The organism is Salmonella enterica subsp. diarizonae (assembly GCF_008692785.1).
GTDB classification, from domain to species: domain Bacteria; phylum Pseudomonadota; class Gammaproteobacteria; order Enterobacterales; family Enterobacteriaceae; genus Salmonella; species Salmonella diarizonae.
This window is the reverse complement of sequence record NZ_VXJV01000004.1, coordinates 287,922-403,264: the sequence shown is the minus strand read 5'-3', so window position 1 is coordinate 403,264 and position 115,343 is coordinate 287,922. Positions and strand designations below refer to the sequence as shown.

General features: G+C 49.8%; 102 protein-coding genes, 3 tRNA genes and 10 pseudogenes (1 of these 115 only partly in view). 31 read left to right on the top strand and 84 right to left on the bottom strand.

Annotated features, from left to right (window positions below):
- The 3 genes in view from dndC to dndE are tightly spaced (at most 1 nt apart) and all read left to right on the top strand, a layout consistent with a single transcriptional unit that may run on beyond the window.
- Positions 1-153 carry the end of a DNA phosphorothioation system sulfurtransferase DndC gene (gene dndC / locus F4V72_RS11010; protein WP_079777329.1) on the top strand. The gene continues 1,470 nt to the left of window position 1, outside the view, so the window shows 153 of its 1,623 coding nt (coding positions 1,471-1,623); the start codon falls outside the window, past its left edge; its stop codon occupies positions 151-153.
- 1 nt (position 154) lies between these two features.
- Entirely contained in the window at positions 155-2,155 is a 2,001-nt protein-coding gene (gene dndD, locus F4V72_RS11005) for a DNA sulfur modification protein DndD (RefSeq protein WP_136058521.1), read from the top strand.
- Entirely contained in the window at positions 2,155-2,508 is a 354-nt protein-coding gene (gene dndE / locus F4V72_RS11000) for a DNA sulfur modification protein DndE (protein WP_136058520.1), read from the top strand. Before dndD ends, dndE begins: the two co-directional genes overlap by 1 nt.
- Positions 2,509-2,635: 127 nt before the next feature.
- On the opposite strand, the gene F4V72_RS10995 is transcribed toward dndE, so the two are convergent.
- From F4V72_RS10995 to F4V72_RS10955, 9 genes and pseudogenes are all read right to left on the bottom strand, one after another.
- Positions 2,636-3,787, bottom strand: coding sequence for a DGQHR domain-containing protein (locus F4V72_RS10995; RefSeq protein WP_136058519.1), 1,152 nt, complete (start codon positions 3,785-3,787; stop codon positions 2,636-2,638).
- Positions 3,784-4,596, bottom strand: coding sequence for a hypothetical protein (locus tag F4V72_RS10990; RefSeq protein WP_136058518.1), 813 nt, complete (start codon positions 4,594-4,596; stop codon positions 3,784-3,786). Before F4V72_RS10990 ends, F4V72_RS10995 begins: the two co-directional genes overlap by 4 nt.
- A complete protein-coding gene (gene dptH / locus F4V72_RS10985) occupies positions 4,593-9,656 on the bottom strand; it encodes a DNA phosphorothioation-dependent restriction protein DptH (RefSeq protein WP_136058517.1) in 5,064 nt (1,687 codons plus the stop codon). Before dptH ends, F4V72_RS10990 begins: the two co-directional genes overlap by 4 nt.
- Positions 9,637-10,965, bottom strand: a complete 1,329-nt coding sequence (gene dptG, locus F4V72_RS10980; RefSeq protein ID WP_136058516.1) for a DNA phosphorothioation-dependent restriction protein DptG — start codon at positions 10,963-10,965, stop codon at positions 9,637-9,639. The genes dptH and dptG overlap by 20 nt, the downstream gene beginning before the upstream one ends.
- Positions 10,966-10,969: 4 nt before the next feature.
- A pseudogene (gene dptF / locus F4V72_RS10975) lies at positions 10,970-12,624 on the bottom strand (DNA phosphorothioation-dependent restriction protein DptF).
- A gap of 168 nt (positions 12,625-12,792) precedes the next feature.
- Positions 12,793-14,272 (bottom strand): annotated as a pseudogene (locus F4V72_RS10970) (conjugal transfer protein TraG N-terminal domain-containing protein).
- Positions 14,269-14,526: a hypothetical protein gene (locus F4V72_RS10965; RefSeq protein ID WP_070803964.1), complete on the bottom strand. Its 258-nt coding sequence runs from the start codon at positions 14,524-14,526 to the stop codon at positions 14,269-14,271. Before F4V72_RS10965 ends, F4V72_RS10970 begins: the two are co-directional and overlap by 4 nt.
- Complete coding sequence (locus tag F4V72_RS10960) at positions 14,523-15,707, bottom strand: integrating conjugative element protein (protein ID WP_136058515.1); 1,185 nt, start codon at positions 15,705-15,707, stop codon at positions 14,523-14,525. Before F4V72_RS10960 ends, F4V72_RS10965 begins: the two co-directional genes overlap by 4 nt.
- A 2-nt stretch (positions 15,708-15,709) precedes the next feature.
- Entirely contained in the window at positions 15,710-16,642 is a 933-nt protein-coding gene (locus tag F4V72_RS10955) for a TIGR03756 family integrating conjugative element protein (protein ID WP_079796224.1), read from the bottom strand.
- Positions 16,643-16,832: 190 nt separating this feature from the next.
- Here F4V72_RS10955 and F4V72_RS10950 point away from each other — a divergent pair, with 190 nt between their 5' ends.
- Positions 16,833-18,125 carry a hypothetical protein gene (locus F4V72_RS10950; RefSeq protein WP_070803962.1) on the top strand — a complete coding sequence of 431 codons (1,293 nt, stop codon included), beginning with the start codon at positions 16,833-16,835 and terminating at the stop codon, positions 18,123-18,125.
- A gap of 118 nt (positions 18,126-18,243) precedes the next feature.
- Here F4V72_RS10950 and F4V72_RS10945 read toward each other — a convergent pair whose 3' ends face one another.
- From F4V72_RS10945 to F4V72_RS10840, 22 genes and pseudogenes are all read right to left on the bottom strand, one after another.
- Complete coding sequence (locus F4V72_RS10945) at positions 18,244-18,723, bottom strand: Hcp family type VI secretion system effector (protein ID WP_000070035.1); 480 nt, start codon at positions 18,721-18,723, stop codon at positions 18,244-18,246.
- A gap of 2 nt (positions 18,724-18,725) precedes the next feature.
- Positions 18,726-19,079: a hypothetical protein gene (locus F4V72_RS10940; RefSeq protein ID WP_136058514.1), complete on the bottom strand. Its 354-nt coding sequence runs from the start codon at positions 19,077-19,079 to the stop codon at positions 18,726-18,728.
- Position 19,080: 1 nt separating this feature from the next.
- Positions 19,081-19,755, bottom strand: coding sequence for a hypothetical protein (locus F4V72_RS10935; protein WP_079796223.1), 675 nt, complete (start codon positions 19,753-19,755; stop codon positions 19,081-19,083).
- 382 nt (positions 19,756-20,137) lie between these two features.
- Positions 20,138-20,533, bottom strand: a pseudogene (locus F4V72_RS24245) (conjugative transfer ATPase); the annotation flags it as partial.
- A 54-nt stretch (positions 20,534-20,587) separates the two neighbouring features.
- Entirely contained in the window at positions 20,588-20,740 is a 153-nt protein-coding gene (locus F4V72_RS24240; protein WP_172953617.1) for a DUF3487 family protein, read from the bottom strand.
- Positions 20,741-20,743: 3 nt separating this feature from the next.
- Positions 20,744-21,070, bottom strand: coding sequence for a TIGR03745 family integrating conjugative element membrane protein (locus F4V72_RS10925; protein WP_079796222.1), 327 nt, complete (start codon positions 21,068-21,070; stop codon positions 20,744-20,746).
- 18 nt (positions 21,071-21,088) lie between these two features.
- On the bottom strand, positions 21,089-21,298 hold the full coding sequence (locus F4V72_RS10920; protein WP_079796221.1) for a DUF3262 family protein: 210 nt from the start codon (positions 21,296-21,298) through the stop codon (positions 21,089-21,091).
- The gene (locus tag F4V72_RS10915) at positions 21,295-21,603 is read right to left on the bottom strand and encodes an RAQPRD family integrative conjugative element protein (protein ID WP_079796220.1); all 309 of its coding nucleotides are present in this window, start codon (positions 21,601-21,603) and stop codon (positions 21,295-21,297) included. The genes F4V72_RS10920 and F4V72_RS10915 overlap by 4 nt, the downstream gene beginning before the upstream one ends.
- Positions 21,604-21,811: 208 nt before the next feature.
- Positions 21,812-22,573 carry a hypothetical protein gene (locus F4V72_RS10910; protein ID WP_136058513.1) on the bottom strand — a complete coding sequence of 254 codons (762 nt, stop codon included), beginning with the start codon at positions 22,571-22,573 and terminating at the stop codon, positions 21,812-21,814.
- A 91-nt stretch (positions 22,574-22,664) separates the two neighbouring features.
- The gene (locus F4V72_RS10905; protein ID WP_136058512.1) at positions 22,665-23,348 is read right to left on the bottom strand and encodes a DUF4400 domain-containing protein; all 684 of its coding nucleotides are present in this window, start codon (positions 23,346-23,348) and stop codon (positions 22,665-22,667) included.
- Entirely contained in the window at positions 23,348-23,614 is a 267-nt protein-coding gene (locus F4V72_RS10900; protein WP_063390061.1) for a hypothetical protein, read from the bottom strand. Before F4V72_RS10900 ends, F4V72_RS10905 begins: the two co-directional genes overlap by 1 nt.
- Positions 23,577-25,599, bottom strand: a pseudogene (gene traD, locus F4V72_RS10895) (type IV conjugative transfer system coupling protein TraD). The gene F4V72_RS10900 and the pseudogene traD overlap by 38 nt, the downstream one beginning before the upstream one ends.
- The gene (locus tag F4V72_RS10890) at positions 25,596-26,003 is read right to left on the bottom strand and encodes an integrating conjugative element protein (protein WP_053529560.1); all 408 of its coding nucleotides are present in this window, start codon (positions 26,001-26,003) and stop codon (positions 25,596-25,598) included. Before F4V72_RS10890 ends, traD begins: the two are co-directional and overlap by 4 nt.
- On the bottom strand, positions 26,000-26,521 hold the full coding sequence (locus F4V72_RS10885) for a lytic transglycosylase domain-containing protein (RefSeq protein WP_136058511.1): 522 nt from the start codon (positions 26,519-26,521) through the stop codon (positions 26,000-26,002). The genes F4V72_RS10890 and F4V72_RS10885 overlap by 4 nt, the downstream gene beginning before the upstream one ends.
- Positions 26,497-27,146, bottom strand: a pseudogene (locus F4V72_RS10880) (TIGR03759 family integrating conjugative element protein). Before F4V72_RS10880 ends, F4V72_RS10885 begins: the two are co-directional and overlap by 25 nt.
- Before the next feature lie 5 nt (positions 27,147-27,151).
- Positions 27,152-27,760 carry a hypothetical protein gene (locus tag F4V72_RS10875; protein WP_136058510.1) on the bottom strand — a complete coding sequence of 203 codons (609 nt, stop codon included), beginning with the start codon at positions 27,758-27,760 and terminating at the stop codon, positions 27,152-27,154.
- A complete protein-coding gene (locus tag F4V72_RS10870; RefSeq protein ID WP_053529557.1) occupies positions 27,753-28,217 on the bottom strand; it encodes a response regulator in 465 nt (154 codons plus the stop codon). Before F4V72_RS10870 ends, F4V72_RS10875 begins: the two co-directional genes overlap by 8 nt.
- A gap of 120 nt (positions 28,218-28,337) precedes the next feature.
- Complete coding sequence (locus F4V72_RS10865) at positions 28,338-28,754, bottom strand: STY4534 family ICE replication protein (protein ID WP_053529556.1); 417 nt, start codon at positions 28,752-28,754, stop codon at positions 28,338-28,340.
- A 689-nt stretch (positions 28,755-29,443) separates the two neighbouring features.
- Positions 29,444-29,959 (bottom strand): DUF3158 family protein, encoded by a 516-nt coding sequence (locus tag F4V72_RS10855; RefSeq protein WP_053529555.1) that lies wholly within the window; start codon positions 29,957-29,959, stop codon positions 29,444-29,446.
- A complete protein-coding gene (locus F4V72_RS10850) occupies positions 29,952-30,650 on the bottom strand; it encodes a PFL_4669 family integrating conjugative element protein (protein ID WP_070803957.1) in 699 nt (232 codons plus the stop codon). Before F4V72_RS10850 ends, F4V72_RS10855 begins: the two co-directional genes overlap by 8 nt.
- 232 nt (positions 30,651-30,882) lie before the next feature.
- A complete protein-coding gene (locus F4V72_RS10845) occupies positions 30,883-32,181 on the bottom strand; it encodes a Fic family protein (RefSeq protein ID WP_079796215.1) in 1,299 nt (432 codons plus the stop codon).
- A 367-nt stretch (positions 32,182-32,548) separates the two neighbouring features.
- Entirely contained in the window at positions 32,549-34,885 is a 2,337-nt protein-coding gene (locus F4V72_RS10840) for an autotransporter outer membrane beta-barrel domain-containing protein (protein ID WP_232081669.1), read from the bottom strand.
- 699 nt (positions 34,886-35,584) lie between these two features.
- Here F4V72_RS10840 and F4V72_RS10830 point away from each other — a divergent pair.
- Both F4V72_RS10830 and F4V72_RS10825 read left to right on the top strand, forming a co-directional pair.
- Positions 35,585-36,700 (top strand): DUF6883 domain-containing protein, encoded by a 1,116-nt coding sequence (locus tag F4V72_RS10830; protein WP_070789351.1) that lies wholly within the window; start codon positions 35,585-35,587, stop codon positions 36,698-36,700.
- A gap of 9 nt (positions 36,701-36,709) precedes the next feature.
- Positions 36,710-37,393, top strand: a complete 684-nt coding sequence (locus F4V72_RS10825; RefSeq protein WP_053529551.1) for a YrhA family protein — start codon at positions 36,710-36,712, stop codon at positions 37,391-37,393.
- A gap of 468 nt (positions 37,394-37,861) precedes the next feature.
- Here F4V72_RS10825 and F4V72_RS10820 read toward each other — a convergent pair whose 3' ends face one another.
- From F4V72_RS10820 to F4V72_RS10795, 7 genes and pseudogenes are all read right to left on the bottom strand, one after another.
- Positions 37,862-38,998 carry an STY4528 family pathogenicity island replication protein gene (locus F4V72_RS10820; RefSeq protein ID WP_136058509.1) on the bottom strand — a complete coding sequence of 379 codons (1,137 nt, stop codon included), beginning with the start codon at positions 38,996-38,998 and terminating at the stop codon, positions 37,862-37,864.
- 18 nt (positions 38,999-39,016) lie between these two features.
- The gene (locus tag F4V72_RS10815) at positions 39,017-39,556 is read right to left on the bottom strand and encodes a DUF2857 domain-containing protein (RefSeq protein ID WP_150342449.1); all 540 of its coding nucleotides are present in this window, start codon (positions 39,554-39,556) and stop codon (positions 39,017-39,019) included.
- Positions 39,540-41,021: a ParB family protein gene (locus tag F4V72_RS10810; RefSeq protein ID WP_394355425.1), complete on the bottom strand. Its 1,482-nt coding sequence runs from the start codon at positions 41,019-41,021 to the stop codon at positions 39,540-39,542. Before F4V72_RS10810 ends, F4V72_RS10815 begins: the two co-directional genes overlap by 17 nt.
- A pseudogene (locus tag F4V72_RS24790) lies at positions 41,016-41,855 on the bottom strand (DnaB-like helicase N-terminal domain-containing protein); the annotation flags it as partial. The pseudogene F4V72_RS24790 and the gene F4V72_RS10810, both read right to left, overlap by 6 nt.
- Positions 41,848-42,222 carry a hypothetical protein gene (locus tag F4V72_RS10805; protein ID WP_136058507.1) on the bottom strand — a complete coding sequence of 125 codons (375 nt, stop codon included), beginning with the start codon at positions 42,220-42,222 and terminating at the stop codon, positions 41,848-41,850. The pseudogene F4V72_RS24790 and the gene F4V72_RS10805, both read right to left, overlap by 8 nt.
- Positions 42,219-43,103: a ParA family protein gene (locus tag F4V72_RS10800; protein WP_114049114.1), complete on the bottom strand. Its 885-nt coding sequence runs from the start codon at positions 43,101-43,103 to the stop codon at positions 42,219-42,221. The genes F4V72_RS10805 and F4V72_RS10800 overlap by 4 nt, the downstream gene beginning before the upstream one ends.
- Before the next feature lie 127 nt (positions 43,104-43,230).
- Positions 43,231-43,737, bottom strand: a pseudogene (locus F4V72_RS10795) (transposase); the annotation flags it as partial.
- A 556-nt stretch (positions 43,738-44,293) separates the two neighbouring features.
- On the opposite strand from F4V72_RS10795, the gene F4V72_RS10790 reads away from it, so the two are divergent.
- From F4V72_RS10790 to F4V72_RS24415, 3 genes and pseudogenes are all read left to right on the top strand, one after another.
- A complete protein-coding gene (locus F4V72_RS10790) occupies positions 44,294-44,881 on the top strand; it encodes a hypothetical protein (protein ID WP_023247574.1) in 588 nt (195 codons plus the stop codon).
- Positions 44,882-44,951: 70 nt separating this feature from the next.
- Complete coding sequence (locus F4V72_RS10785; RefSeq protein ID WP_053529543.1) at positions 44,952-47,249, top strand: hypothetical protein; 2,298 nt, start codon at positions 44,952-44,954, stop codon at positions 47,247-47,249.
- A gap of 12 nt (positions 47,250-47,261) precedes the next feature.
- Positions 47,262-47,903, top strand: a pseudogene (locus F4V72_RS24415) (N-acetylmuramidase family protein).
- A 243-nt stretch (positions 47,904-48,146) separates the two neighbouring features.
- On the opposite strand, the gene F4V72_RS10770 reads toward F4V72_RS24415, so the two are convergent.
- The 3 genes from F4V72_RS10770 to F4V72_RS10760 all read right to left on the bottom strand — a co-directional run bounded on the left by F4V72_RS10770 (position 48,147) and on the right by F4V72_RS10760 (position 51,260).
- Positions 48,147-48,863 (bottom strand): YebC/PmpR family DNA-binding transcriptional regulator, encoded by a 717-nt coding sequence (locus tag F4V72_RS10770; RefSeq protein WP_023247572.1) that lies wholly within the window; start codon positions 48,861-48,863, stop codon positions 48,147-48,149.
- Positions 48,864-49,366: 503 nt separating this feature from the next.
- On the bottom strand, positions 49,367-50,998 hold the full coding sequence (locus F4V72_RS10765) for a class I SAM-dependent methyltransferase (protein ID WP_136058505.1): 1,632 nt from the start codon (positions 50,996-50,998) through the stop codon (positions 49,367-49,369).
- A gap of 4 nt (positions 50,999-51,002) precedes the next feature.
- Positions 51,003-51,260 carry a YjhX family toxin gene (locus F4V72_RS10760; protein ID WP_001054380.1) on the bottom strand — a complete coding sequence of 86 codons (258 nt, stop codon included), beginning with the start codon at positions 51,258-51,260 and terminating at the stop codon, positions 51,003-51,005.
- A gap of 487 nt (positions 51,261-51,747) precedes the next feature.
- Here F4V72_RS10760 and F4V72_RS10755 point away from each other — a divergent pair, with 487 nt between their 5' ends.
- On the top strand, positions 51,748-52,356 hold the full coding sequence (locus tag F4V72_RS10755) for a DUF1062 domain-containing protein (RefSeq protein WP_053507648.1): 609 nt from the start codon (positions 51,748-51,750) through the stop codon (positions 52,354-52,356).
- 369 nt (positions 52,357-52,725) lie between these two features.
- Here the strand turns inward: F4V72_RS10755 and F4V72_RS24130 are convergent, their stop codons facing one another.
- The 11 genes from F4V72_RS24130 to F4V72_RS10705 all read right to left on the bottom strand — a co-directional run bounded on the left by F4V72_RS24130 (position 52,726) and on the right by F4V72_RS10705 (position 65,147).
- Entirely contained in the window at positions 52,726-52,869 is a 144-nt protein-coding gene (locus F4V72_RS24130) for a hypothetical protein (RefSeq protein WP_001767846.1), read from the bottom strand.
- Between the two features lie 35 nt (positions 52,870-52,904).
- A complete protein-coding gene (locus tag F4V72_RS10750) occupies positions 52,905-55,598 on the bottom strand; it encodes an autotransporter domain-containing protein (protein WP_150342448.1) in 2,694 nt (897 codons plus the stop codon).
- A 9-nt stretch (positions 55,599-55,607) separates the two neighbouring features.
- The gene (locus tag F4V72_RS10745; RefSeq protein ID WP_023247567.1) at positions 55,608-58,007 is read right to left on the bottom strand and encodes a polysaccharide lyase 8 family protein; all 2,400 of its coding nucleotides are present in this window, start codon (positions 58,005-58,007) and stop codon (positions 55,608-55,610) included.
- Positions 58,008-58,025: 18 nt separating this feature from the next.
- Positions 58,026-59,030, bottom strand: coding sequence for a hypothetical protein (locus tag F4V72_RS10740; RefSeq protein ID WP_012291304.1), 1,005 nt, complete (start codon positions 59,028-59,030; stop codon positions 58,026-58,028).
- 44 nt (positions 59,031-59,074) lie between these two features.
- A complete protein-coding gene (locus tag F4V72_RS10735; RefSeq protein WP_077944388.1) occupies positions 59,075-60,532 on the bottom strand; it encodes a DUF2264 domain-containing protein in 1,458 nt (485 codons plus the stop codon).
- Positions 60,533-60,565: 33 nt separating this feature from the next.
- Positions 60,566-61,600: a glycoside hydrolase family 88/105 protein gene (locus tag F4V72_RS10730; RefSeq protein WP_050134945.1), complete on the bottom strand. Its 1,035-nt coding sequence runs from the start codon at positions 61,598-61,600 to the stop codon at positions 60,566-60,568.
- A gap of 79 nt (positions 61,601-61,679) precedes the next feature.
- Positions 61,680-62,117, bottom strand: a complete 438-nt coding sequence (gene agaF, locus F4V72_RS10725; protein ID WP_012291315.1) for a PTS galactosamine/N-acetylgalactosamine transporter subunit IIA — start codon at positions 62,115-62,117, stop codon at positions 61,680-61,682.
- A 9-nt stretch (positions 62,118-62,126) separates the two neighbouring features.
- Positions 62,127-62,993, bottom strand: coding sequence for a PTS system mannose/fructose/sorbose family transporter subunit IID (locus F4V72_RS10720; protein WP_023247564.1), 867 nt, complete (start codon positions 62,991-62,993; stop codon positions 62,127-62,129).
- Positions 62,983-63,756, bottom strand: a complete 774-nt coding sequence (gene agaW / locus F4V72_RS10715; RefSeq protein WP_024149626.1) for a PTS N-acetylgalactosamine transporter subunit IIC — start codon at positions 63,754-63,756, stop codon at positions 62,983-62,985. The genes F4V72_RS10720 and agaW overlap by 11 nt, the downstream gene beginning before the upstream one ends.
- 16 nt (positions 63,757-63,772) lie before the next feature.
- A complete protein-coding gene (locus F4V72_RS10710; protein ID WP_136058504.1) occupies positions 63,773-64,246 on the bottom strand; it encodes a PTS system mannose/fructose/N-acetylgalactosamine-transporter subunit IIB in 474 nt (157 codons plus the stop codon).
- A 112-nt stretch (positions 64,247-64,358) separates the two neighbouring features.
- The gene (locus F4V72_RS10705) at positions 64,359-65,147 is read right to left on the bottom strand and encodes a DeoR family transcriptional regulator (RefSeq protein ID WP_023247561.1); all 789 of its coding nucleotides are present in this window, start codon (positions 65,145-65,147) and stop codon (positions 64,359-64,361) included.
- A gap of 1,028 nt (positions 65,148-66,175) precedes the next feature.
- Here F4V72_RS10705 and F4V72_RS10700 point away from each other — a divergent pair.
- The gene (locus F4V72_RS10700; RefSeq protein WP_136058503.1) at positions 66,176-67,087 is read left to right on the top strand and encodes an STM4504/CBY_0614 family protein; all 912 of its coding nucleotides are present in this window, start codon (positions 66,176-66,178) and stop codon (positions 67,085-67,087) included.
- Between the two features lie 204 nt (positions 67,088-67,291).
- Positions 67,292-67,753 carry a DUF302 domain-containing protein gene (locus F4V72_RS10695; protein WP_023247559.1) on the top strand — a complete coding sequence of 154 codons (462 nt, stop codon included), beginning with the start codon at positions 67,292-67,294 and terminating at the stop codon, positions 67,751-67,753.
- 16 nt (positions 67,754-67,769) lie between these two features.
- Here F4V72_RS10695 and F4V72_RS10690 read toward each other — a convergent pair whose 3' ends face one another.
- A complete protein-coding gene (locus tag F4V72_RS10690) occupies positions 67,770-68,435 on the bottom strand; it encodes a dienelactone hydrolase family protein (protein WP_136058502.1) in 666 nt (221 codons plus the stop codon).
- Positions 68,436-68,787: 352 nt separating this feature from the next.
- Between F4V72_RS10690 and uxuR the strand changes: the two genes are divergently transcribed.
- Positions 68,788-69,561 (top strand): Uxu operon transcriptional regulator, encoded by a 774-nt coding sequence (uxuR, locus tag F4V72_RS10685; RefSeq protein ID WP_053529534.1) that lies wholly within the window; start codon positions 68,788-68,790, stop codon positions 69,559-69,561.
- On the opposite strand, the gene trpS is transcribed toward uxuR, so the two are convergent.
- Complete coding sequence (gene trpS, locus F4V72_RS10680; RefSeq protein WP_023247555.1) at positions 69,562-70,575, bottom strand: tryptophan--tRNA ligase; 1,014 nt, start codon at positions 70,573-70,575, stop codon at positions 69,562-69,564.
- Positions 70,576-71,292: 717 nt separating this feature from the next.
- Between trpS and F4V72_RS10675 the strand changes: the two genes are divergently transcribed.
- Together F4V72_RS10675 and F4V72_RS10670 are read left to right on the top strand one after the other, a co-directional pair.
- The gene (locus F4V72_RS10675) at positions 71,293-71,823 is read left to right on the top strand and encodes an Hcp family type VI secretion system effector (RefSeq protein ID WP_072158623.1); all 531 of its coding nucleotides are present in this window, start codon (positions 71,293-71,295) and stop codon (positions 71,821-71,823) included.
- Between the two features lie 240 nt (positions 71,824-72,063).
- A complete protein-coding gene (locus tag F4V72_RS10670) occupies positions 72,064-72,798 on the top strand; it encodes an aspartate/glutamate racemase family protein (protein ID WP_023247552.1) in 735 nt (244 codons plus the stop codon).
- 4 nt (positions 72,799-72,802) lie between these two features.
- Here the strand turns inward: F4V72_RS10670 and hypT are convergent, their stop codons facing one another.
- From hypT to mdtM, 7 genes are all read right to left on the bottom strand, one after another.
- A complete protein-coding gene (gene hypT, locus F4V72_RS10665) occupies positions 72,803-73,711 on the bottom strand; it encodes a hypochlorite stress DNA-binding transcriptional regulator HypT (RefSeq protein WP_053529533.1) in 909 nt (302 codons plus the stop codon).
- A gap of 118 nt (positions 73,712-73,829) precedes the next feature.
- Positions 73,830-75,002, bottom strand: a complete 1,173-nt coding sequence (gene iadA, locus F4V72_RS10660) for a beta-aspartyl-peptidase (RefSeq protein ID WP_053507641.1) — start codon at positions 75,000-75,002, stop codon at positions 73,830-73,832.
- Positions 75,003-75,016: 14 nt separating this feature from the next.
- The gene (locus F4V72_RS10655; RefSeq protein ID WP_000211979.1) at positions 75,017-75,478 is read right to left on the bottom strand and encodes a YjiG family protein; all 462 of its coding nucleotides are present in this window, start codon (positions 75,476-75,478) and stop codon (positions 75,017-75,019) included.
- Entirely contained in the window at positions 75,475-76,146 is a 672-nt protein-coding gene (locus tag F4V72_RS10650) for a nucleoside recognition domain-containing protein (protein WP_023247549.1), read from the bottom strand. The genes F4V72_RS10655 and F4V72_RS10650 overlap by 4 nt, the downstream gene beginning before the upstream one ends.
- A gap of 708 nt (positions 76,147-76,854) precedes the next feature.
- The gene (locus F4V72_RS10640; protein WP_053529532.1) at positions 76,855-78,039 is read right to left on the bottom strand and encodes an MFS transporter; all 1,185 of its coding nucleotides are present in this window, start codon (positions 78,037-78,039) and stop codon (positions 76,855-76,857) included.
- A gap of 219 nt (positions 78,040-78,258) precedes the next feature.
- Complete coding sequence (locus F4V72_RS10635) at positions 78,259-79,530, bottom strand: DUF445 domain-containing protein (protein WP_023247547.1); 1,272 nt, start codon at positions 79,528-79,530, stop codon at positions 78,259-78,261.
- An 86-nt stretch (positions 79,531-79,616) separates the two neighbouring features.
- Positions 79,617-80,858: a multidrug efflux MFS transporter MdtM gene (gene mdtM, locus F4V72_RS10630; RefSeq protein ID WP_023247546.1), complete on the bottom strand. Its 1,242-nt coding sequence runs from the start codon at positions 80,856-80,858 to the stop codon at positions 79,617-79,619.
- Between the two features lie 479 nt (positions 80,859-81,337).
- On the opposite strand from mdtM, the gene F4V72_RS10625 reads away from it, so the two are divergent.
- Together F4V72_RS10625 and F4V72_RS10620 are read left to right on the top strand one after the other, a co-directional pair.
- A complete protein-coding gene (locus F4V72_RS10625) occupies positions 81,338-82,303 on the top strand; it encodes an Rpn family recombination-promoting nuclease/putative transposase (RefSeq protein ID WP_023247545.1) in 966 nt (321 codons plus the stop codon).
- 180 nt (positions 82,304-82,483) lie between these two features.
- Positions 82,484-83,854, top strand: a complete 1,371-nt coding sequence (locus tag F4V72_RS10620) for an NAD-dependent succinate-semialdehyde dehydrogenase (protein ID WP_121767953.1) — start codon at positions 82,484-82,486, stop codon at positions 83,852-83,854.
- Between the two features lie 94 nt (positions 83,855-83,948).
- On the opposite strand, the pseudogene F4V72_RS10615 reads toward F4V72_RS10620, so the two are convergent.
- Positions 83,949-84,091 (bottom strand): annotated as a pseudogene (locus F4V72_RS10615) (hypothetical protein).
- Between F4V72_RS10615 and yjiS the strand changes: the two are divergent.
- Positions 84,058-84,222 (top strand): DUF1127 domain-containing protein YjiS, encoded by a 165-nt coding sequence (gene yjiS, locus F4V72_RS10610; RefSeq protein ID WP_023247543.1) that lies wholly within the window; start codon positions 84,058-84,060, stop codon positions 84,220-84,222. The pseudogene F4V72_RS10615 and the gene yjiS overlap by 34 nt on opposite strands.
- Before the next feature lie 74 nt (positions 84,223-84,296).
- Here the strand turns inward: yjiS and F4V72_RS10605 are convergent.
- The 7 genes and pseudogenes from F4V72_RS10605 to btsT form a co-directional block, all read right to left on the bottom strand.
- A pseudogene (locus F4V72_RS10605) lies at positions 84,297-84,996 on the bottom strand (hypothetical protein).
- A gap of 73 nt (positions 84,997-85,069) precedes the next feature.
- Entirely contained in the window at positions 85,070-85,402 is a 333-nt protein-coding gene (gene symE, locus F4V72_RS10600) for an endoribonuclease SymE (RefSeq protein ID WP_023247541.1), read from the bottom strand.
- Between the two features lie 326 nt (positions 85,403-85,728).
- Positions 85,729-86,370: a LysE family translocator gene (locus F4V72_RS10595; RefSeq protein WP_053507634.1), complete on the bottom strand. Its 642-nt coding sequence runs from the start codon at positions 86,368-86,370 to the stop codon at positions 85,729-85,731.
- 47 nt (positions 86,371-86,417) lie between these two features.
- Complete coding sequence (locus tag F4V72_RS10590; RefSeq protein WP_053507633.1) at positions 86,418-87,233, bottom strand: AraC family transcriptional regulator; 816 nt, start codon at positions 87,231-87,233, stop codon at positions 86,418-86,420.
- Positions 87,234-87,270: 37 nt separating this feature from the next.
- Entirely contained in the window at positions 87,271-88,227 is a 957-nt protein-coding gene (gene yjiA, locus F4V72_RS10585; RefSeq protein ID WP_053507632.1) for a GTPase, read from the bottom strand.
- A gap of 10 nt (positions 88,228-88,237) precedes the next feature.
- A complete protein-coding gene (locus F4V72_RS10580) occupies positions 88,238-88,441 on the bottom strand; it encodes a YbdD/YjiX family protein (protein WP_000460616.1) in 204 nt (67 codons plus the stop codon).
- Between the two features lie 107 nt (positions 88,442-88,548).
- Positions 88,549-90,699: a pyruvate/proton symporter BtsT gene (gene btsT / locus F4V72_RS10575; RefSeq protein WP_023247533.1), complete on the bottom strand. Its 2,151-nt coding sequence runs from the start codon at positions 90,697-90,699 to the stop codon at positions 88,549-88,551.
- Between the two features lie 366 nt (positions 90,700-91,065).
- On the opposite strand from btsT, the gene tsr reads away from it, so the two are divergent.
- On the top strand, positions 91,066-92,727 hold the full coding sequence (gene tsr / locus F4V72_RS10570) for a methyl-accepting chemotaxis protein (protein WP_023247532.1): 1,662 nt from the start codon (positions 91,066-91,068) through the stop codon (positions 92,725-92,727).
- Between the two features lie 85 nt (positions 92,728-92,812).
- On the opposite strand, the gene opgB is transcribed toward tsr, so the two are convergent.
- The 6 genes from opgB to F4V72_RS10540 all read right to left on the bottom strand — a co-directional run bounded on the left by opgB (position 92,813) and on the right by F4V72_RS10540 (position 98,547).
- On the bottom strand, positions 92,813-95,104 hold the full coding sequence (opgB, locus tag F4V72_RS10565) for a phosphatidylglycerol--membrane-oligosaccharide glycerophosphotransferase (RefSeq protein ID WP_070789376.1): 2,292 nt from the start codon (positions 95,102-95,104) through the stop codon (positions 92,813-92,815).
- Positions 95,105-95,385: 281 nt separating this feature from the next.
- Complete coding sequence (locus F4V72_RS10560) at positions 95,386-95,877, bottom strand: DUF2501 domain-containing protein (RefSeq protein WP_023247530.1); 492 nt, start codon at positions 95,875-95,877, stop codon at positions 95,386-95,388.
- Between the two features lie 57 nt (positions 95,878-95,934).
- On the bottom strand, positions 95,935-96,672 hold the full coding sequence (gene dnaC / locus F4V72_RS10555; protein WP_000799924.1) for a DNA replication protein DnaC: 738 nt from the start codon (positions 96,670-96,672) through the stop codon (positions 95,935-95,937).
- 2 nt (positions 96,673-96,674) lie between these two features.
- Positions 96,675-97,214, bottom strand: a complete 540-nt coding sequence (gene dnaT / locus F4V72_RS10550) for a primosomal protein DnaT (protein ID WP_053507629.1) — start codon at positions 97,212-97,214, stop codon at positions 96,675-96,677.
- Between the two features lie 92 nt (positions 97,215-97,306).
- On the bottom strand, positions 97,307-97,780 hold the full coding sequence (locus F4V72_RS10545; protein ID WP_000511329.1) for a threonine/serine exporter: 474 nt from the start codon (positions 97,778-97,780) through the stop codon (positions 97,307-97,309).
- Positions 97,771-98,547 carry a threonine/serine ThrE exporter family protein gene (locus tag F4V72_RS10540; RefSeq protein ID WP_150342451.1) on the bottom strand — a complete coding sequence of 259 codons (777 nt, stop codon included), beginning with the start codon at positions 98,545-98,547 and terminating at the stop codon, positions 97,771-97,773. Before F4V72_RS10540 ends, F4V72_RS10545 begins: the two co-directional genes overlap by 10 nt.
- A gap of 709 nt (positions 98,548-99,256) precedes the next feature.
- Here F4V72_RS10540 and F4V72_RS10535 point away from each other — a divergent pair.
- A complete protein-coding gene (locus tag F4V72_RS10535; protein ID WP_023247527.1) occupies positions 99,257-99,982 on the top strand; it encodes a helix-turn-helix domain-containing protein in 726 nt (241 codons plus the stop codon).
- Positions 99,943-100,617, top strand: coding sequence for a DNA-binding transcriptional activator BglJ (bglJ, locus tag F4V72_RS10530; RefSeq protein ID WP_024149624.1), 675 nt, complete (start codon positions 99,943-99,945; stop codon positions 100,615-100,617). The genes F4V72_RS10535 and bglJ overlap by 40 nt, the downstream gene beginning before the upstream one ends.
- 51 nt (positions 100,618-100,668) lie before the next feature.
- Here the strand turns inward: bglJ and F4V72_RS10525 are convergent, their stop codons facing one another.
- The 3 genes from F4V72_RS10525 to F4V72_RS10515 all read right to left on the bottom strand — a co-directional run bounded on the left by F4V72_RS10525 (position 100,669) and on the right by F4V72_RS10515 (position 103,242).
- Entirely contained in the window at positions 100,669-101,127 is a 459-nt protein-coding gene (locus F4V72_RS10525) for a YbaK/EbsC family protein (protein ID WP_136058500.1), read from the bottom strand.
- A gap of 150 nt (positions 101,128-101,277) precedes the next feature.
- Complete coding sequence (gene fhuF / locus F4V72_RS10520; protein WP_053507627.1) at positions 101,278-102,066, bottom strand: siderophore-iron reductase FhuF; 789 nt, start codon at positions 102,064-102,066, stop codon at positions 101,278-101,280.
- A gap of 120 nt (positions 102,067-102,186) precedes the next feature.
- Positions 102,187-103,242, bottom strand: coding sequence for a GGDEF domain-containing protein (locus F4V72_RS10515; RefSeq protein ID WP_053507626.1), 1,056 nt, complete (start codon positions 103,240-103,242; stop codon positions 102,187-102,189).
- A gap of 250 nt (positions 103,243-103,492) precedes the next feature.
- On the opposite strand from F4V72_RS10515, the gene F4V72_RS10510 reads away from it, so the two are divergent.
- Complete coding sequence (locus F4V72_RS10510; protein WP_023247522.1) at positions 103,493-103,729, top strand: DUF1435 domain-containing protein; 237 nt, start codon at positions 103,493-103,495, stop codon at positions 103,727-103,729.
- A gap of 22 nt (positions 103,730-103,751) precedes the next feature.
- Here F4V72_RS10510 and F4V72_RS10505 read toward each other — a convergent pair.
- The 4 genes from F4V72_RS10505 to rsmC all read right to left on the bottom strand — a co-directional run bounded on the left by F4V72_RS10505 (position 103,752) and on the right by rsmC (position 105,289).
- Positions 103,752-103,838, bottom strand: a tRNA-Leu gene (locus tag F4V72_RS10505).
- A gap of 31 nt (positions 103,839-103,869) precedes the next feature.
- Positions 103,870-103,956: transfer RNA gene (locus F4V72_RS10500), tRNA-Leu, on the bottom strand.
- 27 nt (positions 103,957-103,983) lie between these two features.
- Positions 103,984-104,070, bottom strand: a tRNA-Leu gene (locus F4V72_RS10495).
- Positions 104,071-104,260: 190 nt separating this feature from the next.
- Complete coding sequence (gene rsmC, locus F4V72_RS10490; protein WP_001272280.1) at positions 104,261-105,289, bottom strand: 16S rRNA (guanine(1207)-N(2))-methyltransferase RsmC; 1,029 nt, start codon at positions 105,287-105,289, stop codon at positions 104,261-104,263.
- Between the two features lie 102 nt (positions 105,290-105,391).
- Here rsmC and F4V72_RS10485 point away from each other — a divergent pair, with 102 nt between their 5' ends.
- From F4V72_RS10485 to F4V72_RS10450, 8 genes are all read left to right on the top strand, one after another.
- Positions 105,392-105,829 (top strand): DNA polymerase III subunit psi, encoded by a 438-nt coding sequence (locus F4V72_RS10485; protein WP_023245593.1) that lies wholly within the window; start codon positions 105,392-105,394, stop codon positions 105,827-105,829.
- The gene (gene rimI / locus F4V72_RS10480; protein ID WP_023245594.1) at positions 105,774-106,220 is read left to right on the top strand and encodes a ribosomal protein S18-alanine N-acetyltransferase; all 447 of its coding nucleotides are present in this window, start codon (positions 105,774-105,776) and stop codon (positions 106,218-106,220) included. The genes F4V72_RS10485 and rimI overlap by 56 nt, the downstream gene beginning before the upstream one ends.
- A 21-nt stretch (positions 106,221-106,241) precedes the next feature.
- Positions 106,242-106,919, top strand: coding sequence for a pyrimidine 5'-nucleotidase (gene yjjG, locus F4V72_RS10475; RefSeq protein WP_053509861.1), 678 nt, complete (start codon positions 106,242-106,244; stop codon positions 106,917-106,919).
- Positions 106,920-107,010: 91 nt separating this feature from the next.
- Positions 107,011-108,600, top strand: a complete 1,590-nt coding sequence (gene prfC / locus F4V72_RS10470) for a peptide chain release factor 3 (protein ID WP_000175965.1) — start codon at positions 107,011-107,013, stop codon at positions 108,598-108,600.
- A 403-nt stretch (positions 108,601-109,003) separates the two neighbouring features.
- The gene (gene osmY, locus F4V72_RS10465; protein WP_023245596.1) at positions 109,004-109,621 is read left to right on the top strand and encodes a molecular chaperone OsmY; all 618 of its coding nucleotides are present in this window, start codon (positions 109,004-109,006) and stop codon (positions 109,619-109,621) included.
- A 128-nt stretch (positions 109,622-109,749) separates the two neighbouring features.
- A complete protein-coding gene (locus F4V72_RS10460; protein ID WP_000490276.1) occupies positions 109,750-109,911 on the top strand; it encodes a DUF1328 domain-containing protein in 162 nt (53 codons plus the stop codon).
- Between the two features lie 122 nt (positions 109,912-110,033).
- Complete coding sequence (locus F4V72_RS10455) at positions 110,034-111,107, top strand: patatin-like phospholipase family protein (RefSeq protein ID WP_023245597.1); 1,074 nt, start codon at positions 110,034-110,036, stop codon at positions 111,105-111,107.
- Positions 111,104-111,877 (top strand): metal-dependent hydrolase, encoded by a 774-nt coding sequence (locus F4V72_RS10450; protein WP_070801406.1) that lies wholly within the window; start codon positions 111,104-111,106, stop codon positions 111,875-111,877. The genes F4V72_RS10455 and F4V72_RS10450 overlap by 4 nt, the downstream gene beginning before the upstream one ends.
- Positions 111,878-111,909: 32 nt before the next feature.
- On the opposite strand, the gene F4V72_RS10445 is transcribed toward F4V72_RS10450, so the two are convergent.
- Complete coding sequence (locus tag F4V72_RS10445; RefSeq protein WP_023245599.1) at positions 111,910-112,773, bottom strand: YjjW family glycine radical enzyme activase; 864 nt, start codon at positions 112,771-112,773, stop codon at positions 111,910-111,912.
- Complete coding sequence (locus F4V72_RS10440; RefSeq protein ID WP_053529519.1) at positions 112,745-114,295, bottom strand: YjjI family glycine radical enzyme; 1,551 nt, start codon at positions 114,293-114,295, stop codon at positions 112,745-112,747. The genes F4V72_RS10445 and F4V72_RS10440 overlap by 29 nt, the downstream gene beginning before the upstream one ends.
- A 259-nt stretch (positions 114,296-114,554) precedes the next feature.
- Here F4V72_RS10440 and deoC point away from each other — a divergent pair, with 259 nt between their 5' ends.
- The gene (gene deoC / locus F4V72_RS10435) at positions 114,555-115,334 is read left to right on the top strand and encodes a deoxyribose-phosphate aldolase (protein ID WP_205317957.1); all 780 of its coding nucleotides are present in this window, start codon (positions 114,555-114,557) and stop codon (positions 115,332-115,334) included.
- Positions 115,335-115,343 lie beyond the last annotated feature (9 nt).

The window sequence follows — 115,343 nt, the reverse complement described above, 5'->3', positions numbered from 1 at the left end:
GAAATTGAGCAACAACAGGTCACACTGCAAAAACGTAATGAACGGGATATTCATCAGGAAGAGATTACAAAGCTGGAAGCTGAACTTCAGGTTTTACAGCGCAGAATTGTTGATGCCAGTGAATCCTCAGTACTAATTGGGGAGGAGAAATAACGTGCTCATTAAACAGCTGGTATTACATAATTTTCGGGTATTTAACGGTACACATACCATTGATCTGGCTCCCAGAAAGCGCCCACACGATTTGAATCCACGACCTATTGTGCTGTTTGGTGGTTTAAACGGTGCAGGGAAAACGTCGATCCTATCGGCGATCCGCATAGCGTTGTATGGACGACTGGCATTTGGTCTAGCGACCCAACAGCAAGAGTATATCGAACAACTCAGCGCATTGATTCATAACGGTGCGTACTATATTGAACAGCCTGAAGAAGCATCGGTAGAACTGACGTTTACCTATAATAAAGGCGGTCATGAGGCTGAATTTACCGTTACGCGAACCTGGAAAAAGGGGAAGAAGGACCGCCTTTCTCTGCAACAGGATGGGCAGCCACTCAGTGAGCTGGATTACGATCAGTGCCAGGGATTTCTAAATGAGTTAATTCCGCATGGTATTGCTGATCTGTTCTTTTTCGATGGTGAGAAAATTGCAGAACTTGCTGAGGACGAATCCGGTAATATTTTGCGTACTGCCGTACGCCGCTTATTGGGGCTGGATCTGATCTCTAAACTGCGTAACGATTTAATGATTTTCGTTAAGCGTCAGCAATCCAGTCAGCTAGCAAGTTCTCAGCAACAACAGATTGCAGAGCTTGAAAAACAAAGTAAAGAATTAGCCTGCCAGACAGAAGAGTTGCTGGAAAGTGCCGATTTTGCTAAATCGCGGATTGAGTTTTTGTCTAAAGATATAACCCGTTATGAAGGTTTGCTAAATGCTCAGGGGGGCGCTTTTGCCCAGACTAAAGCGCAGGAAAAACAGAAAGTTGATGCACTGCTAAAGGATAAGGAACGTCTTGAAAAAGCACTTCGCCAAGAATGCGATGGGGCGCTACCCTATGCATTAGCTCCTAATATATTATCTCAGTTGCTGGAAAAGATTGCTGACGAAACTCAGATTAAGCAGGCTCAGAGTTTTGAAAAAGAGTTGGAACAATTTTTGTCGCTGCTAAAAAACGATATTGCGTTGCGCTCCAGCACCACCAGTAAAATTGCCACTGAAGCGATTACCGATAATTTGAAAGAGTATATGGCGAATAAGCCTAAGGGTGATTTGCTTTTTGATATATCTGAACGTGAAGCCGGTATGCTCCAGCAGTCAATTGAACAAGACAGCAGAAAAGCATGGCAGCGTTTCGATCTTTACCGTATTCAGCTAGCGGAGATTGAACAACAGTTGGAGCAGGCGGCTGCCAATATTGCTCGCGCTCCTGGAGATGACCAATTAATGGATCTCTTTGAGAAACTGCGCGATCTTGATAAACAGCGTGAAAAGCAGCGGCAAAAATATCTTTCATTTCTGGAAGATGCTAAAAGAGTTAAACAACAGCAACTGGATTGCGTCCGTCAGGTACAAAAAATGCATGATGCTGCCCGCAACCAGCATGGCCTTAATAGCGCCTTTAAAAATGCGCAAGAAACAATTAATTTACTTGATCGGTATAGTGATGTATTAACACAGGCACGAGTGAAAACGCTATCAGCGAATTTTGAAGTCGCTTATCGCAAACTAGCCCGTAAAGAAGATTTGCAACTTAGCGCGCATATTAACCCAGAAACGTTTGACGTTGAGCTGATTGATGAACAGAGCTCCGTTATAAACCGTAAACTGCTTTCTGCGGGTGAAAAGCAGATTTATGCGATTGCAATTCTTGAAGCGTTAGCAAAAACCTCTGGTCGTGACTTACCAGTTATTATCGATACGCCATTAGGACGTCTGGATTCTCAGCATCGAGATAAGTTGATTAACCATTATTTCCCGTTTGCCAGCCATCAGGTTGTGTTGTTGTCCACTGATACTGAAGTGGATGAACGTTATTTTGTCGATCAGTTACGTGATGATATCTCTCATGCTTATGAGATCGTGTTTAATGCGCATACTAAATCATCTACGCTGAAACCTGGCTATTTCTGGGAATTAACTAAGGAGACTATCTGATGCTCCCAAATCGAATGGCACTTAGCCGCCAGACTGAAGATCAGCTCAAAAAGTTAAGAGGATATACAGGGATCACTCCCAATATTGCGGCCCGACTGGCTTTTTTCCGTTCAGTGGAGAGTGAGTTTCGTTATGTGCCAGGGCAGGATAGTAAGAAGTTGGATGGTTTTCTTGTGCTGGATAAAATTACTTGGCTTGGGGAAACACTACAGGCAACAGAGTTAGTATTGAGAATGCTTTATCCACAATTAGAGCAGAAGGCTGTGATTAAGGCATGGGCAGCACATGTTGAGGATGGAATTGCTGCATTGAGAAATCATAAGAGTTTGAAAGATTTCACATTGAATTTATAGAATATGGGAAATGAATGCCAAAATGATCATTTTGGCATTCAACTTTATTGGCAATATTTAATATCTCTGTAGAAGCAGTATCCATCAGAATATCTACAAAAGATAGATGCTCATAATTGAGAATTAATTATAATCCAGTCAAAGTTAGCATCCTTTTATACGCCTCATTCATCCCTTTTGTTGATGATGGGTAAAGAGTGGAGTCAGAGAAATCTTCTTCCTGTTTGATTTTATTAAGATAATTTGTGAAATTATCATTTATGACTTGTCTAGACACACCATGCTTTAGTAAAACGGTTTTTAAGAATTTAAATATGCATGCAATACCAACTGTTTTTTTGAGAAAGTTATCATCATCTAGATCTTTCCAGAAAATATTATCGGTGGCTTCCAGAGCTAAAGATAGCACTTCTTGTATTGCTCTATCATTCCCCTGAATATATAATTTCCTTAATGGATACTCCGCATCATCTTTAAGGATACCTCTTCCATATATAGTGTTTTCTCCTGCATATCGCTTTGAGTTCATCAAATAGCGATCATCTTTAGGGTTTTTGCTTATCAGAGAAAGTATAGCTTCCACAATAGAGGCTGTAGAAACGCGCCAAGAAGTTGTGTTATTTTTTTTATATGCTTCATCTGCTGTTCTATATTTTATCCTGTTTAATAAAGGTTGTTCGCTATTGAAAAGCCGAACAAGATAAACAGCGAGTGTTTCTGGTGGCCAATTAATAGGTTCTTCATTATCGAGTTCATAACCAAATAATTGATATGCTAAACTTTTGTCAACTTTCCCTTGATTATAATTTATTGTTGAAAATAAAAAAGCTTGATAAGGCATGGCTAGGTCAATATAAATAGCACAAAGGAGATCCATTTTAGTTTCAGCATATTCAAAGGCATACAAGCGATGCTGTCCATCAATAATAGAAAGGACCTCTGAGTTCTTAGGGATCTTTATTGTATAAAGATTCTCTGTAGTTGTGGGCTCGACTAAACATCTTTCGCTTTCTTCAGCATATCTACCCGATTTCAGAAAATTAGCACCAAGAATTATCGAGTTAGGAAAAGCAGCTGACTCTCCATCAATGAATTTTGATATTTCGTGTAATCTTTTATTATTCAGTAATCGCTGAACACCTTGGATTTTTCCATTTACATTCTCAGCCTCGAGTGAAAAACTTATTTCTTTAAGAGTATCGGATGGTATGACACAAGCATAATAATCAGCAAATGGCTGGGACACTTTCATTGCTGAAAATTCATGGTATTCGCTCATTCTAGGCCATCTCCATTTAGTTTAGTAACGGAATGGTTTGAAGGATTTGTCGCCTCTTCGAGTCCCGTACCTGGTAATTTATCACTATTCAGAATCATGCCACCAATCAGGTTGTTTACATCTGTTTTTACGGTGTATTCCTTTTTTCTGATATTCGTAAATATCCATAAGGCAATAGATAATAATCCCCCCCAGAATACCTGAGGAGAATCTCCTGTTGGGTTCTTCAATGCAAAGAATGACAGGATAAATGCTACAACCCACAGGAAGAAGCCTGCATATTCCTTTACTCGGCTATCACTACTTTCATCAGTTTCCAAATTGTTAAAGCTAATCTTCTCTTCACATTCTGTATTGTCTTTTTTTTGTATGAAAAACTCAGCAGCAATTCCACCCAATAGCCCTAAGTTAAACATAAATAGTGAAAAATTCTGGAAAAGAGTGATATCAAGAGATGAGATATACAGACAAACTACATTAACAGATTCAACTATTTTATCTGAATGTATAATGCCTCCCGATGTTGTTGTGACAATAGCATTTGTTGGCACTATTGTTTCACAGACAGGCGAAAGGTCTAAAGAGTATAGCCATGGTGCCCATATACCCGCACTAGATATGAGCATGATTACTAAAAAAGAGAATATAAATTTTGGATTTTGAAATACTTCATATATTACCGATAGGAAAAAATTCCATAATAAAAACCAATATTTAAAATACCCTTTCTCATCAATTTTTAGTCTATTTATTGATAAGTAATACTTTAAGCATGGAAGTATTTTTCTTAACTTCGATTCGTTATTCATGAAATTAACTCCCAAAATGCCTTATCCCGCATTTTTTTTACTATTTTATCCCCATCTATATATAGGCTGAAATGCTTATCAAGCTGCCTAATCTGCCCCATCAAAGACTCCTGTTCGCCTTTCTCATCAATGTTAAATACTGCTTTGATATCAGCATTTTTTATCTCAGAAACTCTATGAATCACCCAAGTCAGAATATAAGAAGCATAATTATTCTCGCCTGTTTTGAAGTGGGTAATTTCTTGTGTTGATAGTATAGCACCAACACCATACTCGCGACCTTCCTTAAGAATTTTACGTAGGCTGGCAAAATCCTGGCGCATAAAGTTATCGGCTTCATCGACGAGAATCATTTTGGTTAGCTGGCGATAATCTCCTCGCACCGTCGGTTTTCCACGCTTTTGCATCTGTGCGTAAAAGAGATCCAGTGTCAGTGCAACCACTAGGTTTTGAATCTCTGATGGATAACCAGCGAGTTCAATAACAGTGACGCCATCAACCAGATCATACAAACTGGTCATTTTCTCTGGATTCGTTTCAAATATCTGGAAACCTGCCAGATTATAAAGCGCAGCATATAATGAATCTTCATCGACTTTCTCTTGTGCTAGGTATTGCTGCCACACATCTTCAATAGTCGGCGCTACGCGATTCCATGTTGAGCGATCATGGGGCACTATTCCTGCTAAGTCATAGCACTCCATTATTAGCGTAACCAGCTTCATGCGTTGTTTTACGCCAAGGTTATACGCTTTGCCCATCGTTTCAGCGAATGCCATGGCCGTATGCCTCGGTAGCATGGGCATATCACCAAATAACGATAACGGATTGTAAGGTAACAACGATAGCTGGTATCTCTTAGCTCCCGTAGCTTCCAGAAACGCATCATCCACATAGTCGGATTTATAGTCGAAGATCAGCAGGCCAATCGGTTTACCATCAACGTTGCAGGACTGATTGCGCATTAGTTGCGTAACCAGCGATTTAGTAAACTGGGTTTTCCCAGTACCCATCGTTCCAATAATGCCGGTATTGGTATTCATGAACTTCGCGGTGTTGGTTGGCGCCCAGTACAACGGACTTTGGCGCAGAACATCATGGCCAAACAAGACCTGTAATGGCATGTTGTTGACATTATCAGTCGGTAGAGTTGATGCTTCAGGCTGTGGAGACTCCGGTATTGAATTAGTCTGCGAATCAGCCTGTGTTGTCACCTGTGTTGGTTGTGACGGACTCATATCACAGGCTGGCTTAAGCCGATATTTTTCAGGTGCCAAATGGATTTCAGCTAGAGGAGGTTGATCTCCCTGCGCTGCAATTAACGATGGTAGCAATGAGAAGGGGATTTCGATCTGTAGAATATTCTCTGTAGTCTTTTTATAAGAGACTACAAAGCAGGTCTTACTGTCTACATGCGCTACCACAAAGCCATCAACATAGTCAGTAAGTTCGCCCAGCTTATAGTCGCCAGTGAGCCACCATTCGCGTCGTTCCAGGAGAGGGGATAGCTTGTCGTTATCCAACACACCGTATAGACGCAACTTCTCTACCTGCATTAATACCTGGCGGATAAAAAGTGCCCGGTATAGTTGTGATGCCAGAGTTTGCGGCCCAAGAATATCTTGCTGTAAATAGCGTTTTAGCTCGCGGGCTTGCTGCCCCGCATGGTTGTAATCGGGGCGAGCCCCTGTTTTTACTTCAAGTGGTAACAGATACAGGTTGTTATCTTTGAAGCCGACAAAGAGCACATCGTCAGAGATCGCTCCTTTCTGATAACCCTGTAAATGGCGGGATAAATCGCTTTCTTTCATTCTCAGCCCGACATTGCCAGACACGCGGATCATCTCAGCTACGGACAGTGGAACCCAGCAAATATCTGACTGCTGCAGCATCGACTGTACGAATTTGTATGCACCGATAATGCCGTGTTTCTCTTTGCGCTCCTTCTCATTTGAGCGCAACATTTTCAACAACCACTCGCCGTTAAAGGCATTAAATTCAGCAAGCAGTTGCTGGCTATCAACGGTGGATTGCCCGGCTTGATTTCCTGTCTGAAGCAGACGCAAGAACAACTCAACCTGTTTTGTGACGGTTACGGCGTCATAACCTGCACAACTGGTATACTGGTCAGAGTAATGAATCAGCACGACATCTTTTTGACTGGTAAAGAAATCGAGGGTGACCTTAGGGTCGATAATTGTAGTCCAGAGAGAACTATCATAAGAGCGGTTGAGTAACTGCTTAAAGTTACCGCTGACTGCCAGACTAATCCCCTGACCGTGATATTGGCTGTTGCTCTGTCGTGCCGGTTGCCACAGACAACCCAACAAGCGGGCAAGGCGTAGGGCGCAATAAGGTTCAGTATCGACATTACGTAACCCAAAAGCAGTAAAGTAGGCATCGCCCTGAGTTTCTGCACCTTCGCCCGCAATAAGCCCATGGCATAGCACCCCGCTGGCGGCATCTTCAATGCGAATCTGGCGGCAGTCAACCGGTGCTGTATTGGTGAAAAATGCCAGATGGGCGTAAGCCAGCTTATCGCTTTCCGGCGGCAGGACAAATTTGCTGAATGTTAAGCGACTACGCAGTAGATCGATTAACATATCGGCTTCAGCACGCCATGCGCCACTGTTCAGGCTAAGATCATTTTTAAGTTGTTCATAGCTGCCACTTTCGGCAAAGCGATCAAAGGCATTGGGTAGCAGGCGTTCGTCGTAGCAGTTTACATGTATCGAAATTGCGCCATCTTTTTCCTGCTTAAAATACTCAACCAGCCCCAGGAATAGCTCTCTGGTATCTCCCAGATTAATGGCATTAATCACCAGCGCATTATTTCCTGCACTCTGGAACAATCGGGAATAGGCATCTGTAAATTCGTTGAGCTTGTCTTTAACCAGACGCTTAACATATTCATGGCTCATCTGACGCTGGGGAACAATGTCTATCCAGAAGCGGTTTTCCGCCATCGGTTGTAACTGTGCGTATTCATGTTCGCTGTGATACACAAATGGCATTAAGCCAGAAACAACCAGACGATCGAGAGTAATCTGCGGTAATGAAGCGAAAGAGGCTGATGTAGAGTCTCCTGGCTCCGCAATAATAGTTTCCGCCAACTGCAAATGGTAAGCCAGCACCAGGGGATGCAAAGGCGAGAGGCGTTCATAATTGTCGCCACGGCAAATCCCCAGATGTAGCAGACGCTTCTCTTGTGCAGTCAATGCTCTGCTCAGACCGATTTGCTGTAACGCCTGTTCAAAAGTAGCGATCATGTGACTGACTAACGCACGATATTCCGCTGACCATGACACCAGACTTGGCAGGGTATTTCGGTGTTGATAGTAAACAAACAGTTGGTGGTATGCATTATGGAGGTCGGGATAGCTAGCCTGAAGTTCGTCCAGTGCAAACTCGCTATTGTTACTACCTGTGCTGAGCAGATTATGCTCGATCAGGGAGGATTCCTGCATAAGCAACTGCTGGCGTACACCGACCACATTATGTTCGATATTGTCCAGAATGACGCGACCTTTCATCCGGTTCCAGGTTGCATTCCCTTCTTCTTTGAAGAGTTTATTGAAGCGGCTCTGATCAAAAAGCAGGGGCAGTGTTAATCCTTCCTCTGCGCCAGGCCCTTCAATGTTAAACAACAAACGGGAATCACCTGAAATCAGCGCAAATTTGATCAGCTCACTTTGATTCGCCAACGTTTCAAAATTAACGAGTGCATAATGCCGACAATCAATATCATCACTTTCTTCATCAAGTAAACAAGTCTGGTCGCCGGTCTCGGCAATACGTAACTCGTTATCTTCCAGTTGTAGAGTCAGTTGGCCTTTACCTGGTTCAATACGATAACAATGCTGGATTTCATTAAGCCAGAATTGCCCTTGTTCAACTAACAATAGGCGAAACTTGTACTCTTCCGCCGAATTATTGCGATTGATTATTTCGAGGCTAAAGAAGCAGGGCCGACCATCGAAAGGCACTGACGCCAGAATTTTAGAGTGCCGGCTGATACGCCAGAATCGTTCTTTCTGTAACTGGCGATGATGAGCAATTTTTATCTGATTGTCCTGAAGGTCGTTACCCTGAAAGATAAATTCCAGCTCAACCTGGGACTGTCCAGGCTGAACTTGTACCAGGACGCTGATATCTCGTTTACCCGCTTTACTGGCACTTTTGGCTCTTTGCCAGACTACACCGCTTTCAACGACAATGTTTTCCAGCACCAGTTTCTGTTCGCTGTTCTGCGTCTTTTCATCCAGATAGACAGAAAAATCGAGTTCACGCCAGTCGTCTTTGTCAACGAAATGCTCCTGAATGAATTTTGTACTAAATTCAGTCAGGACATTCTCCAGTTGCCCGCTATAACGCTCAATACTGTCCTCTATCTGGCGATATAACTTTTGGTTTTCGTTTAACCGGGCGCGTAACTGTTTATCACTAAAATTCAGCAGATTATTATCGTTGAATAACTTCAGCTCGGAGAAATCCAGCTTACCGTCATCCAGCAGACGGTATAACGATGAAAAACCAAATACGGTTGCTCCTTCATCCAGTATTGTTGTCAATTGATCGCCCAGCAAACAGCGGGACACTTGAGAACGGGCACTGTCCGTTGTGATCAACTTTTCGAGTTGATGACGGAAGGTCTCGGGATGCCAGATAGCATCAGGCGCAGCCACATCTTTGGTACTATTGAGCAAGGTATCCAGCATGCTGTTATGGATAATCAACAATGCCGTCTGGGCAAAAACTCCGTTGCGGCCGGAAACCTGATCGCGCAGATGGGAAATATAGTTTTCTGTAAACGCAGGAGCTGTCGTGCCGTGCAGTACTGGAATAAGCTGGATGCCATTACATTGGACGCAGGTAAGGTGCTGTCCCGGTGCAATTTCTAATTTATTTCCATTCGCTAAGGAGACGAAAGCCTGCCAGAGCTTTAAGGCGTTATCGGGATCGGGAGATTTAAACTGGTAGCGCTCACCCGGCTGGATGGTGCTGCTAACCCATTCAATGAAGGTTTCTGCCAGATAGGTTTCATACTGTTTCACGGACATATACGGCGTCTCCACTGTCACTCATTCGCTCCACGTTCCCCATGCGTTCATAAAACGCAACCAGCATTTGTGTGGACTGGTTATCCAGATAAAATCCGCGTTGCTCAAAACCACGTAGCAGTTCATGCAACCGGAGTTTTTTGTTTTTACCCACGGTAAGGTTGGTCAGTAACAGCAGCCGATCCTGATTTAGCACCAGCACTTTCCCCGCCCGGCCACGAACCTGAATGAAGTCAGTACAAATCTGGCTTTCCAGCTCGTTAATGTATTTACGATTTACTGATGCTCGTTCAGATTTTTTACCCTGAAATTGTTCAACGGCAACGGATAATAATTGTTTGAAGGTCTCTTCCAGGTTTGTAGCTCGATCGCGTTCAGGAAGATCTCGCTCCTCCTTACTGATAAACTTCTGTATGTAATCATTAAGCTCATTCAGTACTTGATTCGATGTATCTGAATAATTTAAACAATCTTGATATACCTGCCAGAGAGGGCGTTTTCTCTCTCCTTTACCCCACTGCAAAACCTCCAGTGCGGAAAGTATCGGGAAAAGTTTTTCGCTTTGGCTGGCAAACCACTTATAACCAAAGCGCTTAATCTGGTCACGCTCTGAGCTAGCTTTCTCAGTATCAAGGATAAAAAACAGTGATCTACTTTGCGGCTCACCATCCCGCCAGTAGTCCAGGTTGAGCGCCAACTGAGCACACCAGCTAAAGGCGTACAAACGCAGGGTATTGGTCAACTCCTGCAAAAGATATTGTGGATGATCTGCCAGAAATGCTAAATCAGACTGAAAACATGTCACCAGATAGGGTAAATAAGGTTGCTCTTTTGCAAATGGGCCTTCTCCCAGCCGTGTTAATCTAGTATTGAGCTTATTCAGCATTTCTTGTTCGATAAAATTCAACTTATCTTGTATCGGATGGTTAAGGCTAAAACCCCTCATTAAATTGGCAAACAGTGTTCCAAGACGTTTGTCTGCTGCGGAACCGGCGCTTATTTTTTCAGCATCAAACTGGGCGTGAAAAAGCAAGAAAAGCGGAGAGACACGAAAGATATCCTGACTGGAAAAATACATCCGCTCCAGTACCGGCCAGAAACCTTGCTCATCAATTAATATTTGTAGGTGGGCTTTGCAATCTTCGCGAAATTGTTCGAGATTGTAAGTGTCGATTTTGTATTTCACGGCATAGCTTAGTACCAGACCGGTGACAATTTGCCAGTCAATATTATTGTTCTTATTGCGTATCGGTAGGTAGCTATCCAGTTGGTTGTTGCCAACTTTTAATTTTGTTGCAATGGGATACATGATGTTATCCCTCCATGCCGCTGATAGTGATCATGTCGTCGTCCGCTCTTGCACTGTAAACCCGCTGCACGCCATCATAAAATTTGATTTCGCTGCTGGATTTGGCCTGTTCTGCGATCAGTTCAACGATTTCATCCAGTAATACAATCGCGCTTTTGTCATATTTATTAGGACGATAACCATTATTGAGTTTGCTCAATAACTCAAATAAATTAAGACCGATACGAATAGGCTCCAGCGAATTCTGGCCCACTTTTAAATGAACGTCGAAACAGGTCGGATGAGCTGTGTTTTTCTTGAGAATAGCATCCCAGTCTGGTTTTAGCGCGACTGGTGCCGTGATTTTAACCCCACCAAATTCGCCTAAAAAGAACTCTTCTTTTTGGGTACTCAGTTCAGGTGCTTTACGGTTTGCGTACCGCTGGATACCAGCGATAAGTTCAAAAGAATAAAACCGGTTCAGCGCTCTTTTTTGTTCCGGATTCGCAGTGTAGTTCTTATGTAGATGCCAGATATCTGAATAGCGTTCAAATAAAGATTCTTTAAAGAATACCGAGAAGTTTTGGTGATAGTTATTCCCCACTGATTCATGTTGTAGTAACCAGAAGAGCCTAATTAAAGAAGCAGCATCACCCGGCTTAACACACAGGCGGTCAAATGTAATATGTAATTGTTCAAGCTTTTCCAGAAAATCATCAAGTTCGGGATCAACCAATCCAAGCTCATAGCGTAAAATAAATTGATCGAGTTCATAAGTATGCAATCTGGCTGGATCGAAATCAGAAATCTTTTTAATCAGGTCATTTTCTGCACCATTAAAAAGATTGTCAAACAAGTATCCTGGTCCAGTCAGCAGGTGATGTAAAAAGTCAAGCAGTGTTCTTGTTGTAACAAACTGATCTTTAATTAACCGGGCTTTAAAAAGCTGGGTGATTAAAACATGCTGAACGCCGGGCATGCAAAGTAGTTTGAAGTTGGCAACGGTCTTTAAATCATGTCCTGTTGATTCATCCCGTTGAAAAATTGTGTAAAATAGATTCTTATCATCATCACCCGTTAAATGATTTAATAATTTCTTTATAAAGGGTGAGTATTGCTGTTCTTCATCAAACCTGAACTTAGGGTAATGTTCAAAATCAAAAAATGAACAATGCCCAATGCAAAACAAAAAGGTCCGCTACTTTCCTGCTGTTCCGCCAGGAATGTATCAATCACTAAACGAAGCGCTTGATGGCATTCAGCACCTTCTCTGGCAAAGTTAGCGAGCATCCCGGTATTGATACCTACAAGCAAAGGAGATGATTCTTGATGATGATTGCTAAATAAATGATTCAGTGCATCAATAGCTGTCTGCTGAGGAGCGAAGCTATGAGTTGCATCCAGATGAAAGGTAAACCGCTGCTGATAACGGGGGGCTGACTTACAGCGAGTTAATATTTCCGACTTACCATCGCCACTACTGCCGCATAGAAAAATGATCTCACCGGGCTTCGCTATATCCAGATAACGCTGTAATTCTTCTTCAATTTCTTGTTTAACAAAGAGTTGTTCTTTTAGCTCATCGAACACATCCTTTTGCCGATGAGTCTCGGTGGTTACGGAAAACGAAGATGACTTCGCAAGTACACCCAACGCTTTACGTAATGTGATCGCGCTCATAACTTCATGTTCTCTAAAGAAAGAATATCTTCATTCTATACAAGCTAAACCATGATCTCCATATGCCTTTTTCCCCAGTGAGTATCAGGAGCTTTGACGCAAGATCGCTAATTCATACAGTTATGGCAGCCCAATTGATGTCAGTACTTTGCGGCTAGAATAACGTTATCACCTCCCAAGCATCCCCCCAGCCTTACCCCCACTATCCTGCGTCACCTTAACCCCACCCGCCAGCGCGCCATTTACCGCCACGCCGACCCTCACTCCAGCCCACGTCATCGCCCCCAGCCAGAATGTTGGCAGTACCAGAAACATCGACCCCATCACCAGATTAATTCACGTCATCCTGCGTATTCTGGATCCCGGCCAGATTCCAGCTACTGTGGGTATCGCTGTTGTAGAGTACATCCAGCAACCAGCTATCGAGCCACCGCGCCAGTTCCCACCAGAAGGTGAGGAAGAACAGTGCGAACTGCACAAATGTCAGCGTCATTACCACCTTAACGTCCCATGTTGAACAGAGCGTTATCAGCGGAATACAGATCACCAGCGCCATTTGCAGCAGCGCCTGTACCATCGGTAGTGCCTGGCGCACACTGTCGAACGCCGGGAACGCCGCTATGCTGCCGAGGATATTTCCGGCGCTGGATGCCAGCCTGGTGGCGGCATTGGCGACGGTGCCATCGACATTCCCACCATAACCGGGGTAAACGCGCCCGTTCTGCGATACCTGCATATTTCGTTCACTAACCAGCGAGCGCAACACGGCCTCTTCATATACTGCCTGTGACTGTCCGATCTTTTTAAACGCTGTCCAGATATCCGGGGCCGGGAATTGCAGTAGCCGGGACTTCAGCCCAACGGTGTCGTCGGCCCACCACTGTTTACAGGTGGGATAGCCGCTCGCGCCCGTATCGGCCAGCCCGGCGTCGCGTGGTGCGCTGTACGGCCAGGTACTGTGTGGTGAAAGTGCATGGTCGGTATCGTAGTAACCCGTCGTGTTGAGAAAGTACGATGATCCCAGCCAGGCAGTATCATTACTGGTGTCATCGTCCAGCTCTCCGGCGCGAAATTTCAGACGGGCGCGGGAAGGGGCATAACACTCCTCGACAAAATCCCGCAGTTCCTGTGCCAGCGCTGGATCCTTGATTCGGGTGTGCTGCACCTCAAAACGGATCTGACGCAGATCCGGCTGGCAGGGAAGGGTGGCAACCGTTGCGCTGGTGATGCCTTTGCTGATCACATGAATAAAATACCACCAGACCGGGACTGCGGCGGTTTTACCGCCCAGCGAGTTTATAATCGGCTGATAGCCAGTATCGGCGGGTTGCGGCACCGACATGCCGCACTGCTTCGATCGCGTGGTGTCATATTTGATGGTATCGAGGTCGATGTTCAGCAGTGGCACGCAGGTGAACATAATGACCAGCAACGAGGTGTACATCAGGTGCTCGGCCCATATCAGGGACAGCGCGGCTTTGTTGCCCTCATCCGCTCCCTGACTTCTGGCCTGTAGCCACAGCGCCAGCAGCTTAATCAACAGCGGCAGAGCAAATAATCCGGTCGCGCTGATCGCATTCCACAGCCCGTTATTGACCACCCAGCCGAGCAGCGTCAGAAAGTACTCCAGGTAGCTGTTGGTCGTCACCGGAACACCTCCGGTACGATTTCGTTGAGCAGAATCAGTATGATAAATATCAGCGCGATACGGCGGATTGCCGGACGATGTGGCGATAAGCGGTCGTACAGATGCCAGCCCACACCACAAATCACGCCGTATAGCGTTACGCGCCAGGGCAGCAGGTCGCTGCGGTTAATCTGTGGTGTATTGTCAGCAGCCAGATAAAACATCACCGCCATGCAGACCAGAAGCAGGGAGCCGGACAGTATCAGCCGTTTCATTGCGTCTCTCCACCTGTGGATTTGCTGAGATCGTCCATCCGTTTGTCGGTGTCGTCTTCTACGCCGACAGCCTGGCCTTTGGTCTTCGCGCGCATCGTCTGGCGTTCAAGGATGGTGAGCGCCGCGTTATCTGCCAGCGCCTGATGCATATCCAGTTCCAGCTTAAGCTGTGACAGTTCCTGGTCGAGCTGGGCGGTGGTTTGGGTCAATGCGGTTTGTGCTTCTTTTTCATCGGAAACATTAGGTTCGCGCATTCCTGCCAGCAGCGTGCGCCGGGCCATCAGCGGCTGGATCTTATCCTGCTCTTCCTGAATCAGCGGCGTCAGCCCGACACTGGATTGTGCGCCGCTTTGCTGGTCAGTGTCGCCGGATTGATCGTTATCCGGGGCGACGTTAATGGTCTGTTCGCCAACTACCCGCGTCAGCCATTGCGCTGCGTCGTCGGGTTTGCTCCATACCTGGCAAAGTTCACCCTGACAGTCGTTGCTGGATACTGAACTGGTGCTGGTCGCGCTGCGATTATTGAGGATGTTGTAGCCTGCGACCGTCGTATCGCGAACAAGTTTTATGGGCGGTTGACCTTTACCGCCGCGATGTTCGCCACCAACCCAGCGTTTGCCTTTCTCTGCCGCTTTTTCAGCAGCTCTTTGGTCGGCGCGAACGGCGTCTTTTTCGCTGGCCGCAATGCCCTGATAGTTTTCCGCCTGAGCGCTCTGTGTCCATGCCGGACTGAGCGCATAATCGGTCATCTTGCCGGCCATCTTCTGGCAGCTTAACAGTGATTTATCGAAGTCGAGTCGTCCCTGAAGCACGCCGTTGGTTAACAGATCGTAGAGCTGAGGATTGGCTCGCTGGATCACCATCGCAGGCAGGCTGGCGACCGCACTGGTCGCGCTTTCGATAACCTCGCCCATCAGTTGCTGGAAGCCGTCCGTCACGCCGTTGAGCTGATTACGCACCGTGGTATCGATATCGAAATTGCCGCACATCATGTCGCTGTTCCAGCTTACACCTGCCGTCAGCGGGAAGGTGTTACGCCGGGTAGCGGAAGGGGGAATGGCCGCACCACCGCCGATGCGGTAATACATCCAGTCGCTGATCGCCCCCTGCTGCTGATACTGGTATTTATCAGCCGCCGGGGCGAGAAAGGCGATGAATAAAAGACAGAATGCCGGGCGCATGATTAACCTCCGCTACTGCCGAGAAAGGTCTGCCCACGACGCGGGCAGCATTTATAGGGCCGCCACAGCGTCCGGACATATGCGCCATCCTCCGCCAGTTTATCGGCGTAAGAATCGGTGGAAGAGCCATCCGGGAAGATAGTGCAGGATGCGGATTTTTTGGGAACCAGCATCTGCCACTGGTGGTTACTGCTGTCGCCTTCTGTGACCGGATCCGGCGGCCAGTATCCGTCGTGTGAGGTGGCAGTCAGCGGAATATAAACATGCGGCTGACCACTGCGCGTTACCAGATCGGCAGTGCGTTGGGCGATGACCGCTCCGGCCTTATAGTCATGCGTCTGGCTGAGCGCCCCGGCTCGTGGGTAGATATTACCCCACATATCGCCATCTTTGCTGACTTCACGCAGCCCAGGCGTTAACGCCTCCGGGTAGAACATCTCCGGTACACCGCTGCGCCAGGCGAGCGCATCCAGCGTGCTGAGAAAGTAGGGGAGAAAAGGCTGTGACGACGGGGTGCAGACGTAGCCAAACTGGGCGAAGAATTTTGCCAGCGCATCACCGGCAGGGAAGCCAATCGCATCGGCGTTCTTAAACCGGATTTTGCTGTGCTGGCCGATGGCGCGGGGATTAGTATCGCCACCGGCTTCGGCGATACCGGGCAGCGGCGAACTGAGTAGCGACATCTCAGCCCACGGGTTTTGCCCGGTATCGCTGTAGGCTGATACCACCAGATCCGGTCGGAAATGACGTACCTTCACCGACGTGCGCACCGAGCAGCCAAACGGCGTGCAGAACAGCCAGTAGCAGACACCGACTACCTGATATTTTACGCACGTCGGCGACAGGGCTGAGGCGGCAATTTCCGGGGTAGTGATGACGTTACCTGCGCACGGCATCATTATCAGTAAGCAAAGTAATGTCCGGTGGAGATTCATGGCGATGTTCCTGAGCCGATATCATCAATGCAGGCTTTACCACAGGGCGGAAAAATGGCGTGGAGGAACTCTGTATGGCCAACAGAACATTTTTTGTAAATGCTTACAATCTAATGGGGTGGAAAGTGATTTCTGTTAATCATCCGCAGACAACGATTTCTGATAATGTTGGCTAAAGGAGGGAGACACAATGTTAGAGATTAATCCACATGAGGCGGTACAGATTTTGCCCCAGGATCGGGAGAAACTGTACCACCTGGTCTGGCGCGAGCCTGCGGAGCGCATAGCTGCGCAATATGGCATCAGCACTGAGTTGCTGGCAAGACGGTGCAGTGAAATGCGGATACCGAGGCCGCTTGCCGGTTACTGGAAAGCGCTGGCGAAGGGAGCTGCGCCAGCCATTCCTGCGCTGCCTGCTTTGAAAAAGGGGAAGGCGGTAAAGATACATGAGAATGACAGCCCATCAGTACAATCTCCCGCCATTACGGCATCCAAACCAGATTCTCCAGTAACCCGGAAGCAAACTCCTGTTACGGGGAATGGCTATGGCCTGATCAATGATCTCAAAACATATCTGCCACCCTCCACGGTTACAGAAGATGGCTATTACAAGCCAGCGAAAAAGAAATTACTGGATCTCAACGTTTCTGATACGGGATTTGATAGTGCAATAGAGTTCCTGAGTCGGTTCTTTGATGCTCTGGGAAAACAGGGATATCGGGTAACGCTGGATACTCCGGGAGAAAGGATGCATCGTGCGGATATCGATATTAAGGAAGATCCAAAAGAGGGAGGGTATCGCTGGGACAATTTATGGCGGCCTTATACGCCAAGTCTTATTTGTGTTGGCGATATGCATTTTGCGTTCAATCTTGCCGAAATGACGGAATATGTACCGGCGAAGAAAGTCAAAAATCGCTATGTTCGCGATGAACAGATGGCGCGGTGGATCCGTGGAAAAAACAGTGAGCCTTTTCTTCACGTCTCGAAGCATACACTGCCTACCGGGCGATTTTTGCTACAGCTTTATTCACCTTATTCTTCCGCAAAATGGCTGGTGCAGTTCCGGCAGACAAAGCAGTGTGGATTGATTAGTCAGATCCCGAAAATGATTTCGGCATTGCAGGGCGCTGTTCCGCTAATTTCAAAGCAGTTAGAAGAGGCCAGAATCAAAGCGGAGGAATGGCGCATTCAGCGGGAGCGGGAACACGCCATATATCTGGAAAAGGAGCGGGTTCGTCAGGAAGAGGAGGCTTACAATGCCAGTCGCACGGAACTGAAATCCATTATGGCGCAGTGGGCTGAAGACAAACGGATGGAGCAGTTTTTCCGGGAAGCAGAGTCTGATGCAGTACTGCTTGATGAGCAGCAGAAAGTTCAGGTTATGGAACGTTTGCTACTGGCCCGGCAGTTCTTGTCAGAGGATACGGCGGTTGAGCGGTTGCTGAAGTGGAAAACGCCGCAGGAGCGATTAAGCAAATAATCAACTGTACACAAGTAAGGCCATTGTATGAATGGCCTTATTTTATTGGTTAGTCAACACAGTATAAAAGGATTTTTTTAATCCGCTTTGCAACAATAATAAATAAGGCCAAAACGTATCATGCTGTAGCTCTGTGATTCCAGGAGTCCTTGTAAATGATATTCCCATCGCAATGCTTCCAGGTAATGGCCTCATATCTTAACTGGATAGTTTCGCTGTGTGTACCTGTACCAGAACCGGGGAATAAGTTGGGGGTAATTCCAGTTACTTTCACATTCTCTAAAATAATATTAAAGTATTCGCTTTCAACACCTGCATCAAGGATCTGATACATTTTTATGGTTGCTGATTTTAATGTCTGATTTTCACTCAGCGCTTTGTACAAAAGGGGCGTTGTTTTATCAAAATCTTTCTGTACAGTAATAGGCGTATGTACTCGGGTTCCTGTTAATCTCCCGGTGTTTCCATCCACAGGAATGGATAAGTGGTGCGTTACCGCTTTTAATTCAATGGCACCAATACGCCCTGTAACTAAAGAACTACCAATTATAGGGGAGCCATTTGCATCGGTTAGCCAAAGATATGCTGGATTTGACATAATTATTCCTTATCTATATCTATAAACGAAGGTATACACAGCATTACGATTACCCACAAGATCATTCCAATAAGCTTCATGGGCCATGGGTCAAGCAAAGCTATACAGGCAATAGCACCTATAATTAATAATGGGCCTGATAGTAAATCGAAATCGAAAATCCCACCTAATATACGTATCTTTTTGGGTAGAAACATATTCAATACAAGAGAAATGATATAAGCACTGCCGATTGTAATGGTAACAGCGATTGTTTTATCCTGCCAGGTATCAAACTCAACCAGGCAGATTAAGCATATAGCGACAATATAGCTACAAAGTATTATATTTATAATGGGGATGAGAAATTTAGACATATCACCCGGCCTTAGCATTCGTACTCAAACGTTCTTCCACTCTCTTCATAATCCGGTCGAATACGGGCCTGCCTTCAGTATATCCTGTATGGATGGCATCAACAAAAGGTTTCACCGCTTCGGCAAACAGAAAATAAAGGAGATCGTAGTCGCGGGGTCTTAAAACTTCGTATATCTCTGGTGCTTCGTTGCTGAGGCTATCTGATACTCTGATAGAACGTTCTGCCATTCCACCAAATAATAACAGATTACTTAAAGTGGTTATTGGGTTTATTTTTCCTTTAAAAACAACATAAGTAAATGAAATCTTTTCTATAACTGCTTTAGCTATAGAAGAAATAATTGTGTTTGTCCCTATTCTACCTGCTATGGAAGTACCAACACTTCTATAAACATTATTCTGCTCTGGCTCAGACAAGTATTTATTGAATAATTGAAAGATTAATTTAACTGCGTTAACGATGTTTTCATAGTTAAGGATATCGTGTCTTATAGCGGTCATCATACGGATTCTTTCTGTTTCACGTTCATATCTTGTATCCGTATCAAAGATACCGTAAATCAGATAACCATAATCTAAAGGAACAGATAATCCACCATTGATAAGTCCTGTAACTGTATCAGGAGAAACAACGATATCGTATATCCTCCGAGCTATCCCTTCTATGTCTGCCATATAGTTATCCTATATAAATTTACATCATTTTTGCAGAAAAGGAACCGATGGTAATTTACAAGAGAATAGACACTTTGATAAGTGTTACCATAACCTAATTGTTACAAATTATATTGTAAAATAATTTTGACCAACTGTCTCAATGAGACCTAAAACATCATTGCGTATGGATTTACGGTACATTATTATGATAATTTTTCTTGATGTAAGATATATTAGTCCAATAAATAATAAAGCGAATGTAAGTATTCGATTAGTGATTGGATACGCAGAAATTTAAATATTAACATTATTAAATTATATGTATTTGCTCGGGTTTGTTCATGGCAGAAACAGGTTCATGATTCATGAACGGGCGATTTATGTGAACACATCGACAACATCATGTTGTGACGTCGCTGGTAATAGCATGAGCTTTTGCCACCTTCATCGCTGCCTCCAGCTCACTACATCCAAACTCCCGCATAATCCGCATCCGCTCCGCCTTCTCATGTTTTTCCGTCATCCCCAGCGCCAGCCATAGGGCAGGGGAGACCACGCGGAACAGCGCTTCCACACGCGGCGAAAGCACTACGCCTTCGGTATATTTCCCCGGCGCTTTGGTGGCTCTGAGCAGGAGCTGGCGCTGTTCTGGCGTCAGAGATTTAAAGCGGCTGACCTGTTCCACCTCCTCGGGTGGCATCACCAGTAGCTCCCACCACTCAATCATATTGAGCAGTTTTTTCGCGTCATCCGGGAAGTCGCTCAGGTTCTGCGTTGCCAGCCACAGCCAGCGCCCGCCGCAGAGGATAGCCAGCGCACCGCCGGGCAGAGCGCTGCCAGGGATAAGGCTTCAGTTACGCCACAGTATTGCCGGAATGGCTCCAGTAATGGCACCGGTAGCCAACCCGACCAGCAGCGCTATCAGCAACTCGCTAACCGTCAGGCCGCGAAATACCGCAGGCTCGTGGTTCAGCCGTTCCGGGAGAAAGGGGATGGTGCTCATAGCTTACAGGATGTCCGAGGCCTGGTTGAGCAACCAGATGGTGATCACCAGCAGAACCGCGCCGACGCCCGCCATGGCGCCTAAATCTTTCCACTGCTTACTCCCGCCCTGAATTTCAGAGTAGGTGGCGATGCAGTTGTTGGCGACCACCAGAAAGCCCACGGCGCAGATGCCCAGCGTCATCAGGATCACAATGTCATAGCCGTAGTTCTGCAACGTTTCCATGATGCCGTCGCCCTGACCGCGCGAAGGATCTTCCATCTCTGGCAGATCGGCATATGCAGGCAGGGCCGGGAACCATAGCAGCCATCTGAAGATGCGTTTTTTCATTTTGCCTCCTGAAATCCGCTAGCTCAGTACCAGCCAGAAGCTGACCAGCAGCAGTAAGATGGTGCGCCCGCCGATGCTGCCCAGCGCCCGCCAGCTCACCCGCGCTGTCGCCACACCCCGATAGGCATCATTCAGTACCCAGACCACCCACAACAGCAGAAAGGCGCTGAACAGGCCGAGCATCACCAGGCTGGCGGCCTGGAAGGTGCTGATTTGTTCGGGGGTCATGGCGTGGTTTTCTCCTCACGGTATTGCCCGACCAGCGTCGCTGTATCTCGCGGTTGAGCGCGAGCTGGTGTGAGGTAATTTTCAATCCCGCTGCGTAGGGTGGTGATATCGCTGTGGATGCGAGGGTAGTCGAAGTAGTAGCGCTCGTTGATACCAGTTCTGGCGCTTTGTTGGGCACGGTGGAGTGAGGCTTCGATTTGGGTTAGCTGGTTGAGGGACAGGGTGAGCTCTTCGCGCTCGGTGAGGGGGGCTGCGAGAGTTACTGTGGTAAAGAATAGCGCTATGGTGAGTATGAAAAACTTCATAGTAAGTTTCCAGCAAACCTATTTTGAACAATAGTAGGTAAGCATTACCGCAATATCTGTAGGAAAATATTTATCCACTCAGAAAGAAAAATACATTCTTGCGAATATCTATCATTATTCGTTGAAGACGCACTCTATATAGTACTGAGATACATAAAACGATGTTTTGTCACATTAACATCGCTTTATATTTTGATGCCTATGAAGGTTATTTTCTCTTTTGTTTATGTTTTCGACGTAATTCTCGGCTGTGAGTAGCCCGTTCTTTAATTAATTCTTGATTAAATAGTGTAGTACCAGATGCCATTTGCTCATAAAGGTTATTGTTATTCCTTACTTTTTTTAATATGCTTAGTAAGATAGGTGATGCCTCTGCACGCCCTTTATCCATAAAAAAGCATAACTGCTTTGCAAAGAAATATAATGTAATGGAATAAGAAAGAACTGTTATCTGAACCCAAAGTGATTGCACTATATTATATTCGCCATTTGCAACTTTGAATGTTAGATAAAGAAAATAAAAAGAAGTTGATACACTAAAAAGGGATAAAAAGAACGCTACCTTTTTAGGGTATGATCTGCTGCCAACTTTATAGGTAAACAAACGAAAGGTGCCTATATTTCCGAATACTAAAAAACCGAATCCAGCCATACTAATATCAATAGCTGTATTTGTAAATTTCATGGAGGATAAATTGTATAATATCAATGTGAAAATAAACAAAGACACCAAGCTAATAAATTCTATTCTTACACCACGATAGAACTCTATCATATAAGGAGAGCTCTTCTTTAGGGTTGCCATAATGAAATCTAACAAATAAATAAATGCAACTATCCATGTTACCGATGGTAATTGATATTTATAGAGGCTTATAAGCATGGCAATTGGTGATGTTAGATTAAATGGGAATGCTATATAAGACCAAACTATTGATACTGTGACAAATAAGTAAACTATAACATTCACTATATGGCTCTCTCTTTACGTATCGATTGAGCTTTTTTATACCATGAATATAGTCGAGAAGTGTTATCTATAGCCATATAGTTATGGATAATTACAAATATTTTTTGAATGTACCAATAGCCACAGATATGCCTATTCCAGTTACCATCGCTCCCAGCACTAATACAACCCCCGGCACGAGAAAAAAAGGCACCGCCAGCCACATTAACCCCGTTGCCGCAAGGCTGGAGCCGATCATACGCCTGGCATGGTGATAAACAAACCCGGACTCATGGCCTGCGCCAAATCGCCGTAAGTCGCGGCGTACCAGCCCGTCAATAAGGCCAATGGTAATGGTGAGCGCAAACAATGGTAGCGCCTGCAACAGAATCGCCAGCCGCAGCAGAAAGGTGAGGGTGACGTTACCCGCAGACAGTAACGCGCAACGGATCACTGTAGTGACCGTCTCTGTCCAGAACAACCCGCTTTGCCCGTTGAGAGAAGCAATCAGCGCCGCGAGTTCTTGCTGCAACGCACCACTGACAATCGCCAGATTTTCTACTAACCACACCGGTGCGCCAGCGGAACCCCGCCACCACTGCCATGTTGCCTTCAATACCTGCTCACTACGGCTGGCGCAGGTGTTCCTCCAGAAACACGCATCACCCAGCCACTCCAGCGCTATCGCCAGCATCCATGCACCGAGGCAAAAGCCAACCAGCACGCCGGGCAGCAATGTGAGCCAGCCGAGTAGTCCGGGACGGCGTACTGGTCCTGACGGAACATGCTCGGGCATCAGTGCAGCGGCAGCGTAACGTAGCGGCAGAGGAATCGCGCCTCGTGCGCCTCATCCAGTCGTACCTGAAAAATGTCGTGTTCGCCCTGCGGCGACGTAGCTTCGCGCCATGCCTGAAAGCCCTGTAAATTCATGCGGGCGATAATCTGGTCGGGCGTTTCTCCCTGCGTCAGCGCTTCCACCGCCTGTTGCAGGGGAAGAGGCAGCGTTTGCGCAGGCCACATCACTTCAACGCTCACGAGCTGGCGGTGTGTCCGGGGTATCATCGGTAAGTTTCTCCGTGGTTTCGCTGTCGTTCAGCCATAAAATAGGGTCGTTTTTCGCCGTTACAACTGCCTCCGGGTGGTTCCACCATACGGGCGCGCTGTCGTACTGTTTTTCCATATAGCGGGCGATGTGCGTGATGCTTTCCGGCATCAGCGGATCGTGTGAAGTATCCGGTAATGGGATGCGTAACTTCCAGATCTGGCCGCCTTCCAGCAGGGCAAACGCCTGGCCTTTGGGTAGCTGTACCAGTGAGGCGGGTTCCAGTAGCGGTACCTGTACGCTGCTCACCCGATCCTGGGTGTTGCTGGAAAAACCGATATTGCCCTGAGCGTCGGCGCTGTCGGTGATGCCGGAACTGACGCTGTTGCTGAGCACATCCACCTGCGGCAGTTGTCTGGTCAGCAGTTCGGCAGTGGCGGTTTCCCGTACCCGCATCATGATCAGGCTGTTGAAGTTGCCGACCACCTGGCCCGCTTTGGCGCGATTGCCGATGCGGGCTTCTATGTCGGAGAGCGTCTGGGTGTAGGCCGTGACCTGCACGCCCGCGCCGCCGCCTTTGTTGATCAGCGGAATAAATTCATCGCCCATCAGCTCGCTGAACTCATCACAATGCAGGTTGATGGCCGCTTTTTCTTCCGTCTGCGGCAGGCCATCCATCACGCCGTGCTTGTAGATATGCCCGGCGACGCTGACCAGATCGGCAAACATCGAGTTACCCACGGCGGCGGCAATCTCAGCGTCAGACAGCGCATCCAACAATCGCCCGCTGGCGAATGGCCTGCTGCCAGTCGAACACCGGGCGTGGATCGTTGAGGTCGCCGTAGTCCGGGGCCAGCAGTTGGGCGATTTTCCCGGTGGTCAGTTTTTCCAGCAGCGGCAGCAGCGAGGCAACGATCTTATCGAACCAGGTTTTGTCGTAGCGCACGGCAGAACGCAGGCCGTCGAGGATCTGATCATGCAGCCGGGTGGTGGAAAGGTACTGCTCCAGCGCAACGACGTAGCTGTCCCGCCCCTGGAGATTGCGCGGCGTGTTTTTCTCGGTGATGCCACCGGCAATCCGTACCACGTTGTCCCATGCCTGTCGGTCGTGACCGGGCAGAAAGACGCGGGCGTAGTCGATAAACAGCTCGTCGATGTTGATAACGTGACGGGCGATGCGGGCGTAATCCGGGCGCTGGCCCAGCGCCACCAGGGCGCGGGTGATGATGTTGACGAAGCGCCACGCGAACTCGCGGAAGGCGGCGGAGTTGCCTTCGGTGGAAAGCTGTCCGGCGATGCGGCTGGCGACTTCTGAGATACGGCCAAAGTGTCCGACGGCGTTATAGCGGGCGGAGATTTCCGGCCAGCCCAGATGGAACAGCCAGAAGACGCTTTCCCGTCCGGCACGGTGCGCCTCCGCCCACACGCGCCGCAGCAGGTTGGCATCACCCTTGGGGTCGAAAACAATCACCGTGTCACCTCGGCGAATATCCTGGGCAATCAGCAGCTCCGCCAGCCGGGTTTTGCCAACACGGGTAGTCCCGAGGACCAGCGTATGCCCCGGTCGATCGCGCAACGGCAGCGTAACGCGGCCTTCGTGCAGCTCCACGCCATGCAGCAGCGGATCGCCGCCGCTGGCGGAAGGACGATCCGTCTGTAGCCAGTGTTCACATTGTGGCTGACGGCACAGATACAGCCGTTGGGTATGTGTGGGTAGCCAGCGAAAGCCGCGCCCGAGAAACAGCGAGTCGGGTAACTGCGGGATACGGCTGGCAGAGAGCGTCCAGAGCGGCAGATGGCGCACGCGACGGCGAAAACGCAGGATGCGCACTCCCTGTTTTAGCCGCAGGGCAGACAGTGAAAGCAATGCCAATGCCAATAGCCATCCGCAATAGGGCGTCAGCAGCAGCGTTTGTGGTGCCGCCACGCACCATACTGCCGCCAGCAGGGCCGCGCTGGCGCTGTAAAGCTCCACCGCCGGGCGCAGGATAAAATCGAGCCTCACTGTTCCAGCCCCTTGTCGGTGATCAGCACCGGATACACGGTGATGGGCAGATGTTTTGCCATATCGTCGGCGCTGACGGGCAGCAGCGTCAGTTTGGGTGCGATGGCCCGCAGGGCATTCAACCGCGCCAGCGTGGTGACGTTCACCACCAGTCCGGTGGCGTGCAGGGTTTTTAATGCGTCCTGGTGCTGGCGCAGCCATTCTGTGGACAGCGGATCGTCGCCGATTAAAAACAGCGGCGTCATTCCCGGCAGGCTGAGCGCCAGACGGGGTTGCTGACCGGGATGCAGATTGCGGGTGACGACCGGCAGCAACCGGGCTTCATCCAGCGCCTGCATGGGAACGGCAGGCCCGGCAATCGCGGCGGCAGTAAACAACAGCATGGCTGGAATAAGGTGTTTCATGGCGAGGTCCCTGATGCGGAGAGCAGCCGGATTTGCTGGCTGATTTTCTGGCGGTAGACGGCGGCAGGTTTGCCTCCGGCGGGATGGTGGTAGCGGGCGGCGGCGTCCAGCCAGCTTCCGGGGGAAGCGTTGTAGTGCTGACGTAGCAGCAGGGCGGTGACGGTGAGATTGTCCGCCGGATCAAAACTGGCGCACAGCGAAGGGAACCATTGCCCGTTCCAGCCGAGATTAATCTGTCCCAGCCCGGCATCGATGCGTTTCAGGCTGCGGGTACGGGCGAAGGTGAGCAATGCCCGGCAGGCTGAAGAACGGCTGGGGTAACGGTAGCCGGTTCCGGCAATATTCAGCGTCCACGGCCACGGGTGTAGTCCCTGCTCCAGTCGGGAGCGGGCCACCGCGTAGAGCAGCTCTGCCGGAACCTGTTGTTGACGGGCGATTTGCGCATACAGCGGCGGCACGGCACAGGCGTGAGCGCTGATAAGCAGGCCGACTGTCAGGGAGCAGAGATGGGATGCCATTGCTCCCCCTGTTGCTCCAGCAATAACGGCAGTTTTCCGCCGCCGAGGCGTTGCCAGCGCCCGTTATCGTGATTAAGCGTTATCTGCCCGCGTTCGATCTTGCGCATATCAATATGCTGGCGCTGTGCCCAGCGTTGCAGGCTGGCATCGTCGTTACGGCTGTTGACCAGCCAGATATCCAGCGGACGGTCGTCGTTGATAAGCTTCTGCGCCAGCGTCTCGCAGGCCGGCATTTTTCACTGACGAACAGCGCCAGACGTGGCTGGACGACGCTGCGGATGGGCGTCAGCGTCGGGTAAAGCCGCTTCCACGCCTGGTCGTAGGCACGCTGGAACGCCAGCTCTTTCTCCACCCGTTGATGCTCTTTACGGGCCAGCAGCTCGGCGTAGCGCTGACGTTCGGCGTCGCTGTTGGTCTCCACGCCGAGGGTGGTGAGGGGATCGAGTCCCGGCGACCAGATGCCGCGCTCGCCCTGACGCAGTTGCTGGTAGTGCTGCCATTCGCTGTCGGTTAATCCCCACTGCTGTGCCTGCGTGTGGGTGATGGTCTGTTCTTCAATACGGGTTTGCTGCGGGCTGGCAAACAGCGGCAGTAGCAGAAGGCACAGCAACAGATATCTGCGCATCGGTTTTACTCTCCGGTGTTCAGCGTCAGCCGCTGCCTGCCTTTACGGAAAGTAGCGTGACTGCCGTCCAGTTGCAGCAATTGCCAGCCCTGCACGCTGTCGCCGGGGGCAGCAAGCTGAAGCTGTGAGAGCGAGCGATAACCGGATGGCGCGATGACGGCGAACTGCCGCCCGGCGCGAAACTCGCTGCTGATAAGAGAAAAAGGGGCCTTTGCGGCCCAAAGCGGAGATGGGACGGGGCGTTTTGCCTTTGCGCGGCTGCGCGTGGCGGTCTGTTGTTGCAGGTGTTGATAACTGGTGCTCAGGGTCTGGACCTGTTTCTCCAGCTCCTTGATCTGTTCGTTAATGGGCTGAAGTCGTTCGGCCTGAGTGCTGGCGGCATCGTTAAGCTGTCTGGCAAGGACTTCCGTGCGATCGGTGATGTTTTTTACGGCAGCTTCCAGCTCGCGATAATCGCTGTCCGGCTGCGGCTGTTCGCGCCACTGTGTTATCTGCCGTTGTGTCTGTTGCTGCGTCAGCGTCAGGGCATTCAGGCGGTTGAAACACCAGAACATCGCCGCCGCCAGCAGAATGAGAACGCTGGCGGTAGTCAGGTAGGCCAGACGTTTAAGCATGATGGTCTCCCGTTCCCGGCGTGTTCAGGTGAAAACAAACCTCTCGGTTCAGTGCATCGGTCTGCATCAGCCAGCCCGGCCCGGCCAGCGTTTTCAGCGCCTCTTCCAGCCGCATCGGGCCGAGCCGGTATTGCGAAAGCGGCAGCGGTTTGCCTGCCAGAAACTGCGTGGGATGGTCATTGATGCACAGGCTGTAGCCGCTCTGTTTCAGCAGCCAGGTGAAGGCGTCGCCAACGGTGAGTTTCAGGTTCAGCGGCAGGTTGATGTTGACGATCTGGTGCAGCGGGTTGCGCTGGGCTTCGTCGGGGCGGGTGTTGATCAGCAGATAGCGGTCATAGCGCACCACTTCAGGCACGGGCGGGGTTGTTGGTTTTGGCGCAGGCACAGTGGGTCGTTGGGACGCGGTACAGCCGCCCAGCATCAGCAATGTGATAACCCATCCTGTTATTCGCGCCATTGTCTCTCTGAATCTTGTGAGGAATAGCCCGAGGGTGCGGAATGGTGGGAGGGCAGACAACGCGAAATTGTTTTTCGGTGATGAAAAAAAGACGCCCGGAGTGGGCGTCACGATAAAGATTCAGGCTGCATCAGCTTCCGCCTCTGCTTCCTGATTTCCGGCCTGCCAGACGACTTCGCCGTCGATTTTAACAAGGCCAATATAGAGCAGTCGGGCTTTCAGGCTGACGCCTGTTTCGCCTTTACGCTCGCCTTTGCTGTAGGTGAACATATCGACGTATAAGTCGCCCAGGCGGAAGTGGATCAGCACTTTGCGCTTTTCATTGACCGCCTGCTCGCAGCGGGCAATCAGCTTACGCGCTTCGCTACCGGTGACTTTGCAGTCAAAGTGGACATAGTCCACGTCATCAGCAGCCCCGCTTAATGCGGCAATATCACAGCATAAAAAGGGCTCGCCGCGTTTTGGGGTGACGGTACGGATACGGTTAACGTAACCCAGACCGCTGGTGTACAGATTGAAGTAAGTTTTCTCGTTCATAGGATCCTCCCGCGTGGCTGAACGCGGCGCTTGGTGATATGCAGAGTGCATCGGGTGAAAGGGATGCGCCGGGGTGATGCTGCGCAATTAAAAGGATTGACACTTCATCCTTCAGGCTGTCTCTGCGTTGGCTTCCTTCACTCACTCCGGTCACTTACTTTTGTAAGCTCCCGGAGATTCGCTCAGTTGCCGCCTTGATACAGCCAGAATGATTGTGTGTCAGGAACCTCGCCATTCGGCGGGTAGCTTGCAGGTTCCGGCTACCGGATTAGCAAGGGTGATTTAAGCGGTGGATGAGGGGAATTGCGAGGCGATATTCTGTTTGCTGCACCTTAAAAATCGTGTTCCGCACGGCGTGTATTAAGGTGCAGCGGGCTGAAGGGGTCACTGCCCGCGTAGGGTTACGCGCGATTTCTGTCAGCAGTGTAAATCGTTATAGCTGGCGCTTGCGCACAAACGGATCCCGTTGTTATCCGGTGGGCGCCGGAAAAAAGCAGGAGTTCCGGACGGATAGCGAGACGGCTGTCGCCTGGCTATCCGCCCGGAAGGGAGTATATCAATGGCAGTGCAGGCAGCTTTACGCAGCGGGACCGATCTGCTACGGGTGCGTGTTTATAAAGCGGGACGCACCATTGGGAGGAATGCCCGTTGAGCATAAGCGTGGAACAGGGATGTCGTCGTGGTGAAATTTATCTCCCGCGTTCATTATTTTCCGGCAGGGTGAGCAATCCCATGTGCAGTCTTTCCGCCTGCTCGACTTTTTCCTGGCACTCCCGCGCCTGGCGGATAATGAAGGTCAGTACCGACATCTGCATATTGAACACAATGCGATCCCGCTCGATTTCCAGTAAGGCATCTCTGGCGCGCTGCGGGATTTTAGGATCGCTAATCAGGTTGCTGAATGCCGGGGTGCCGGATTTGTTGTTCTGCTGGTTACGCCAGCGCAAGAAGTTTGCGCCAGAGGGGGCCGGGCCGACGGTGAATATCAGCGGAAGCTGGCGCACAGGGTAGCGTCTGGCGCTCTGGATTAGACGTTGCATCAATGGCTCCATCATCTCGCGCACGCTTCGGGCATTGCTCTCCAGCAGCTCCAGCTCCCCCTTACTCTTAAAAGGCTTTAAAAGGCCTTTTAGCGAGGAGACGTAAGCCAGCATTTTATAGTCTTCATCAGCCAGCGACTGATAGCCGGTTATGGGATTATTCATCCTCTGCCACTCCGGGATTTTCGGCCTTGCCTGGTAATGGTGATGAAAACGATGAGCGCAGTTTGCCGCTCAGTATCGCTTCCGGTAGCGGACCTAAACGTTCAATGGTGGCTCTGGCCTGTGGCGTATCGTCGATAAAATCCTGACGGGTCAGCCCGGAGCTATGATATTTCTGCGCCAGACCGAAGGCGCTGCGGATAACCGTTGCACCGTTATTCAATCGGTTGTGCATTTCCGTGCGGGAGATGATGGCGATATGCGAGGCCAGCAGAAGCTGGCGGGCTAGCTGGTCGAAGTCGGTCAGCAGATAAACGCCCTGATAGGCCAGTGGAGCGTTGATAAACAGCGGAAAGCGGGCTGGCTGAACATTGAAGCAGTTTTCAATATCGATGCCTTCCGGCAATTCGCTGAACATGGCTTTCGCCTGATCCAGCATCACTTGCATTATTTTGCGTGACTGCGCGAGCTTTTCCTCTATACGCAGCATCCACAGGTCGGCGTAGGGATCGTCATGTTCAGAAGCGATGCGTATCTGGTTGAGGATTTCGATAAAGCGCGGCATCCCGATGATTGGCGCAGGGCCGTTTTCGGTCGCCCGTCGCCCGGTCCACAGCCGGGTGGCGTTGTGAGTATGAAGCTGAATATGGATCGCACTACGCAGGGGACCCATGTTGAAGGTGTAGTCCGACATATCTGTTTCCTGTTGCGGGTGGGTGTCAGTGCAGAGTGATGGCGTGAGGGGTTGTGAGCAATGGGAAAACGAAAACACAGGCGGGAAGATTGTTTGGTGGAAATTGTGATGCCACTGGCATCACCCTTTAGCCTATCGGTTGCTAGGTATTGATAGACGCTAGCGTGATTTCAGTGGCATTAATCCCCATAACATTATGCTGATTTATCAGAGGCAGTTTTTGTTGCGGGGTTTAGCTCAGATCCTGGGATACCCTATAAACCGTTTTCTGGTCGTTTTCTGATATCTCGGTTAAGAGATTTTCGCGCGCAAGAGTTCGCAGGTCATTACGCGCAGTGTTATCCGATACGCCCAGCATCTCCGCAACACTGGCTGCGGAATATTTCTTACCTGGCTCTGCCAGAATGATGTTGAGTAGCGTAATTTGCCGCCCGCTCAGCCGCGATAAGCTCCCTGATTGATACAAAAAATGGTCAATCCGTGCAGCGCGGGAAACCAGATCGTCTACGTGCTGTAAGAGTCTTGTCATAGCCCGATGAATAATACTGGTCTGATATTCAAGGTAGTACGTCAGATCCATACCATCGGTTTCCGTGTACTGGTAACTGTGAGCGTATTTAGCCGGGGCGGTATGCAGCAGATGGCTGATAGATACGTATTTAAATACGTCATACCCTGATTTCAGCATGTACCAGTAAAACAGCCCACGACTTGTGCGTCCGTTACCGTCTCTGAAAGGGTGTTCGTGGGCGATCATGAAGTGAAGAATACAGGCCTTTACCAGCGGGTGAACGTAGTGTTCGGTGTCGTTCACGAAATCACACACTATTTGCAGACGTTCTGGCAGGTCGGCGGCGGCTGGGGGCTGATGAATAATGTTACCGTCATAGTCGGCGATCACTACATCATCGGTATCACGGAATTCGCCGGGACGGTATTTTTCGTCGTTAATTCCACCCATGCCAACGGCATGGAAGCGGCGAATCAAGTCAGGTGTTAATGGCTCCTGAATAAGTTCCGGTATTTCGGCCATCAACCGCGCATTACCCGCGATCATGTGTTCATCTTCGGTGCGGGGGGCACGGCCACTTTCCAGCATGTTCCGCGCCACAAGCGTGGTTGTGTTAGCCCCTTCCAGTTGCGATGAGGTAATGGGTTCTTCCAGGCTTAATGCCGTTAACTCTTTACCTGCGCCCCTGAGCCTGGTGGTAAGTTCTTTGAGCGCCAGCCTTGTGGCATGTTTATCTACCAGCTCACATACTGACATGATGCCAGGTGTAAGGACAAAACCCGCTTGCTCGCCTGCTTCGTTGCGATAATTGATCCATTGCATGGCTGAGTCACGCGCCCGCCGTGTAAGCGTCCAGGCGATAGAGACATTTTCTCCACGGGCCGTGCGACGGCAAAATTCGTCAAACGGAAGATAGCGGCCTTTATCGTCCGTCACGCGGCTGTAGTGCTGGTGGGCTTCGAGATCCGCCCCGGTGAGTTGGGAATACGGAATAAGTGGCGGTGGTCTTTTGATTGGCATTTTACTATCTCAAAATATCATTGATTTGAGATAGTATAGACTGCTTTGTACAAATATCTCAATGTTTATTGTTTTTGAGATAGATTGCTCTCAGCTAAAACATGACGACTGGCATAACGTTCCAGCTCAGCGTCAGCTCCAGCGCAGAGTGACGGTGTGAGGGGTTGTAAGCAATGGAAAAGCGAGAACTTAGGTGGGAAGATTGTTTGATGGAAATTTTGATGCCACTGGCATCACCCTTTTACCTATCGGTTGGTCGATATCGATAGGCGTATTAATGATGTAAATTGTCATAATGGAGGACTGATTTGTTCCATTAACAGAGCGTATATCAATACTAAAACCTTTTTATGGAACAACGTGGTGTTTATCGCTGAAGCTTTACGGCGTTATTAGAAGCGGTAGCTAAAACCCGCATTCCCGGTCCACGGCGATTCCATCCCATCACCTTTCTCGTATTTATGCTGGCGTAAATACGCGTGTGTTGCGTAAGAGCGGCGCTGATGCCAGCCTGATAATTTCCTCGTGTTCCGGCGATATCGTTATTGAAATTATCATCATTAACCCTGACCGGGTTGTTATGCACAAGCTCATGCTCCATCGCGACCTTCAGCCACGTAATGAACTGCATACCACTGTGAGTAGTAATATTCTGGCGCAGCCGGAACCCGAATTGCCCCAGCGTGGATTTAGCCGTGCCGGGATGTGCCTGCATACCGTTCGATAGCCAGTAATTATCGCTTTGCGAAATGAAGCCAGTAAAACCGGCAAAGGGGGAAAGGGTGGTCCTGGCGAATCTGGCGTCATACCCGGCAATCAGATTGCCACCCAGGCCGGGAATTGTATAACTGCCGTCGGCATGGCCGCCGGAACTCATGCGAGCATTAAGATGCTGGTTAAACAGATTGCCTTTCAGTATTCCGTCCAGCCAGAAACGACTTTGATCATAATAGCTGGCGTATAACGCGGCGCTGTAGCTGTCTACTGAGCCGTCGCTGTTGTTGGCGAGATCAAGATCGGAACGACTGTAGCCGCCTGCAATACCGAGTGTAAGCAGGCCAGTCTGGCGAGGAAGACTTCTGTCATAGCCCATCATCAGCCCACCGAGCCGCTGGCGATAAGCTGCATTGCCTGTGCGGTTAACGTCAAAGCGATTACTCAGCGCCTGCACCCATAGCTCTCCCTGATGCGGACGGGAACGAGTAACGTCCAGGCGGGTTTGCAGCGCACTGCTTTCGGCCTGAAAAATGGTGGGAGTGACATTTGCCATCGCCAGAACGGCTTCAGTTGATGGCGTGGGAGTTGCCTGCGGCGTCAGCGACCAGTTGCCCTGACCGTCGGGAGTGAGGCCATATTCCCAGGTGCCGATGTCTACCTGCTGGTTTGGGTTCAACAGCGTAAACTGCGCGTCTCCACCTCCGGTTTGTACGACCTGTAGCGACTGTGGATCAGCGGGGGATTCGCCTGTGTCATTAATCCAGATCCCAAAATCGCCGTTGGCTTCCCCGGAGATGTTAATCATATCGCCCTGTTGCGCGCTGATATCAGTATTCATCCAGAAATTGCCGCTACCAGAGAGCATCTCCATATTCAGTGTGGCGAAGGAGGTTGGGTCAAATAGCACCGTACCGCCATCCATCTCCAGACCAGTAATCTGATAATGATGCGGGCCAACATTACTGCCGTTTTGCAGGGAAAGTACGCCATCCAGCGCTAAGGTCAGGTCGGAAGTTTTTGTACCTTCGTTAAGTACCAGTTCGCCACTGCTACCCGCTGAACCGGTGCCTGTCAGGGTTGCCTGGCTACTGACATCCATCATCCCATAGAGCCAGAAGCTATCCAGAGCACCATCATTTATTTGGGCGCTGCCGCCCTGTGCTACGGTGAGCTGGTGGGAGAGACCATAACCGCCCAGCGCGTATTGTCCACCGGACTGTACCGTGGTGTTTTCATCGAGTCCGCCCTGATTTTGCATCGTGCCATAAACAGCCGTGTCATCAGCGGTGCCGCGATACCAGGCAGAAGGCTGAGTGTCGGTGACGACATTGTGGTGCCATGTACCGGTGACGATTAATGTGCCGCCATCGTCTACCCGACTACCCTCGCTTGTCCCGCCGTTGCTGACCTGCTGAATACCGCCGTTTTGTATAACGGCATTACGGGAAATAGCGGTGTTGCGGATTTCATAAGGGTAATTCCAGCCGGTATCCAGTTCGCCGCCTGCTTCAATAACCGTATTTGTGTCGATGCCATATCGATTAATGACCAGGCCGCCAGCTCCAACGGTGGTATTAGCAATCTGGCCGCCTTGTTCTGAATTTTCAACGCCATTATTTCCCGCGTTAACGTAAACCTGCCCGCCACTATCCACATAGGTATTTTCAGCATAACCGTTCACCTGTAGAACTCCACCGGCGGTTATCTGCGTGTCATAAGCGCTGCCGCCCGGTTCCAGAAACAGCTCACCGTGATCGGTAACAGTGATGTGATTGGTTTGCCCGCCATCGCCAACGTAGCTATAGGTGTAGGGGCCAGTGATGGTGGAGTCAGTCAGCGTGCCATAAACGTGCTGATTACCCTTTGAGCCATCAACAACATCGCCAGAAACGGTATTTCCGGCGTTAATTTGGGTGTGGTAATCCGTTCTGGTAGATAACGAGATAAACGGTAGCGTCAGTGTTATCAGGTAAGGCGCGATTTTCATTGGGATCTCCCTGTAGCGATTGTGCTGAAGTCTGGGGAAATCCAGAAAGGGCGAACAGGTTGTTTTGTATATGGGGCTGGGAAGTTTTAGCTGAATGTGGTGCAGCATTGATGCCAGTGGCATCACTCTATTGCCTATTGCCTATTGCCTATTGATTAGTGGCGAATTGATAGGTGTTTATGTGATACCACTGGCATCAAAGCGTATTTTGCTGTTTATCTCTACACAAAGGACACATAAAAGTGTCTTTTGTGTAGAGATAAACAAATTCCCTTATTTGTCACTCTTAGCCTAAACGTCTGGCGTTAGAATTAATTCACACCATTTTTTCAAGTTTTTCGCGCGAAAAACCTGAAATGGGGGGAGTTAAGAGGCTAGGTTTAATTATTTCCCTGTTGCAGTTCGGTGAATGGGTTGGGGGCATTAGCTGAAGTCGTCTTTTCACAGCCTGTAGGGTGTATTATTTAAAAACAGCTTATAGGCTGTAGAATTATCTAAGAAGCGGTTCATATGTCTGCATTGGAACTATTGAAATAACGAATATCCCAGCATCAGGCTAACAACCAGCCTGCTTTTGTCTTGCGTCCATGCGGTTCCAATCATCGGTAATGAGCTGTCATATTTTCAGAGATTTCATTGGTTGATTATTAATCTGCCGGGGCGGAAAATCCCTCTAAAATGGAAGGATAAGGATTCCACATGTTTCGACTCTACCGGTCATATGATTTAACACGGCAATTAGACCCTGAAGATTTTCAATACATTCTCACGCCAGCAGGCTCGCTGAGAGAGGCGTGTATACATTACGATCTATCTTATGAAGCGAACGGTCACAGTCTCACTTTTGGCCTTCCCAAAGAAAAATACAGCATATCCCCACATCAACGACCGTATGAGCGTAGGCATCGCAGCTACGCAGATCCCATATATGATGAGGTAGAGCACGAGCTGCAAATTGGTTGGCTTGTTGGTGTGGATACATCCAGGCGTTGGAGCAGCGACAGGAATCCATTTTATATCGACGACAACGGCGATCTGATTTTTACCCCTACAGCCTCATCGTGGCATGCATGGTATAAGGACGAAATAGCGAGTGCCTACCAGCACGCAATTGCCGATCGGCAAGGCAGGAAGCCTGCCCCCACTCAACGTATACATCACGATTATTACGGGCCAACAACTGCACCATCGGAGAAAACACTAAACAGTAAAGCTGTTGGCCGACTGCTGGCCGCTAGCGGTGTGTATAACGGTAATATTGAAGGGTTTCATGAAACCGCGCAGCAGCTTGGTGGGGATGCTCCAGCGGGTTACGATCAAGTCATGAATAACAAAGGTCTAATCATTGCGGGTGCCTCCGTTGCGGCAGGATTGACAATGGGCAGGTTAAACCCTCTCAGCGAACTAGATGAAATATCGAGTCTCAGTAAAATACCAACTTTTGAAAGCCCATATGTAAAAGGTTTTACATCTGAGAGCGGTACGTTAGTGAACGCCGAACACGCCGTTATCGACCCGAAAAAACTCGCGGCTTATGCTTTAGATTCAACACATCCTACAGGGGGGCACAAAGCCCGGGTGTTTGAGTCAGCACTGGGATACAACCCAACTAATGCGGATGTTTTAGCAGCAAGAATTCAGGAAGGCGTATTATCGGCCCCAGCAAAAGTGTTGCAGGCAAATAATTATGGTCAAACAATGGCTGTCGATATGCCCATTTTAGGCGTCAACGGTGAAACAGCAATCGTGCGTACAGGCTGGATGTATGAAACAGACGCGTTAGTTCCTCGCCTGACAACCATATTCGTTAAATGAGAAAATAAAATGAAAAGAGCCGAATTAGACGTTGTGGTTTTGGGCGAGAATTTACCGAATGAAGGACTGGTAAAAGGGACTGTTGGTACGATTGTTATGGTTTTCGATACCCCGACACTAGGCTATCTTGTCGAGTTTTGCGACGAGGAAGGAAGAACAATAGCAATGCCTGCTTTGCTACCTGCTCAGCTAAAGAGTTATTTCACTCCAGGCATCCTTAAAACACTGCTGGTTGACAATAATTACCCGGTAGCCAACCCAGTAGATCCAGATGTAATGGCAGACTTGATGCGCAAAGCAGCCCCTGCTGAGTGGGATGCTCAGAAGAGAAAGGTTTTTGAGGATATTCAGCGCCTGATGATTCACCGGCTGGACTACTCTGATATGTTTGAAATCATGGATGGGCTTGAGTACAACGGCTTGACTCTGTACAGCTTGGTGCAGGCGGAGAACGATGAGCCAGTATGGTCGAATATCTACATCCGCAACGTTGAAACACGCGACAACGATATCTATGTCGATCCGAACCTCTCTGACAAGGTACTGATTGGTGAAGATGGCATGTCCGTGTTTGCCTACAGTTTCACAGATGACCGTTTTGAGATCCGCGATAAAGCATCTACGGATTATGTTATTGAGTCACATACCAACTTCAACGCATTGTTGTCCGCGCTGATTGATACGGTGAGCTGAAAATACTGCACTTTGGCGTGACGCCTTAATGCTGCTATGGTTCGCCATCCCATCCAGGCTGGGGAACCGTTTTTATGAAGTGGCATCATCGTGGTTTCCATATCGATGTCGTGTACCTGGATAGTTTAAATTATTTCGTTTTTAGGTACTAAAAGTACCTGTATTGTCATTTTTTTAAACTATGCAGTTGAAAAGCATGAAGGCATCGGCTTTTACAGCTTGTAGGGTGTAATGTCTAAAAACAGCCTACAAGCTGTAAAAACATCAAAAATGGAGTACTGCTTATCCATTAATTCATACTGACAACTCTAGGCATCCCAAATTAAGCATCTGGAAATATGTCGATAAAATGCATTTTTTTAAACATATAGCCAAAATATGTTTATGCCATCGACATGTTCCGACCATATGTCGATAAAAACAGTTTTTATAAACATATGAGCAGGAATCGATAAAGCCGTCACAACATCAGCCGCTCCCCAGACACTGCGCCCGAATTTCCGCAACCAACTTACTGATATCCCGTTTTTTACGCGGCTCAGCCGGTATTTCCGGCTCTGAAACCACAGGCGGTACAAACTCCGGCACTGCTGCTTTGCCGCGCCGATACTGATTAAACTCACCGTCCTGCGCCTTGCGCAGCGTCGCCAGCAGATAGGCGAGCAGCGGGTTTTGTATGCCGCCACGGGCAACGCGCTGGGCTGCATCATCGAGTACGTCCTGGCGCAACGGAGGCGGCAGATTCTGCATGGCCTGTAACACAAGCTGTTTTTCGGAACGGGTTAACGGAATTTCCGGCGGCCAGTTCGGAGGTGAGTCGTTCGCGCGCGCGGTAGTACTATTACAAAGATCTGTAGGTACAGTACGTACAGAAGCCGGGTCCTGATTTGAGACTACGCCGTCAGGCCCCGGTTTCCGGCTTAGTCCCGATTCAGTACCAGGTGAAATTTTGCCTGGTACCGTATTGAGACCGGACGTTTCTCGCTTAGTCTCCTCAGGAGACTGGCGCTGCTGCCAGCGGGCGCGTTCTTCCAGCAGTTCTATACGCGAGGATAGATAGCGCAGACTGGTGTCCTGGCGAATGTCGTACAAAATGCCTTGCGCAGTAGCGCGAATGGCTTTGTTTTCATGTCGTGAGCACTGTTCCAGCAGATGAAGATAGCTGGCATCGAAACGCACGGCATCCAGCACGCTCAACGGTTCATCATGCAGCGCATAGACATTCCCGAGGATACGCCCGGATACCCGATCCCGCGCCTTATGGCACAGGCTGAGCCAGCGCGTCAGGCGCAGCATCAACAATGCCCGGCTGACGGTACTGCGCGAGGCTTTTTCATCCTGCGGACGGTTCGAGAGCTGCACCTGTAATTCGCTGTAAGAGGGGAACACCGCGCCGCCGTTGTCCTGCGCCTGCATCCGGATCACCTGCCAGGCGAATTTGTCTCTGGGTGATAACAGCGGATCCTGCAACAGGCGACGCGGAACCGTGTCATGCTGATTGCCCATAAACAGCAGGCTATCGGAAGCGGTTTCCGGATCCTTCTGCATCCGTTGCTGGAGTTTGTCGCCGGTCATAGTGATCAGCACCTGGATATACGGTGTCATGATCTTCCCCTCGGTCACTCAGCTTTTTCCCCACTGCCGGATCAGATTCCAGACCACGGTCAGCGAGAGCGAACGTTCCTGTGCCAGCAGCATCATGGCTTCCAGTGCAGGGATGGAGTTGATGTTATCGACTTTTATCTCCTGCCAGCGGTTCCAGATGGCGGCCTCTTCCTCTTCGCCGGGAACCTGGTTGCGCCCCTGACGAACGTGGATCCCCATCAGCCGACGGCGGGCGCTGATTTCAGCGGTCGATATCCCGAAGTAGTGGCTGATTAATGCTATTGAGCCGCCAAGCTGCACCGCCTGGCCGACCAGTTGCTGGAATTTCTGTTCCTGACGCACCTGAACCAGCATCTTGCGCAGTACATCGTGGTTGATGGTGATTTTCAGGAACTGCGCCGAGGTGTTGCCCAGGTGCATTAACTCCTCAAAGGTCAGGGCGTTTAATTCGTTCAGCTCTTCGCGGTCAAAGCCCAGCGCTTCGCAATAGCGCACATTGCCGTCCTTCAGGGCTTGTATCACCTGTGACAAAACGGCCTGATTAATCGTCGGCAGCATGTTGTGCCTCCTGCTGTAATTCTTTGATCCGGCGGACAATACGGATCAGCCGGAATGCTTTAATAAGGAATTCATCGCTGAAGAAGAAGCCGTCTGCATCACGTTGTAAAAAGAGCCCTGGCGTCAGTGCAGAGGCCAGATCTTCCGACAGCGGGATCCCGTTGAGTGCCGCCAGCAGCGCCCAGCAGGCGCGGGACTGTGGCCGGGTGAACATGGGATGATCTGATGCAAATGGCATCATCCGGAAACCAATGCCATTTTTGTTAGCATCCGAAATTACCCGGTCGTCGATGGCGTAATGCTCCGCCAAATCCCACGCCAGGCGATCGCTGGCCGATCGTAAGGATTCCGTGGTATCCCACAGTTGTGGGATGCGCCAGATATCCGTAACGGGTTCGGTCCCTTCACACAATAGCGATGTTGCTTCTTCTGGCTCAGGCAGAGGGGCTGGCGTACCAACGTCTTCTTCCTCTGTTTCAGGTTTACGCCTGCGCGTTACCGGGCGTGGTTCGGGTTCTTCTGGTGGAATATAGGGCGGCGGTTCCGGCGTGGGGCCGAGCACGGCCTGGCGTTTTTGCTCAGAGGGATCGACGTCCAGCAACAGCAGGTTGTAATCAACGTTCAGCTCCTGACTCATCAGCCCCAGCAGCTCATCCTGTACGCGTTCTATAAAGAAGTCTTCAGGCTGATCGTTGAACAGAGACAGCGCAGAGGAAAAGAGACTCTCAAAGGAACCTGTATCCCCGGTAGCATGGCGTTGCCAGATTTGCAGCGCCGCTGCCCGCAGGGACAGCAGTTTTTCCACCTGCGGACGGCCCATTCCGGCGTACAGCACTTCAGGAATGCAGGGCAGCAGATACTCCAGCGTCTGCTCCATCCGGCTGATATGCGACTGGTGGATCGGGTAGCCGTCGTTTCTCAGGTGCTCTGCCAGTTCCCGCTGCGAGAGCTGGCAGAGCACCTGCTGGTACAGCTCCCGTGCTTTATTGATCCCCAGCGCTCGCTCGATAAAGCTGAGTTTGCCGTGCAGATCGTTCTCCGCCAGATGGCCGATCAGGCAACGTAGTTCGCCCAGCACTGGCTGTTCGGACGTCCCGCCCCACGGTTTGAACAGGCAATGAATGCGCCAGAACCGTTTATCGTGCGTTTCGCGCCACAGCTCATTAAGGATCGACAAGCGCGTATTGCCGCCGTTGGCGATGATGTAGTAGTCCTGATCGGGCCGACGGGTGATCGGCGGCGGCGTGTCCAGCCCACGCTGGCGGATCGAGGCTTTGATATCGTCATAATAGGGGTTACGCATCAGCCGGGGATTGAGATCGTAGGGGCGAAGCTGTTCCAGCGTCACGACCATTGCGGTTTCCATCAGCGGTTCGGCAAAGCGATCGTCAGGTGAGCGTTCCCGTTCAAAATTACCCTGCAGCAGGCGATCTTTCCATTCTGTCGTTAGAACGTTGGCGCTAATGCCGATCTGCTGCCAGTCATCATCGCTCAGATCGCCGCTACGTAGCCGGGCTTGCGAGACGCGTCCGAGCAGCGAAACCAGCCGGAGCAACAGTTGTTCTGCCGACATTTCCATGCTGTAGATTTGCACCGGCTGCGCGGGGAGCAGCATCAGCGCGTTGACGCACAGCGTCAGGGCGAAGGCGGTTTTGCCGACGGAGGGGCGAGCGGCGGCGATAATCAGATCGGCAGGCTGGAAACCGCAGGTCAGCGCATCGAGCTGTTCCAGCCCGGACGGCGTGCCGCTGAGGCTACCGCGTTCAGCCTCATAGCGTTGAGCGATACCTGCCAGCACGCTGTCAAAGCAGGCGCTGATATCGGTCAGGCCGCCGTCCTGATGCGACTGGGCAATGGCAAACAGCTTTTGCTCGGCAAAGGCCAGTACATCGGCCACATTGTTGCGCGGCTGGCCTGCCATATCGCTCAGTTCATTTCCTAATAACAGAAGCTGGCGCAGTTCACCGTAGCTGGCAATGTATTGCGCGTAGGGAATGATATTGGCGGCGCTGGGCGTGTTTTTTGACAGCTCAGCCAGATAGGCGAAGCCGCCCACCTGTTCGAGCCGTTCCTGCTGTTCCAGCGATTCGCTCAGGGTGATCAGGTCGATAGGGTTTCCCTGCTCGATCAGGGCCTGCATATGGCTATAGATGGTACGGTGCGCTGAGATAAAGAAGTCCTGCGCGGAAATCTGCGTGGCGACGTCATCCCAGCGATTGTTATCCAGCATCAGGCCGCCGAGCACCGATTGTTCCGCTTCGACGGAGTGGGGAGGTTGTGGCCGTTTGCGCTTAGTCATCGCGATTTCCCTCCTGACAGGCCACAAAGGCTTCCCACTGTCGGGTTTGCTGATGCGGTGGCAGCAGCAATAGCGGTAAATCGCTGGAGTAGAGCGGTTTATTGCGGGACCAGCCGATTTCAAACAGCGGCCAGTCTCTTGGGGCAGTCTCCGAGCCGGAGTTATCACGCAGCTCGTCTTCATCCTCCAGGTTGTAGCAGTCCACTTTTTCCGGTGGAATATGCCAGAGTAGCGACATTAACACCGGCAGGGTTTCCCGCGCCTCTTCACGGTCGGCGGCTTCAAAGTACACGAGTACTTCATCATCTTTCTCAAAGGGGCGTTGGGCGTAATAAGAGCAAAATGCCCGCCAGATTTTCCGTTTCATGCGATGCCCTCCCTATTCAGGGATGGCAGAGAAATAAACTGCGGGAACAGTTCCTCGGCCAGCGAGCGCATAGTTTCGGCAGCACAGGGGGTTGTGCGTCCTTTCGGTCTGGCGGCATCCAGCCGATGCACCGGCATTCCCAGCGACGCCGCCCGGCGGTAAGCCACGCTGGCGTAAACCGGGGTCGTCAGGATATCGGTAGGAACCAGCAGTTCCTGCTCCTGTTGTTTATGCTGCAATACCTGGAGCAGGTTGTGGTGGATCTCCCGGGCGTCGTTGGTGTGGTCGAGTTTATTAATCACGGCCTTTAGCGGTGGTAATGGGATGCCGTAGCGGGTAAAGGGCTGGAGATCCTGATACATTTGTAGCGTACCGCGCAGGAACTCGCGTGCGGAGAGCATTTCCGGCAGCACCGGAGAGACCACCAGATCGCTTGCCAGCAGGACCATTTCCAACGCGATGGTGCGTGCGCCGATGGTATCGATCAGGATGATGTCGTAGCCGGGGATCTGGCGTACCAGATGGCGCAGACGGATCACGCCGTCCGGCGCGGCCTGAAGCAGGCTCATCAGCTCGCCGCGCGGATCGTTGGAGATAATGATATCCAGGCCGGGAATGGCGGTGTGCGAGATGATCATCACGGGATCCAGCTCATTATGCGCGATAAGCTCGTAGATCCCGCCGGGAGCTTCGTAGTCGAGAGGGTAGTAGCTGCTGAGGGTTGGCTGACGGATATCGGCGTCAATCATCAGGACTTTCAGCCCCTGATCGGCAAGCCAGCCGCCAAGATTGGCGGTATCCGTGGTTTTTGCTACGCCGCCTTTGGTGGAAAGAATTGCAGCGACGAGCGTGGATAAAACAGGGGGATTTGCGTGTTTCATAACCAGTGCCTTTCTTGTTGAAAAAGGCCTTAATGAAAAACGCTGACTTATGAATTAGTTATCTTATCTGCTTGTTTTTGATTCAAAATCAACCGTAGAAATACGTGCCGGTTCGAGTCCGGCCTTCTTTGTTTATCACACTGCTATTCTGACGAACTTTAACAACAATACAGTCCATATAAACAATGAGATACAGCGCATCCAGTTGCCGATTTTGCCATTCAGTAACCTGCTCTTTTACGGCATCGGTGACTTTAGATATCAGCGTAGGTGATACATCTGCGTCGTACATTTCTTTGAGGGTGGTGACGATTTCGCGGGTAGTCATGCCTTTGGCGTAGAGGGATAAAATCTGGCTATCCATCTGCGTGATACGCGTCTGGTGCTTCTTAATCAGCTGTGGTTCGAAGGTGTTTTCACGATCGCGCGGCGTATTCAGTTCTATCTCGCCGTCATCGCACAGCAACGTTTTTGATAAATAGCCATTGCGGGTGTTTGAGCCTGTTTTGGGCGCATTTTTCTCATGCCCGAGATGGTCAGTCAATTCCGCATTGAGTGCCGCTTCGACGGTTAATTCCGTCAGCATACGGAAAAACTGATTGAGGTCGGCTTCGGTTTTAAGGCCTTTAGCCAGTTAAGCAGCGAGCGCTTTGAGTCTCTTTTCGTCCATAATTTGCCGGTCTCCGTTGTTGGAGTGAACATATCAAAAACAGGCAATTACACAATTTTAATCACAGCCTCCATCGTGCGGATATTGATAAAATTTTCTACTACAGTTAAATATGATTTACATCACAGTTCCTTTCAAATAATTAAGACTAGACTATAAGTCTCCTGCCTTAATAGATATCTGTATGAAAAGGAATTTATATGAAAATGCTATTGCTAAGCGAGCTACGTCCTGCAGACGTATTGCTTTTCTCGCCTGAAAAAAAAGTTTTATTTCATGGGCCATCACTTTCTTAACCGATGCTCCTGTCAGCCATGCTGCACTTTATTTTAATGAGGCACCCCCCACTATTATTGAAGAAACGCCGCCGCAGGTTTCTGAAAGCTCAGCACAAAAACGTTTTCATGGCCGCACCATCTATGTTTATCGCCATACCAGCACCTCGCCGCTTAATCCGGTTATTAATGCCGCCAGACGACACCTGAATAATCAGGAGCCTTACGATCACGCCGGGCTCTATATGGTTGGCCTGCTGCTGATGTATAAGAAATTCTCCATTAGCAGCCAGAAACAACAGGTGATAATCCGAATTCTGAAAAAGCTCACGGCAACCATTACCCACTACATTCAACAGCATCAGACACCGGGTAAACACCCGATGGTGTGCTCGCAGTTCGTCGCCCAATGCTTTGACGACGCGGGTAGCCCATTCCGCCTGCAGTTCCGCCAGACCTCTCTGACAGACTCCGCGTTTGGCGAAACGTTGTTAGATAAAGCAACTAGTTGGATGAAGCAGCATCAGCCGGTTTTCTCCGAATACGATACGGCAAGCGCGCCGGAAACCGCCAGCGATGAAGCGCTGTGCGAAGCATTGCACGATGCCTTTTTGGATAATACAAATCAACCAGCCCCTTCGATGACCGAGGCACTGGCAGAATCTATTTATCAGTTTGCCGAAGCCCATGCTGCACTGATAAATATTGATACCGCAGAAAAAAATTATCACCCGCTGACTGCTCTGCAGGCGAATAATAATATGTTTGTATCTCCGGGTGATTTAATGCGTGCTTACAGTAACTTAGTCCCGGTTGGAATTGTCATCATTTAATTATTATTGGATACCTCTCGTGTTTGTAGATACTTAACGATTATTTTATTATTCAGGAGTATTAATCATTATGGATGAAACACATAGCGACAACCAACAATCACATATTAATGAATCAAGCCAACAGGTTACCTCTACCACAACAACTATTTCAATGACCGAAGCTGCCCCAAGGCTAAGCGCGGCACTGGATAATGCTGGAGAGGTGCCAAGTTTTGCCGATCAGCTTTATGAAAAAATCACCTCGGTTATCGGCGGAAATAACCCTAATCAATTTTTCTGCATGAGCCTTCCCGGCATGCAAATTGATAAAAATCTCTACAGTTACGATATTGAAAACAACCAGCCGAAACCGCCGTTAGTTGAAGCCAACGAATCAAAGCTGGTTAACCGGCTATTTGATGCCTGTACGATGACCGGCTCTGACAATGGCCGTCACCTGCAAACGCAGTATAAAAGCGCGCTGGATATGTTGACGCCGCAGCTGAATGGCAAGCTGTTTGATGCAAAATCAAAGTTGCGTAAAGTTCTGATGACCCCCTATCCGTATAATTTTGGCGACGGGTTAACCACCGGCTTCACGCTTCAGCAGGTCTTCTACCGCTTGTATAGCGAATACGTTGATGCCAAACAGGCCTGGGCCAAAGTTCAGCTAGAGAAAAAAGCCGAGCTGGATGCCAAATACCCCGGCGAAACGAAGGAAACCAATCGCAGCAAACAAAACGACTATCTCGACTGGTATGAGACCACCGCCGAGTCTCAGTTGCTGAAGGTGCAAGAGAAGCTGGGGAAAGTGCTCAACGTTTTCTCACCGGGCGATATGGAGATTATTACCGGGATCCTCGACAGCGGCGCAGGGCGTGAAATTGCCGAGGCCCGGCAAACGCTGGCTAACGTACAAAAGCTCAACCCCGATGGTGGATACGTCTACCCGGTAACACTGTATCCGGAAAACTGGTTCAACCTACTGGATACGTCGTTCACCCCTATCGATCTGTTAGAAAGCCCTGCGGCGCTGGCGCAGCAGCTCTCCGTGCTGTTGGTGCAGCGCAGCAATTTATCCATGACGATCGACTCGTTCCTGAATATTCTTCCTGACCCGGCGATGCTGAAAGATCTCAAGGATAAGCAGGACGCTGCGAAGAAGGAGCTTACAACGGCTCAAGAGGCAGTCACTAAGGTCTATAGCGCCATCACAAACGATACCCTAAAGCTGGTTGTCGATATTGTTGGGCGCTCCAATGATAAGGACAAAAGCAAAGCGCTTGCGGGTACCACGTCCAGGATCCTCAATGTTGATCCAGAGGTGGCAGGAAAAGTCATTACCGCATTAACAGACAACGCCAGCAAGTGCATGCAGGCACAGGACGAATTAATTCTGGCTGCCCAAAACGCCACCGAAAGCGCAATGAAGTATTTCGAGGCAAAAAACCTGACTCAGTACAAGTCAATGCTCTTACCACTGCAGACACAGCTTAAAAGAACGGAGGACGATATTGCCGCAGTACGGCAACAAATTAGCCTGGCGTCGGTGATGCAGCAGGCCAGCAAGCCAATAGATGGCAGCGATGTCACGCCGAACGCTGTGCCTAACGGTTTCACTCAGGTATTGATTGAGTCAACGATGGCGTCGGTCAGCCAGAAATCTAGTAGCGCCAGCTCGGCCTCTGAGTCCTCGTATCGCTCATCTTTCTTCTTCGGCGGATACAGCAGCAGCCGTTCGCACCGGGAGTCCATAGACAGCCGCGAGTCCGAGACCAGAAATGTCAAAATTCAGATTGGGATGTCAATTGCGAAGGTAAGCATTGGCCGGGAATGGTTTAACCCCGGCGTATTCCTGCTCACCAAAGATATGTACAACACGTCCAGCAAAAAAATCGCCCCGAATCAAAAAGGCAAACCGTTCCAGGAAACGCGTTTTAATGCAATGAACGACTGCGTTTTCCCGTGCTTCCCGGTTGCATTTATCATTGCCCGCGACGTTACCATTAAATTTTCCTCCGACCAGGCAATGTCGAGCAGCTTTGCCCAGAGTGTGGAAGATCACTCTTCGAGCGGCGGCGGCTTCTTTATCTTTGGCGGCAGTTCGTCCTCATCGTCCAGCTCCGCTAGTAGCAACTCGCGCGCAACCTCTTCGGCAAACAGCGTCACCGTACGCTTTACCAGCCCGCAAATTCTTGGCTATTACCTGGAGGCTACGCCGGCGGACGAAAGTATGACCCTCAGCGAAGTGCGCAACGCTAACGGCGACTACATATCAATCCTGGATTTCATTAAAAACTTCCAGTCCATGCTCGACGACTACAACAAAACCTATAACCGGGAGACCTTGCAAATGTACATCCCAAGGAACGAATCCAGTGAGTAACGGAGAAATGACATGGTAATAGGTGAACGGTCTGCCCCTCTAAACCAGAAGTCTGTTCGGGATAAAATTAGCTGGGAGGAGATCGTCACTGCTGCCAGACGGCTACAGATTGAGCCCTGTGCGCTACAGGCAGTTTGTACCGTGGAGTCGTCAGGGCAGGGCTTTCTCCCTTCCGGGAGGCCAAAGATCTTATTTGAGGGGCATATTTTCTGGCGTGAGCTGGCAAAACGCCGCTATCAACCCGAGATTCTTGCTGCCAGCTTTCCCTCCATTATTTATCGGCAATGGACGGCGTAGCACTATCTGGGAGGAGAGAAAGAGCATGCGCGTCTGGAGACGGCAATGAGCCTCCACCGTGAAGCCGCGCTCTGCTCTACGTCATGGGGTGCATTCCAGATCATGGGATTTAATTTTGCCTTATGTGGGTTTCACTCGGTTGAAGATTTTGTCGCGGCGCAAAGTCGCGGCAATCACGAGCAGTTGGAGGCTTTTTGCCAATTCATGGCGACGAATAATCTCAATTTTTATTTGCAAAATAAAGACTGGGCCAGCTTCGCCAAGCGCTACAACGGCCCGGGATATGCACAAAATCGCTATGATTTAAAAATAACAGACGCCTATCAGAGATGCTTGCAAACTCAGTTAACGAGCTGATGGGATATTTAATCTACCTCACATAAAGCCTCATCTTTTGGATTGAGGCTTTATATTTTATATAGGGATTCAAAAGATTAGTTCGTAAATCATTTTGTAAGCGTCTCATTTAGAGTCTGACGCTCAGTCCAACTATAGGGCAGGATCGTCTACCGGGGTGGGGTCAGTCCAAGATATACTTTTTTATAACAACTTTATAAATTAAACAAATCTGCCATAGTGACAGATTTGTTTAATTTATAATTAGAGATTTGCAACGTTATGATATACTTTTTGAACATCATCATCATCTTCAAGGGCATCAATAAGTCCTTCAAAGATTTCTAAATCTTCTGGTGAAAGTTCAACTTCTGATTGAGCAATCATTTCTAATTCTGTTGTTGAGAATTCAGTAATTCCAACTGCTTTTAGAGCTGCAATTCCTTTGTGTAGGTCTGTAGATTCAGTATAAATAACGATGTTTCCTTCTTCTTCGGTTACATCACGAACATCAACTTCAGCATCAATCAAAATTTCAAAAATATGGTCAGGGTCTGTTCCTTCAAATACAATTACTCCAGTATTGTCAAACATATAGCTGACAGCACCTGCCGCTCCGATATTCCCGCCTTTTTTATTGAAAATTGTGCGGATATTAGCAATCGTGCGGTTAACATTAGAAGTCAACGTTTCAGCGATAACCATTGAACCATTTGGTCCAAAGCCTTCATAGCGCCCTTGCACGAACGTTTCATCTCCGCCACCTTTGGCTTTATCAATGGCTTTATCAATAACGTGTTTTGGAACTTGTGCTTGTTTCGCACGTTCAATAACGAATTTTAAAGATGAGTTTGATTCTGGGTCTGGTTCACCTTGTTTAGCAGCAGCATATATTTCTACACCGAATTTTGCATATACTTTAGACGTTGCTCCGTCTTTAGCCGTTTTTTTAGCAACAATATTGGCCCATTTACGTCCCACTGGAAACATCTCCTCAAAAATTCATTTACATTACGGGCAGGTTAATAACCTACATGTTCTCCATCTTATTATATCATAATATATAAATTCTCGTCTATGAGAAATAAAAATATCCGGATTTTACGGGGGATTGCTTTAACTTTAACAATAATTAATATTGTGGATAAACCATTTCCTAATTTTCTTCTGGTTCTTTTTTATTCTTAAAAATTGAATCGCAGCAATAACGCATAAGAAAAGAGAAACGAAAGGGATAATCCAGGCACTGCTAGCGCGATAGGCTATCATGCGCAACATGCGCAACATGCGCAACATGCGCAACGCCTTATTGATGGAGTTTCTGCTCATCAGGTTAGATGCCTCGCTTGCACGTCTTGCGGCATATCGTGGTGGAAGCTTAATGGTGAAATTAAAACGATATATTCCAGCCTTGAGCAGCGTTAATTTGTTGAATACTTTTAAATGGAGGTATACCCCTTGTAGGCTATACCTCCTGCACCACTTTATCGCGCGATTAACGCAAATATGCCCCAGCCAAAGTATTCCCGCGTCCAGGTGACGTGACGTTTGGGCGCTACCGTCAGTTCAGTTCGAACCTCTTGCGCAAACTCATCATCAGGGTTTTCCTCCAGCCAGCGGCGCATGGTCATCCACTTCGCGGCTTCATATCTGTCCCAGCCTTGCTGATCTGCCAGCACCATTTCCACCACGTCATAGTCGAGTTGGTCGAAAAAGGCGACAAGCTCGGGCAGGGGGCGAAAATCGGCGACGGATGAGACGCCACAGGCATGAGCGCTCTCTTCCGTTTCGGGGACCTGACGCCAGTACGGTTCACCGATGAGAATGATCCCGCCAGGCTTGAGGCTTTTGGTCAGCAGATCTATTGTCCCCGCGACACCGCCCGCAATCCAGGTAGCGCCTATGCAGGCCGCCACGTCATATTTTTCCTCATCAATGTAACCAGCCGCGTCGTTATGAATAAAATGTACGTATTCGCTAACGCCGAGTTCTTCTGCACGTTGCTTTGCCTGTGTGGTGAAGAGCGGGCTTATGTCAATGCCAGTACCAGTAACACCGTAATCGCGAGCCCAGGTGCAGAGCATCTCACCCGAGCCGCTACCGAGATCGAGAATCCGCATGCCTGGCTTCATGCGTAACACATGGCCCAGTGTGGCGTACTTTTCCGGTGTAAACGGGTTATGGATACGGTGTTCGCTTTCGCTAATGGTAAAAATACGTGGGATATCCATTGGTTTATTCCTTTTACTGAGGGAGATTCTCTCAGTGGGAGTTGTTTTTTCAGCCAGCAGCGCAAACAGCTTGCCTGCAAAAGTCTCGCCGACTGGCCAGGTGTGACTGTCCGGACGCTGCAACACAGTGAAACCAGCGTCACCAAGCAGGCTGATACATTCATCATCGCGCCAGGCCTTCATTTGGCTACCGAAACGGGTGGTACCGCCGTTTTCCGCTATCGCCCAGAACTGCGTTGAGCTGGTTTGGGCCTCTTCATCCCAGGCATTTTCCGTTAACAGCAGATGAGGCTCGGCAAGGAACAGACCGTGCGGGCAACGCTGCCAGCTTGCTTGCGCCATGCCCTGGCGTTTAACTTCATCGAAGGTATGAACTTCCACGAGCAGTTTGCCGCCCGGTTTCAACCACTGTGCGCAATGACTGATGAGGCTTTGCGCATCAGTAGCGCTAAAGACATTCAGTTCCCCAAACGTCATCATGATGAAATCGAAGGGTTCCGTGGGGTGATATGTACGAATATCCTGCTGAATATAGTCAATATTCAGATCTGCGGCCTGCGCCCGCTGGCGAGCCCATTTGATGGATGCCGGTGAGAAATCTACGCCTGTGCAGTGAAACCCGCGCTCCGCTAACAGGCGGGTATAAAAACCGGGGCCACAGCCGAGATCCAGAATGCAGGCGCCAGCAGGTAACTGACGGGTAATCCATGTTACCTGCTGCTCAATCACGGTTAGCCGGCGGCTGGCCCAGTCGTGGTCCTGCGACAGATGATTTTCCAGCATGCGTTGGCTGAAGGCCGGCTCATCCCAGGGGATTTTGCCTTCATCGGGTAATAGTCGAATGCGATGCGTTGCAAAAATAACGGCGCTGATATCCATCATCATCTCCTTAGCGATTGTCAGGCTGGGCGCGAACGTTGTTCAGCCCGGTCGTATTAATGCGGTAGGGCTGACCGTTAACGGATTTGATCAGCTTTTTGGTTTTGAGTTTTTTGAATACAGCGAGCGTGCAATCGGCGAGCAACAGCCCTTCGCGGCTATAGCACTCAACGGCGGTGACGCGGCCTGACGCATCGCGGATGTGTGTAATGCGTCCGCCTTTGGCGAGAACGTGTAAGGTACGTTGTTCCTGACGGGATAAATTCATACTGAAGAACCTGTTTAATCATCATATGCAAAACGTGCAAACACACTGCGGTGTCCGCATTCGATTTCGGCGCATTGATAATCAGTCCGGCCTGAAAAGGTCGGGAAACTGATTATCGGATGATGACATTCTCCAGCATCAAAGCCTCGGGTTGAGTTGAAAAGTATTTACGTAGTGAATGATAACACTCGATTTCTGTCAGTGAATAACCGGGAGTGAAAAGTGTGATCCGAAGGGAGGATCATGGCGTTTAGCGTGCCAGTTAAATAGATCCCGCCGCTACCATAATGAATATTGATTAAACTCATATACCCGATAATGGCCGCTTTGATAATCTCGACGTATCTTTTTAGCCGTAGACAGGGTTGTTGCGTTGGAAATATTTTTTTAACCCACTGAAAAATATCACTTAAATATTTTTCATACACAAACACTTATGGTCCGCTGAGTTCGGATCCGGTTTTGTATGGGTTAAAAAAGGTACGTTATGAAAGTCATATGGACTGTCACTCCTGTGGGGTATCAGCGCATAGCGAAACGTTGCCCTTCATGCAGCGTAAAACGGGACTTCACGCCTTCTGGGGCATTTCGGGTTAATTCGCAAAAGAAGGTACTCGATGTCTGGAGTATCTATAAATGCACACACTGCGATTACACCTGGAATATCTCCTTGTTCTCGCGCCTGCCAGTCAACAAAATTAACCGCGATCTTTATTGCCTACTGATGGCGAATGATGCTGCCACGGTGCAATATTTTGCTTATGACAGCGCGATCCTGAAGCGAAACAATGCTGAATTATCGGGGCAGCCTGATTTTCACATTCAGGAACGGTGGCTGGTCAGTATCGCCTCCCACAAGCAGGTCAGTGTTAGCGTCAGGATTTCCCGTTCTTTTCAGGTCAGCCTGCAGTCGATTTTGAAGAAGCAACTCATGTTAAGCGCTGCCGAAATCAAGAGACGGATTGAAACTGGGCAAATAAGTGGCGTTACGATGAAAATGCTTAAATCGCGAAAACGGAAGAACGAGAAATATGATTTGCAGCTCTCTGCGGAAACACTGTATGACCGGCGAAGGATTGTTCTGATCCGTCGATAAAAATAATAAGCTCACCTTAAGTTTTAGTGTGCTGGTATGGCAACGAGGCAATGGAATGAAAGAAGAACTCATGGACAGGTGAGCTTTAGTTTCAAATTCACAAAGTGAATAAATATTGTATACGATGCCAGTTCAGGCATGAGGGAGGCATGGGGCAATATTATCGATAAAGATGAGGTAGACGAATTTTCTGGCACGCTTTAAGCATTGCATAGCAGCTTCTATCTTCCGTTTAAGATGAGGCAAGGCATGAGTGTCTGGTTCGCTCGCATGTATGAAGCGAAGGGCGGGTAAAAAGGCCCGCCTTCGCTTGCGGAGCACCTTGATAAGGGTGTTCCGCAAGGTAAGCATTAACATGGATTTTGCGTATTAATCATCAAAGATTGGGCTGTCAGCATCATCAATGTTACATGTATCACAGTTTTGTTGAGATAATTCTGGACGTTTAAAATTTTGAGCTGATTCACATGCATTTAGCATTATTACCATGAGAAACAGCATGATATATTTCATCGCCACTCCTTAAATTATTTAATAATGGCCAATAGTTACCAGTATAAACTGACCCCTGTTGTTCCCTGCCAGGTCTTTTCGGATCGTTCACTAAGACCGTTTTGATAATCAACCTTGATATAATAATTTGTATAATCATTCAGCTTTACGGTCACGCCGCCGCTTATTTTTGCAGCAGAACCATTATAGGATGTAAGTAATGAATCCTGGTATCCCGTACTGCCTACGGTAACATTATTTCTGTCTCTGGCGGTCAGTTGATTATTCAGCTCTGCATCAAGGAAGGGGGACCACTGGACCCCGGATATCGTCATAGTATTCCAGTACAAACGAGCTCCAGCGGAGGCGGTTAACTGATTATCCAGATCGTTATTAACGTTTAAATCATCATAACGATAGTCATCTAATTTAACTTTCTGCCAGGATACAGAAATTCGTGGCACCAGTGTCAGCGCCTCATTTAGTACTCGCGGATAGCCCGCTTCAAAAGCCAGAATCTGCCCACGACCATGAATATCAGGTTTACGTGTACTGTTATTCGATTCTACCTGTCCAGAATACCGGGCTAGTTGTAAAGTGGTGTTTGTGTACCAGCCCTGGGTTGCTGTATAACGCCAGTATAAACCTGTAGCGTAAGTATTGAGCTGGTAGCTTCCAAGCTGGGCATTCGAGGTGTAAATGGTTTTGCCCGATACATTAGCATTACTGTCGAGATAACCCACATAAACACCCAGTTTATGACTGCTGTCTTCATCAGCAGGCCATAAATCAGCCCCAATTTGGATACCTTTTACGTGGCCATTCCATGCCGCATTTGTGGCTCCGTCACCTTGATTTTCCTGTTGTCCGTAAAGGGTACGTACCCAAATCCCTTGGCCATTTTGGGCCATTCCACTGGGTTCCGGAACGAGTCTGTCAGCAAACTGTGGTATTAGCGCCAGTCCAGCCTGACGGGTAATATCTCCCAATGCGCTGCTGACGACAGCATCTGCACGCATCGCGCCACGCTGTAGAAAAGAATCATATTGGTAACTTTGCCCGGCAAACACACCATAATCATACAAACCGGTAGTCAGAATGGCATCCTGAGCACTACTATTTTTGATTACCGCATTGGTATCATTACCACTGATACTACCAATGGTTAGGGAGTGTCCGTTAACATCCAGTATACTGCCTGTTGTAGTGTCATATGTTTTTGAAAAAACGATATGGTCAGTATAATTCAAAGCATTATCCGCGTTTATATTGACACTGGCATTTCCTTCTAGTTTCAATGTTGTATTATATAACGAGTTTTCATGATTCAGATTTATCAGTGAATTCCCTTTAAAACGCTGCTCGCCACCATTAATGGCATCTGCAGTATTAATGTTTAATGTCGAATTACCATCAAATAATAAATTTCCGCCATCCACACCATGCTGTGCTGAAATGTTCATGACAGCATCGTCTTTAAATGTGGTAGATGTGCCACCAGTAACTGCCTGGCTGATATTGGCGTTAAATATAGCATTGTTACTAAATATTTGTTTGCTGTTACCGGAAATCGCCCCTTTACTGTTGCCATTCAGGATGCTGTTTCCACTAAAATTCTGGCTGCCTCCAGACAGGGTATCTTCGCCATTGGCATTTAATATACTATTATCGTTAAAATTTTGTATCCCCCCGGTAATTGTTGATTTACCGTTAGCATTAAATACTGCATTATCCTGTAATTTTATTTGTCCTCCAATAATAGCCTGATCTGCTTCTGTATTCAGGACTGAGTTTTTTGCCAGGATCTGATATCCACCACTTATACCTTGACTGGCATTGGCATTTAATGTTGCATCGTTAAATGTTTGATTGCCACCACTGAGTGCCGTGGCTGCATTCACATTCATTGTCGTACCAGATTGAAATATCTGTTTATTCGTATTATTCGTTTCTCCCGCGATAGCATTAGCAGTATTCGCATTTAATACTGAACTCCCAGTGAACAGTAACGTGCCTCCAGTGACACTACCGTTTCCAGTCACATTGACCTCGCTGGAATCCTGAATGTTTAACTGCCCACCAGACATTCCCCCCGTGGCATTGATATTAACCGTTGACGTTCCTTTAACACTGCCAACTTTACCAGAGGACATCGTATTTTTACTAAAGGCATCGGATGCGTTTAAATTAAGTGTCGCATCTGTGAATGTCAGTCCCGTGCTGTTAAATACGCCATCGGCTGCATTGATGTTTAGTGTTGTTCCAGCATTGAATATCTGACTACCGCCATTAATTGCTTTTTCAGTATTGGCATTGACTACGCCATTACTACCAGCGAGAGCAGTTAACTTGGCATTGTTTATACCAGAACTGGCATTGATATCGATTTCAACTTTCCCTGGTGTACTTCCGCCTCTTAGCGTGTATGTACCGCCATTTAATCCTGACTCGGCGTTGACTTTTACATGCGTATTCTCTCTGAACTCATAGGTGCCTTTGTTATTATTAAAGGCCTGGCTGGCAGAAACAGTAAGGCTTGTATCTCCCATAAATATCACAGGTGACTTATCTATGTATCCTTCAGTATCAGCATTGATTACTTTGCTTGTACAATATCGAGTAGCTCCACCAGGACAATCAGTCGAAATAGCCGCATTCACTGAGCTGGAAATAAAAGATAATGAAAACACCGCCAATAGCAGGGAAGAACCATATCCAGCAGAGCGATGACAGAAAATTATTTTATCCATGGCTGCATCCTATTTATTTTTAGATAATTCAAAAGAATAACTACTGCCGCGTAGATTGGTCATATTCACGCTGACGATGTCCCCGTTAAGAGATACGCGCTTATCAGGGTCACTGGAAATATGGAATGGGATTGCATTATCGGGCAGTTGGAATGACACCCGACTATCACGACGTGGTGAAGATACTGCTATCTGATAACCTTGTGTTGTTGGCGTCATAATCAGGGACATTGGCGTCAATGCATGAATGCCTCCCACAGTTGCAGAACGCCAGAAATTAGCATAAATAACCTGCTGACCTGGTAGCGACACAGCCTGGACTTTTGCATCATTCGCAAGGAGCGTTATGTCAGCATTTACGGAAGGGGATGCGGACCCCGAGGGGAAGACAACCCAGGCATAATGATTATCTGATTCTGCGCTATGAGGCTGGATAATGGTTAAAAATTGTGCCGAAACTTTACCGGATGAGGTGCCGATATCGGCCCAGTTACCCTGACGTTGTTTCACACTAACTTGTGCGCTTGAGCCAGCTAATGGCTTCCAGATAATGTTATTACCTTTATCGTTTAAAACGACAGATTGGGTTGCTTTTCTCTCTTCTCCGGGCTGCAAGACGATGCCATCAACAAGCACTTTTGCCGAGCCACTGATTTTCTGATTAGCAATGGTCGTTACCGCCGGGCTACTACTGGATATCTGGCTCCCAAGCATGATCATTTCATGCGGTGCCATGAACCAGGATTTTTTCGCCTTGAGTGAATAAGTCGGCACTTTTAAATGCATACTCGCGCTTGCCCATTTATTCAGAGTATTGCCACCCGCCCAGGCGATATTTGCCCGACCTAACTGAGTCACACGGTATTGCTCATCACACCAACCCTGCTCGCCAGCAGAGGTGGTGCCTGGTAAAAACCGACTGTCGACCACAGGCCAGTAATCACGATATTGATCGTCATTGGGCAAATACAGCCAGGTCATCCCATCAGATGTTCTCTGCCCTTTTAGATTCTCGTTATTAATACATTCGTAGCTACCAGTACGATTGGAATGCATCGCTACAACAGCCAGATAGTTTGTACCCTGATAAATCAGACGATCCATATCTGCATACAGTTTACCGCCCGCTGTTCGGGGGGCCGGTGGCAAATGGCTATCCTGTTGAATACGCGTAATAACCTGCCAGGAGGTTAAGTTTTCTGGCAAGTGAGTGTGATAATATTCCGTTGTTTTTGAATTTAGCTGGGCTTTTAATACCTGTTCAATGTGGCGCTTTTCTTCTGGTGGCGCACCATTAACAAACAATGCAATGGCATTCATAACTGATGCGCCAACATCCTGATCCTGCCCATTTTTACGTGAAATACTGCGCCCATTGACGGCATCGGGCATTTTTCCCTCATGAAGTAAAGGTAAAAAAGCTTGTCTGATCACGTCATAAATACGGCGATTATCTTCAACTGAGAAATCCCATGGTGTACCTGCGACGCTGTTTTTAATTAATCCCAGACCATTCAGCAAAACCTGGCCATAGGTTCCGCTATAAGGTAAATCTTTATGCTGGATAAACGATCCGTCTTTGTAGAAACCATCTCCGGACTGAACGGTGTTAAGCACTTCAGGTACTGAAGTTACTGCAGCGCTAATTTCTCCAGGATCGTTAGCCAGGAGACCCCGAACAAAAACGACCATTGCGCTGTCAATGCGGTTTCCGCCAGTCGACGTAAAGGCATTTTTTGTGGTGGAGTAGGGGGCTCCGCTTCCTTCAGCTAAATAACGAGGGTCGCGAACAAAATGTCGGGTCGCGAGATTATATTTATCAATCAGCGTGGAAGGGAGATCATCATAAAGTATCACCAGAGTATTGTTAACACTGCGTGAAATGCCTAACTCCCAGTTCCACCAGTTTCCCCATTCTGGGGTCTGATCGTTATAATAGTCCTGGTTCAGATTGATCAGCGCTGATTTAAGTACAGTATACAACTGAGCATTTTTATAAAGATCTGTCCCCGGCGTAGCCCAGGCTTTTGCCAGGGTGAACAGGCGTTGGTATACCGTATAAAGAGTAGTGCCCAGTTTCAGGCGTCCTGATGTGCTTTCACTATCCAGTACGGTATCTGCCCATAACTGGCCTGCGGGGGTATTTTTATCTATTCCTTTCCAGAGTTTATTGGCCGTTTTGTTTAAACTTGCCACATACTCTGCTGATAATTCTGGCGCCGCTGGGCCTGAAGGCACAAAATTCTGCCGCCAGGTATCACGCATACGCTCAATAATATGCTGTTGCTGGGTTGACGTTGTGGTAGTTGATTTTACTACTGGCAGATTTACATTTTCGGTAGCGATCTGTGCATGTACGCTGCCCATACTTAAGCACAATAGCGAAAATGCTAAATTTGTCTTTTTCATTGATGTCACCCTCTATAATCAGAAATTATACTGAACGTTCAGCTTATAAAACCATTTCTGCCGCGACTGCATATCGTTGCCAGACTGATCCTGCATTTTCTCTTCCTGATAATAGGTTTCGGCACCCATAGACCAACGTCCGTTAAAGGAATAATTTGCGCGTAAGCCATAGCGGTTATAAGGTTGTTTTAAAGTAATATTTGAAGCAGGGTTCTTTTCTGATTTCAGTTTAATACTGCGATCAAGAGCAATACGGACATATGGCCCTAACGTTAATTTTCCTGTACGATATTGGTAATCCAGTGTTCCCTGAATTAGCTGATCATCATAGTTATTCGTAACGTCATCAAACTCCGTATGAACCCCCAATGCTACACTATTCGTGCTGTTAATGTTATGGCGGACTCCTGCGTCGAACTCATATCCCCAGTCACTGTATTTTTTAGAACAAAAACCAAAGGCATTGGCATCACTGGCTTTACATTCGCCATTGTTATAAGGGTCGGTAGTTCTGTCGTTCTTACGGCTTCCTTTTGAGTCGGCGATATAAAAGAATCCATTCAGGTAAAAGCGGGAGTCCTGCGTCAGCAGATAATCGAATTGAGGCAGTATTCTGAGTTGTCGCTCATATCGCTCACCATAGTAGTTCGCTTTATCATAAGGAATGATCCGAAAACCAATCCCCGGTCTGAAGATAAAATTACCACTTTTAATATAGTTAGTGGCGTATAGTTCATACAACCCAGATTGAGAGGTGCTTACTTTATTATTATAATCATTCTTATATGGATACTCTTTTAAAAGAATACGGCCGGAGTACGTCCAGTCAGAGTCTTGCGGTCGATAACTGAAGCGAATATACGGGTTGTAAGACGTCAGTCGATGATAGGCAATGTTTTCTTTTTGTGGATAGTATTCGTACTCACTACCGAATTGGATATATCCCCCGGCAAACGCGGGAAACGCACTTATCATCATTAATGCTGTAAAAAACAGAATACAGGGCCGTTGATAGTTTTTCATAAGCTACCTTTATTAATATTAGATTTATTTATGTCGTTATATTCTCAGAGGTATAAATTTAATCGGGAACTAAAAGTCGTAACCCCCTTACGTAATAAGTTGTTTTTAGGACGTGTTGAGCGCCCGGAGACACTTTCAAGAACAATTGGCCACCATCCTTGCTTTATTAATTTGCCATCCTTGAAAGGAGCATCAGGATACTGATCATGAGCAAATGTTACAATGACCTCTTGCGTTTCTTTAATTCCTGTGACGCGAGCTGAAATGGCGTCGATAGTAAAATCAAATGATGCAGTTTCAATTTCCAGAGGTGCTTCATCAGTATCCCACAAGCCACATTCTGTTCCAGAATAAAGCATCAATATTAATGTCCGCAGTGACCATAAACTGCTGCCACTACCGCTGTAGCCATCCATCAACCGACGATCGGCTTGAAACAATCCCTGGGTGATGACGCCATGTTGTTCCGCGCCATGTAGTATGAAGAAATGGGTTAGCGTAGAAATGATCCGCTTTAATTGCCCATCAGCCCGACCCGATTGAATGGCATTCGCCATGAGCGCTACAGGTGCTGCAAGCCGATAACTAATACTTCTCCCAAAAAAAGGAAATCCGCATGGTGTGAAGAAATAGCGAAATGTTTTGGCAAATTCGGCGCAACTTTGTGTAATAAATTGATGATCAAAATCAGGGTTTATACGATCGATCCAAAATAAAAGATAGTGAAATGCCCACGAATTATAGTAATCGAAGTTTCCATTCGCCCCATCACGGAACCAGCCCTCACCGACGTAGAACTCTTTCACCCGTGCATAGCGCTGCTCGCTGTTTTCTCCTTTACCGGAAAGCGCCAGTACGACCTGCTGGGTTAACACAATAAATAAATGCCAGTTGTTATCAACGGTTTTACAGTTATTTACCCCTTGAAGCCAGCAAAGAATACGTTCTTGCTCAGATGCGCTATAGCTTTTCCAGACGGTATTGCGTACCAGCCATAACGCCAGAGCAATATCGCAGCATTCACAAATACGCTGATCATAATCTTTGATTTTTCCCCAATATCCTGGATGTTCAGGGTTGGTTCCACAAATAAAAGCTTGTTTTAGAGCCTGACGGACACATTTTCCATAGCTGTCTAACTTACCTTGATTTGTCATTTGATAATGGAGCCAGGCGGCCATCAGCGGTAAGGTTCGGGCCGTTGCTTCAATCGCATCGGACTCGGAACCTTGCTCACTGGGCCAGCCGGGTAAATATGCCCGGCAAAACTGAAAACGGGAGTAATAGAAAAATGAATCAATAAAATACACGGCCATCTGTTCGCATTTTTCCTTAAACGAAAGGTGGTTTTTCGCAAACAACTCAGCCATTTCACTGTTATGTGAAATAAAGGGTTTACGTAATAACACATCACGCTTTAATTTTTGCAGGAACAAAAGGGTATAATCCTTCCATCCGGGATGCTCATGGGGTAACCAGGGGCGTTGTGTCGGTGATATCATTTCTCTCATCACTCCTCATATTCCCGGACAGGTTTAAATCAGATTCAACATTTCAGTCCCGGCAAGCAAAAAGACACCTGCGCCATAATCAATGTTATGGCTGGCGTCCACTCTTCGGGGGTTATAAGCCGGAAGTTGTACCCATCCTAACTTCCCCTGTTCGTCGACACATTCTGTCAGTCCCTGCCAGGCCCGTAGCACGACAGGACGGTATTTATCATCCAGCACGCCATGATTAATTCCCCATGCCAGCGCATAGCAGAACAACGCACTGGCGCTGCTTTCAGGCTCAGGAAAATGTTCAGGATCAAGTAAGCTAGTACGCCATAAGCCATCCGCAGACTGGTACTTCACGACCTGTTCAGCTAGCAGTAGATACTGCGCCAGATAGCGTTCACGGGAAGGGAAGTTCTGGGGTAACCAGGCCAGGAGCCGTGGTATTGCCGCCAGGACCCAGCCGATGCCCCTCGCCCAGAATACTTTCTGCCCGTTCTGTTCACGGACGTCTTCGCCCTCTGGTAAAGGCATATATCGCTTGTCACGATAGTAAAGTCCCGTTTCTGGGTCGTGAAGAAAATCCACGGCATCCCACCAGAAGCGATCCATCTGCTCCCAATAAGCGGGTTGCTGAGAATGAGCGCCGAATGCAGCTAATGTTGGTGCCGCCATAAATAAAGCATCGGCCCACCACCAGATCTCTCTACCTTTTTTCTCGCTTGTCAGCATTGGCTCAAGCGCTTTTTGCGCGTACTGAATGGCGTCATCACAACCTAATGTTTGATAGACCTCCAGATAGCTTTGAAGACAGACCTGATCGTCAGCAAAATTCACCAGCGGTCCAGCCCGAAAACCCGTATTAAGGGTATATTCCGCAAGCCCATTTAAGTACACGTCATCCTGCGTTTCTCGCCATGCTGCGGCAACGCAACTCCAGAAAACACCGCGTTCCCAGTCGGTTGATTTTAAATAGCGGCGTTGTCCCTGGCTCCTGATTACCCAGCGAACCTGGTGTTCTTTTTGCCAGAGATAGACCTTACGCATTAATTGCGTAATTGATTGATGCTGCATAAAATAACCCGTTTGTAGATGCCAGATTTTGTCTGGCAGAATATTAATAATTAAAATCTTTCCAGAGATTGAAATTCAGTCAGAGACCATCATTCATATCATTTGGCTTATCTTCGGTCACAAAATTGTTGATATCAATCAGTCCAATGGAATGATGCCCTAGTTCTACAATGAGTGATGCAAGTTCATCAAGATTTGTAGCATCACGCTCAAGACAGGCATTGGCAATCATGGGTAAATTACTGCCAGTAATCACTCGCATATCAGAGTAATCAGACATGACGGCTGTCGCTCGGTTACAAGGGGAACCTCCAGCAACGTCTGTGAATACCAGAACGCCTTCTCCTGTCTGGCATTTTTCAACTGCCTGTCGGATATGTATTTCTAATTGTTCTGTACTCATGCCCGGAATAAAATCGATATATTCGACACAGGATTGCTCCCCGGCAATAGCTTCAACGGCAGAACGTAACCCTGAGGCAAAATTTATATGGCCTACAACAATTATCCCAATCATTTTTCTACCTTAGAAAATACCAATAACGTGTCCCACGACACCAAGAGCTAGCGTGCCAAATATCAGCGCACTGGGCGATTTACCTTTTTGTACCAGCCAGAACATGATCCAGACCAGCGCCAGCGGTAGCGCATTTGGCAATATCCTGTCCAGAAGGTCGGTTTGAACATTCACATGAGCAGCACCCGCCGTGACCACTAATGGTGTCGATACTTTAACAAAGGCGGCAGTCATAGAACCCAACACCCCCAGGCCAATGATATTGGCCGCGCGTCCCAGTTTATCTGCCTGCTCGGATAATTTTCCGAGAGCCGCAACACCAGATTTATAGCCAAAAAAGAGCAGCCAGAAATAAACAAAAAAGTGGTAAATCTGGTACAAAATAAAAAATACGAATGGCCCGGCAATGCTACCTTGCAGAGAGATCGCAGCGCCAATACCTAACGTCAAAGGCATCATGGTCATATGGTCAATGGCGTCGCCGATCCCTCCTGTCGGCCCCATTGTCGCTGCTTTGATTGCGTTAATTGTTTCTGGTTTTTCTTTATTCTCTTCCATCGCAATTGCCAGCCCAAGTGGAAATGTAAAAAGCTTGGGGTGCGCATTATAAAATGAAAGGTTATTCTTGAGCGCCAGTGAGAAATCATGTGGATTACGATGAATCTTTTTCAGCGCCGGGATAATGCTAAAACAAAAACCACCGGCCTGCATACGTTCATAATTGAAATTTCCTTCCATAAAAAGACCCCGGAAACCAACTTTCCACAGGTCTCTTTTTGTTATAGCCGAACTAATTTCTTTATCCTGATACTCGGTATCAGGTGATACAGTCAGCTCTTCAGTGGTATCTGTGTCTACGGTTGCTTTAGAGATCATCATGAATATCCTCTAATACTCCTTCCTGATTTTTTCCGGTAGCGCTTCCTGACTGGAAATAATCAAGGATGGCCACGCAAAGAAACGCTATCGCGACAGCAATAATAGGTAATTTAAAATACGTTGTTAAAATGAAACCGATGAAAAAATGTGGCAGTAATTTGACATTAAACATCGTACGTAACAACATGGCAAAGCCCACGGCTGGCATCATTTTCCCTGCGATAGCCATTCCGGCAATAACTTTTTCCGGTAAATAGCTGATAATAAAATCGGCTGCCTGGGTTCCGTAGTAAACTGCCGCAAAAGCAACAACGCCATATAACACGGCTCTGGTAGCCAACCCAAAGTAAAGCATGCGATCAATACCAGAGGCATTTCCCTGCTCAGCATAGCGATCACATTTCTGCATCACCGGTGAAAATGATGTAAATAAGAAAATTACAAGCGCTTGCATTGCCATAGCAAACGGAATCGCCATACCAATCGACGCTTCAGGTGTGATACCCAGTTTAATAGCAAAAGCTGTTCCGACAATAGCTCCGATGGTAACATCTGGTGGTTGTGAACCGGCGTTTGGCACCAGCCCTAACCAGGCTAATTCCATTGCAGCTCCCGCAATTAATCCTGTCTGGACATCGCCTAAAATAAAACCAATCACAGGTCCTGTAATTAAAGGTCGATGAAAGTTTAAGGCAACATCATACTTATCTATTCCGCACAGGGCAGCCCATAAGGCGACCAAAAAAGCCTCATACATAATGACTCCTAAAAATTAATCAGATACAGTCGAAAATGTTTTTCCGTGAGCTTTCTGGCATATGCTGTATTATCGATTCAACGCCTTTTAGCTGAATGCGTTTGAAGGCCTGAATATCAGCCGGGCTAACGGAAACATTTTTGTCAATTTGTCTCCGATCGGCATTATGATGCATATTACCGACGTTGACCTCATTAAACTTGACTCCTCCCTCAATAAGTTTGGCGACATCTTCTGGTGTTTTACACAGAATGAGTATACGTCTGCGTTCATCAGCTTTATTGATACTACCAATCAAATGCTCGATTGTTCTGAAAAGTACTACATACTCACCGCCGGCAGCGCCTTTAAAAGGTGCCTGTAATACAGGGTTGGCTGCTATTTCATCATTGGCGACAATAATGGTATTTGCACCAGAATACTTTCCCCATGTGATTCGAATTTGTCCATGTAAAAGACGTTCATCAATTCTAACCAGAACAATATTAGCCATTACTTAAATTTTCTCCAAAAGATAACGTACCATCAATGATGGTCTTAAATGATAAAGCTATAGCTACAGTATGAAATAATTCATATTACTCCATACTGTATTTACCTGAAAATCAGAGACTCTTTATTTTTGAGGCGTAAATAAAGTGTTCAGCGAAGTCTGCATCGCCAATCCAGAAATTGGCGATTTGTGACAGATTCTCATTTCGTACAATAAGTATAAGTTTTTTCGCAATAGTACGTAATGTTCTTAAGAACCTTACATCATTTTCATGGGCCGCAAAAAAACCTTCTTCGGGAACAAAATTATCAACCTCGATAATTGCATTTTCTACCCGGTATTCTTTTAAATTTTCTTCTGTTTTGCCACCCTCAAACATCATTTCTTCACTGTTAACAATGCCTCCAGGCATAATCACCGTCATTTTAGACGTAGGGAATAACCGAGAGGTTACTAACTGGATATCATTTGTCAGTATTAACCCAGAATCCCATTTTTGAATTTGTGCCCAATGTCGGGTTAACGCTCCGGCACCAATGAACAATGATTGTTCCAGGCTGCCTATTATTTCCGTCAGCTTCTGCTCCCATCCGTCGCCATTTGAATAAGATAGGGCTTTATTACTCTCTTCTGCCGATACGGCAACATCCTGTTCATGCCCTACCGTTACAGATTCTTTACGATTTCGGGATTCCGCTGAAAAGTTGGCAATGACTCCTTTGTTTAAAATGACATAACCGTTAGAGCGGACAATGTGCCCCATTGACTCCAGGAAACGTAAGTCAGTACGGATAGTCGCTCCGGATACTCCAAAATATTCGGTAAGATCCCCAACACTGACCTTACCTCTCACTCCAACCAGATTCGCGATTTCCATGCGACGTTCAATCGCGCTTTTCATAAGCTCTCCATTGAACGCTGTTAAAACCTTTCATCATTTTTCATTCTCTTTCATTGTCTACAATATGAACCTAAACCAGTGTTTTAAAAACCACCATCGTTACTAATTGTGGAACATGTCACAAAAAATGTTAACTTTAGTCATGATTTACAACTTAAATATTAAAAATCAGTAAGTTATGAAAAGATAATGACTAAGAGGCTATTCTCGGCATCCTATCCTCGAGCAAACTGGGGACAAATCTCCTGTTATCCTGCTTACTGTTCTCATTGTTTTGACTTCAGACGGTTCCGTTTGGCTACTTTTCTAAGGGATGGCTATCATCGTCTGGTGTAGCAACATATTCCCTAACATTTTGTAAAACGATATTATTCTTGGTATATCAGGCAATTAAATCAGAAGGGGGGGAGAAGAGATCTATAGCTATTCCGGACATCCGCTGTCCGCGTTGGGAATGGGTAAAGGGTGAGTTTAGGTTAATGTAAAGTTGAATAACTATTTGTATGATAAAGACTTATCACACCTGGGCAACCGGGCGACGCCTCGTTGTTTTGTTGTCATTGAGCTGAAACGCGATGAGACTGTAGCGCATAAAAGAATAGTGGCGCTGGTTGAGCAGATCTCTGGAAAAAGGAAAAACAAATCTCATAGACAGGAAGATACGTTGATTGTACTGTCGTCAGGTGAGCGTATTGCTATATCCACTCAATCGGTTTAGGGAATGTTGAACTGCTTATTGATTTTTTCTGTTGAGATAATTTTGTGGTTGAGAAGGGAGGGCAGATAGAATAATGGGATCTCACGTCTCACCCTATATGAAGACTCCAGCCTCATCACCCGTAACGTCATAATTACGTAAGCCCCTTTACTTTGATTATCATTTATATTGAATATAAATAATCACTCAATATAATTAAAAAATCAGAAAAAATGCCCCACTGTTGAGCTGATATTAACGCCTGTCTTGCTGAAACAGAGTAATGTGACGCTATCCAGAGATATGTTCTGTTGCGGTTACAGGGGGAGGTATGCACACCTTTAAACCATACTCACTAAGACATAGCGACCTGTTATATGAAGATATTCCGTTAGAAATACTCGAGCAGATAATTGTATTGATTATCAATACGTTAGGGAGTTGCTCCTCTTTTTATGATATGACATTATACTGTTATCATAATAGTCATTCTGACGAAGTTTATCGAAGGATATGTAAGACGCTACGCAAAGAGTATGGCTTATTCACCCTATATGCGCATTCAACGTCATATCTGGATGAAATTAGTAATTTGTTATTAAAAACAGACGATAAAAGAAAACATATTGATGCAATTGAGCTTGCTTTTAAATATATAGACACTTACCTTCGGACCTATGAAGTCACGCTTGGGTTAGAACCAGATAAAGCGATTAGTGAATTAAATAATATATTTCATGATCATGATTTAAAATATCGATATGAAAATGGTAGAATCGTAAGGTTGCGCAGAATAAAACGTCTTAAAAATATACGTTATTATTTGTATTCCCCAGGAGAGTATGGTTTTGTCGAATACGATCTTATGGAAGCGTATAATCGTCTGATGCTTAATGATTTTGCCCGTGTCGTAAGTGAATGCCACGCTGTCTTCAGAAGAGTTCTTATCAGAATTCATGAGAGAAAGGGTATCGTATATCATGAGCAAGATAGTTTAAATACGCTAATGGCAAATCTGATGACGAGAGGCGTTATATCTGCTGAATATGAGCGTAAATTTCATTTTTTAAGTAATGTGCTGGAGTCAGAAATATTTCCGCCAATTGCACAAGAAAAGTCGCATCATCACTACGTAATGATGCTTCGTATCTCTGAAGAGTTGGCTTGTAGTATCTATTATCTTACTGAGCGGAGTATATTTTTTCTTACCCAGCGGGCTGAAGAAGATGATGTGGTGACATAATAATTACCATACTGTCGCTAAGTCAGGATGTATCATCTTTATTTAAACTTGTTCAGATGTCTGAATTTTTTGTCCTGCCGTCTGCTTTTTTAGTGATGAGCTGTTCAATGCAATAATAAGCGGTACAGTACGATGACTGATTTTTAACCTGTATATCGTCTGTGTCGCATTTACTCATGGGTATTGGGTCAGGGAGAGAGAGGAATGAGGACTATTTTAAAGCCTTTTTTACTGGCGGTAACCTTGATGTTAACCTTAATAAGGCCTGGCTTTGCAACGGAGGATGGAGTGATAACTATAGTTAAAACCTACAGCGCTTATGACTATCCGCAGACCCGGTCGCGGTTAATGCAAGCTGTCGCTGATCACGGTCTGGTATTATTTGGAGAATTTGACCATGCCAGAGCGGCACAGGATGTTAACCTGAAAATGCCGCCGACAACGGTTCTGGTCTTTGGCAATCCTAAAGGCGGAACGCCTCTCATGCTGACGCACCCCGAACTGGCGCTGGATTTACCGTTTCGGGTTCTCATTAGCCAGCAAGCCGATGGGCGAACGTTGGTCAGTTATCATCCGGCTGAAACGCTGCAACGTTATGGTCTTGATACCGCAGCCATACAGGCTTTGAAAAAACTGGAACAGCTCGTTGAAAAAAGTATCCACTAAAGCTGAAAATCTGGCCTCAATCGGACAATGTGTTTGCATGGGTGATGTCGCGAATAAATACGGTCACATCGTCCATTACCTGATGAGATAATGCGGCATCGAAGGTGGCGCTATCAGCATTACAGAATCCGCGCCGCGCATCGTACATTTTACACTGCACCCGAGGGCACTTTTCCAGCGTCTGTCGCATGGCGAGGGGATCAAATGCCGGCTCATAACGCGCGATAATAACCAGCGCCGGACAGAGAGGCGTAAGATGGGGGTATTGGCGTATACGGGAACCGTAATAGCAAATGACGCCATCGCATAACCCACTGGCCGCACTTAGCCATGCGAGCGTTGCGCCGACGCTATATCCAATGACGATCAGCGTCTCGTACTGCGCTCTGAGATCGTTGAGTAACGTGGTCACGATGGCGGGATCAAAACCGACATTTTCTGAAAAGTGACGGTAAGCCTCTTGTTGCTGTTCATAGCGAAAGGGGGTGTTGTGAGGAAACAACGTGGGAGTATAGACGTCGAATCCACGCGTCATCCATTCATGGCCTGCGCGTTGGATATGATCGTTAATACCATAAATTTCATGCAGAATAATCGCTGCCCGGCGATGGCCGCTCGACAGGCTGGAGGTGTTGCTGCCTCCGGATATGCCAGGGGCGAAAAACACAGTGTTTTTTATCATAACGCGTTCTTGATACAAAGGGGGCGGGCTGGATTTTCGCCGATCACGTTATTTCAGGGGCTTTGTTCCTGTCAATGTACAAGCACATTTTATGGAATGATTTTTGGTTGATAAATTCATTATTGGTAAACCAATAATAGCATTCATCTCCAGGTGTCAGGGTTAAAGGTGGATCATCAGTGGTGTATTATCTATTATTTTTCCCTTCATCTGGCTTCGCTGCCGAAAATGGGGCACATTATTGTGCTGCTGGTTGACCAGTTTCGCGTTTTTGGTGTGCTAAGCGTGCTATCCCTCTTTACAAATGCTATAGTCTGACACCGGGAAATCGCATCGGACGGGCACAACCAATATGAAATTAAACACTTCTCAGCAAAGACCCTACCAGGAAGTGGGCGCAATGATACGCGATCTGATTGTTCAGACGCCGTACCGCCCCGGGGAGCGCTTGCCGCCGGAGCGAGAGATCGCTGAGAGGCTCAACGTGACACGCACCGTCGTGCGTGAAGCGTTGATCATGCTGGAAATTAAAGGTCTGGTTGAAGTTCGGCGCGGCGCCGGAATTTACGTGCTCGACAGCGCGGATGATGACGAGATTGAAGGCGCTGACGTCAACCACTGTAATGACGCCGGACCGTTTGAACTGTTGCAGGCGCGTCAGTTGCTGGAAAGCAACATCGCTGAATTTGCCGCTCTGCAGGCCACCCGTGAAGACATCATTAAAATGCGCCAGGCATTACAACTGGAAGAGCGAGAGCTAGCCTCCAGCGCGCCGGGCGGCTCAGAAAGCGGCGATATGCAGTTTCATCTGGCTATTGCTGAAGCGACCCATAACAGCATGTTGGTAGAGCTCTTCCGCCAGTCCTGGCAATGGCGTGAAAATAACCCGATGTGGCTCCAGCTTCATAGCCATCTGGGCGATACGCTTTACCGTAAAGAGTGGCTGGTAGATCATAAGCAGATCCTCGCGGCGTTAATTAAGAAAGATGCCCGCGCAGCGAAGCTGGCGATGTGGCAGCACCTGGAGAACGTGAAGCAGCGTCTGCTGGAGTTTTCCAATGTCGATGACATTTACTTTGACGGCTACCTGTTTGAGTCATGGCCGTTGGACAAAGTCGACGCCTGATCATACCTGGAATAGTGTGGGCAGACCCAGTCCACGCTTCACTTCCTGTAGCGTCTTTTGAGTGACTTCATGTGCCCGCTCGCTGCCTTTTTTCAGCAATTCTAACAGCATTCCCTTATCCGCAATAAAGGTTGCCCGCCGTTCTCGTATTGGCGCGATCAGCTCTTGCAGACAGCTCTCCAGCTCATTTTTACAGACACGATCGCCTAATCCGCCTTGTTGATAATGTGCTTTCATCGCCGCGACTTTGGCTTTATCAGGATAGAACGCATCCAGCCACGTAAAGACGACGTTACCTTCTATTTTTCCCGGATCGCTAATTTTTAAATGCCCGGGATCGGTATACATCGCGCTGACTGCACGGTGAATGGTCTCTTCGCTGGCGGAAAGGAGCAGGGTATTGCCGAGCGATTTCGACATCTTGGCGCTGCCGTCAATGCCGGGCAACCGGCCGGTATCGCTCAGTAGCGCCTGACAGTGCCGCAATACCGGCGAGGAGAAAAGATTATTCATCTTATGGACGATCTCATTCGTTTGCTCAATCATTGGCAACTGATCGTCGCCAACCGGTACCCGCTCGGCCTTAAAAGCGGTGATATCTGCCGCCTGGCTAATGGGATACACCATAAACCCGACCGGCAGAGAACGGGCAAAGCCTTTCTGGGCAATCTCATTTTTTACCGTGGGATTACGCTCTACTCGGGCGACGGTAACAATATTCATATACAGCACCGTTAATTCGGCGAGGGCGGGTAAAGCGGATTGCAGGCAGATCGTCGTCAGCGCGGGATCGATACCGACGGCCAGATAGTCGGCTAATACTTCCGGGATATTATCGCGGATTTTTTGTGGATTACTGCCGTTATCGGTGAGTCCCTGGAGGTCGGCAATCAGGACATACTGTTGGTGATCCTGCTGCAGCGCGACGCGCTGGCGTAGTGAACCGACATAATGGCCGAGGTGCAGCGCGCCGGTGGGGCGATCGCCTGTCAGAATCGTGGGAAGGGTGTTCATTAAGGACTCCTTTATGCTTACTGTAAAGCCGAAAGACGTCCCGAAACACAGTAGCCGCCTTTCGGCGGCTACTTAAAGAGGAATACTGATCCGTGCCGCCTTCAGGAAGGCAGCCACCAACGGAGATGATGTTGCGTAGCGTTGGATCGTTTCATGTTCATGTGACCTAACGTACCACGACTAAACGTAAGGGTAAAGCGGCTGCTGTATCTTGCGGGCACAAAGTCATATCGCCTGACCATAGAACATGTCGTTTAATCTGAAACGTGATTTTATCAATGGTGCCCAAAAATACGTGGCGCTGAAAAGCGCATTTTTGATGCAAATCATTTATTACTGTGATAACTCAGCGCGAGATAAAAGCATTAAATATATTCACATACTAAATATGTTCTATTGGAATGGTTGTTATTGATATTACAAAAGTCTAAAAAACCCATTGATGTGAAAAGGAATAAGAATTGTCTATATTCTGATTCTGTGCGATTAAGTAATTTCTCGGATAAAAATAAGAAATAATATTGATATTTCTTTTTTGATATGGTTCTTATAGCGGCTATGGTTATTCAGAGAACGATGTTTGAATGCCAGGCGTAATAGATTTTACGTCAGTAATGTTATTGTAAAATGGATTGTTTATGGCAGAAGGTATTTAGCAAGAATCCAGTTATATCAAATCGTTGGGCATTTAACCTGGTATATAGGGATACCAACGAGATGGCTGGAAAATGGAACGTTCTTTCATTGTTGGCGTTCTGTCCTTGTCAGCCTGCTTTGCCGCCTGATAATCACGGAGGGAGGATGGACGCCATCTATTTAAAACTGGACGGTATTGAAGGCGAAAGCCAGACCAAAGGTTTCGAAAAACAAATAAAACTTATTGCTTACAACCACAACCCGGCGAAGCGGGAGCCCGGTGAATCGAGAGGAGCATATATTGGAGGATTAACGCTGACAAAGCCTGTCGATCTTGCTACGCCTGGCCTCTATGAGCACTATTGTAGCGGGAAAACGGTGAAAGAAGGCGTGCTGACATTATGCCGTAGTGATAAGGGAGCAATGCTGCCATTTATTATTTATACGCTTACCAATGTGCGGATCTCACGCATGAGCAATCATGGCGACGCCGAAGACAGCGCCACGGAGACTGTAGATTTGCTTTATAGCCATATTCGCTGGGATATACCCGCATTGGCGCCGAAAAGCAAAACACGGCTGCCTCTGCACCGACAGGAGTTATGGCGATGAGGGCAAAACGGGCTTACAGACTCGCAGTGGAGGACCCGCAGTATGTCGAAACGGTATTTAGCGGCTTGCAAAAGTAATTTAGCGCTTATGTAGCCAATCGATTGCTTAAAAATGCCATAACGCGTGGTTCTTACACCCGTTATGATTTTTACGCATAGCCGCTAATAAAACGGCATTTTTTATATACACATCAAGTTGATAGTGTGTTTCTGACCTTGACGTAAATAAGCGGGAAAAGCGATGAAACACACCATTGGGATACTGGGGGGGATGGGACCTGCGGCAACGGCGGATATGTTGGAAAAATTTGTTGAACTGCGACATGCCAGTTGTGATCAACAACACATCCCGCTCATTGTCAGCTCTATTCCTGATATTCCCGATCGTACAGCATGTTTGTTATCCGGCGGGCCTTCTCCATACCGTTATCTGGAGCGTTATCTGCATATGCTGGAAGATGCCGGGGCGGAGTGTATTGTTATCCCGTGTAACACTGCGCATTATTGGTTTGATGATTTACAGAGCGTCGCGAAAGCGCGGATGATCAGCATCCTGGACGCCACCCTGGAAGACATTCCGCCATCGGCGCGGCACGTTGGGCTGCTGGCGACCAATGCGACGCTGGCGACCGGGTTATATCAAAAGAAAGCTCTGGCGCATGGGCTGACGTTAATTCAGCCAGAAGAAGCGGGGCAGGCGCTGGTGATGCAGGCTATTTATGCGCTTAAACGTGGCGATAAACCTGCGGCGCAAGCGCTGTTGTTACCGCAAATCGATAGCCTTATCGCCCGTGGCGCTCAGGCAATTATTATGGGCTGTACCGAAATTCCGCTTATTGTGGCCGGACATGAGGGCGCGATAGCGTGCCCGATGATTGACTCCACGGCGTCGCTGGTGCGCGCGGCGATTCGTTGGTATGAGTCCTGGCCGGACACTCGCGCCTGTGTGGCCGGGGAACAACGCCTTACCGCCTGATTGTCTACAGCGCGGCCTGAAGCCCACGCAGGTCGCGCCAAAATGTTTCGGCTACCTGACTCATGCGGGTACTCATGCGATAGGCATAAGCCTGAATCGGGATAACCAGTTCATCGGCATCAAGCACTATCAGGCGTCCGTCGGTAATCTCCTGACGGATAGCATACTCGGGCAACCAGGCGATTCCGCAGCCGTCCATCGCAACTTGTTTTAACAATTCACTCATTGAAGAGACGAAAAATGTACTGAAACTCAATTCAGCATGGCGAGTCAGGGTACGATTTATCAGCCGGCCCATATAGGAGTTCTGGCTGTAATTAAGCAGGGGAAAGTGCGGCTGCTCAAGCGTATAGCGCGGCTCGCCCCGGCCATTGCTGGCGCAAACGGGAAACAGTCGCGACTCAAACAGGCGGATATTATCAAACGGCGCTTGTTGCAGGTTTTCATCGTGATAAGAAAAGATAAAATCGCTTTGCCCCTCACGTAACATATCCACTGCCTGATCGACATCTATCGCCTCAACGGAGTAGGTAAACTGCGTCGGCATCTGCTTAACGATGGTCGGCAACAGGCCGAGGGAGAGCGAGTGGGCGGCGGCAATCTTGATTTTACGCAGCGTATAATCGCTGCCGCCGCGCAGTTCGGTCAGATTACTTTCCAACTGCTGCAATAGATGGCGAACCTGGGAATGAAAGATTTTACCCTGTTCGGAAAGCTGTAGCGGCGAGACCTGCCTGTTAAACAGTTCAACGCCCACGGCATGTTCCAGGGCGCGAATACGGCGGCTAAAGGCCGGTTGCGATACGTTGCGGATAATGGCGGCCTGAGAGAAATTACGGCACTTTTCCAGCGTCAGAAAATCATAGAGCCATTTTGTCTCAATATTGTGCAAACCTGCTCCAGTTACATCCATTTACCGTTATCCTGTCAGTCGCCCGAAGGGGCATTCTACGTCCATTCGGGCGGCTGACAACCGCTTATCCCGTCCTCTTTCAGAATGCCGTGACGGGGCAGCCTGAAACTAGCGGGAATTACGCTGGTTCAAAGGTACCTTTCACGCAGGCTTTCCCCTCATTGACCATGCGTTTGCCGCGCGCATACACCTGCTCAATGCGTAAATCTGCGCTGAAGACGAGCAGATCCGCATCGTTACCGGGACGAATCTCGCCTTTGCCGTCCAGACTGAGGAAGGCGGCTACGCTGGTCGTCAGCGGGCGCAGCGCATCGGTCAGGCTGAATCCGTAGTGGTTAACCAGCGTCTGCAACGTCTCCAACAAACTTTCGAAGCCCGCGACGCCGATGCCCGTCAGATTCCCGGCAGCGTCAAACAGCGGCTGGCTGCCATTGCCGTCTGAACTGAGCGTCACCCGGGAAAGCGGGATGCCAGCTTTTACCGCTCTGGCAATGCCATCCGCCGGCGCGACGGGATCCGGAATACTGGTGGTTATGTCGATCACGCCGCCTTTAAGCGCGAACGCCAGCGCCTGCTCAAAAAGAGATTCGCTACGGTTGACGTGGGTAGGCAGCAATTTACCAATCGGCACGTCGCTGTTTTCCAGGATGTCATACAGCGGCTGTAACCCTTTTTTGCTGCTGCCCATATGAAAAACGCTGACACCGGGTTTGCCGCCAAGCAGGCCGCCAACGCGTGATTCAGCGGCCATGCTGGCGAGTTGATTACCGCCAGGCGCGGCGGAACGGTGGTCGGAGACCGCGCATTTCACGCCGATGACGCGATCGATCAGCGCGACGTCTTTTTCTACCGAGCCGGTAATGGTTGGCGATGGAACATGATATGCGCCCGTGAGCATCCAGGCGGTGATCCCTTCCTCATTTAACGCTCGCGTTTTGGCTAACAGCGAAGTGGGATGGCGGCTGACGGAATCGGTGCCAAGCAGGCCGATAACCGTTGTTATCCCGGCTTCTGTCAGGCGGCTCAGGGATACTTCCGGCGTCCGAGTCGTCGGCCCCGCTTCGCCGCCGCCGCCGATCAGATGAACGTGTTGGTCGATAAAGCCCGGGCACAGCATACGACCGCTAAGGTTAATCACCGTACAGTCCGGTACGATATCGCCGGGGATGTCAGCGCCGACGGCAATAATTTTGCCATTCGCGAGCAGGACATCGCAGATGCCCCGGTCTTCTGGCGCAAACAGGTGCGCCCCCTGTAACAAGGTAAACTCCGCGGCGGATAAATCAGACATGATAACTCCTTGACTCAAACAATAAGCTGCATGACCCAGATCGACAGCAGCGCATTGATGGCGCAGACTGCGATAATATGCGGGTAATATTTAGCGTTGACTTCGGCAGTACCGAGGCAGCGACCGACATTCTGTACCGGGTTTCCCATCAGGTAAATGGCCGGCAGCAGCACAGTAACATCGTGGCCGCTCAGCGCGCCGGCGGTAGCCAGACTGGCAGCCACGCCAACGGCGCCGCCCATACTCATCAGCGAAGCCAGAAGCACTGTAGCCGCTTCGCCAGGAAGCCCCCACAGCGCCATCACGGGCTGGCAGATATGGCCTACCCAGTCGAGCAGACCGGTAATTTTCAGCGCCTGAATAATGACAAACGCCATGACCACATTGGGTAACAGGTTGGTCGTGGCGATGGTAAAACCGCGACGTGCGCCATCGATAAACATATCCATGACATTTTTACGTACCTGAGTCGTCATGATTGGGCTCCTTGCGCAGGGTGACGGCGTTCTTCGATGTTAATCCAGATGCGCAAAAGGTTTGCGCCGATAAATTTGAATAGCAGAATGACCACCAGCGGAATGATGACTGACGTTCCCAGAAAGGCGAATACCGCAACGCCGGAGGAGAAATAGTTGGTGATAATCGCGCTGCCGCTGGTTTGCCAGGCGGCAAAAATCACTTTATCGCGTTCGGTGATTTCGCCTTCCTGCGCCAGCTCTTTGGTCATACCCGCCGCCGCGTCGGTATTTTGCAGGTTAGCGATCAGCGCCAGCGAGCAAATGCCGGGAATGCCAAGCAACGGTCTCAGGATGGGCGTCATCAGTTGCTGTGCCGCCCGCAAACCACCCAGTCCATCCGTAATTGCGATGATACCCAGAGAAAGGATGACCGACGGCGCCAGTTCCAGCGCAAAAAGGAAGCCGTCTTTTGCGCCCGTTCCGCCCGCGCCGCGAAAGGTCTGCGCACCGGTCACATGACCGAATGACCCGTTGAGTACGGTAAAATCAAAAACGCGCCACCAGCCGTCGCTTCCGGAAAACACGCCGGAAAAGAAAATGATAGTGAGAAAAAACGCCAGATATCCCTTTATCCCGACTTTTTCTGTATCAAGCGGCATGGCCGCCCCGTCCACTTGTTGCGCCATAGCGATCCCCGAATTTTTTTGATGATGTGTTGGTTGTTGCCACAGGCCAAAAAGCCCGAAACAGAAAGACCTTATCAGTCATGAGGGTAAGGGCAAAATGCAAGTATGTATCGTGCTATGCGTTTCTTGCATAACAGCGCAGAAAATCACCATCCTCGCCACTGCCGTAGGCGCGAGGGAGTCGTGGACGGTATAACGCGAGGTAAAAAAGCAAAAGAAACAGATGTTGATGCAGGCCAGATCAGGGGGCAGGAAAAAGGAGAATAAATTTGACGTTAGTCAATTTTACGTCACTTAATTATCGTTGCTAAAAAATAGGCTTTTTTAACCGCAATTTTACCTTTTTACTCAGATTTTTCACGCCTGACGCCATATTGGACGACCAGTCAATGGCCGCTAATTGGCCAGTGTGCGCCCCAAAAATCATACGGGAAGGTAATAAAAAAAGCGAATAATCGAACTAGTTTCATCAGGTAATTTATTGATGACAGTGATGATTTAAGAATGAGTGAAAATGTGCAAAATGAGATATATAAAACAATATTCAAATTGATGGCACTAAAAACCATGAAATAATTATGGTTTTTAGTGCCATCTTTAACATGAAATAACGTGTTGAGGATTTGCTATTAAAAACAGAACCGTATCGCGCTGCGAATAGCGTTAAAGATATAGCCCGTTGCTGATAGCGCGAGTTTAATAAACCGCTTATTCACGTATCACAATCCGTTTTTGTTTTATCTGCTGCGCGGCGCTGATCAGCGCAGCAAAAAAGAGCGCCGCGGCGCCGCAAAGCGTGGCGTTGATAATTGCCGACGCGCCATTGCCTGACAGGCTGGCGGCTAGTGGACCGAGAATTTGCCCAATGCCATACGTTAGCGTAACCAGGCCTAACAAATTAATATTACCCGGCGCGCTGAGCTGTCTGGCAAGCGGCATCACCAGCGAGGTTGTGCCCATAAACGTGGCGCCAAAACCAATACTGCTCAGTATTAACAGCAACAACGAGTCGCTGGCGAGAGATAGCAGCACGCAGGCGCTCTGGATCAACAGATTCGCGGTCAGGCATGGCAGGACGCCCCAATGTTTTGCTGCCCACAGCCAGCCGAAGCAGCCGGGAATGATCGCCAGGCCGACTAACGACCAAAGGTGCGCCGTGAGCAGCGGAGAGCCCGCGCTTTTCGCCATCAGCGGCAAATAGGTAGCAACGATGATGTAGCCGAATCCGGCGAAACCGTACAACAGCGCCAGTTGCCACCAGGGCATAGGCTGATTTTCGATTCTTGCTAAGGGCGCAGGCGGCAGTGCATGAGCGCGGGGCGGAATCAACATCGCCACGATTAACAGCAATATACCGGCGAGCGCCCCGGCCCCCAGCCATAGCGAATGGGCCGAAAGCGCATAACGTAAACCGCCAATGACATATTCGTTGCCTAGTGCAATCCCGGCCCCGACGCCGGAAAAGAGCGCGGCGATAACAAACGGATGGCGGGTATGATGCAACACAATCATTGATCCAAAAATCATCATTCCCGCACTCGCGACGCCTGCCAGGAAGCGCACCAACATGACGACCGCGGGCTGAGTAAATATCGCCATAGACAGAATAAGAATACCGGTGGCGACCGCCGAAGCCAGCAGCATAGGGCGTAGACGAGAGGGGAGATGAAAAAGGCCAAAGGAAAACAGTAAGCTTCCCGCCAGGTACCCTGCATAATTGGCGCTGGCAATCCAGGAGAGTTCGGTAAACGTTAGCTGTTTTTCCGCCAGCATTACCGGCAGCATGGGGGTATACAGAAAGCGGCCAATTCCCATCCCCAGCGTCAATACCATCATACCGAAAAGCGCCGTAAAAATGGGATGGCGAGGTGAAGCGCTCTGAGCATGAACCATGGTTTTTCTCTTTGCTAAAGTAAGGCAGGAATGCCGGATTGTTGTTGCAAATGATAATAAAAAGTAAAATTAATGTTTTAAATTTGCAAGAAAAGAAAGTGAAGCGCAGGCGAATAACGGATTGAGAAGAGGGGTATCGGTGGGAAATGGCATTAACTTAATACCTCTCGCGTGCGGGATTTGGCGGTTAATTTGAGCGAGAACTGCGCCTTTCCCTTTTTAAATACTGAGCAGTGTGGGTAGTTGCGACAGTAAATATAACACCAGACCGATAGCGCCGCCGACCAGCGTGCCGTTCACGCGGATAAACTGCAAATCTTTACCGATATTAAGCTCAATCTGCTGCGACATATCGCGCGCATCCCAGCCTTTTACGGTATCGCTGATGTGGCGCGTCAGGAAGGCGGCGAATTCCGGCGCGACCCGGTGCGCGGCCTGTTCCAGATGACCGTTAAGTGAGGCGCGTAACGCATCGTCGGCGATCAGCGTCTCGCCAAACCATTGTCCGGCATGAGCGATGCGCTGCTTCACTTTCGAGTCTTCGGCGTTGATATCTGTCTTTAACCACTGGCGCAGATCCGCCCAGATCTCGCCGAGATAACGGTTAAACGCCTCATCTTCCTTCAGGTAACTTTTAATGTTTTCTGCCCGTGCAGCCATTTCCGGATCATGTTTAAGTTTATCGATCAGCTTATACGTCGCGCGATCGAAAGCATGACGAATCTGATGCGCGCGATCGTGGCTGATATCATCCAGCAGAGAATTTACCGCGTCGGAGACCAGTTCAGCGCTGTGTTCTCCCAGCCACTCGGTCGGCAGGATCTTCGCTTTTAACGGATGCTCGGTTTCCAGCCAACGTACAATCTGCCTGGCGATAAATGTCCGGGAGCTGTCACGCTGTAACAGGGCGATAAGCTGGGCGATCAGCGTATCGAGCAACACCTGGTGGCGATCGTTTTTGGTCATGCTTTCCAGCATCAGGGCGCTGGTGCCGGAAAGATCCACTTTATCAATCGCCTTATGTACCGCTCGCTTGAGTAGCCGCTGAATACGGGCGTCATCGGTCAGTTCCAGAAAGCCGCTCATAATTTGCAGCAGATGCTGCCCGACCCGGCTGGCGTTGTCCGGCTGGCTGAACCAGTTTCCGATAAGCAGCGCGGGTTCATGGCGGCGGATCAGTGCGATCAGCGACTGCGTATCAAGGAACTTCTCCTGCACAAATTGCCCAAGATTTTCGCCGATTCGGTCTTTGTTACGGGGAATAATCGCCGTATGTCGTGAAATAAACGGAATGGGAATGCGGCGAAACAGCGCCACCACGGCAAACCAGTCCGCCAGCGCGCCAACCATCGCCGCTTCGGCAATAGCTTTTACGCCCAGCACCCAAAAACTGGGCGGCAGGAAAAGCGTGGTTACAAACGTCGCGGCGGCTATCAGCAACAATGAGAGCGCCAGGCGTTTGGCTCGTTTGAGTTCGGCGATTTTATTCATAGGGTTAAGGATAGAGCCAGACGGCAGGAACGTGCAAAAAACATCAGATTATCCTGTGCCGGATAAGCCTCTATCCGGCACAGTATTTACTTCTCAGCGGCCAGTTCTGCCGTCTCATGCTGGCGCACGCGCTGTAATAATGTCGCCAGGGTGAAGACCACAATCACCCCAGCCACCGCTGCCAGCAGGTGAAACGGCAGCCTCCCGCCGTGAAACCACAGCCAGCGACCGACTTCGACCGACACCGCCATCACCGTCAGAATCACCATGTTCAGCGAGGCCGAAACCGTACCTTTTGGCAAGTTGTTGGAGAAAAGCGTGAAGCGGAACAGCGTCGGGAAAATCATTCCAATGCCGAACGCGTACAGGCTGGTGCCCAGCACAGACCAAAGCCAGACGTGTGGCAGAAGAAGATTACCGAGGATTAATGTCGCCAGCCCGCTTAACTGGATTGGTACGGCGCGCCAGATAAAACGCGGTCGGGTCGGATCTTTCACCAGGCGCACAACGATCATATTGGCCACGATCACCGCGCCGAATACGGGCACCTGCGCCCAGGCGTATTGGGAAGTACTCATCCCACCGGCATCGATCAGGATCACCGGCGACACCGCCACCCAGCTCATCATCGGGATGTAGCTCAACGACAGCGTCGCTGCCCCGGTGAGAAAAATCGGGTTGCGAAACACATTACGAAAATCGCGCAATACGCTCACCGCGCTGAACGGCACCGCGCCGCGTTGGACCGTTTCCGGCATCGCCAGCAGCAGGCCGCACAACGCCAGCAGTCCCATCACCGCAATAATACCGAACAGCACCTTCCAGTGAACGAAGTGCATCAGCGCGGCGCCGGAGAGCGGGCCGATAACCGGAGCGACCAGCACAATGGAGGTAATAATCGCCATCAACTTAATGGCTTTGGTTTGACCGAAGGCCTCCTGTACCGTGACGTAGCCGACCGTTGCGATAAAGCAAATGCTGGTGCCCTGCACAAAACGGGCAACCAGAAACTGCGTCATTGAGGTCGTCAACAGTGTTGCCGCGCAGGCGAGAGTAAAAATTAACGCGCCTGCTAGCAGCACTGGTCGGCGGCCAATCCGGTCAGATAGCGGCCCCAGAAGCCATTGTAACGCCATTCCGCCCGCCAGATAGAGACTTACCGAGGCCGGTGCAAGACTGACGTCGGCATTAAAATCGCGCACGACGTTAATAATGCCAGGCTGAATCAGATCCGTCGTCAGATAGGCGGCAAAATCGTACAAAATCAGCGCCATCGGGAAAAATAACGTTGTGGCACGTTGTGAGAAAAACTGAAGAATCCGTTGCATAAAAAATGCGCTCCATGTCGGAGAACCCCATGATGGGAACAGCGAAACTCAATACCGTCATCGTGACGTCAGGCAGGCGATGGAAACAGCGGCTGCGGATGTACTGAATTTCATGTAATCAAAAACGCTGCCGGTGAAAACACAGACAGGAAGAGACGCGTTCTGAATCTCGTCAGAACGTGTGGCGATTACAGATAACAATCAGCACATCACACCTCGGGAAATTTACGTTGCACGGAAAATATACACATTAAGTGTAATTAAATTTTGATGTTAATCAAAAGAGTTTGCCTGGTTAATAAAGATAAAGGAAGGGCGCGCAGGCTGGCGTTTTGCGTGTTCAGTTCCGAAAATGCATGTGCATTACAGATAACAGGATTTATCTTCCGTCGCGCCTCGTAATACTGAAAAGGTACGGATGAGAAAGGCATTTTCAGGAGGTAGAGTCGCAGCATCCTGGTTTGGGGTGACGGAGCGCCATGAAAAAATCGACGACCTCAACACCGCATGATGCGGTGTTTAAAACCTTTTTGCGCCATCCGGAAACCGCCCGCGATTTTATGGAGATTCATCTGCCGGTGTCGTTACGCCAGCTTTGCGACCTGCGGACGCTAAAGCTGGAGCCTGGCAGTTTTATTGAAAAAAATCTGCGAGCCTATTATTCCGATGTGCTTTGGTCGCTGAAAACGCGCGAGGGCGACGGTTATATCTACGTCGTGATTGAACATCAGAGCACGCCGGATGCGCATATGGCGTTCCGGCTGATGCGGTATGCGATGGCGGCGATGCAGCAGCATCTGGATGCGGGGCATAAGCATCTTCCGCTGGTGGTGCCGATGTTGTTTTATCACGGTGTTGATAGCCCGTATCCTTTTTCGCTGTGCTGGCTGGATGAGTTTGCGAACCCGGAAGTGGCAAGAAGACTCTATGCCGCTGCCTTTCCGCTGGTCGACATTACGGTGGTATCGGATGATGACATTATGCAGCACCGCCGCATTGCGCTGCTGGAGCTCATCCAAAAACATATCCGCCAGCGCGACCTGCTGGGACTGGTTGAACGGATTGCTGCGCTGTTAGTTACTGGTTGCGCTAATGACAGGCAACTTAAAGCGCTGTTTAATTATCTTATGATTCAGCACGGACACACGCCTCGTTTCACCACGTTTATTCGTGATGTGGTAGGGCATGTCCCGCACACTAAGGAGAGACTGATGACGCTGATAGAGAGGATCCGCGCAGCGGATCGCAGAAAAGGGGAACGGCAAGGAAGACAGCTCGGTCTGGAGGAAGGATTAGCAGAAGGATTAGAAAAAGGGCTGGAAAAAGGTCAGCACGTTGCCGCATTGCGTATCGCCAGACAGATGCTGGCGGACGGACTTGACCACGAGACTGTCCAGCGGTTCACCGGCCTTACGGCTGAAGAGCTTCAGGATGTTAGCCATTAACGCGGTTCCAGTCTGAATATTGCAGGCCCGGTGAGCGCCGGGCAACGCTCTCTATAATTATCGCTGATAACCGCACGAATATACCGAACTTTACCGATAGCACCAGCCATCTCTACTACCCTTATTGTTCTGAGCGGCATTTACGGCTGCCTTAATGACGATAACAAGGAGACATGTGATATGGCTTACCAGACAGTGAATCCTGCCAATAATCAGCTCATTAAAGAGTACCACCCGCACACTGACGCGGATATTGAAGCCGCGCTGCAAAAAGCTGACGCGCTCTACCACTCCGACTGGTCCAAAGGAGAGATTGACCAACGTCTGCCGGTACTGCATAAGCTGGCTGACTTGATCGACAGCCGTGTTGAAGAACTGGCTAAAATCGCCAGCCAGGAGATGGGCAAGCTCATCGAGCAGAGCCGTGGCGAAGTCAAACTGTGCGCGCAGATCGCTCGCTATTATGCGGATAACGCGAAGCAGTTTCTTGCCCCGGTGCCTTATAAAACCGAGTTTGGCGACGCGTGGGTAGAACATCATCCGATTGGCGTCATCATGGCCGTTGAGCCGTGGAACTTCCCGTACTATCAGTTGATGCGTGTGCTGGCGCCGAACCTGGCCGCTGGTAACCCGGTGCTGGCGAAACATGCCAGCATCGTACCGCACTGCGCCGAGACGTTTGCTCATCTGGTGCGCGAAGCCGGCGCGCCGGACGGCGCATGGACCAACCTGTTTATTTCCTCCGATCAGGTGGCGAACATCATCGCCGACCCGCGCGTGCAGGGCGCGGCGCTGACCGGATCTGAAAAAGCGGGGAGCGCCGTGGCGGCACAGGCGGCGAAGCACATTAAAAAATCGACACTGGAACTGGGCGGGAACGATGTGTTTGTCGTGCTGGACGATGCCGATCTTGAGAAAGCGGTGAAAATTGGCGTGCAGGCACGGCTCACTAATGCGGGGCAGGTATGTACGGCGGCGAAGCGCTTTATCCTGCATGAGAAAATCGCCGATCAATTCCTCAGCCAGTTCACCGAGGCGTTCAGCAAAGTCAAGGTGGGCGATCAGATGGACGCTTCTACCGAACTGGGGCCGCTGTCGTCGAAAGATGCGCTGGAAACATTGACCAGACAGGTCGAGGAAGCGGTGAAAAATGGCGCGACGCTGCACGTTGGCGGCAAGCCGCTGGAAAGTAATGGCAACTTCTTTGAGCCGACCATTCTGACCCACATTACCCGTGACAACCCGGCGTACTTTGAAGAATTCTTCGGCCCGGTGGCGCAGATTTATGTGGTGAAAGACGATGACGAGGCGGTAAAACTCGCCAACGATTCCCACTACGGCCTGGGCGGCGCGGTGTTTAGTCAGGATATCGAACGCGCTAAGCGCATGGCCTCCCGGATTGAGACCGGGATGGTTTATATCAACTGGCTGACCGACACCGCAGCGGAACTGCCGTTCGGCGGCGTTAAGCGTTCGGGCTTCGGGCGCGAGCTGTCGGATCTGGGGATTAAGGAGTTTGTGAACCAGAAGCTGGTAGTGGTGCGCCGCTAATCTCTGTTGCCCCTCTGAAAACGGGAGGGGCCTGGCTTTTTGCAGCGAAGGGCGCGGATCTTAAATCAGAACGAAATAAGTGAACAAAACACCCTCAATCGCCCTCCTTATTTATCCACGTTGCACTAACCGTGCTTTTTATCCCGGTATTGTTTGTACAGACATTCATGATGCCGCATTTTCTGTTCTATGCGGAGGCCGGTATGGAATTTTACGAGAACCGCCCCGGACAACCATTTATTGGCTTTGTGCAGCTCAGACGGGCGCTAAAAAGGTGGTGGCTGCGTAAGCGGGCCTGTCAGGCGCTGCGGCGAATGAGTGACGAGCAGTTAAGGGATATCGGGTTGGAAAGGAAGGATGTGGAATAGTGGATCTATTCAAGGGCAATAGTAGTTAAAGAATTTTATGATATATTACTATGTCCTTATGTTATGCGTGCTCACTATTTTATATCATTAATATTAATATTATTAATCTTTTTCTCAATATATTTTTCTGGTTTTACCTTAGTTTTTTGCTCAATCGCATGATATTTTTCCTTATCAATGGTTATAGTCATTTTTTCTTTTTTGTTAAATATGCCAGGGATGATAATTGCGGCTGCAATTATCATCAATATTATTATTGATGCATGAATTTTGTATTTGGGAAATGTTTTTAATAGAGTACATAGGATTGTTATACCTTTATGTATAAGATAAGGGAAAGATAGAAATAAAACAAATGGGTAAGCAAAATTTATGACATATCTCCCATAGTAATTATTATTTATTATCAGCGAACCAATACAGAATGCCACCACACAAAATAGAGATATTCCGAAGCATAAGAAGGATATAATGAAAGAACCTTGCATAATTCTTTTATGCAACTCTTGCAAAATACTGTTTGTGAGCTTTTCCAGTTTAGTGTTATGACAAATAACTACCAACATCGCAAAAAAATCTCACATAAAGCAAGCGAAAATAACGTATTGAAGGCCATGTAATGCATCAGCGTTTCGAAAAATATACTTTGCTGAAGATAGTATGGTAATAGGGCTTGACCTCCATAAAAAAAGTACATAGAAATCCCAGGGTGACATAAGCAATTAAACCTTCATTTCTCCAGAGCGTAATGTGCTCTTTTATTTTTAGCCGCATGGTTTCCCTTCAATAATTGATATGAATTGTGATTTAAGCTGGCAAATAACCCTTGCCAGCTTATGTTATGCACTTACTTAGAACCTGCCATCACGCTAATAAACGCCTGCACCTGCTTTTGTTTACGCGCCGACAGTTTGCACACCTGGCGCAGCGACTGCATCAACTCGCTTTCTTCTGGTTGCGGCTGCTGTGCTGTGAGCACAATACAGCCGTTCATCACCTTCACATCGACTTCTGTGCCAGTGGCAAAACCGGAGGCTTCCAGCCACTGGCCTTTCAGAGTGATGGCGGGAATACGAGTGTAATCCGGGTAGCGGCTCGCATAACTGACGGTCAGGTGACGGTTATTTGTCGGGGACACTTCTGGATCGGTGAATTCTGCAATAGAATGCGGGGTAGTCATGATCTCTATTCCTATTCCAATAGTGATTGTGATTAGCGGTGCGGGCGTGTTGGCGCACGCTCGCACCGCGCTAAATACCTGTATATAACATCAGTAAATAAAAGAAAAGTCCAGATGAAAATCGATGAAAATAAGCCGCTGGATGAGAGGTGATATTATATTTGGTGATGAGAATAAAGCGGCTATTTAGCCGCTTTATTGGTGTCCGAGAGCGGGTTAATTTATGGCGGCGTCGGCATTATAAGAAGGAAAGAGTTCGAATGATGCAGACTCTATTTATCTGCCCGGGTAACGTTGACCACCGTATAAAGCTGCCCCTCATCAATTTAACTTGTGATGAGCTGCCACATAATCCAGCTGCCAAAGGCAATCAGAATGCCGCCGGCGGCGCGTTCAATTTTCCAGACAAGTTTACCCAGGCGACGTTGAATTTGCGGCAGGGCGATAAGCGTTATGAGCAGCAGATCCCAGAGTAACACTACGCTGGTCATCCAGATTCCACATATGGCCTGCTGTGTAACGGTCACGTTTGGGCCCAGCAGGGCGGTCATTAGCGCCAGATAAAACAGAGCATTTTTCGGATTCAACAGCGATGAACCTAGCCCCAGTAATAGTTGTTTTGCCAGTGACGGACATGCCGATGCGGCGTACCGCCACTCCAGCGGCCCGGCGCGGCTTTTCAACAGTTGACGGCCCCCCCATAGCAGGTAGGCGGCACCCAATGGTTCGATGATGGTAAAGAGCAGCGGCGTCTGACGTAGTAGCCCTGACCCAATCACCACCAGCAGAATATAGAGCCCATTTCCCGCCGCAATGCCGAGGCACAGCCCGACGCTGCCGCGCAACCGATAGCGAACGGCGTAACCGACCAGCAAAAAGAAGTCCGGACCCGGGCTGAGCAGCGCCATAAAATGCGCCAGCGCCAGTGCGGGAAACGCCGGGGGAAATAACGTTGTAACCTGTTCCATAGTAACCTCAGTGATGATACTGAGGCCAGCCTATACCTGCGGATGCGCTATTTATTGTCGGATATTGATCTGTTCTGCGCGTACTGACGCGGCGTTGCCGCCGTGTAGCTGACGAAGGTTTTGTGGAAATGACTTTGATCGGCGAAACCGGTCTGATAGGCAACATCGGCAATACCGTCCCCGGCGCGCAATCGGTGCCGGGCATATTCAATGCGGGCCATATTGGTAAAGCTGATAGGAGTCAGGCCAGTATCCTGCTTAAAGGTGCGAATCAGCGTCTCCTTACGGAGCGCAAACTCTTGCGCCAGTGTGTCCAGCGTCGGCGGTTCCTGAAGGTTACTGACTAAGCGGGCAACCAACTGGCGGCTGATGGCGCATGGCGGTTCGGCGTCGGCGCTTTGTAGCGGCAGGGCGCGCAACAGGTAGATAATAAGCGCCGGAAGTCCGGCGGTTTGCTGCTGAGTAATAGACGTCACAATACGCTGATAAAGCTGGAAAATCTTCGGGTCCTGCAACTGTGGCTGCGTGGTATGCAGACGGCTATCCGCCGGCAAATGGGGAAGCTGCGTCAGGCACCAGTCCGCATCGAGATACAGCATATGATAGCTGCGTGGTCGCTCGTGGAGCGGGTTACAACTGTGTGGAGATTGCGGGGGGATCAGGATGAGCTCGCCGGGGCGTAATAGATACTCTTGCCCGTTACTGATGCAGCGGGTTTCTCCGGCGATGATCGCGCCCAGCGACAGTTGCGGGTGGCTGTGGCGCTTATAGGCCTGACAGCTTTCACTGGTGGTACGTAGCTCCAGCCACGGCAGTTGTGGCAGACGCCAGAAGCGTTGGTGAATATCTCGGATAAGGGGCATACAATCTCCTGTGCGGTCCCGGCTTTTCTGCGCCCGTTTACTTCCGCAGCCCCGCAAACGCCGCTCTTATCTCTTCTTCCGGTAACTGAATCCCAATAAACACCAGCGTGCTGTGCGGCGGTTCGTCGCCCCACGATCTGTCCCAGTCGGCGCTGTAGAGGCGCTGTACGCCCTGGAACAACAGGCGGTTGGGTTCGCCGTCGATCCACAGCATCCCTTTGTAACGCAGCAGTTTATCCGCTGATTCCAGCAGCAGGTTTTCCATCACGCGCGACACGTCGCTGATATCCACCGGGTAATCCAGCTCCACCACAATTGACGACACATCGTTCTGTTTATCGGCAATAAAGTGGAAACGTGGTTGGCTTGCCAGCACGTTCTCTTCCAGCATAAAGCCGCTGGTATTAAACAACTGACTCAGGTCAATATCGCCGTGCACCACGGTGTAAACCGGGGCGCGGGCGTTGATACGCGCCAGCCGCTCGCGCAGTTTCTCGCTGTCGCCCGCCACGTCGGTTTTGGTCAACAGGATACGGTCGGCGTAGCCTATCTGCGACTGAGCGATGGTGAACTGGTTCATCTGCTCGTTAGCGTGCACCGCGTCGACCAGCGCAATCACGCCGTCTAACAGGTAGCGTTCGCATAATACGTCATGGGAGAAAAAAGTCTGAATAATCGGGCCGGGGTCAGCCATGCCGGTACATTCGATCACCAGGCGGTCGAAAGCAATATCGCCGCGGTCGCGACTGTCGAGTAGGTCTAATAACGCATCTTCCAGCTCGTTGGAGCGGGTACAGCAGATGCAGCCGTTGGTCAGGGTTTTGATCTGTGTGGCACGATCGCCAATCAGTTGATCGTCAACGGAGACTTCGCCAAATTCGTTTTCGATAACGGCAATTTTAAAACCATGCTGTTCGTTGAGGATATGGCGTAGTAGGGTGGTTTTGCCGGCGCCAAGAAAACCGGTAAGTAGGGTAACTGCAATCGGGGTCATAGTCTCTCCATTAACAACAGCGCATACCGCCTTTGCCATCGCCGCCGTAACGTGCTTGCTGACGTTCACGGAAGAACTCTTCATAGGTCATGTACGGCTTGTCGGGATGGTTGGTTTTCATGTGCTCGACATAGTTGTCGTAGTCCGGAATACCAATCAACATTTTTGCCGCCTGGCCGAGATATTTTTTTGCCTGACCTAAAGTATCAAACATTGCCTTATACCTGTAATGATTAAAGCCGGATAGCGGCTGCGCCTTATCCGGCCTACATTACTGCACATTCTGTAGGCCGGATAAGCGCAGCGCCATCCGGCAAGAGGTTAGTGGTGTGAAGAGATCTTCACGCCGCCTTCCGGCACGGGTACATACGGGGTTTCTTTATCGGTACGTTTATCGCTGTTGCGTACCTTCATCCAGGTGGTGAAACCGTAGAAGATAATACTGTACACCACCACCAGGAACAGAATACTCAAACCAGCGTTAGTGTAGTTGTTGACCACGATATGGTTCATGTTGGCAATCTGCTGCGCGGTCAGGTTGGCGCCGTTGGCAATCTTCTCTTTATACAGGTTCGCCATGTAGAAGAAACCTTCCATTTGCGGGTTGGAACTGAACAGTTTCAGGCCCAGCGCCCAGGTGGTGCAGATCAACAGCCATACCGCCGGGATCACCGTCACCCAGATGTATTTGGTGCGCTGCATTTTGATCAGTACCACGGTGCTCAACACCAGCGCCACGGCGGCCAGCATCTGGTTAGAGATACCGAACAGCGGCCACAGGCTCTTCACGCCGCCCAGCGGGTCGACCACGCCCTGATACAGCAGATAGCCCCACAGACCAACGCAGCCCGCGGTACCGATGATACCCGCGACCAGAGAATCGGTTTTTTTCAGGAACGGGACGAAGTTACCCAGCAAATCCTGCAACATAAAGCGGCCGGAACGGGTGCCCGCATCCAGTGCGGTCAGGATAAACAGCGCTTCGAACAGAATACCGAAGTGATACCAGAAGCCCATGTCGGCCATCGGCATGACTTTGTGGAACACGTGCGCGATACCTACTGCCAGCGTTGGCGCGCCGCCTGCGCGGTTCAATACTGACGGTTCACCGATATCTTTCGCAGTTTGCAGGATTTGTTCCGGGGAAATTACAAAACCCCAGGAGCTGACGGTCGCCGCCGCATGTGCGGTAACGTCTTTCAACTGCGCCATAATCAGCGGCGCGTTCTCGCCGCCCATCTCGTGCAGGTTTGGCATGGTAATGCCCAGACCTGCCGGCGGGGTGTTCATCGCGAAGTAGAGACCCGGTTCAATGATCGAGGCCGCCACCAGTGCCATCACCGCAACAAAGGACTCCATCAGCATCGCGCCGTAGCCGATAAAACGCGCATCGGTCTCACAGGCCAGCAGTTTCGGCGTGGTGCCAGAAGAGATCAGCGCGTGGAAGCCAGAGACGGCGCCACAGGCGATGGTGATGAACAGGAACGGGAACAGAGCGCCTTTCCACAGCGGGCCAGTACCGTCGACATACTGCGTCAACGCCGGCATTTTCAGTTCCGGGTTGAGGATCACAATCCCCAGCGCCAGACCGACGATCACGCCGATTTTCAGGAAGGTGGCGAGATAGTCGCGCGGGGCGAGGATCAGCCATACCGGCAGCAGCGCGGAAACAAATGCGTAGCCGATCAGCGCGAAGGTAATGGTGGTGTCTTTAAAGGTCAGCGCTGGGCCCCAGTACGGGTCGTGGGCGATGACGCCGCCGAAGTAAATAGAGGCCACCAGCAGTACGATACCGATGACTGACACTTCACCCACGCGTCCCGGACGGATAAAGCGCATGTAGATGCCCATAAACAGCGCAATCGGTACGGTCGAGCAGACAGTGAAGACGCCCCACGGGCTTTCGGCCAGCGCTTTCACCACGATCAGCGCCAGCACCGCCAGAATGATGATCATGATTAAGAAGCAGCCGAACAGCGCGATGGTGCCTGGAACGGTACCCATCTCTTCTTTGATCATCTCGCCAAGGGATGCGCCGTTACGGCGGGAAGAGATAAACAGCACCATAAAGTCCTGCACTGCGCCCGCGAGCACCACGCCCGCCAGCAGCCACAGAGTCCCCGGCAGATAGCCCATCTGCGCAGCCAATACCGGCCCAACCAGCGGACCTGCGCCGGCGATGGCGGCGAAGTGGTGACCAAACAGCACGTAGCGGTTAGTCGGCACGTAGTTCAGGCCGTCGTTATTGATGACCGCCGGCGTTGCGCGCGTGGGGTCGAGTTTCATAACCTTCTGGGCGATGTACAGGCTGTAGTAGCGGTAAGCGACCAGATAGACGGAAACGGAAGCGACCACGATCCACAGGGCGCTCACGTGTTCACCCCGACGTAGGGCAACGACCGAGAGGCAGAAAGCACCGATGATTCCGAGAATCACCCAAGGTATGTGCTTGAATATCTTTTTCGTATCCATAGTAAAACCTGGTTGTAAGTTTAATTATCAGCCGAAGCTGGGTGGACATTGAGTTCGTGTTTGAGGAGGTAGATTGACTGCTATGCTGGAGGGATCTTGCCAGATCATCGCACGCGTAAAGTTCGGTAAATCAGTGAGTGGTTGTATGGCGGTTTAAGCGGTCGGACGTACCGGTGAGCGGTTTCGCGGAGGAGGGCATGGGCGGTTTTATGTGATTGAGATCACGATATAAAATGGGACGATCCTTCTTGCGCGGGGCACCATAACGACTCAACTGAGCTAATAGCGATATTAATGGCGCGAATCCCATAAAGTTTTCCCTTTCCAGGCCGAAAATTCTGTATCTGTCTAGCGGAAAGAGAAAACATGTTAAAGCGAATTAAAATTGTTACCAGCTTATTGCTGGTATTGGCGCTATTTGGCCTTTTACAACTGACATCCGGCGGGCTGTTCTTCAGCTCGCTAAAGAATGACAAAGAAAACTTCACCGTATTGCAAACCATTCGTCAGCAGCAGTCTGCCCTGAATGCAACCTGGGTGGAACTGCTGCAAACGCGTAATACCCTGAACCGCGCGGGTATCCGCTGGATGATGGACCAGAGCAACATTGGCAGCGGCGCAACTGTCGCTGAACTGATGCAGGGGGCGACCAATACTCTGAAGCTGACGGAAAAAAACTGGGCGCAGTATGAGTCGTTACCGCGCGATCCACGTCAGAGTGAAGCGGCTTTCCTTGAGATCAAACGAACCTATGATATCTACCACGGCGCGTTGGCGGAGCTTATTCAGCTTCTTGGCGCGGGTAAGATCAACGAGTTTTTTGATCAACCGACTCAAAGCTATCAGGACGCTTTTGAGAAGCAGTACATGGCCTATATGCAGCAAAACGATCGTCTGTACGATATTGCTGTTGAGGATAACAACAGTTCCTATAACCAGGCGATGTGGGTACTGGTCAGTGTGTTGATTGCGGTTCTGGTGGTTATTATCGCCGTCTGGTTCGGTATCAAAATGTCGCTTATCGCCCCGATGAATCGTCTGATTGAAAGCATTCGCCATATCGCCAGCGGCGATCTGGTGAAACGTATTGATGTGGAAGGCTCTAACGAAATGGGGCAACTGGCGGACAACTTACGCCATATGCAGAGCGAACTGGTGCGTACCGTGGGCGATGTACGTAATGGCGCTAACGCCATTTACAGCGGCGCCAGCGAGATTGCCATGGGCAACAACGATCTCTCTTCCCGTACTGAGCAGCAGGCAGCGTCTCTGGAAGAGACCGCCGCCAGTATGGAACAACTGACCGCGACCGTGAAACAGAACGCCGAAAACGCCCGTCAGGCCAGTCACCTGGCGTTGAGCGCCTCTGAAACGGCGCAGAAAGGCGGCAAAGTGGTGGATAACGTCGTACAAACAATGCGCGATATCGCCTCCAGTTCGCAAAAAATCGCCGATATTATCAGCGTAATCGACGGTATTGCTTTCCAGACCAATATTCTGGCGCTGAACGCGGCGGTAGAAGCGGCGCGCGCAGGTGAGCAGGGGCGCGGGTTCGCGGTGGTGGCCGGTGAAGTTCGTAATCTGGCCCAGCGTAGCGCGCAGGCGGCACGGGAGATCAAGAGTCTGATTGAGGACTCCGTAAGCCGCGTTGACGTGGGTTCGACGTTGGTCGAAAGCGCCGGTGAAACCATGGATGAGATCGTCAATGCAGTCACCCGCGTAACCGACATTATGGGCGAGATTGCCTCGGCGTCCGACGAGCAGAGCCGCGGTATTGACCAGGTTGGCCTGGCGGTAGCGGAGATGGATCGCGTAACGCAGCAGAACGCCTCGCTGGTGGAAGAGTCCGCCGCGGCTGCTGCGGCGCTGGAAGAGCAAGCCAGCCGTCTGACCCAGGCCGTCGCGGTGTTCCGTATTCAACAGGAGCAGCAGCGTGCGCGTGAGGTTGCGACGGTAAAAACCTCGGCAGCCGTGCCGTCACGAAAAGCCGCTGTAGCCGACGGCAGCGATAATTGGGAAACGTTTTAAGGACATAGTAGCGAATTCGGCCTACAGACGATTGTAGGCCGGATAAGACGCGTCAGCGTCGCCATCCGGCGTTGGTTTGCGCGGTTTAACTTTCCGCGTTCACCACTTTGATTTCCACCATCCCGATCCCCAATTTGCGCGGCGAATGGCCCAAAATATTACCTTCGTTGGTAGAGACGGGAACGGGCGGCGCAATGACTAAGGTATTCGCGTCCGTCGGGTTGTTGAAATGCAGTGTGATAGTGGACACATCGTGACCCAGCACCAGCGTCTGTTCTTCGTTGCCTACGCGTACCGGAATCGGGCGATTCGCGTTGTCGCCGAAGGCTTTGGCGGTGATCACCAGATCAAACTTTTTCGGCAGCGGCGCTTTATATTCGATTTTAACTTCATCGCCCAACTGCGCATTTGACCAGCGTCCCCAGGACTCCGGTCGGGAAATACCGCTAAACTGCTTCACCTCCTCCGGCGCGCCCGCGACATTAAAGATAAAGCTATCAGCTTTATAACGAATATCGTTATCGACAATTTTTAAGGTATCGACGTTGCCTTTATAGCGTTGCATATCAATCACCGTCTCTTTAAATGCGGTTTTGCCTTTCCACTGCGCTTTATCGACATGCTGTACGGTTTGTAGCCCGCCAAGCTGTCCCTGCGAGACGCACCAGTCGGTAGAGAGCGCCAGCGCCGGCGCCCATAGCTGCGCCATTTTGTAGCAGCGATCGACCCAAACGAAATTATCGCGCGGGGCGAAGTCGGCCAACTGGAATCGCAGCGGAGCGGAGTATTCGCTTTCCGGTAACGGTTCAACACGCTTATCCGATACGCGCAACAGTAACGGCAGGCGGAAGTGGCTACCGGAAAACGCGATCATGTTTTTGTCCCGATCGATAGTGAACGCTTTCATCTCTTTCGGGAAATTCCACAGGCGAACAATATCCGGCTTCATCGCCAGCACTTTCTCTTTTACATTCAGGAACACTTCCGATAGCGACTGCCCGGAAAGGCTACTGCGTCCCAGACCGATAAAATTATCGCCGCCGAGAATATCCAGCACCGTTGCGCCGTTGTCCATCGTGTTGCGTTTGACCGCCAGCGTCTCCTGCTGCGGTTTATCGCCGCGCAGAATGAAAAACAGATTGTTGCGATCTTGCTTATTCAGGTATTTCCATGCCGTATTATTCATCGCCAGATGGTCGGAAGAGACGACGATAACGGTATCTTTAAACCACGGTGACGCTTTGATTTTGTTGATAAACTCGGCGATGTTTTCCTGGCTGCAACTTACGGCGCTAAAGGACTGGTTGGGCTTGCCGTCGTAATCGTAGCGTTTACGGTTACAGGTGCGTGAGATAAACCCGTCCGGATGGTGAGTATCTACGGTCAGCGTAAACAGCGAAAACCGCTGGCCTGAGCGGGAAAGCGCTTCAAATTTCTTCCATGCCTCATCGAGCACCGTATCGTCGTAGAAGCCCCAGTCGTTACGATAAGACGGGTCCGCCACCACCGTTTTCAGCTCTTCAGCGCCGTACAGATGATCAAATCCGTGTGATTTCAGGAACACGTCTTTCCCGGCAAAACGCAGGTTAGCGCCCTGCACAAAATAGTTCTGGTAGCCGGAGTTTTTCAGAATGTCGCCGAGGCAAATATTCTGCGGGAAGAAGCTGGACACCGACGCTGAGGCATTGCCTTCAAACGGCGCAAACAGCGGAATACCGCACTGGGAAGCCACCATCCCGGCGATGGTGTAATCCGTTCCCGGCAGTTGTATGGTATGGCTGAAATCCAGCCCCTCATTTTTCAGCGCGCCCAGCTCCGGCGTGAGATTGGGGAAGGCGTCATTATCAAAATAGGTCCGTTCCAGGCTTTCGCCGTAGATATAGACCAGATTGAGCTTTGGATTAGGAATGGTTTTTGCCGGTTCTTTATAATAAACGGCAAAGTCCGGATCGCCATCGCGCGTTTGTGATTTTACCAGTTCGGTGATCTGACGAAACGCCGGGCTGGCGTCGACCGAACCCAACGCCAGCAGTAACGCCAGCAGACTGTAACCGACATGATGAGGACGGTGACGGCGGCGGCGTAGTACCCATCCCAGCGCGCCGAATACCGCCACTAACGCAAGGACAATGCCGATTCCTGGCAGAATATATTTGCCGACTCCCGCTCCCGTCAGGCTATTAGTGAGCGTATAAAGCACGGCATCGTTGATCCCGTCGCCGGTAAAATAGTCGCTGGCATACAGGGTAATATTCAGAATGACAAAAAGTCCCAGCACCGTGAGAGTGGCGGCAAACCACCAGGTGTTACGGCCCGCCTTCCAGGCATATATCAGCACAGAGGCGAGAAACAGGGCGACAGAGAGTAACTCGGACAACTGACGATCCTCAATAAACCAGGCTTATGGCTGGCAGGAAAAATTTTCTAACAATGTAATAGTGATGTCACATTGCTGCAATTCTAATGACATTACACGGTGCTGTTATTCAGAATTAGTTTAGAAGGTTGGTTTTTTGAACGACATCACTTCCCGTATAGCGGTTACTAACAGGAAAAGACGGAAGGAAAAGTCGGGTGAATGCCGCGCTGGCCGGTAAAGGGCCAAAACACGGCTTTTATCAGGGCATCCCCGGGGGGCGTAAGGCCATAAAAGCGCCGTCAGGAGAGGAAATTCAGCCCTTGCTGCAACACAAGATCACAGGCTTTGGTTTTCACCTTTTCCGCCAGCGGCGTACTGCCGATATTATTGAGGTTCAACTGCTGACCGTCCTTCGTCTTGAGCAATCCTTGCAGGCCGTCCAGGTAGTTAGTGTCCTGCTTCTGTTGTGTGGTATCCAACCCCAGCTTGTTCAGAATCTGATTTTTAACGTTCTCCACGTTGGTGGCGGACGCCAGTTTCTGTTTGGCGCAGTACTGCAAGATACCAGCGGCATTATTCATATTATCGGCGCTGAGCGACTGGGCGCCGTTGCTGAGCAGACCGGTTAGCGCAGAAAGCGACATCCCGCCCTGCTGTGAGTCCGCGTCCTGAGCGCTTAACTGACTGGCGGCGCTGGAAAGCGAATCCTGCCAGGAGGCGGCGATACCGCTGGTGGAAATCAGTACGCTGGCGACCGCCGCGCAGCACAGAACATGTTTCGCTGTATTCATGGTAATCACCTGTGTTATGCCAGCCAGGCGTAGTATCGCCCTGGAGCACGCTGCAATTTAATACTCTTTACCCGTCACCCGACTGCGGTAACTGTCCCAGGTAAAATTAACCCATAAACTGTTGCCGAGACGCATACGGTCCATGACGCGTTCGCCAAGCATTTTCGTCATCTCTTCCATATTGCTGTTCGTCAACATGCCGGTGGGACGTTTTGACGAAGAACGACGATCGACAATTTGATTGATGATCACTTTTTCATAGCGGGATTCAGTCTGCACGCCGATCTCGTCGATCACCAACAGATCAACGTTACTAAGATCGTTAAGCAACTGCTCTTCGCTGGTTTCCCGATTGCTGAACGTGTCTTTCATCGCTGACATAATATCCGCTACGGTGATAATCAGTACCGACTTTCCGCGCAGCAGCAGCTCGTTACAAATAGCCGCGGCGAGATGGTTTTTACCGGTTCCCGGCTTTCCGGAAAAGACAAAGCTAGCGATATTGCCGTCAAATTCATCAACGTACTGTCGGGCTTTGCTTAACGCGTTCATTTGTCCATCGCACTCAACCCGATAGTTATCAAACGAACAGTTCTGATGCAGCGGTCGAATGCCGGAACGGTTAAACGTGCGCTGCATTTTCATCGCCCGGTTTTCCCGCGCCAGCGCCGCCGCCCGGATCTCGCCTTGCTCTTTCTGCCACGCCAGTAGTTCTTCGCCCGTTTTAAACGCCGGCGTAATATGCGCAGGCATCATTTTTTGTAGACGCTGCATCAGGTCGCCAACATTTTTCATCGTTACCCCCTAAAACCTGGTGGAATATGATTGTCAGGTTCGCTGACGCTATTGATGTCGCGCTGCGGCATTCCGCCATTGCTGGAACGGCTGATTTGCACGCTGCGCGCCAGCTTTTGCTGCCACTGGATATGGTGAAAAACCTTACCTTCCGCCTGCCAGTAGGCGATAAACGCCGCCAGCTCTTCTGCGGTGACCGGCTCCCGGAGCGCCACGCCCCAAAGGGCGGCCTGACGTTGAAAATCCGCATCCGGTTGCCAGGCGGGATACATGGCGAATTTTCCGCAGGGAATCGCAACGGGGGCGGCTTCGGGTTCTTCGTAAAATTGCGCGTCTAACGCCACATCGCTTCCCGGACGTGATAACTTTTCTTCAAGCGCCAGCAGTTCAGCCATGCGCGCGGGCGTCACGGCATAAAACGCAGGCGCATTATTAGCGAATACCGCCACCGCGCCGCCCGTTGACTTCGTCAGCACGGCCTGGTGATCGTGTAAAAGGGCGTCAATACCGATGACGTTCGACGTTAAGATTCTGGAAGACATAATGTTTCTCAATATGGAACAACAACCGAGAAGGGCGACTGTTTTTATAGTACCACACAGACCTGTAAGAACAGCAGGAGGCGTTCCATTGATTACACGCGGGGGCGTTTGCGGTACAGCCATAATCCCGGTACAGAGAGGCCGATTGAGAGCGCGCCAACGATGGAAGAGGCTTTAAGGAAATTTGTCAGCAGCGTAATCATCATCGGTTCGCTATAGCCCAGATGACTAATTTTTACTGCGGAAATCATCGCGGTATAGGCGGAAATCCCCGGAAACATCGGGATCACCGCCGCGACGGTAAAAACTTTAGGGTGAGCGAGATACCAGCGCGACCATTGAATACCAATACTGCCGACCAGCAACGAAGCCATAAACGTCGACCATTCGATATTAAAGCCAGCACTCATCATGAGCATACGCGAGCCATGACCCAACGCCCCCAGTAGCGCGCACCACGGAAGCGCCCGGTGGGGAACATTAAAGACCATCGCAAATCCGACTGCGGGAATCGCAGACAGGATCATGTCCTGCATTAGCGCCAGTAAAAAGTCGATTATACCCATCCTCGTAGTCCCCATACTGTCATCGACATCACCACGCCCACACAGGTGGCCAGTGTCAGTAGGCTGGCGATAGCCCAGCGCGCCAGCCCGGTATTAATATGTCCTTTAAACATATCTGCGACGGAATTAATCAGCGGAAAGCCCGGCACCAGCAAAAGTACGCTCGCCGCCATGGCGATAGTGGGCGTCTGGCTAAAGGCGGGAAGGGTGAGCATCAGCCCGGAAATTGTGGTAGCGACAAAGGCGGTGATGCAAAAATTGATCTGTGGATGTAAATGTCGTTGCGCCAGCATCTGGCGAATATACATGGCTATCATACTGGCGAAAAAGGTGATAACCGCGCCATCCCAGCCGCCATTATTCAGCTTACAAAAGCAGGCGCAGGAGAGGCCGACCATAAACGCCACCAGCCAGCGCGGATAACGCAGCGGGCGGAGCTGACTAAAGCGTTTTTCCACGCCTTTGTAATCCAGCAGGCGATGTTCCGCGAGGATAACGATATGCTGAACCTCCGTGACGACGTGCATATTAATGCCGCGATCCTGGTTTTTACGTGTCGATGTCAGGCATTGTCCGTCTTTGATGGTAGTCAGTACAATGGCGTTAGAGGAGATCGCGCTTTCGACGCTATCCATGCCGAGCGCCAAACCGAGGCGGGTGGAAAGCTCATCAACCAGCGAGCTTTCCGCCCCGTGCTGTAATAAAAAAAGCCCGCATTGAATACATAATCGTGTTACCGCTCGTTGAACTGACTGCTCTTCTTGCATGACTCGTCCTGTACGAAAAGACATTTTATGCGCCATCACTATGACGCAGGCTTTCTTTTTAACACGAAGCACAGGCGTGATGGCGTTGGTTAAGATCAATTTTTTGTTGATAAAAACGCCAGTCGCCAGGCGCAACGCATAAGACTCTTCAGGTTTGCGCCAATTGCAGGCTGAACCTCTCATGGACGACGGTTCTTGTATGTCCGTTTCCAGAATAGACACATTATGCCAGTCTGGCCGTTCGTTTTTGAATCAATTATGAGGTGAATTTTATCAACTCTATGCATTAATCGTTTAACAACGACGGTGTGAGCGGCAGGTGTAAAAATAGGTATGGCATAGCGTAATTCGCAGGTATGGCGCGGATTTTCTGGGTAACTGTCAGTATTGCTGGGCTTCTGTTTTAGGGGGGCAATATGAATGAATGGCGAATCCATATTCTAAATTTATTAATATAATAAGATTGCGTTAGAATTACTAATGTGCAAATTTAGTTAATTTAATTGTCTTGCTTCTGGTTTTATGAGTAACTATGCGATAGTGATTTCATGTTTTTGTACTATGTGGATTGTAGCGCAATCAACGTTATATCTCTAAAACTAAAACAAGGATAATTAATTCACTCGGTCTATATTTCTTTGTGCTCGTTGTTAATAGCGTTTTTATTAACAGGACACTGGAAAAGAGGGCGCGTGGGTACGGAGGAATTATGCTGCCAGGATGCTGCAAAAATGGACTTATTATCAGTAAAACCCCCCTTATACAGGAAGGTCTTAAAGGGGCTATAACAGGTAATTTCCCTGATTATAAACTAGCGTATTGTCGCACGATAGAAGAGCTAACACTGTTACAGCTACGCCGAAGCAGTTTAGTTATTGCTGATTTAGCGGTTAACAATGCCTCTTCCCGTGCTATCTGCGAATATTTTTATAGCTTACTATCGCAATATCGTGACATACATTGGCTATTTCTGGTTCCTAAATCCTGTTATCCACATGCGGTTGATCTCCTGATGGGCCCCGTCAGCACGTTGCTTTCAGACGAAGAGCCTATCGAGAATCTTATTAGCGTTATCCGTGCGGGAAACGCTCACTCTGAAAGAATAAGCAAAACGCTATTATCGCCTCAAATACCATCTGAACTTCAGGAATCCGGCGGCAGGTCGATTGTCCTTACGCTGTCTGAACGAAAAGTATTACGCCTTTTAGGGAAAGGGTGGGGCATTAACCAAATTGCGGCATTACTTAAAAAAAGTAATAAAACAATTAGCGCCCAAAAAAATAGCGCCATGCGACGCTTATCAATACACAGCAATGCAGAGATGTATGCATGGATAAACAGTTCTCAGGGAGCCAGAGAATTGAATCTACCTTCGGTATATGGAGAAACCATGGAATGGAAAACAGAATCAGTAAGAGAAATGTTGCGCTCGTAGAAAAATGCGTAATGAGCAACGTTGGTATTAAAGGGTTATTTGATGCGATGCCGGATTGCCAACATACGCTTCATATTTTTTCAAAACCGTCCGCATTTTATAAGGCTGCGCTAAAGACGTCGTTTTCTGCCGTTATTTTTTCCCTCTCTGCGTTAAGAACTGAACGCCGGACAGGATTAGCTTGTCTGACGGAGCTGGCGATAAATTATCCTCATATGCGGCATCTGGTGATTGCAGATGATGATGTTGAAGCTCGCTTAATCAGCGCGCTATCTCCCCTGCCGCTGGATGGGGTCATCAGCAAAGCGTCGCCGTTGGACGTTTTACAGGATGCCTTATTTACATCGCTTAATGGCACCCGGCGGACGACGGAGCGTACAGGCAATCTTTGGGAGCTTCACCAGAATTGTATGCTTAGCCCAACCGAGCGGGAGATTCTGCGTTTTATGTCAAACGGCTACTCAATGCCGCAAATCGCCGTCCAGTTAGAACGTAACATTAAGACCATTCGGGCGCATAAATTTAATGTTATGTCCAAACTGGGCGTGAGTTCTGATGCCGGGTTACTCGATGCGGCGGATATTCTGTTATATCTGCGCGCCGGAGATGCTACCGCGCTCCAGCATCGGGTATAGCCTGCGCCAAATGCGCTGTGCTTGTCCGGGGTATCCGGGCGCCAGGGCACGTTATTGGCACACGTCTACCCAGGTCGCCGATGTCAGTTCAGCCATTCTTTCCGGTGTGATGCGTACCGCGCTATGCGTGGCGCCTGCGGCAGGCAATACTTCGTTATATCCCTTCAGAGAGACGTCGCAGTAAACGGGCAGCGGGTGTTCCAGCCCGAAGGGGCATACGCCGCCAACAGGATGTCCGGTTGCATTGACTACTTCATCGCTGCTCAACATACGAGCTTTTGTGCCGAAGGTGGTTTTAAGCTTCTTATTATCCAGGCGGGCATCGCCTTTAGCGACCACCAGGATAATGGTGTCTTTTACTTTAAGCGAGAGCGTTTTGGCTATCTGCCCAGGCTCCACGTTGTGCGCTTTGGCTGCCAGTTCGACAGTCGCTGTACTTTGATTTAATTCGATAATTTCAATATCGGGAGCATGATCGGCCAGAAATTGCCGTACAGATTGCAGACTCATTCTTCTCTCCTGAGACCTTACCAATAGCCACGGTAGACCCAAAAATGGCAAAACGTAATTTGTCATAAGGAGAGCGTCGCTGTAAATATAATAATGTTACAGGCCAACAACAGTAAGCCGTGACGATAACGGAATACAACGTAAAGCGGTTTACTTTAGCGTGCAGTCGCCGCACTGCTGTACGTCAGGTAAGCGGTAACGCTGGCAGCAGGTTCTGCGTACCAGAAGACCGTCGCGCATTACAACGGTCCGCCACAGCGGGTTATCCTGACCGTTAGAGAGCTGCTTTTCAAAAAAACAGCGCTGGCGTAGCGCTGCCAGCAGGGCTTCGCCAAGCAGCGGCTTCATCTCAGTCAGATACCAGTTGATTAAATAACCGGTATTGCTCCAGATTAGTTTGGCGTTGATGTCGCCAGTCGCCTCCAGCGCCTGAACGACCGGCTGCAGTGTGGAGACTACCAGCGTTTCCATTCGTTCTTCCGGGGAACGCATCGTTGTCAGGTTATCCTGATACACATCAAGCCAGAAACACGCTGCGCGCCCGGTTTCATGAAATTCAACGTGAATATGTTCCGCGGAGACATTGATAGCGCGCGCTTGCGTCAGTAATGCCAGCATCAACGGCGGCGCCATCAGCCCGATATACCATTGCGCCCACAGGGAGAGTAACGGCTTATTTTCACGTGGCAGGCCTGGCGTGTTCCGATAGATGTGATCGGAATAGACGGCCAGCAATGAACGGAACGTCGCGGGGCGCGTCCACTGGGTAAGAGTCATCGCCGTTGGCGGGGGCGTTTCATCCAGCCGGATGAAGTCCAGCAGGTGCTCACGGGTAGAGGCGATCGTCTCACGTACCGCTTCCGCCAACGAGGCGTCTTCCGGCTGGAGAGCGGCTCGCCAGATAATATCGTCAGCAATCGGTGCGGAACGGTAGGCCATAGCGCAATTTAATGATGTTAATCTAAATGATAATGATTTCTAATCCTATCGATAGTGATAAACGATGGCAAGCGGTTTATGGTTAACGTTGTCGGCGTAGCACGATTACGCCAGCAGTATTCATATGGTGTCGCTGACCAGAATGTGGTTACGTCCAAGATGCTTGGCTTCGTAGAGCGCTTTATCCGCTTTTTCAATAGCGTCCCCGATATTGCGATCCGTCAGCGGCGCAATGCCGATACTGACGGTAACATTGGTGGCAACGCTTTCGTTAAACATATGCGGGATTTTAAGATCGTATACTTTCTGTCGGATACGTTCTGCGGTAGCGCGGGCCTGCTGTGGTTCGGCGGCGGTCAGCAACACCAGAAATTCTTCACCGCCAAAACGGCAGACGACATCGCGCGATCGCACGGCGTCCCGAATTGCCGCTGAGACGCGAATTAACGCCTGATCGCCCATCATATGACCGTAATGATCGTTATACGCTTTGAAATGATCGATATCCAATAGCAGGACATAATGTTCATGGCTATCCTGCACCTGTAGCGTATCCAGCCGACTTTGCAGGCCACGGCGGTTATATAAGCCGGTTAATGGATCAAGCAGACTCAGGCCGTTGAGGGTTTCCCGCTCGGTCAGCAGCGTAAACATGAGTTGCTGAGCGAAGTTATCGTAGCGTTTCTGGATAACATGCTGGATAGCGATTCCCACCATCGGCAAGGCCAGTAAATAGAGGATTCGCAAACCCTGTTCATGGCCGTTCAGCCACAGGCAGACTGCGACTGACGGTAAAGAGTGGAGTGTAAACGCGACGATATTCGCGGCAAAGGCTATCGAGCCGATAAACAGCACGCTAAGCAGGGAAATCAGTAAAAAAGAGAAATCATAATGACCTAACGCCGGGTACTTCAGCGCAATATGCGCTGCCCACAATCCCCCAAAGAGTATGGAGATAAAGGGAAGGTTAACTCTTTTTTGCCCATATTTCCCATGCCATACCAACAGTAATACGCTCAGGACCAATATCCCTATCATCGGTGCGCAAAATACGTTGATCTGATAAAGGGGGAAAACGAGAGTAAACAGCGCCGATACGGCGTTGAGAAACAAGAAAAGACGTAAAGAAAACTGATACTTCTTAATACGAAGCGATCGCCAGGATGGTGTTGTCATGGGTAATTGTCGTTATTTATCGGTGATATACACGGAATCGGGCGCCAACATGAAAATAACGTGCGAGAAAAGGTCGCATAAAGCGAGGTGTTGTTGTTTTTACGTTAACAGTCGGACAATTTATCACCTTACTGAATACGTGTCATCAACCGTTAAGTAAAACTCATCTATTTAGCTTTCTCTCTGGCTGACAAATGAGAAAATATATCATATGATATTGGTTATCATTATCGATTCCAGAGGTGAAACCATGTTGCAGCGGACGTTAGGCAGCGGATGGGGCGTATTATTGCCTGGAGTTATTATCGTTGGACTGGCGTTTACCGGCCTGTCAGCTTATGTACTGAAGCTGTTGATTGTATCAGGATTGCTACTGTCTGCGCTGATGTTGTATCACAAACAATTACGGCATTTTGTGCTGCTGCCATCGTGTATGGCGCTTATTGGCGGCATGATGCTGGCGGTGATGAACTGGAATCAGGGATGAAATAGAGGAAGGATAAGATAATTGGTGCGAGGGGGGGGACTTGAACCCCCACGTCCGTAAGGACACTAACACCTGAAGCTAGCGCGTCTACCAATTCCGCCACCTTCGCACAGTTATCTTACTTTTTGATATTGCCTCGTTGGTGCGAGGGGGGGGACTTGAACCCCCACGTCCGTAAGAACACTAACACCTGAAGCTAGCGCGTCTACCAATTCCGCCACCTTCGCCCAGTGCAAGCAATATCAACGTGGTTTTGGTGCGAGGGGGGGGACTTGAACCCCCACGTCCGTAAGGACACTAACACCTGAAGCTAGCGCGTCTACCAATTCCGCCACCTTCGCATACCATCGATTCTTGAAAAGAATCACTACCACGGAGGCGCATTCTAGTGGTTTTCAGCTATTCGTCAATAGTTAATTGCATGGGATAGATTGATTGCTGCAAAAATGGGCGCGAGCCGTAGGTCGGAGAAGACGCTTTGCGTCGCCATCCGGCATATGCTGCCAGATGGCGCTGCGCTTATCAGGCCAACTATTTCTTCGCCTGACGGGTCATCACAGTACGATAAACCTTAAAGCGCCCGGTTTGCGCGATGACTTCATGGAAGCCAAAAGTCTCATCCAGAATCTTAGGATAGGGCAGAAAGGCGTTCGCCACGATGCGTAACTCTCCACCGCTGTTCAGATGGCGCACTGCGCCGCGAATGAGCGTTTGCGCCGCATCAAGGCTGGTTTGCATTCCGTCGTGGAACGGCGGGTTGGAAATGATCATGTCAAAACGTCCTTTGACTTCTGAAAAGACGTTACTGGCGAATACCTCGCCTTCAAGACCATTAGCGGCAAGCGTGGCGCGGCTGGCTTCCACCGCCGGAGCGCTGACGTCACACAGCGTCAGGCGCACTTTCGGCGAATGGCTGGCCAGCGCGGCGGAAAGCACGCCAGCGCCGCAGCCGACATCCAGCACTTTACCTTTGGTGTGCGGCGTCAGCGTAGACAGCAGCAGTTGGCTCCCGACATCCAGTCCGTCACGGCTGAATACGCCCGGCAACGTTTTGATGGTCAGACCGTCGATGCTGTACTCGGCCCACCAGGATTCGAGACTGAAGCGTGGCTGCTTTTCAAGACGCCCATGATAAAGGCCGCAACGTCGCGCGCTATCTACTTTGTTCAGCGGCGCATAGTCCGCCAGCATCTGTTCGGCGCTACGCACGCCGCTGCGGTTTTCCCCCACGACGAAAACATCGACGCCAGACGGCATCAGCGACAAAATATTCATCAACTGGAACTGCGCTTCGGGTTTATTTTTCGGCCAGTAGTAGATCAGCGTATCGCAGTCAGCGACATCGCTGGCTTGCGCTACCAGGCTAAAACGGACGTTATCGCCCATCTGGCGGCTTAACACCTGCCAGTGGTGAAACTGTTGCGTATGCGCGCGGCTGGCGGCGCATTCGAAGCGCGCGGGCAGGTCATCCTGCAAATCTCCGGCAAAAAGAATACGGCTTTGTTCGAAATCATCACTGTGGCGCAGCAAGACTTCACTTGCCGGGGTAAAAGCAGACATGGAATGCTCCTTAATTCAGACTGGCGGCGATTATAGTAGTTTGATGGCGCAGATTCGACAGATTTGCTATATTTGCGCCCCTGATTACAGGAGCGTTTCGCTATGACATCCCGACGAGACTGGCAGTTACAGCAACTGGGTATTACGCAGTGGGCGCTGCGACGTCCTGGCGCGCTACAGGGCGAGATTGCGATTTCCCTTCCCGCGCACGTTCGTCTGATTGTGGTCGCAGAGGAATTACCGGCGCTGAGCGAGCCGCTAATGTGCGATATTTTACGTGCGATGACCGTGAATCCCGATCAGGTTTTACCACTGACGCCTGAGCGCGTCGCCATGCTGCCGCAGGGCAGCCGTTGTAATAGCTGGCGGTTAGGAACTGACGCGCCGCTCCAACTCGAAGGCGCCCAGGTCACGACGCCGGCGTTTAATGAACTCCGGGCAAACCCGGCGGCACGCGCCGCACTATGGCAACAAATCTGCGAACATGAACACGATTTCTATCCTCAGCACGACCGATCTCCCCGCAGCCTGGCAGATTGAACAACGCGCTCATGCGTTTCCGTGGAGCGAAAAAACGTTTTTCGGCAACCAGGGCGAACGGTATCTCAACTTTCAGTTAACCGCTGACGGCAGAATGGCCGCGTTTGCCATTACACAGGTGGTGTTGGATGAAGCGACGCTGTTCAATATTGCCGTCGATCCGGATTTTCAGCGCCGGGGGCTGGGGCGTATGCTGCTTGAGCATCTGATTGATGAACTGGAAAAACGCGGCGTTGTAACGTTATGGCTGGAGGTGCGCGCTTCTAACGTTGCCGCCATCGCGCTGTATGAAAGTCTGGGGTTTAACGAGGCGACGATTCGTCGCAATTACTATCCCACAGCACAAGGGCATGAGGACGCCATCATCATGGCGTTACCGATAAGCATGTAATAAAAGAGGCAAGGTGTAATGATGAAGTGGGACTGGATTTTCTTTGATGCCGATGAAACGCTGTTTACGTTTGATTCTTTCACCGGCTTACAGCGGATGTTCCTTGACTATAGCGTCACCTTTACCGCTGAGGATTTCCAGGATTATCAGGCCGTGAATAAGCCGCTATGGGTGGATTATCAGAACGGCGCGATTACCTCATTACAATTGCAGCACGCGCGCTTTCAAAGTTGGGCTGAACGGCTAAACGTTGCGCCGGGGCTGCTGAATGACGCTTTTATTAATGCGATGGCGGAGATCTGTTCTCCCTTGCCAGGCGCCGTTTCGCTGCTTAATGCGATTCGCGGGCAGGCTAAAATTGGTATTATTACTAACGGTTTTACCGCGCTACAACAAATTCGACTGGAGCGCACCGGGCTGCGAGAGTATTTCGATCTGCTGGTGATTTCCGAGCAGGTTGGCGTCGCGAAGCCCGATCCGAAAATCTTTAACTACGCCCTGGAGCAGGCGGGGAATCCTGACCGCTCGCGCGTATTAATGGTTGGCGATACCGCGGAATCCGATATTCTTGGCGGCATTAACGCCGGGCTATCGACCTGCTGGCTCAACGCGCATCATCGCGAGCAGCCCGCGGGTATTCATCCAACCTGGACTGTGGCGTCATTAAGCGAACTGGAGCAGCTCCTGTGTAAACACTGATTGCCTCCCCCAGGTTGATGGGTAAAATAGCCGCATTTTTCGTATTCAACATGCGTGGTCAAACACCGCGCTTACTCAAGAAGATTTGACTATGACGTTGTCTCCTTATTTGCAAGAGGTGGCCAAACGCCGCACCTTTGCCATTATTTCTCACCCGGACGCCGGTAAAACCACCATTACCGAAAAAGTGTTGCTGTTCGGACAGGCAATTCAGACCGCCGGTACGGTAAAGGGCCGCGGTTCCAGCCAGCATGCAAAATCTGACTGGATGGAGATGGAAAAACAGCGTGGTATCTCCATCACCACCTCGGTGATGCAGTTCCCGTATCATGACTGCCTGGTGAACCTGCTGGATACCCCAGGGCACGAAGACTTCTCCGAAGATACCTACCGTACCCTGACGGCGGTGGACTGCTGTCTGATGGTTATCGACGCCGCGAAAGGCGTTGAGGACAGGACCCGCAAGCTGATGGAAGTTACCCGTCTGCGCGATACGCCGATCCTCACCTTTATGAACAAACTCGACCGTGACATCCGCGACCCGATGGAGCTGCTGGATGAAGTAGAGAACGAGCTGAAAATCGGCTGCGCGCCGATCACCTGGCCGATTGGCTGCGGCAAGCTGTTCAAGGGCGTTTATCATCTTTATAAAGATGAAACTTATCTGTATCAGACCGGTAAGGGCCACACTATTCAGGAAGTGCGCATCGTTAAGGGGCTGAATAACCCTGATCTGGACGCCGCCGTGGGTGAAGATCTGGCGCAGCAACTGCGCGACGAGCTGGAGCTGGTGCAGGGCGCTTCTAACGAGTTTGATGAAGAGCTGTTCCTGGCAGGGGAAATTACCCCGGTATTTTTCGGCACCGCGCTGGGTAACTTTGGCGTTGACCATATGCTGGATGGTTTAGTGGCGTGGGCACCCGCGCCGATGCCGCGTCAAACCGATACCCGCACGGTGGAGGCCTCGGAAGAGAAGTTCACCGGTTTTGTCTTTAAAATTCAGGCCAATATGGACCCGAAACACCGCGACCGTGTGGCGTTTATGCGCGTGGTTTCCGGCAAGTATGAGAAAGGTATGAAGCTACGTCAGGTCCGTACCGGCAAAGATGTGGTGATTTCCGACGCGTTAACTTTTATGGCGGGCGACCGTTCGCACGTTGAAGAAGCGTACCCGGGCGATATTTTGGGTCTGCATAACCACGGCACCATTCAGATCGGCGATACCTTCACCCAGGGCGAGATGATGAAGTTTACCGGTATCCCGAACTTTGCGCCGGAACTGTTCCGTCGTATTCGCCTGAAAGATCCGCTGAAGCAGAAGCAGCTACTGAAAGGGCTGGTGCAGCTTTCTGAAGAGGGGGCGGTTCAGGTATTCCGTCCTATCTCCAACAACGATTTGATTGTCGGCGCCGTGGGCGTTCTGCAGTTTGATGTTGTCGTCGCGCGCCTGAAAAGCGAATACAACGTTGAGGCGATTTATGAATCCGTCAACGTGGCGACGGCGCGCTGGGTTGAAAGCGCCGATGCGAAGAAATTCGAAGAGTTTAAGCGTAAGAATGAAACGCAACTGGCGCTGGATGGCGGCGACAACCTCACCTATATCGCCCCAACGATGGTTAACCTGAACCTGACCCAGGAACGTTACCCTGACGTTCAGTTCCGTAAAACGCGCGAACACTGATCCCTTTCCGGCGCGGCATCCGCCGCGCCTTCGTACTTTCCCAGCCTTTTTAACTGCTTACGGAATGTTCTTAAATCCCGCATTTTTTCTCTGATCTGCCTGTTTTTTATACGTACCGACAAGCGATTTTAGAATTGTGATCTATATTTAACAAAGTGATGACATAAATGTCGGCTTTAATGCCTGTTCAATGCGTGAATGTTAGAGCTTAAAGCTGAGATTTGTTTCAGTCACGATATTAATAACTGAAACGGAAGGGTGGCAGGCGACGCGTCGTTACAAATTCACGAATGTGACGCCAGTCATTGACTTCAGAAACCGGTGAATTTTTTCACCGCATTCAGCAATGCAACCTCGTGTTGCCTGAGCTCAAATTACGAGCAAACTATACAGGACAAAATCGATGACTATGACAAGACTGAAGATTTCTAAAACTCTGCTGGCCGTAATGTTGACCTCTGCTGTTGCGACAGGTTCTGCCTTTGCAGAAAACGCAACAACGGACAAGGCGCAAAGCGGAACCGAAACCGCGGGGCAAAAAGTCGATAGCTCTATGAATAAAGTCGGTAACTTCATGGATGACAGCGCCATCACTGCGAAAGTAAAAGCCGCGCTGGTGGACCATGACAACATTAAAAGCACTGATATTTCTGTCGAAACCAATAAGAAAGTTGTCACTCTGAGCGGCTTTGTGGAAAGCCAGGCGCAGGCTGAAGCCGCCGTGAAAGTGGCGAAAGGCGTAGAGGGCGTGACCTCCGTTAGCGACAAACTTCACGTTCGTGACAGTAAAGAAGGTTCTGTGAAAGGCTATGCCGGCGATACGGCCACGACCAGTGAAGTCAAAGCCAAGTTGCTGGCGGATGATCTCGTCCCTTCCCGTAAAGTGAAAGTGGAAACGACCGATGGCGTCGTACAGCTCTCCGGTACCGTTGAAACTCAGGAACAAAGCGACCGCGCTGAAAGCATCGCGAAAGCCGTTGATGGCGTAAAAAGTGTTAAAAACGATCTGAAAGTTCAGTAATTCGTCGTAATTCGTCCTCCCGACGTTTGTCGGGAGGCGTAATGTGCACCACACTAAAAATATCGCGAATGAGTAGGTTGAGCGCTCATATTTAGCGGTCGACATTAACTATGGTAAAGGAGAGGCTTATGTTTCGTTGGGGCATTATATTTCTGGTTATCGCGTTAATTGCCGCCGCATTGGGTTTTGGTGGACTGGCTGGTACGGCTGCTGGCGCGGCGAAAATCGTCTTCGTCGTCGGGATCGTACTCTTCCTGGTCAGCCTGTTCATGGGCCGTAAACGACCCTAGCAGGCATCTGTAAAGATATATTGCTACCAAGCCAGTCCAGCGGACTGGCTTTTACGGTTTTAGCCGCCAACGTTTTGCGTTACCTTGTCATCCTGAAAAAAATGAAAAACAGGAAGGCAGAGGTGGGCCAGCGAATACCGGTTACGCTCGGCAATATTGCGCCGTTATCATTAACACCGTTCCGGCCAGGCCGTATGGCGCTGGTCTGCGAGGGCGGGGGGCAGCGGGGCATCTTTACCGCAGGCGTGCTGGATGAGTTTATGCGTGCGCAGTTTAATCCTTTCCATCTCTACTTCGGCACATCAGCCGGTGCGCAAAATCTCTCGGCGTATCTTTGCAACCAGCCCGGCTACGGGCGTAAAGTCATTATGCGCTATACCACCAGGCGCGAATTTTTTGATCCGCTGCGATTTGTACGTGGAGGAAACCTTATCGACCTCGACTGGCTGGTGGAATCCACTTCCGCCCGGATGCCGCTGCAGATGGATACCGCAGCGCGCCTGTTCGACAGCGGAAAATCCTTTTATATGTGCGCCTGCCGGGGGGATGATTACACGCCGGGCTATTTCTCGCCGACAAAACAAAACTGGCTTGATATCATTCGCGCCTCCAGCGCCATACCGGGTTTCTACCGTACTGGCGTTGCGTTAGAGGGCATCAACTATCTGGACGGTGGCATTAGCGATGCCATTCCGGTTCAGGAAGCGGCAAAGCGGGGCGCGAAAACCATTGTGGTGATCCGCACCGTACCGTCGCAAATGTATTACACGCCGCAGTGGTTTAAGCGTATGGAGCGCTGGCTGGGAGAGAGCAGTCTACAGCCGTTGGTCAATCTGGTGCAGCATCATGAAACGTCCTACAGCGCGATCCAACAATTTATTGAAAAGCCGCCGGGTAAGCTGCGGATCATTGAAATTTATCCGCCGAAACCGCTGCACAGCATGGCGCTGGGCAGCCGTATCCCGGCGCTGCGTGAGGATTACAAAACCGGGCGATTATGCGGGCGTTATTTCCTTGCCACCGTTGGTAAATTGCTTGCCGCAACGCCGCCACTGCTGCGTCATACGTCGCGGATTGCCGTGCCGGAAACGGTGGTCGTGCCTCCGGCACCGGTGGCCAATGATACGCATGTGGCGGAGGTCATTAGCGCGCCGCAGGCAAACGATACCACATTTACCGACGAGGATCTGGCGTGAGCTGGCGCTTTATCGATACGCACTGCCATTTTGATTTCCCGCCCTTTACTGGCGATGAGCGCGCCAGTATTCAGCGTGCCTGTGAGGCGGGAGTTGAAAAAATCATCGTGCCGGCGACCGAGGCGGCTCACTTTCCCCGCGTGCTGGCGCTGGCGGCGCGTTTTCCGTCGCTTTATGCTGCGCTGGGATTGCACCCTATTGTGATTGAGCGTCATGCCGATGACGATCCTGATAAGCTGCAACAGGCGCTGGCGCAACGACAGAACGTCGTGGCGGTAGGCGAGATCGGTCTCGATCTTTATCGCGACGATCCGCAGTTCGCCAGGCAAGAGCGATTTTTAGACGCGCAACTGCAACTGGCAAAGCGCTACGATCTGCCGGTAATCCTGCATTCGCGGCGCACGCATGACAAACTGGCGATGCACTTAAAGCGCCAGGAGCTGCCGCGAACCGGCGTGGTGCATGGTTTTGCCGGCAGTCTGCAACAGGCCGAAACTTTTGTGCGACTGGGCTATAAAATCGGCGTCGGCGGCACCATCACCTACCCGCGCGCCAGTAAAACCCGTGATGTCATGGCGCGGTTGCCGCTGGACGCGCTGTTGCTGGAAACCGATGCGCCGGATATGCCGCTAAAGGGTTTTCAGGGGCAGCCGAATCGCCCGGAGCAGGCGGCGCGCGTGTTTGATGTGCTTTGCGAATTACGTCCGGAGCCCGCAGAGGTGATAGCTGATGCGTTGTATCGCAATACTGTTACCTTGTTTCGGCTCTGATGGCATCCCAGCCGCCATCCGACAAGTCATGCTTACAAATATAACGCCGGCAAAATCAGCTTCGCCACCCCACGCGCGCGCAATCCGTCAGCCAGCCGTTCCACCTCTTGCGGCGTCGCGCCTGGCCAGGCTTTTGCTTCGCCATAGACGCCATGCGCATGAAAGGCATTCAAACGCACCGGAACCTCGCCCAGCGAAGTAATAAACGCTGCCAGTGAATCGATATGCGCCGCATAGTCCACCTGATCCGGGATAACCAGCAACCGCAGCTCCGCCAGTTTTCCCCGCGCAGCAAGAAAGCGGATACTGTGCTTAATACGCGCGTTATCACGCCCGGTCAGACGGTGATGACACTCACTCTTCCAGGCTTTCAGATCGAGCATTACGCCGTCGCAAACCGGCAGTAGTTTTTGCCAGCCGGTCTCGCTTAACTGACCATTACTGTCCACCAGACAGGTCAACCGTTGTAACAGCGGATCGGCTTTGATCGCCGTGAACAGCGCCACAATAAACGGTAATTGCGTGGTTGCCTCTCCGCCGCTGACGGTAATACCTTCAATAAACATCGATGCTTTACGAATATGACGCAGCACATCGTCAACGCTCATGGTCTGCGCCATTGGCGTTGCCTGCTGTGGGCACATTTTCAGGCAGGTATCACATTGCTCGCAGACGTCCGACCGCCATACCACTTTCCCGCCATCAACGCCGAGGGCGTGGTGGGGACACTGCGATACGCATTCCCCGCAGTCGTTACAGCGTCCCATCGTCCACGGGTTATGGCAATTCTTGCAGCGCAAATTGCAGCCCTGTAAGAATAATGCCAGGCGGCTGCCCGGCCCATCGACGCAGGAAAACGCAATGATCTTACTGACTAAAGCGCATCTGTTGTTCATGGCTGACTACGCGTGGCTGTCGTTCCAGGATACGGGTATTACGTGCGGCTTCTTCCCCCAGCCAGGTGGTATTGGTGCGCGAGCCTTCGGCGCGAAATTTCGTCAGATCCGACAGGCGCACCATATAACCGGTGACGCGCACCAGATCGTTGCCACTCACATTAGCGGTAAATTCCCGCATCCCGGCTTTAAACGCGCCAAGACAAAGCTGGACCAGCGCCTGCGGATTACGCTTGATGGTTTCGTCCAGCGTCAGAATGTCGCTGATCCCGGCATGATAAAAGGCGTGATGCGGCGCGACGGTTTGCAAATGGGTGATAGGGTCCGGTTCATCGCCATATGGCAGACGCGCGCCCGGCGTGGTGCCGATATCGGAACTGATGCCAGACTGGGCATGGAGCAGCGCCCGTTGCTTCCAGCCATACTTCACTGGCGTATTTTCGACAAAATCCGCCAGTTGGGCGCTAATACGGTAGCCCAGCTCGTTCGCCGTTTCATTCTTGCCGTAACGGGCGTTCAGGCCCGCGTTTTCGCACAGCAGGTTCACGGCTTCCGCCAGCCCGTACATACCGAACATTGGCGCAAAACGTTCGGGATCGATCAGACCTTCCTGTACAAGAAAGCTATTCTCAAAGAAATGTGACTTTTCATAAAGGAATTCACATCGTGAATTAATGATAGCGATCTGCTGTCGGCAGTAGTGCGGTAGCGTGCGTGAAAAGAAGTCATCGACAGACGTACTGCGTTCTGCCACAGCTTTCAGGTTGAGACGTACCAGCGTACTGCCGCCGCCGGCAAGCGGTAGCGAGTTATAACAACTGACGATGCCATAATGGCCTTTTGTGAAAATTTTATCATTTACCGGGCCGTTGGAAATGTGTGGCTTACTGCATTCGCAAATGTTTTTGGCGACCTCCAGCAGCAGATCGTCTGGCGTAATTTCCGCATCATAGATAAACGTCAGGTTAGGCGCTACCTGCTTTAGCTCGGCATCGGCGCGCAAAATCGCTCGTGTGACAGGCGTATCGGCAGGGCCAATATTGGCATGCATAAAGGCGTCTGGCAGCGTTCTGTCGAGATAACGCCAGAAACGTTTTATTCGAATATCGATCTCATTTTGTGTTAGAATTCTAACATACGGTTGCAGCAACGCATCAAGCTGACCGAGATAAACCGGCATGGACGTCACGGAAGGAACGTGATGATACAGAATGGTGAGTAGGGATAACGCATCATCCAGATCTTTCGCGCCTTCCAGTTCCAGCCACTGTGAACCGTTAGCCAGAAAACGGGCGTAATCGGGCAACACGTAGCGCGGTTTGAAGGGGGCGTGCCCCTCAAACATATCGCAAACGACGCCTTCATCCAGCGCCTGGCGGGCATCTTCCGGCAGGGCGGGATAAGGCAGGGCGTTTTCAGCTTCCAGCGCCAGAAAATGGCGTTTTTGTTCAGGCGTGAGCACCGGGCTGGTCACAATTTGCTGGCAACGCTGCTGGAGCGCAGTTTCGCATGAGGCAGGCATCTTCGTTTCCTCTTTATGCCGGGACAATGCGCTATTGTAGAAAATGGCGGCAAAACGACTTTGATCCTGATGCGCTTATCGCCCGGAGAACAGGCGATGATGGGTAAATAATTTGATTCAGATCTCATTACAGTAATGCAAATTTGTACGTAGTTTTCATTAACTGTGATGTATATCGAAGTGTAATCGCGAGTGAATGTTAGAATACTAACAGACTTGCAAGGTGAAATTTTATACGGCAATGCCGTTGGAGAATGTCATGACTGATTTAAAAGCAAGCAGCCTGCGTGCGCTCAAACTGATGGATCTGACCACTCTGAACGATGACGACACCAATGAAAAAGTGATCGCTTTGTGTCATCAGGCAAAAACTCCGGTCGGGAACACGGCGGCGATTTGTATTTACCCACGTTTCATCCCGATTGCACGTAAGACTCTGAAAGAGCAAGGCACGCTGGACATCCGCATTGCAACGGTGACTAACTTCCCGCATGGCAATGATGACATCGATATTGCGCTGGCGGAAACCCGCGCGGCAATCGCTTACGGCGCCGATGAAGTGGACGTGGTGTTCCCGTACCGCGCGTTGATGGCGGGTAACGAGCAGGTGGGTTTTGACCTGGTGAAAGCCTGTAAAGACGCGTGTGCCGCAGCGAACGTATTGCTTAAAGTGATCATCGAAACCGGCGAGCTGAAAGAAGAGGCGCTGATTCGTAAAGCGTCTGAAATTTCCATTAAAGCGGGTGCAGACTTTATTAAAACGTCTACCGGTAAAGTGCCAGTGAACGCCACGCCGGAAAGCGCGCGTATCATGATGGAAGTGATCCGTGATATGGGCGTGGAAAAAACCGTAGGTTTCAAACCGGCGGGCGGCGTACGTACAGCGGAAGACGCGCAGAAGTTCCTCGCGATTGCAGACGAACTGTTTGGCGCTGACTGGGCAGATTCTCGTCACTACCGCTTTGGCGCTTCCAGCCTGCTGGCAAGCCTGCTGAAAGCGCTGGGTCACGGCGACGGTAAGAGCGCCAGCAGCTATTAATTGTTGCCT

Bases quoted from the DNA above. Each gene is read 5' to 3' on its own strand.
- dndE (WP_136058520.1), top strand. From the start codon at position 2,155: ATGCTCCCAAATCGAATGGCACTTAGCCGCCAGACTGAAGATCAGCTC.
- F4V72_RS10995 (WP_136058519.1), bottom strand. From the start codon at position 3,787: ATGAGCGAATACCATGAATTTTCAGCAATGAAAGTGTCCCAGCCATTT.
- F4V72_RS10990 (WP_136058518.1), bottom strand. From the start codon at position 4,596: ATGAATAACGAATCGAAGTTAAGAAAAATACTTCCATGCTTAAAGTAT.
- dptH (WP_136058517.1), bottom strand. From the start codon at position 9,656: ATGTCCGTGAAACAGTATGAAACCTATCTGGCAGAAACCTTCATTGAA.
- dptG (WP_136058516.1), bottom strand. From the start codon at position 10,965: ATGTATCCCATTGCAACAAAATTAAAAGTTGGCAACAACCAACTGGAT.
- F4V72_RS10965 (WP_070803964.1), bottom strand. From the start codon at position 14,526: ATGAAACGGCTGATACTGTCCGGCTCCCTGCTTCTGGTCTGCATGGCG.
- F4V72_RS10960 (WP_136058515.1), bottom strand. From the start codon at position 15,707: ATGCGCCCGGCATTCTGTCTTTTATTCATCGCCTTTCTCGCCCCGGCG.
- F4V72_RS10955 (WP_079796224.1), bottom strand. From the start codon at position 16,642: ATGAATCTCCACCGGACATTACTTTGCTTACTGATAATGATGCCGTGC.
- F4V72_RS10950 (WP_070803962.1), top strand. From the start codon at position 16,833: ATGTTAGAGATTAATCCACATGAGGCGGTACAGATTTTGCCCCAGGAT.
- F4V72_RS10945 (WP_000070035.1), bottom strand. From the start codon at position 18,723: ATGTCAAATCCAGCATATCTTTGGCTAACCGATGCAAATGGCTCCCCT.
- F4V72_RS10940 (WP_136058514.1), bottom strand. From the start codon at position 19,079: ATGTCTAAATTTCTCATCCCCATTATAAATATAATACTTTGTAGCTAT.
- F4V72_RS10935 (WP_079796223.1), bottom strand. From the start codon at position 19,755: ATGGCAGACATAGAAGGGATAGCTCGGAGGATATACGATATCGTTGTT.
- F4V72_RS24240 (WP_172953617.1), bottom strand. From the start codon at position 20,740: ATGAGCACCATCCCCTTTCTCCCGGAACGGCTGAACCACGAGCCTGCG.
- F4V72_RS10925 (WP_079796222.1), bottom strand. From the start codon at position 21,070: ATGAAAAAACGCATCTTCAGATGGCTGCTATGGTTCCCGGCCCTGCCT.
- F4V72_RS10920 (WP_079796221.1), bottom strand. From the start codon at position 21,298: ATGACCCCCGAACAAATCAGCACCTTCCAGGCCGCCAGCCTGGTGATG.
- F4V72_RS10915 (WP_079796220.1), bottom strand. From the start codon at position 21,603: ATGAAGTTTTTCATACTCACCATAGCGCTATTCTTTACCACAGTAACT.
- F4V72_RS10905 (WP_136058512.1), bottom strand. From the start codon at position 23,348: ATGCCCGAGCATGTTCCGTCAGGACCAGTACGCCGTCCCGGACTACTC.
- F4V72_RS10900 (WP_063390061.1), bottom strand. From the start codon at position 23,614: ATGATACCCCGGACACACCGCCAGCTCGTGAGCGTTGAAGTGATGTGG.
- F4V72_RS10890 (WP_053529560.1), bottom strand. From the start codon at position 26,003: ATGAAACACCTTATTCCAGCCATGCTGTTGTTTACTGCCGCCGCGATT.
- F4V72_RS10885 (WP_136058511.1), bottom strand. From the start codon at position 26,521: ATGGCATCCCATCTCTGCTCCCTGACAGTCGGCCTGCTTATCAGCGCT.
- F4V72_RS10875 (WP_136058510.1), bottom strand. From the start codon at position 27,760: ATGCTTAAACGTCTGGCCTACCTGACTACCGCCAGCGTTCTCATTCTG.
- F4V72_RS10870 (WP_053529557.1), bottom strand. From the start codon at position 28,217: ATGGCGCGAATAACAGGATGGGTTATCACATTGCTGATGCTGGGCGGC.
- F4V72_RS10865 (WP_053529556.1), bottom strand. From the start codon at position 28,754: ATGAACGAGAAAACTTACTTCAATCTGTACACCAGCGGTCTGGGTTAC.
- F4V72_RS10855 (WP_053529555.1), bottom strand. From the start codon at position 29,959: ATGAATAATCCCATAACCGGCTATCAGTCGCTGGCTGATGAAGACTAT.
- F4V72_RS10850 (WP_070803957.1), bottom strand. From the start codon at position 30,650: ATGTCGGACTACACCTTCAACATGGGTCCCCTGCGTAGTGCGATCCAT.
- F4V72_RS10845 (WP_079796215.1), bottom strand. From the start codon at position 32,181: ATGCCAATCAAAAGACCACCGCCACTTATTCCGTATTCCCAACTCACC.
- F4V72_RS10840 (WP_232081669.1), bottom strand. From the start codon at position 34,885: ATGAAAATCGCGCCTTACCTGATAACACTGACGCTACCGTTTATCTCG.
- F4V72_RS10830 (WP_070789351.1), top strand. From the start codon at position 35,585: ATGTTTCGACTCTACCGGTCATATGATTTAACACGGCAATTAGACCCT.
- F4V72_RS10825 (WP_053529551.1), top strand. From the start codon at position 36,710: ATGAAAAGAGCCGAATTAGACGTTGTGGTTTTGGGCGAGAATTTACCG.
- F4V72_RS10820 (WP_136058509.1), bottom strand. From the start codon at position 38,998: ATGACACCGTATATCCAGGTGCTGATCACTATGACCGGCGACAAACTC.
- F4V72_RS10815 (WP_150342449.1), bottom strand. From the start codon at position 39,556: ATGCTGCCGACGATTAATCAGGCCGTTTTGTCACAGGTGATACAAGCC.
- F4V72_RS10805 (WP_136058507.1), bottom strand. From the start codon at position 42,222: ATGAAACGGAAAATCTGGCGGGCATTTTGCTCTTATTACGCCCAACGC.
- F4V72_RS10800 (WP_114049114.1), bottom strand. From the start codon at position 43,103: ATGAAACACGCAAATCCCCCTGTTTTATCCACGCTCGTCGCTGCAATT.
- F4V72_RS10790 (WP_023247574.1), top strand. From the start codon at position 44,294: ATGGTTGGCCTGCTGCTGATGTATAAGAAATTCTCCATTAGCAGCCAG.
- F4V72_RS10785 (WP_053529543.1), top strand. From the start codon at position 44,952: ATGGATGAAACACATAGCGACAACCAACAATCACATATTAATGAATCA.
- F4V72_RS10765 (WP_136058505.1), bottom strand. From the start codon at position 50,998: ATGATGATGGATATCAGCGCCGTTATTTTTGCAACGCATCGCATTCGA.
- F4V72_RS10760 (WP_001054380.1), bottom strand. From the start codon at position 51,260: ATGAATTTATCCCGTCAGGAACAACGTACCTTACACGTTCTCGCCAAA.
- F4V72_RS10755 (WP_053507648.1), top strand. From the start codon at position 51,748: ATGAAAGTCATATGGACTGTCACTCCTGTGGGGTATCAGCGCATAGCG.
- F4V72_RS24130 (WP_001767846.1), bottom strand. From the start codon at position 52,869: ATGAAATATATCATGCTGTTTCTCATGGTAATAATGCTAAATGCATGT.
- F4V72_RS10750 (WP_150342448.1), bottom strand. From the start codon at position 55,598: ATGGATAAAATAATTTTCTGTCATCGCTCTGCTGGATATGGTTCTTCC.
- F4V72_RS10745 (WP_023247567.1), bottom strand. From the start codon at position 58,007: ATGAAAAAGACAAATTTAGCATTTTCGCTATTGTGCTTAAGTATGGGC.
- F4V72_RS10740 (WP_012291304.1), bottom strand. From the start codon at position 59,030: ATGAAAAACTATCAACGGCCCTGTATTCTGTTTTTTACAGCATTAATG.
- F4V72_RS10735 (WP_077944388.1), bottom strand. From the start codon at position 60,532: ATGATATCACCGACACAACGCCCCTGGTTACCCCATGAGCATCCCGGA.
- F4V72_RS10730 (WP_050134945.1), bottom strand. From the start codon at position 61,600: ATGCAGCATCAATCAATTACGCAATTAATGCGTAAGGTCTATCTCTGG.
- agaF (WP_012291315.1), bottom strand. From the start codon at position 62,117: ATGATTGGGATAATTGTTGTAGGCCATATAAATTTTGCCTCAGGGTTA.
- F4V72_RS10720 (WP_023247564.1), bottom strand. From the start codon at position 62,993: ATGATCTCTAAAGCAACCGTAGACACAGATACCACTGAAGAGCTGACT.
- F4V72_RS10710 (WP_136058504.1), bottom strand. From the start codon at position 64,246: ATGGCTAATATTGTTCTGGTTAGAATTGATGAACGTCTTTTACATGGA.
- F4V72_RS10705 (WP_023247561.1), bottom strand. From the start codon at position 65,147: ATGAAAAGCGCGATTGAACGTCGCATGGAAATCGCGAATCTGGTTGGA.
- F4V72_RS10700 (WP_136058503.1), top strand. From the start codon at position 66,176: ATGCACACCTTTAAACCATACTCACTAAGACATAGCGACCTGTTATAT.
- F4V72_RS10695 (WP_023247559.1), top strand. From the start codon at position 67,292: ATGAGGACTATTTTAAAGCCTTTTTTACTGGCGGTAACCTTGATGTTA.
- F4V72_RS10690 (WP_136058502.1), bottom strand. From the start codon at position 68,435: ATGATAAAAAACACTGTGTTTTTCGCCCCTGGCATATCCGGAGGCAGC.
- uxuR (WP_053529534.1), top strand. From the start codon at position 68,788: ATGAAATTAAACACTTCTCAGCAAAGACCCTACCAGGAAGTGGGCGCA.
- trpS (WP_023247555.1), bottom strand. From the start codon at position 70,575: ATGAACACCCTTCCCACGATTCTGACAGGCGATCGCCCCACCGGCGCG.
- F4V72_RS10675 (WP_072158623.1), top strand. From the start codon at position 71,293: ATGGCTGGAAAATGGAACGTTCTTTCATTGTTGGCGTTCTGTCCTTGT.
- F4V72_RS10670 (WP_023247552.1), top strand. From the start codon at position 72,064: ATGAAACACACCATTGGGATACTGGGGGGGATGGGACCTGCGGCAACG.
- hypT (WP_053529533.1), bottom strand. From the start codon at position 73,711: ATGGATGTAACTGGAGCAGGTTTGCACAATATTGAGACAAAATGGCTC.
- iadA (WP_053507641.1), bottom strand. From the start codon at position 75,002: ATGTCTGATTTATCCGCCGCGGAGTTTACCTTGTTACAGGGGGCGCAC.
- F4V72_RS10655 (WP_000211979.1), bottom strand. From the start codon at position 75,478: ATGACGACTCAGGTACGTAAAAATGTCATGGATATGTTTATCGATGGC.
- F4V72_RS10650 (WP_023247549.1), bottom strand. From the start codon at position 76,146: ATGGCGCAACAAGTGGACGGGGCGGCCATGCCGCTTGATACAGAAAAA.
- F4V72_RS10640 (WP_053529532.1), bottom strand. From the start codon at position 78,039: ATGGTTCATGCTCAGAGCGCTTCACCTCGCCATCCCATTTTTACGGCG.
- F4V72_RS10635 (WP_023247547.1), bottom strand. From the start codon at position 79,530: ATGAATAAAATCGCCGAACTCAAACGAGCCAAACGCCTGGCGCTCTCA.
- mdtM (WP_023247546.1), bottom strand. From the start codon at position 80,858: ATGCAACGGATTCTTCAGTTTTTCTCACAACGTGCCACAACGTTATTT.
- F4V72_RS10625 (WP_023247545.1), top strand. From the start codon at position 81,338: ATGAAAAAATCGACGACCTCAACACCGCATGATGCGGTGTTTAAAACC.
- F4V72_RS10620 (WP_121767953.1), top strand. From the start codon at position 82,484: ATGGCTTACCAGACAGTGAATCCTGCCAATAATCAGCTCATTAAAGAG.
- yjiS (WP_023247543.1), top strand. From the start codon at position 84,058: ATGGAATTTTACGAGAACCGCCCCGGACAACCATTTATTGGCTTTGTG.
- symE (WP_023247541.1), bottom strand. From the start codon at position 85,402: ATGACTACCCCGCATTCTATTGCAGAATTCACCGATCCAGAAGTGTCC.
- F4V72_RS10595 (WP_053507634.1), bottom strand. From the start codon at position 86,370: ATGGAACAGGTTACAACGTTATTTCCCCCGGCGTTTCCCGCACTGGCG.
- F4V72_RS10590 (WP_053507633.1), bottom strand. From the start codon at position 87,233: ATGCCCCTTATCCGAGATATTCACCAACGCTTCTGGCGTCTGCCACAA.
- yjiA (WP_053507632.1), bottom strand. From the start codon at position 88,227: ATGACCCCGATTGCAGTTACCCTACTTACCGGTTTTCTTGGCGCCGGC.
- F4V72_RS10580 (WP_000460616.1), bottom strand. From the start codon at position 88,441: ATGTTTGATACTTTAGGTCAGGCAAAAAAATATCTCGGCCAGGCGGCA.
- btsT (WP_023247533.1), bottom strand. From the start codon at position 90,699: ATGGATACGAAAAAGATATTCAAGCACATACCTTGGGTGATTCTCGGA.
- tsr (WP_023247532.1), top strand. From the start codon at position 91,066: ATGTTAAAGCGAATTAAAATTGTTACCAGCTTATTGCTGGTATTGGCG.
- F4V72_RS10560 (WP_023247530.1), bottom strand. From the start codon at position 95,877: ATGAATACAGCGAAACATGTTCTGTGCTGCGCGGCGGTCGCCAGCGTA.
- dnaC (WP_000799924.1), bottom strand. From the start codon at position 96,672: ATGAAAAATGTTGGCGACCTGATGCAGCGTCTACAAAAAATGATGCCT.
- dnaT (WP_053507629.1), bottom strand. From the start codon at position 97,214: ATGTCTTCCAGAATCTTAACGTCGAACGTCATCGGTATTGACGCCCTT.
- F4V72_RS10545 (WP_000511329.1), bottom strand. From the start codon at position 97,780: ATGGGTATAATCGACTTTTTACTGGCGCTAATGCAGGACATGATCCTG.
- F4V72_RS10540 (WP_150342451.1), bottom strand. From the start codon at position 98,547: ATGCAAGAAGAGCAGTCAGTTCAACGAGCGGTAACACGATTATGTATT.
- F4V72_RS10535 (WP_023247527.1), top strand. From the start codon at position 99,257: ATGCTGCCAGGATGCTGCAAAAATGGACTTATTATCAGTAAAACCCCC.
- bglJ (WP_024149624.1), top strand. From the start codon at position 99,943: ATGGAAAACAGAATCAGTAAGAGAAATGTTGCGCTCGTAGAAAAATGC.
- F4V72_RS10525 (WP_136058500.1), bottom strand. From the start codon at position 101,127: ATGAGTCTGCAATCTGTACGGCAATTTCTGGCCGATCATGCTCCCGAT.
- fhuF (WP_053507627.1), bottom strand. From the start codon at position 102,066: ATGGCCTACCGTTCCGCACCGATTGCTGACGATATTATCTGGCGAGCC.
- F4V72_RS10515 (WP_053507626.1), bottom strand. From the start codon at position 103,242: ATGACAACACCATCCTGGCGATCGCTTCGTATTAAGAAGTATCAGTTT.
- F4V72_RS10510 (WP_023247522.1), top strand. From the start codon at position 103,493: ATGTTGCAGCGGACGTTAGGCAGCGGATGGGGCGTATTATTGCCTGGA.
- rsmC (WP_001272280.1), bottom strand. From the start codon at position 105,289: ATGTCTGCTTTTACCCCGGCAAGTGAAGTCTTGCTGCGCCACAGTGAT.
- F4V72_RS10485 (WP_023245593.1), top strand. From the start codon at position 105,392: ATGACATCCCGACGAGACTGGCAGTTACAGCAACTGGGTATTACGCAG.
- rimI (WP_023245594.1), top strand. From the start codon at position 105,774: ATGAACACGATTTCTATCCTCAGCACGACCGATCTCCCCGCAGCCTGG.
- yjjG (WP_053509861.1), top strand. From the start codon at position 106,242: ATGAAGTGGGACTGGATTTTCTTTGATGCCGATGAAACGCTGTTTACG.
- prfC (WP_000175965.1), top strand. From the start codon at position 107,011: ATGACGTTGTCTCCTTATTTGCAAGAGGTGGCCAAACGCCGCACCTTT.
- osmY (WP_023245596.1), top strand. From the start codon at position 109,004: ATGACTATGACAAGACTGAAGATTTCTAAAACTCTGCTGGCCGTAATG.
- F4V72_RS10460 (WP_000490276.1), top strand. From the start codon at position 109,750: ATGTTTCGTTGGGGCATTATATTTCTGGTTATCGCGTTAATTGCCGCC.
- F4V72_RS10445 (WP_023245599.1), bottom strand. From the start codon at position 112,773: ATGAACAACAGATGCGCTTTAGTCAGTAAGATCATTGCGTTTTCCTGC.
- F4V72_RS10440 (WP_053529519.1), bottom strand. From the start codon at position 114,295: ATGCCTGCCTCATGCGAAACTGCGCTCCAGCAGCGTTGCCAGCAAATT.
- deoC (WP_205317957.1), top strand. From the start codon at position 114,555: ATGACTGATTTAAAAGCAAGCAGCCTGCGTGCGCTCAAACTGATGGAT.